This window comes from Acidobacteriota bacterium (genome assembly GCA_035471785.1).
Classification (GTDB): Bacteria; Acidobacteriota; UBA6911; order RPQK01; family DATIPO01; genus JANQFM01.
In genome coordinates this window covers 1-93082 of the sequence record DATIPQ010000010.1, presented here as the reverse complement: position 1 = coordinate 93082, position 93082 = coordinate 1, and the positions used below count along the sequence as shown (strand labels likewise).

General features: G+C 63.5%; 68 protein-coding genes and 2 pseudogenes. 50 read left to right on the top strand and 20 right to left on the bottom strand.

Going from position 1 to position 93082, the window contains the following annotated elements:
* The 4 genes from VLU25_01745 to VLU25_01730 form a co-directional block, all read right to left on the bottom strand.
* Nucleotides 1-4836, bottom strand: a 4836-nt coding sequence (locus VLU25_01745; protein HSR66637.1) for a hypothetical protein, incomplete at its 3' end; no start/stop codon positions are given.
* Nucleotides 4837-5156: 320 nt separating this feature from the next.
* A complete protein-coding gene (locus tag VLU25_01740; GenBank protein ID HSR66636.1) occupies nt 5157-8378 on the bottom strand; it encodes an efflux RND transporter permease subunit in 3222 nt (1073 codons plus the stop codon).
* Nucleotides 8375-9601 (bottom strand): efflux RND transporter periplasmic adaptor subunit, encoded by a 1227-nt coding sequence (locus VLU25_01735; protein HSR66635.1) that lies wholly within the window; start codon nt 9599-9601, stop codon nt 8375-8377. Before VLU25_01735 ends, VLU25_01740 begins: the two co-directional genes overlap by 4 nt.
* Before the next feature lie 13 nt (nt 9602-9614).
* On the bottom strand, nt 9615-10946 hold the full coding sequence (locus VLU25_01730) for a TolC family protein (protein ID HSR66634.1): 1332 nt from the start codon (nt 10944-10946) through the stop codon (nt 9615-9617).
* A gap of 712 nt (nt 10947-11658) precedes the next feature.
* Between VLU25_01730 and VLU25_01725 the strand changes: the two genes are divergently transcribed.
* The 18 genes and pseudogenes from VLU25_01725 to VLU25_01640 all read left to right on the top strand — a co-directional run bounded on the left by VLU25_01725 (nt 11659) and on the right by VLU25_01640 (nt 34145).
* Nucleotides 11659-12102, top strand: a complete 444-nt coding sequence (locus VLU25_01725; GenBank protein HSR66633.1) for a division/cell wall cluster transcriptional repressor MraZ — start codon at nt 11659-11661, stop codon at nt 12100-12102.
* 23 nt (nt 12103-12125) lie between these two features.
* Nucleotides 12126-13058 (top strand): annotated as a pseudogene (rsmH, locus tag VLU25_01720) (16S rRNA (cytosine(1402)-N(4))-methyltransferase RsmH).
* Nucleotides 13059-13266: 208 nt separating this feature from the next.
* Nucleotides 13267-13638: a hypothetical protein gene (locus tag VLU25_01715; protein HSR66632.1), complete on the top strand. Its 372-nt coding sequence runs from the start codon at nt 13267-13269 to the stop codon at nt 13636-13638.
* A 141-nt stretch (nt 13639-13779) separates the two neighbouring features.
* A complete protein-coding gene (locus tag VLU25_01710) occupies nt 13780-15852 on the top strand; it encodes a penicillin-binding protein (protein HSR66631.1) in 2073 nt (690 codons plus the stop codon).
* The gene (locus tag VLU25_01705) at nt 15809-17299 is read left to right on the top strand and encodes a UDP-N-acetylmuramoyl-L-alanyl-D-glutamate--2,6-diaminopimelate ligase (GenBank protein HSR66630.1); all 1491 of its coding nucleotides are present in this window, start codon (nt 15809-15811) and stop codon (nt 17297-17299) included. The genes VLU25_01710 and VLU25_01705 overlap by 44 nt, the downstream gene beginning before the upstream one ends.
* Nucleotides 17296-18822, top strand: a complete 1527-nt coding sequence (gene murF / locus VLU25_01700; GenBank protein HSR66629.1) for a UDP-N-acetylmuramoyl-tripeptide--D-alanyl-D-alanine ligase — start codon at nt 17296-17298, stop codon at nt 18820-18822. The genes VLU25_01705 and murF overlap by 4 nt, the downstream gene beginning before the upstream one ends.
* Before the next feature lie 12 nt (nt 18823-18834).
* Complete coding sequence (gene mraY / locus VLU25_01695; GenBank protein ID HSR66628.1) at nt 18835-19947, top strand: phospho-N-acetylmuramoyl-pentapeptide-transferase; 1113 nt, start codon at nt 18835-18837, stop codon at nt 19945-19947.
* 96 nt (nt 19948-20043) lie between these two features.
* Complete coding sequence (murD, locus tag VLU25_01690) at nt 20044-21441, top strand: UDP-N-acetylmuramoyl-L-alanine--D-glutamate ligase (GenBank protein HSR66627.1); 1398 nt, start codon at nt 20044-20046, stop codon at nt 21439-21441.
* Nucleotides 21438-22586, top strand: coding sequence for a putative lipid II flippase FtsW (gene ftsW, locus VLU25_01685; GenBank protein ID HSR66626.1), 1149 nt, complete (start codon nt 21438-21440; stop codon nt 22584-22586). The genes murD and ftsW overlap by 4 nt, the downstream gene beginning before the upstream one ends.
* Nucleotides 22583-23710, top strand: coding sequence for an undecaprenyldiphospho-muramoylpentapeptide beta-N-acetylglucosaminyltransferase (gene murG / locus VLU25_01680; protein HSR66625.1), 1128 nt, complete (start codon nt 22583-22585; stop codon nt 23708-23710). The genes ftsW and murG overlap by 4 nt, the downstream gene beginning before the upstream one ends.
* A gap of 107 nt (nt 23711-23817) precedes the next feature.
* On the top strand, nt 23818-25227 hold the full coding sequence (gene murC / locus VLU25_01675; GenBank protein ID HSR66624.1) for a UDP-N-acetylmuramate--L-alanine ligase: 1410 nt from the start codon (nt 23818-23820) through the stop codon (nt 25225-25227).
* Nucleotides 25220-26047 (top strand): FtsQ-type POTRA domain-containing protein, encoded by an 828-nt coding sequence (locus VLU25_01670; GenBank protein ID HSR66623.1) that lies wholly within the window; start codon nt 25220-25222, stop codon nt 26045-26047. Before murC ends, VLU25_01670 begins: the two co-directional genes overlap by 8 nt.
* Nucleotides 26048-26060: 13 nt before the next feature.
* Nucleotides 26061-27296 (top strand): cell division protein FtsA, encoded by a 1236-nt coding sequence (ftsA, locus tag VLU25_01665; protein ID HSR66622.1) that lies wholly within the window; start codon nt 26061-26063, stop codon nt 27294-27296.
* 32 nt (nt 27297-27328) lie between these two features.
* Complete coding sequence (ftsZ, locus tag VLU25_01660; GenBank protein ID HSR66621.1) at nt 27329-28678, top strand: cell division protein FtsZ; 1350 nt, start codon at nt 27329-27331, stop codon at nt 28676-28678.
* A gap of 12 nt (nt 28679-28690) precedes the next feature.
* Nucleotides 28691-28897, top strand: a pseudogene (locus VLU25_01655) (DUF1702 family protein).
* Nucleotides 28898-29070: 173 nt separating this feature from the next.
* The gene (locus VLU25_01650) at nt 29071-30732 is read left to right on the top strand and encodes a CehA/McbA family metallohydrolase (protein ID HSR66620.1); all 1662 of its coding nucleotides are present in this window, start codon (nt 29071-29073) and stop codon (nt 30730-30732) included.
* Nucleotides 30733-30855: 123 nt separating this feature from the next.
* Nucleotides 30856-32490, top strand: a complete 1635-nt coding sequence (locus VLU25_01645) for a GWxTD domain-containing protein (GenBank protein ID HSR66619.1) — start codon at nt 30856-30858, stop codon at nt 32488-32490.
* A 116-nt stretch (nt 32491-32606) separates the two neighbouring features.
* Nucleotides 32607-34145: a M1 family aminopeptidase gene (locus VLU25_01640; GenBank protein ID HSR66618.1), complete on the top strand. Its 1539-nt coding sequence runs from the start codon at nt 32607-32609 to the stop codon at nt 34143-34145.
* A gap of 97 nt (nt 34146-34242) precedes the next feature.
* On the opposite strand, the gene VLU25_01635 is transcribed toward VLU25_01640, so the two are convergent.
* From VLU25_01635 to VLU25_01600, 8 genes are all read right to left on the bottom strand, one after another.
* The gene (locus tag VLU25_01635) at nt 34243-35199 is read right to left on the bottom strand and encodes a DMT family transporter (GenBank protein HSR66617.1); all 957 of its coding nucleotides are present in this window, start codon (nt 35197-35199) and stop codon (nt 34243-34245) included.
* A 206-nt stretch (nt 35200-35405) separates the two neighbouring features.
* Nucleotides 35406-38666, bottom strand: a complete 3261-nt coding sequence (locus tag VLU25_01630; protein HSR66616.1) for a TonB-dependent receptor — start codon at nt 38664-38666, stop codon at nt 35406-35408.
* A 345-nt stretch (nt 38667-39011) separates the two neighbouring features.
* Entirely contained in the window at nt 39012-39884 is an 873-nt protein-coding gene (locus VLU25_01625) for a xanthine dehydrogenase family protein subunit M (protein ID HSR66615.1), read from the bottom strand.
* A gap of 3 nt (nt 39885-39887) precedes the next feature.
* Nucleotides 39888-42245 (bottom strand): molybdopterin cofactor-binding domain-containing protein, encoded by a 2358-nt coding sequence (locus VLU25_01620; GenBank protein HSR66614.1) that lies wholly within the window; start codon nt 42243-42245, stop codon nt 39888-39890.
* Nucleotides 42242-42727: a (2Fe-2S)-binding protein gene (locus VLU25_01615; protein HSR66613.1), complete on the bottom strand. Its 486-nt coding sequence runs from the start codon at nt 42725-42727 to the stop codon at nt 42242-42244. The genes VLU25_01620 and VLU25_01615 overlap by 4 nt, the downstream gene beginning before the upstream one ends.
* A 48-nt stretch (nt 42728-42775) precedes the next feature.
* On the bottom strand, nt 42776-43924 hold the full coding sequence (gene dgoD / locus VLU25_01610) for a galactonate dehydratase (GenBank protein HSR66612.1): 1149 nt from the start codon (nt 43922-43924) through the stop codon (nt 42776-42778).
* Nucleotides 43921-44940: a hypothetical protein gene (locus VLU25_01605; GenBank protein HSR66611.1), complete on the bottom strand. Its 1020-nt coding sequence runs from the start codon at nt 44938-44940 to the stop codon at nt 43921-43923. Before VLU25_01605 ends, dgoD begins: the two co-directional genes overlap by 4 nt.
* A 130-nt stretch (nt 44941-45070) precedes the next feature.
* The gene (locus VLU25_01600) at nt 45071-45334 is read right to left on the bottom strand and encodes an FAD-dependent oxidoreductase (protein HSR66610.1); all 264 of its coding nucleotides are present in this window, start codon (nt 45332-45334) and stop codon (nt 45071-45073) included.
* 55 nt (nt 45335-45389) lie between these two features.
* Between VLU25_01600 and VLU25_01595 the strand changes: the two genes are divergently transcribed.
* On the top strand, nt 45390-46712 hold the full coding sequence (locus VLU25_01595; protein ID HSR66609.1) for an amidohydrolase family protein: 1323 nt from the start codon (nt 45390-45392) through the stop codon (nt 46710-46712).
* 15 nt (nt 46713-46727) lie between these two features.
* Nucleotides 46728-47570, top strand: a complete 843-nt coding sequence (locus VLU25_01590; GenBank protein HSR66608.1) for an SMP-30/gluconolactonase/LRE family protein — start codon at nt 46728-46730, stop codon at nt 47568-47570.
* A 78-nt stretch (nt 47571-47648) separates the two neighbouring features.
* On the opposite strand, the gene VLU25_01585 is transcribed toward VLU25_01590, so the two are convergent.
* Entirely contained in the window at nt 47649-49139 is a 1491-nt protein-coding gene (locus VLU25_01585) for a hypothetical protein (GenBank protein ID HSR66607.1), read from the bottom strand.
* A gap of 61 nt (nt 49140-49200) precedes the next feature.
* On the opposite strand from VLU25_01585, the gene VLU25_01580 reads away from it, so the two are divergent.
* The 20 genes from VLU25_01580 (at nt 49201) to VLU25_01485 (ending at nt 74895) form a co-directional block, all read left to right on the top strand.
* Nucleotides 49201-49983, top strand: a complete 783-nt coding sequence (locus VLU25_01580; protein ID HSR66606.1) for an SDR family NAD(P)-dependent oxidoreductase — start codon at nt 49201-49203, stop codon at nt 49981-49983.
* A 188-nt stretch (nt 49984-50171) separates the two neighbouring features.
* On the top strand, nt 50172-51134 hold the full coding sequence (locus VLU25_01575) for a thiamine pyrophosphate-dependent dehydrogenase E1 component subunit alpha (protein ID HSR66605.1): 963 nt from the start codon (nt 50172-50174) through the stop codon (nt 51132-51134).
* The gene (locus VLU25_01570; GenBank protein ID HSR66604.1) at nt 51115-52191 is read left to right on the top strand and encodes a Glu/Leu/Phe/Val dehydrogenase dimerization domain-containing protein; all 1077 of its coding nucleotides are present in this window, start codon (nt 51115-51117) and stop codon (nt 52189-52191) included. Before VLU25_01575 ends, VLU25_01570 begins: the two co-directional genes overlap by 20 nt.
* A complete protein-coding gene (locus VLU25_01565) occupies nt 52188-55211 on the top strand; it encodes an alpha-L-rhamnosidase C-terminal domain-containing protein (protein ID HSR66603.1) in 3024 nt (1007 codons plus the stop codon). The genes VLU25_01570 and VLU25_01565 overlap by 4 nt, the downstream gene beginning before the upstream one ends.
* Nucleotides 55208-56281: an aldose 1-epimerase family protein gene (locus tag VLU25_01560; protein HSR66602.1), complete on the top strand. Its 1074-nt coding sequence runs from the start codon at nt 55208-55210 to the stop codon at nt 56279-56281. The genes VLU25_01565 and VLU25_01560 overlap by 4 nt, the downstream gene beginning before the upstream one ends.
* Nucleotides 56274-57140, top strand: a complete 867-nt coding sequence (locus VLU25_01555) for a MurR/RpiR family transcriptional regulator (protein ID HSR66601.1) — start codon at nt 56274-56276, stop codon at nt 57138-57140. Before VLU25_01560 ends, VLU25_01555 begins: the two co-directional genes overlap by 8 nt.
* A gap of 3 nt (nt 57141-57143) precedes the next feature.
* Nucleotides 57144-57782, top strand: coding sequence for a class II aldolase/adducin family protein (locus tag VLU25_01550; protein HSR66600.1), 639 nt, complete (start codon nt 57144-57146; stop codon nt 57780-57782).
* Nucleotides 57783-57799: 17 nt separating this feature from the next.
* On the top strand, nt 57800-59281 hold the full coding sequence (locus VLU25_01545; protein ID HSR66599.1) for an FGGY-family carbohydrate kinase: 1482 nt from the start codon (nt 57800-57802) through the stop codon (nt 59279-59281).
* Between the two features lie 2 nt (nt 59282-59283).
* Nucleotides 59284-60462: a TIM barrel protein gene (locus tag VLU25_01540; GenBank protein HSR66598.1), complete on the top strand. Its 1179-nt coding sequence runs from the start codon at nt 59284-59286 to the stop codon at nt 60460-60462.
* Nucleotides 60463-60563: 101 nt separating this feature from the next.
* Entirely contained in the window at nt 60564-61298 is a 735-nt protein-coding gene (locus VLU25_01535; GenBank protein HSR66597.1) for a (Fe-S)-binding protein, read from the top strand.
* A complete protein-coding gene (locus tag VLU25_01530) occupies nt 61291-62655 on the top strand; it encodes a LutB/LldF family L-lactate oxidation iron-sulfur protein (GenBank protein HSR66596.1) in 1365 nt (454 codons plus the stop codon). The genes VLU25_01535 and VLU25_01530 overlap by 8 nt, the downstream gene beginning before the upstream one ends.
* Complete coding sequence (locus VLU25_01525) at nt 62652-63335, top strand: LUD domain-containing protein (protein HSR66595.1); 684 nt, start codon at nt 62652-62654, stop codon at nt 63333-63335. The genes VLU25_01530 and VLU25_01525 overlap by 4 nt, the downstream gene beginning before the upstream one ends.
* Nucleotides 63332-64090 carry a glucose 1-dehydrogenase gene (locus VLU25_01520; GenBank protein HSR66594.1) on the top strand — a complete coding sequence of 253 codons (759 nt, stop codon included), beginning with the start codon at nt 63332-63334 and terminating at the stop codon, nt 64088-64090. Before VLU25_01525 ends, VLU25_01520 begins: the two co-directional genes overlap by 4 nt.
* A gap of 60 nt (nt 64091-64150) precedes the next feature.
* A complete protein-coding gene (locus VLU25_01515) occupies nt 64151-64975 on the top strand; it encodes a fumarylacetoacetate hydrolase family protein (GenBank protein HSR66593.1) in 825 nt (274 codons plus the stop codon).
* Nucleotides 64976-65229: 254 nt separating this feature from the next.
* Entirely contained in the window at nt 65230-66414 is a 1185-nt protein-coding gene (locus tag VLU25_01510) for a LysM peptidoglycan-binding domain-containing protein (protein ID HSR66592.1), read from the top strand.
* Between the two features lie 165 nt (nt 66415-66579).
* A complete protein-coding gene (locus tag VLU25_01505) occupies nt 66580-68181 on the top strand; it encodes a GDSL-type esterase/lipase family protein (GenBank protein HSR66591.1) in 1602 nt (533 codons plus the stop codon).
* Nucleotides 68135-69415, top strand: coding sequence for a GDSL-type esterase/lipase family protein (locus VLU25_01500; GenBank protein ID HSR66590.1), 1281 nt, complete (start codon nt 68135-68137; stop codon nt 69413-69415). The genes VLU25_01505 and VLU25_01500 overlap by 47 nt, the downstream gene beginning before the upstream one ends.
* Nucleotides 69412-70986, top strand: coding sequence for an MBOAT family O-acyltransferase (locus tag VLU25_01495; protein HSR66589.1), 1575 nt, complete (start codon nt 69412-69414; stop codon nt 70984-70986). The genes VLU25_01500 and VLU25_01495 overlap by 4 nt, the downstream gene beginning before the upstream one ends.
* Nucleotides 70987-71092: 106 nt before the next feature.
* A complete protein-coding gene (locus VLU25_01490) occupies nt 71093-74410 on the top strand; it encodes a CHAT domain-containing protein (GenBank protein HSR66588.1) in 3318 nt (1105 codons plus the stop codon).
* A gap of 77 nt (nt 74411-74487) precedes the next feature.
* Nucleotides 74488-74895, top strand: a complete 408-nt coding sequence (locus tag VLU25_01485) for a hypothetical protein (protein HSR66587.1) — start codon at nt 74488-74490, stop codon at nt 74893-74895.
* 311 nt (nt 74896-75206) lie between these two features.
* Here the strand turns inward: VLU25_01485 and VLU25_01480 are convergent, their stop codons facing one another.
* The 5 genes from VLU25_01480 to VLU25_01460 all read right to left on the bottom strand — a co-directional run bounded on the left by VLU25_01480 (nt 75207) and on the right by VLU25_01460 (nt 79541).
* Nucleotides 75207-76028 carry a universal stress protein gene (locus VLU25_01480; GenBank protein ID HSR66586.1) on the bottom strand — a complete coding sequence of 274 codons (822 nt, stop codon included), beginning with the start codon at nt 76026-76028 and terminating at the stop codon, nt 75207-75209.
* A 412-nt stretch (nt 76029-76440) separates the two neighbouring features.
* Nucleotides 76441-77823, bottom strand: coding sequence for a sigma-54 dependent transcriptional regulator (locus VLU25_01475; protein ID HSR66585.1), 1383 nt, complete (start codon nt 77821-77823; stop codon nt 76441-76443).
* Between the two features lie 62 nt (nt 77824-77885).
* Nucleotides 77886-78638 carry an ATP-binding protein gene (locus tag VLU25_01470; protein HSR66584.1) on the bottom strand — a complete coding sequence of 251 codons (753 nt, stop codon included), beginning with the start codon at nt 78636-78638 and terminating at the stop codon, nt 77886-77888.
* Between the two features lie 241 nt (nt 78639-78879).
* Nucleotides 78880-79221: a hypothetical protein gene (locus VLU25_01465; GenBank protein HSR66583.1), complete on the bottom strand. Its 342-nt coding sequence runs from the start codon at nt 79219-79221 to the stop codon at nt 78880-78882.
* A gap of 113 nt (nt 79222-79334) precedes the next feature.
* Nucleotides 79335-79541, bottom strand: a complete 207-nt coding sequence (locus VLU25_01460) for a hypothetical protein (protein ID HSR66582.1) — start codon at nt 79539-79541, stop codon at nt 79335-79337.
* A gap of 87 nt (nt 79542-79628) precedes the next feature.
* Here VLU25_01460 and VLU25_01455 point away from each other — a divergent pair, with 87 nt between their 5' ends.
* The 4 genes from VLU25_01455 (at nt 79629) to VLU25_01440 (ending at nt 85455) form a co-directional block, all read left to right on the top strand.
* Nucleotides 79629-80444, top strand: coding sequence for a tetratricopeptide repeat protein (locus tag VLU25_01455; protein ID HSR66581.1), 816 nt, complete (start codon nt 79629-79631; stop codon nt 80442-80444).
* Between the two features lie 79 nt (nt 80445-80523).
* Complete coding sequence (locus VLU25_01450) at nt 80524-80841, top strand: hypothetical protein (GenBank protein HSR66580.1); 318 nt, start codon at nt 80524-80526, stop codon at nt 80839-80841.
* A 165-nt stretch (nt 80842-81006) separates the two neighbouring features.
* A complete protein-coding gene (locus tag VLU25_01445) occupies nt 81007-82275 on the top strand; it encodes an efflux RND transporter periplasmic adaptor subunit (protein ID HSR66579.1) in 1269 nt (422 codons plus the stop codon).
* A gap of 18 nt (nt 82276-82293) precedes the next feature.
* Nucleotides 82294-85455: a CusA/CzcA family heavy metal efflux RND transporter gene (locus VLU25_01440; GenBank protein HSR66578.1), complete on the top strand. Its 3162-nt coding sequence runs from the start codon at nt 82294-82296 to the stop codon at nt 85453-85455.
* Here VLU25_01440 and VLU25_01435 read toward each other — a convergent pair.
* A complete protein-coding gene (locus tag VLU25_01435; protein HSR66577.1) occupies nt 85407-86114 on the bottom strand; it encodes an SUMF1/EgtB/PvdO family nonheme iron enzyme in 708 nt (235 codons plus the stop codon). The genes VLU25_01440 and VLU25_01435 overlap by 49 nt on opposite strands.
* Nucleotides 86115-86157: 43 nt before the next feature.
* Here VLU25_01435 and VLU25_01430 point away from each other — a divergent pair, with 43 nt between their 5' ends.
* Nucleotides 86158-86853, top strand: a complete 696-nt coding sequence (locus VLU25_01430) for a YigZ family protein (protein ID HSR66576.1) — start codon at nt 86158-86160, stop codon at nt 86851-86853.
* A 17-nt stretch (nt 86854-86870) separates the two neighbouring features.
* Here VLU25_01430 and VLU25_01425 read toward each other — a convergent pair whose 3' ends face one another.
* Entirely contained in the window at nt 86871-88124 is a 1254-nt protein-coding gene (locus VLU25_01425) for a TraB/GumN family protein (GenBank protein HSR66575.1), read from the bottom strand.
* A 167-nt stretch (nt 88125-88291) separates the two neighbouring features.
* Between VLU25_01425 and VLU25_01420 the strand changes: the two genes are divergently transcribed.
* The 5 genes from VLU25_01420 to VLU25_01400 form a co-directional block, all read left to right on the top strand.
* Nucleotides 88292-89221: a hypothetical protein gene (locus tag VLU25_01420; GenBank protein HSR66574.1), complete on the top strand. Its 930-nt coding sequence runs from the start codon at nt 88292-88294 to the stop codon at nt 89219-89221.
* A 148-nt stretch (nt 89222-89369) separates the two neighbouring features.
* On the top strand, nt 89370-90320 hold the full coding sequence (locus VLU25_01415; GenBank protein ID HSR66573.1) for a carbohydrate kinase family protein: 951 nt from the start codon (nt 89370-89372) through the stop codon (nt 90318-90320).
* A gap of 104 nt (nt 90321-90424) precedes the next feature.
* Nucleotides 90425-91132 carry an SDR family NAD(P)-dependent oxidoreductase gene (locus VLU25_01410; protein HSR66572.1) on the top strand — a complete coding sequence of 236 codons (708 nt, stop codon included), beginning with the start codon at nt 90425-90427 and terminating at the stop codon, nt 91130-91132.
* A 20-nt stretch (nt 91133-91152) separates the two neighbouring features.
* Entirely contained in the window at nt 91153-92709 is a 1557-nt protein-coding gene (locus VLU25_01405; protein HSR66571.1) for a lactate racemase domain-containing protein, read from the top strand.
* A 59-nt stretch (nt 92710-92768) separates the two neighbouring features.
* Nucleotides 92769-93082: Smr/MutS family protein (locus VLU25_01400; GenBank protein HSR66570.1), on the top strand; the 314-nt coding region annotated here is incomplete at its 3' end.

Here is a 93082-nt window from a genome sequence, read left to right as displayed (position 1 = left end):
TTCCAGGTTGACGTTTTGGCCGGCGGAGCCGCCCGCGGCGGGGCGGGTGGGGAAGCGGGTCATGTTTCCGGCGGCGTCATGGAGGGGCGGGGCGAGGTTGGTGGGCGGCTGGTCGGGGGGGACGCCGCCTTGGCGGTTGATTTCGGTGTATTCGTTGGCTTTGTTGACGGCGTAGGTGTCCTGGGTGTTGGGAAGGTTGCCGAAGGGATCGCCGAAGTCGGCCGAGCGGCGGTTGTAGTTGTCGTCATAGTTGAAGGTGGACTCGAAGGGGGCCGGGTCGTCGCGGTAGTCGGCGGGGGCGGGGCTGCGGTAGGTGACGCCGGTTAGTTCGTAGCGGTCGTTGTAGCGGTAGTTGTCGAAGAGTCCGTTGTCGTGCAGGAAACGTTCGAAGAGAGGGTTGTCGACGTCGTCGTAGTCGTATTGGAATCCGACCAGGATGTTCTGCTCGGGGGTGGCGTCGCGCCAGGCGTGCTCGGAGATGCGGCGCTTGGCGTCGTAGAGCTTGGTGAGGGTGGCGCCGTTGCCCAGGATCTTGTTGCGCACGCGCCAGGGGCCCAGGTAGGTGTAGTCGGCGATGTCCTGCAGGGGGCGGTCGAAGTATTCGGCGTCGATGCCGTCCATGCGGTTGAGCGCGTCGTAGCTGTGGACGGTTTCCAGGTCGATGGTGCCGGCGCCCTCGGTGTTGTCGATGACCAGGACGCGGGTGCGGTTGGACTGGCGGTCGTATTCGAAGTTGAGCTCGACCGGGCGTTCCCAGCCCATTTCGAATCCGCTGCCGTCGAGGCGGATCCACTGGCCTTCCTCCGTCAGGCGGGAGAGGGGGTCGTAGCCGCGGTCCACCCGCGAGAAGTTGTTGCGGGCTTGAGTCAGGCGGTTAAGGGCATCGTAAGCGTAGTCTTGGCGGTCGGTTCCGGGGACCGGCTGGGCGCCGGGAACCAGATCATTCAGGTTGATGTTCTGCTCGACGAGACGGTTGCCGGGGTCGTAGGCGTTGGCGAACTCCACTCCCCGCTGCTCCTCGGTGAACACGACGTTGGAATTTTCATCGTAGGCCACTTCGACGCGGTCGTAGATTCCGTCGTCGCCATCGGGGCTGGAGAGGTCGATCATGCTGTGGCCGGGGCCTTCCAGCGAGACGCGGAAATCGTCGGCGTCGGGATAAACGGTGGTGACCAGCCGGTCGAGATCATCGTAGAGGTAGAGGGTGGCCTGCTGGCTGCCGATGGGATCGGTGACGTCGGAGAGGGCGATGTCGTGGGTCTTGCGGGAGTTGCGGTCGTAGCGGTACTCGTAGTGGATGAGTTCGGTCACGCCGAGAGCGATCCCTCGGGCGCCCGGGTCGCCGTCGAAGCGCTGGGTGAGGATAACGCGGTCGAGATCGTCGAAGCCGGTGCGGGTGAAGTTGCCTTCGGCGTCCTCCACCAGGCGCGTGTTGTGGCGGGAGTCGTAGTCGTAGAAGGTGGGGTGGTCGATGGAGTTGCCGTCAAGCCCGCGGATATGGCTTTCGGTGCGGCGGTTGAGCTCGTCGTAGGCGTGAGTCGTCACGTAGGTTTCGGGGACGCCGTCTGTCGCTCCCGGTCCCGGCAGTTCCAGTTCGCTGACGCTGAGGACGTTGGAGTTCTCGTCGTAGACGTAAGAACGCACGTTGCCCAGGGCGTCGGTGGTGCTGAGGGTGCGGTCGGCGGCGTCGTAGTCCATGAAAGTGGGGTTGTCTTCGGCGTCGAAGCGGGTCAGGACACGCGAGCCGGGGTCGAAGACGGTGTCGTAGCTGGAGTTGGACCCGTCGTCGGGGTTGACATCGGCGCTCTCGTCGCTGGAAAGGTCGATGTCGAGCACCGACTGAAAGCGGCGTCCGATTTCGTCGTAACGGTAGTAGGTGCGCTCCAGCACTTCGGTGATCTCGCCGCTGGTCTTGGAAACGGCGCCGCCGCTATGAGTGAGGGCGTTGGAGGCGTCGTCGTATTGGTAGACCATCCCGTTGCCGTTCTGGTCGCTGGTGGCCAGGCGGCGGTTGTAGAAGTCGTAGAAGTGGTCGGTGAGGTTTCCGCGCCCGTCGCGCATCTGCTCGGCATTCAAGCGGGCGTCGTAGCGGGTGGTTGTGAAGCCGACGAAGGAGGCTCCCGCCAAGTCTTCTGCCGTCTTGTCAGCGGGATAGGACTGGGAAGGGTCGCCGTTGCTTGCCGGGGCGATTCCGTAGAAGGTCTTGAAGCGCAGGCGGCGTTCGTCGTAGATGTGGAAAGTGCGGTTGCCCTCGGGCTGCTGCATGACGCTGAGCTGGTCGTTGCGGTCGTAGGCGTAGCGGGTGATGAGGTCGTTGGCGTCGTTGCCGTCCACCTCGACCCGCGAGGAAAGCAGGTTGTTGACGTCGTCGAAGCTCTGGGAGCGGTCGATGAAGGCATTGGGCAAGGGGTTTCCGTCGAAATCGATGTTGCTGCGGCGGGTCATCAACCGGTTGCCGGCGCCGTCGTAGACATAGAGCGTGCGGTAGTGCGCCCGGCGGCCGTTGCTCAGGGTCACCGGAGCGTCGAACTCCGCCGTCTTTTCCTTGAGGTCGTTGTAGAGAGAGACATATTCGAATCCCCTGGGGTCGATGCGGCGGGTCACCATTCCCAGGTTGTTGACCCGGTAGCGTGTGGTCAGATTGGTGGCGGGGTCGGCCGAGCCGGTGGCGCCGCGGGTCATGGAAGCCATGTATCCAGGAAAGGCCGCCTGGCTGTTGATGTTGCCGGGGCTCAGGGAGGAGAAGCCTCCGGTGTGATAGGTGTAGGTGGTGATGTTGCCGTCGGGGTCGGTGTGGGTGATGAGCTGTCCGAATTCATTGTATTGCCAGCCCTCGGTGATGATCTGAGGGGCGTCCACGCCCCGGGTCACGGTGGGGGCGTCGTAGCGGGTGCGGTTGCCGCGGGTGATCGTCTGTCCCGTGGCCGGATCGATCTCGTCATAGGAATAGGCGTGGGTGAAGTTGAGGCCGTCATAGACGGGGTTCTCGTCGAAAGCCCGCGGCTCGGTGTAGGTCAACTCGCGGCTGAATCGCTCGAAGGTGTCGTAGGTCTTCTCCCAGCGGATGGTTTCGCCGAATCCGCGGTACTCGTATGCGGTCGCCTGGCGGTGGACGGGGTGGTCGGCGAATTCGAAGAACTCGCTGGGATAATCGACCGGCATTTCCATCGCATCGAAGGCCAACCCGGCATCTGAGCGGAAGGGTTGCGAGACTTGAATGGGGACCAAGCAGTCGCAGTCGTGAAGCTGGCGCATTTCCCAGAAGAGAGGTTCGTCCGGACGCAGCGGCGGGTCCCCTTTGCCCGACTCGGTCCAGTTGACCTGGCGGCGCAGGCCGAACCTGCCCGTGCCCGAGAGAGGTCCGCCGGCGCCGGAATGGATTTCGTGGTCGGTGATGTTGTCTTCGCGGTCAATGATGCGCGTGACTGTGTTGTCGGATTCCAGCGGAGGCAGAGGATCGGGCCCCTGGAAGGCGGGCGCTTGGCGGTTCGCGGCTGACTCGATGCCGTAGAAATAGCGGACGTCCTGCCCGTTGATGCGCTTGACGGCCACGCGCCCCTGGCTGTCGTACTCGTATTCGACGGGAACCGCCTGCCGCTCGTCGGTGATGCGGGTTATCTGGCTGGGAAAGAGGGAGTCGTCGTAGCTGAGGGTAGTTGTACGCGGTTTGAAGACCGTAACCTCGGCCAAGTCGGTGTCGGTGATCTCCTCTCCGGGACCGATGTCCGCGAATTGCGTGGCTGGAGTGCTGATGTCGACCAGGTTGCCTTGCCCGTCATAATCGAAGGTCCAGGTGCGCCCGATGTGATCGGTCAGGGAAGCCAGGCGGCAATTGGGGTCGTAGGCGAAATGCACCTTCTGGTTCAAGTCGGTCACCACGGCTGACATGAGTCCGGAGTGGTCCAGGTGGACCTCGGTCCTGTTGCCGTTGGGCTCCTCGATGGAGAGGAGATGGCCCGGCAGTCCTTCCTTGGCCAGCAGGAACTCCCGGCGGCAGCCGCGATGGTGGGTGAGGATCCAGCGGTTGAGGCGGCTGTGCAGTTCCAGCCGCGAGAAGAATCCCTGCGGCGGCTCCCAGCTCTCAATGTGCGGGGAGCCGGGGCGGGGACCGATGCGGGTGATCGGGTAAACGTGCAGGTTGGGCGTGACGATGATGCCCGTCTCCGGGCCGGTGCGCACGATGTACATGTTGTAGGAATTGGAGAAGGACCGCCCGTTGGGCCCGTCGTATTCGACGGCGCTCTGGTGATGGAGGGTGAAGTCGAATCCCAACTTGCGGGTTTCAAATCTGCTGACGGGAAAACTGGTCACAACAGTGCCGTCGTTGGTAAGGACTCCGTGCTCCTGCGGCTCATTGCTGGAAGTGTAGTCAGGGCACTCGCCGCCGCAGCCCGTGCAGGCGGCGCAGCGTTCCACTTGTTGGTTGCCCGGCAAAAGTTCAGCAACGGCATTGGAAGTTGACTGGTCGGCCTGACGGACGGCGGTGACGGTCTTGACCCAGGTTCCGGCGGCGGTGACGATGCGCAGGGTCAGGTCGGCAATGGGAGGCAGGCCGTCGGTGCAGAGGACACCGGTTACCCGTCCCTCGGCGTCGCCATCAGAAGTCAGGTGGGTGAAGCTGCCGTCCTCAAGTCGGCCTGTGACGCCCAGAGACCGGACGGGACCTCCTTTTCCAGGCAGCCCCGCAATATCGAACACGATCTGCCGGCCTTTATACAGAATGGGATTGGGAATCTCTCCTCCGGCTGCTGCGGAGGTGTGAAAAGAGACAGGGGCGGCGGAAAGGATCAGCGTGATCAGAACGACCCATCCGAGTGGACGGAAGAAAGCCTTCATGAACATGTCGTCTCCTTGCAAGCGTTAAAGGGCAAGCGCTCTTTCCGGCAACAAAGCGGCGTTGACGGGCTCAAAGGGGACTGGCTTGAAGAGGTCGTCTTGGCGGCGCGTGATGCGTCCAGTGGATTCGGGCCGTCACATGCAACAAGAGGTTTTCGCGGCGCCGGAACAGGTCCTGCTGGATGTCCAGATATAGAGCGCTTTTTGCCTGTTGAAACGCCCTCGCCCCTCCAAATCCCTCAAAATCTTTGGGTTTTGGAAGCCGGCGGACAAGGGAAGATACGGTCGAGCAAATGCCGGGTATTTTCGCAAAGGAGCGCTTAGCCGCGGTTGCCCAAGAAGTAGAGGATGGGGACGGTCATTCGGGAGAGGAGGAGGGAAGCGACTTCGCCGGCCATGAGGGAGAGGGCCAAGCCCTGGAAGATGGGGTCGAAGAGGATGACTGAGGCGCCTACCACGACGGCGGCGGCAGTGAGCATCATGGGGCGGAAGCGGACGGCCCCGGCGTCGACTACGGCTTGATCGACGGGCATCCCCTGCTTGAGGCGGAGTTCGATGAAGTCGACCAGGATGATGGAATTGCGCACCACGATTCCGGCTCCGGCGATGAAGCCGATCATGGAGGTGGCCGTGAAGAAGGCGCCCATCAGCCAGTGGGCGGGCAGGATGCCGACCAGCGAGAAGGGGATGGCGGCCATGATGATGAAAGGCGTTTTGAGGGACTGAAACCATCCCACGACCAGGATGTAGATGAGCACCAGCACTACGGCGAAGGCCAGTCCCATGTCGCGGAAGACCTCGTAGGTGATGTGCCATTCACCGTCCCACTTGAGCGCCAGCCGGTCCTGGGAGGGCGGCTGGCGCGTGACCCACTGCTCGATCTCGTATCCGGCCCAGTCGGACAGTCCCGCGATCTGCCCCCCCAGATCCCCAACGGCATAGACGGGAGACTCCTCCTGACCGGCCATGTCGGCCATCACGTAGACCACCGGCATCAGGTTCTTGTGGTAGATGCTGGGCTGGCGGACGGTTTCATGCACCTCCACCAGTTCGCGCAGCGGAACCAGTCCCGAGGGCCCGGCCATGCGCAGGTCGAGCAACTCTTGGGGATGGGTGCGCCGCTGCAAGGGAAGCCGCAGGCGGATGTGGACGTCCTCTTCGGAGCGCGGATCGTGCAGCAGTCCGGCGCTGGCGCCGTCCACGGCCAGGCGCAGCGTGCTGGCGATGTCATGGGGAGAGATGCCGTGCAGAGCGGCCTTTTCCTGATCGACCTTGAATTCGACCTTAGGCTGCGGACTCTCGATGGTGGTGTCGACGTCCACCACTCCCGGCGCTTGCCTGAAGATCTCCTCGATGCGCCGCGCCAGCTCGATCTGGCGGGCGTAGTCGGGTCCGTAGACCTCGGTCACCAGCGTGGCCAGCACGGGTGGCCCCGGAGGCACTTCGGCCACTTTCACCGAGGCTTGCGGAGAGGCCGCCGAAACGATGCCTTCGCGCAACCGCTTGGCGATGTCGTGACTTTGCGCCGAACGCTGGTCGCGAGGCGCCAGGTTGACCTGCAAGTCGGCCTGATGAGGCTGATTGCGCAGGAAGTAGTGGCGCACCAGTCCGTTGAAGTTGTAGGGAGAGGACTCGCCCACGTAGATCTGGTAGTCGGTCACCTCGGGGACGCCGGACAGGTACTCGCCCACCGCCATGGCCGAAGCCGCTGTCTCCTCCAGCGGCGTGCCCTCGGGCATGTCGATCACCACCTGAAACTCGCTCTTGTTGTCGAAGGGCAGCATCTTCACCCGCACGGCCTTGAAGTAGAACATCGAGCAGACCGCCAGCAGCAGAAGCAGATTCCCGGCCAGAAAGCCCCAGCGCAGCAGCGGACGGTGGATGAGCGGGTCCATCAGGCGGCGGTAAAGCCGGGTACTCCAGTCCTCCTGCTCGTGAGAGTCTCCATGGCCGCCGCCCCGACGGCCCAGCCGCAGCAGGCGCAGAGAGGCCCAGGGAGTCACCACGAAGGCCACTAGCAGAGAGAAAAGCATGGCCGCCGAGGCGCCCACGGGAATGGGACGCATGTAAGGCCCCATCAATCCCCGCACGAAGGCCATGGGCAAGATGGCGGCGATGACGGCGAAGGTGGCCAGAATGGTCGGATTGCCCACCTCGTCCACCGCTTCCACCGCCACCTTGAGGATCGGACGCCCCCGGTTCTCGGGCAGGCGAGTGTGGCGGACGATGTTCTCCACCACCACGATGGCGTCGTCGACCAGGATGCCGATGGAGAAGATGAGGGCGAAAAGGGTCACCCGGTTGAGCGTGTATCCGAAGAGCAGGAAGACCATCAGGGTCAGGGCCAGGGTGACGGGAATGGCGATGGCCACCGTCCCCGACTCGCGCAATCCTAGCGTGAGCCAGATGAGCAACGATACCGATACCACCGCGATGGCCATGTGAAAGAGCAGTTCGTCGGACTTCTCCTTGGCCGTCTCTCCGTAGTTGCGGGTGACGACAATGTCGACTTCCGAAGGGATAAGCGTGGCCCGCAGGGCCTCCACCCGCTGCAGGACGGTTTCAGCCAGGTCGGTGGCGTTGGTTCCGGCGCGTTTGGCGATGGAGAGGGTCACGGCCGGCAGCAGGCCCGCTGAGGCGGCGCCCTCACCTGGCGCGTGGCCCGCGTCTCCCAGCCGGTGGGAAAAGCGGCGAGCAGGACCGTAGCCCAGAAGCACGTAGTCGGACGCCTCGGCTGGCCCATCCTCGATCTGCGCCACGTCGCTGAGATAAACGGGACGTCCCTGGTGGACCGCCACCACGCAGCGGGCCACCTCCTGGGAATCGGCGAAGAATCGGCCCGTCTCGATGAGGACTTCCCGGCCAGCCGAAGTCAAAGTTCCCGAGTCCACGCGGCTGTTGGCGGCTTGCAGGCGCTGCAGCACGGCGCCCGCTGAAAGCCGGCGGGAGGCCAGTTTGGAGGGATCGAGCTCGACCCTCACTTCGCGCTGGCTCCCTCCAATCAGCGTGATTTCGGAAACGTTCTCGATCTGCTTGATGCGCTCTTGCAACTGGGCCGCCATCTGTCGAAGGGTGAAGTGGTCGTAGCGCGAACTGGCCAGAGTCAGGGCCAGCACGGGTACGTCATCGATGGAGCGCGGCTTGATGAGGGGAGGGGAAGCTCCCGGCGGAATGAGGTCGAAGTTGGCGAACATCTTCTGGTTGAGGCGCACGATGGCGTCCTCTTCGGGGAATCCGACCTCGAAACGTACGATGGCCAGCGCCCCGCCGGGACTGGAGGTGGAGTAGATGTACTCCACCCCGGGGATCTCCCACAGAAGCTGTTCCATGGGACTGGTGACGCGCTCTTCCACCTCCTTGGCGTCGGCTCCCGGCATGGAGACGAAGATGTCGATCATGGGCACGATGATCTGGGGTTCCTCTTCGCGGGGAAGGGAAAGCACCGCCCCCGCGCCTAAGAGGATGGAAGCGCCGATGATCAGCGGCGTCAGTTTGGAATCGGCAAAAGCCCGGGCCATGCGTCCGGCCAGTTGCAGCGTCATGACGACTCCTCAGAGGACGATCCCGTCGCCAGACGCTTGCCTTCGCTCACGTCAGGACCGGGATTCAGGATCACGCGGTCTCCGGAGGCCAGGCCCGAGAGCACTTCCAAACCTTGCTCGTACTCGCGTCCTGTCTCCACCAGGCGGAAGACGATAGCGCCCTGCGCCCCCACCAGAAAGGCGCCCTTAAGCTGGCCGCGCCTGACCAGCGCAGCGGACGGCAAAATCAAGGCATCACGGGGCGGCAACAAGAAGAGGACGCGGGCGAACAGTCCGTCGCGCAAGCCGCGGTGATGAGGCAAGGCGACTTTGACGGTGAAGGCGCGGCTGGAGGGATCGGCCTGGGGAACGATTTCGCCGACTTTGCCCCCCAAGGTCAGACCGAGCGCCTCGATCTCGACGTCCACCTCTTGCCCCAGGCTGACGGCGCCCAGCGAGGACTCGCCCAGCGATGCCAGCGCTTCGAAGCTGAGGGCGTCCGCCAACCGCAGCAGAGGACGCCCCGGATGGGCCATGTCTCCCGGCTCCACCAGCCGGGCCGTGATGATGCCGGGCCAGGGAGCCGTCACCCGCGTGTAGCCGAGCATCACTTCGGCCTGCTCCAGCGCCGCTCGGGCCTGCTCGATGGAGGCCTTGACGCGCTGGTGGGCCGCTTTGGCGGCCTGGAGTCCGCTTTCTGCCCGCCGCACCTCGGCCTGGGCGCCCTCCAGGCGGGCCTGGGACTGGTCGAATTCGGCCTGCGACACCGACCGGCGTTTCAGCAGTTCCTCGAATCGCTGGTGTTGCTTTTGGGCCAGATCGGCCTGGGCGCGGGCCGCCTCCAGCGCGGCTTCAGCCCCGGCGATGCCTTCCACCGCCTCTTTCTCCGACTGCACCGCCGCCATGGCCGCGGCCCCGGCCGCGTTGCGATTGGCTTGGGCGCTGCTCGGATCGAGCTCGACCAGCAGTTGGTTCTTCGTGACCCGCCCTCCCTCGTCGGCCTTCACCGACACGATGCGGGCCGCGATTTGAGCCGACAGGGTGGCTTCGCTCAGCGAGCGGACGCTGGCCACCGCCTCAAGCCTGCCCGTCACGGGCTGCTGCTGCAGCGTCACCGTTTCAGCCTCGACCAGCGCTCCGGCTTGCTGCTCGGGATGGAGGGCTTGGCCGCCGCAGCCAACCGGCCACAGCGCCAACAACCCCAGCAGGACCGCGGTCTTTCCGCCTCCTCTAAGCCGTTTCATGGCAATCTCGCTTTCACTCAAATACAGCCGTGTCATGCAAGCCTCCCGATTCCAGCAGCAGGCGGGCATAGCCCAGGTAAAGCGCGTAGCGGGCCCCGAGCTGGTTGCTGCGCGCCCGCACCAGAGCCGTCTGAGACCGCAGGGTCTCGGTGACGTCGGTCAATCCCACCTGATGGCGGTCTTGGACGATTCGCAGAGTCTCCTCAGCCTGCTGGACAGCCTGCGAAGCCACCTCAAGCCGCTGTCGGGCGCTTTGAAAATCCTGCAAGGCCCGCACCACGGCCAGGGATACCTGATCGTGCAGGGCTTGCCGCCGGGCGCGCGCCGCCTCCCGGTGGGCGCTGGCTTCGCTGATCCGAGCCGAGCGGCCGAAGTCGAGCAGATCGAAAGTCAGGCGGGCTCCCACGGCGAAATCGGAACTGCCGCTGGAAAGGTCGCGGCTGCTTTGTCCGAACTCGGCGAACAAGCCCACTTCGGGCAGGTAGTCGCCGCGGGCCTTGCGGATGTCCTGACGGCTGATCTCGATTTGCCCCTCGGCCGCCCGCACATCACCGCGTCGGCTCAGGGCCGCGGCGATCAACTCTTGCAGGGAGCCGGCTTGAAAGTCGCGGTCCTGCAGCGAACCCGACAAAGCCGGCCGCTCGCCCAGAGGACGGCCCAAGGCCAGATTGAGCGCCGCCCGAGCCGTTTCCACCCCGCCCCGGGCCTGGATGCGCTGCTGCTCGAACTCAGCCGCCTGCACCTCCATGGCCATCAGGTCGGAGGCCACCACCAGTCCCTGTTCGAAGCGGTCGCGGGTACGCGACACCTCGCCTTGGGCGGTTTGAAGGGCCTGCTCGGCCACCTCTAGCTCGGCTTGCGCCAGCAAGACGCGGTAATAGCGCCTGATCACCTGGAAGCGCACCTGTTGGGTCGCCCATTCTCTTCCAGCCTCCGCAACAGCCAGACCCTCTTCGGCTTGGGCAATGCCGCTCTCGATGCGCCAGCGCGTGAAGACCGGCAGGCGCAACTCCAGCGAAGAGCGGAAGTTGCTCAGGGCGCCGGGGCTGTTGAGGGCATCCAGCGCGAAGTCGTTCTGGCTGAAATCGGCCTGCTCCAGCTTTTTGCCGAAGGCGAAGACTGGATTGTTGCTGTGGGTGAAAGTCTCCTCGAAGAAGAGGCCGGGGAGCCGGGAGGCGCGGGCCTGCTCGACCCTGGCCTCAGCCGCGTCGCCCAGACTGCGGGCTTCTTGAAGAGCCGGATGGAGGCGCAGAGCCTCATCGACCGCCGCCTCGAGGCTGAGGCTGTCTTGTCCCAAGGCCGTCGCCGCCGTACCAAGAACCAGAAAGGTCAAAAAGATGATCATCAGACCAGCATCATATCTCACGCCGTCAGACCTCTGGCAAGACCCATTCCACTCCTCTAAAGCCCGGAAACAGGCGGCTTACAGCGGATGGAAGCAATCCCATTGGGTTAAATCACCCAATCCCAGCCGCCTCCCGCCCCATTCAGCCCTGTGGACGAGTGCGGGCTGTCTCCGTCCAGGAAACGGGCGGGGACAATGTCGAGTTGTACAAGGCTGAGAGCCGTCAAGCCTGTTCCGCGATCTCGTGGGAGGAATCTGGGAGAGGGCCTAACCCGCCGCTGGCTCAGTGGGCGTGAAACAGCCTTTCTCCACACCCTATTCCTGTTTTGTTCACCTTTATTGGCCCTCAGGCTCCAATCTAGACCTAAGAATAGGCCGATTGCGGCCTGTTGGTCCTAAACAGACCTGCCGATAGGGAAGACAAGATGTAAATTCACCTTATATTTCCTAACAGATCTGGTGCCCGAGCCGCAGAACCGCCGTGGAAGGCGGCTTCAGGGCCATCAGGAATCTTCACTTTTACATCACTTTTAAGGTGAATAAGACGGGAAAATAGGCGCACCAGCTCCTAAAATATGGAGGCAGATGCATTTTTCACTTGACACCTGGACGGTGTAGGTCTAGTTTGGACCAAGTAAGACCAAACAGGCCCACACGCCAAACGAGTCTAAATAACCGGTCTGACAAAAACGTCGCGATGCAGGAATGAAAAATGGTTTTCCGTGGCAACTTCCCGGCCAAAGTCGACCCGCAAGGGCGGGTCAAGATTCCCAGCGCCCATCGAAGGGTGTTCGAAGAGGAATACGGGCGGGAAGTCTTTGTCACCAGCATCACCGGCGAGAACGTGCTGGTTTTTCCCTTGGCCGAGTGGGAGGAATTGGAAAACAAGCTGAAGGCCGGATCGAAATTCGGCCGGGCTCAGCGCCGCTTCATGCGCAACACCAGCTATTGGGGGCAGATGGCCACCATGGACAAGCAGGGACGCCTCAGCATCCAGCCCCACCTCCGCGAGGAGGCCGGGATCGACGGAGAGCTGGCGGTGATGGGCTCGCTCAACAGCTTGGAAATTTGGAACGCCGAGAAGATCCGCCGCCGCATGGCCGCCGAGCCGGTGGACGAAGACGAACTGGCCGAACTGGCCGATCTCGGCATTTAGGATTCAGGGAAGGGAAGCCTGTCATGTCCGGCGAAAGCCTTCACATTCCGGTGCTGCTCGAGGAGGCCGTCGATCTGCTCGGCGTCCGTCCGGGGGGCATCTATGTGGACGGCACGGTGGGCCTGGGAGGACATTCCAACGAGATTTTGAGACGGCTCGAGGGCCGCGGACGGCTGATCGGCTTGGACCGCGATTCAGATGCCCTCGTCCAGGCGCAGGAGAGGCTGAGCTGGAGCGCAGGCAACCTCCAGCTCATCAACGAGGACTTCAGGAGGCTGCCCAAGCTTCTGCCCCAACTGGGCGTCGAAGCGCTGGACGGCCTCCTGCTCGACCTCGGAGTATCCAGTCTGCAGCTCGATTCAGCACAGCGCGGCTTCAGCTTCCGCCTCAGCGGACCGCTGGACATGCGCATGGACCGCCGCCATGGCTTGACGGCAGCCCAGTTGATCGAGTCGGCCGACAGGGAGGAGCTGATGCGCATCTTCCGCGAGTACGGGGAAGAGCGCTCGGCTCGGCGCATCGCCGAGGAAATCGTGCGCGTCCGGCGCAGCGACCCCATCCGCACCACCGATCAGTTGGCCGCTTTGGTGGAGCGGGTCAAGGGAAGACGCCCTGGACAGCGGATTCATCCGGCCACCCAGGTCTTTCAGGCGTTGCGCATCGCGGTCAATCAGGAGCTGACGGGATTGGGCGAGTTTCTCAGCCGGGCCATCCGGCTGCTCCATCCCGGCGGACGCCTGGTGGTGATCGCCTTCCATAGTTTGGAAGACCGCATCGTCAAGCGCACTTTCATGACTGAAGCGGGACGGCGGGTCAGCCGCCTGCCGCTGCTGGCCGACGAAGAGCCGCTTGCAGAAAACGTCAAGCTTCTGACTCGGAAACCAATCGTTCCCTCCGAGTCAGAGACGGCAAAGAACCCGAGAGCCAGGAGCGCCAGGCTGAGGGCAGTTGAGAGACTGTCGACGAGCGAGGAGCAGACGGCCAACCAAGAAAAGCCAAAGATGACCCAAACCCAATACAACAATGGCAACCGGTCGTCACGCTCCGTCCCGTTTTCGCTCGGCAGGGTCCGGCACTCCAGCCGCTCCGGTTCTTGGGCCTTTGCTGACCATCCAATTCTTTGGGATCGCCCTTCAACGGGTTTCAATGGCAGGAGCTCCTGAAATGGTGGACTACTATCAACAACACTTGGAAAACCGACCCGCCGACGGCGCGTCCGGCAGCGATCATCTCAAGCAGTTCTTCTATCGCGCCTGCTGGATCGGCCTGGGGGTCCTCGTAATCTTGGCCTACGTGTGGATTCAGAGCGAAGGCCTGACAACCAGTTTTCGCACAGCCCAGCTTGAACGACACAACCAGGACCTGGAGGCCGAAGTTCAGGCCCTCAAGGTCCAGTACTGGTCGCTGACCGATCCGGAGCAGATCGATCAGCAGGCCCGCGACATGGGGTTTATCCGCTACGACCAGGGCATTCCCGTCCTGCAAGGCGAGGTGCCCCTCTTCGAACCGGGAACGGTCATGATGGCCAGCAATTAGACAGGAAAGGCGCCGGAGGACGGCAGTCAGGAGCCGGGAGAACACACCCTTGGTCGAAACCAAAAACAACAACGTGCTTCCCGATAACCCCTCTCGACTCCTGACTCCCTTCCTTCGGCGCCGCCTGCAGGGGACGCTAACATGAGGGACTACGAGCAAAGCCGCTTTCGCGAGCGCCTCAGGCTGCGTCTGCTCCTTCTGGGAGCCGCCGTCCTCTGCTGGACCGTACTGCTGGGCTACCGCCTCTACCAGGTTCAGGTCCTGGAGGGAGAAGACTACCGGCAGCAGTCCCTGGCTCAGCAACAGGGATTCATCGAACTCAGTCCCCGCCGGGGCGAGATCCTCGACCGCACTCTTGCTCCTTTGGCCGTGAGCGTACCGGTCGAGACCATCTGCGCCCAGCCTCCCCAGGTCACGGAGGCCCGCGCCGCCGCCCAGCGGCTGGCTCCAATTCTTCAGCTTAATGTTGAAGAGCTGTACTCCAAGTTAGCTTCCGACAAAGGTTTCGTTTACCTGGCCCGCAAGGTCAGTCCTCAAGTCGCCCAGGCCGTTCTGGACTTGGAGCTGGATGGGATCTTCACCCGCCAGGAAAGCCGACGCTATTATCCCGCCCGCGAACTGGCGGCCCACGTTCTGGGCTTCGTAGGCGACGACGGCCGGGGACTGGGCGGACTGGAATACCGCTACCAGGACCAGTTACAGGGCGAAAAGGTCAGGCTCAACGTCAAGGTCGACGCCCGCCGCCGCCGCTACGAGAGCGAAGAGACGGATGCCAGCACGCGCGGCAACGACCTGGTGCTGACGCTGGACAAAGGCTTGCAGTTCATCGCCGAACAGGTCCTTCGCGAAACGGTCGAGAAGCATCGCGCCAAGAACGGCAGCGCCATTCTCATGGATCCCGCCAGCGGCGCCGTGCTGGCCATGGCCTCCTATCCCGCCTTTAACCCCAACGACTACAGCGGGGAATCGGAGGAACACTTCCGCAACCGGGCGGTGCGGGCCATCTACGAGCCCGGATCGACTTTCAAGATTCTCTCGCTGGCGGCCGTTCTCAACGAAGAGCTGGTCGAACCTGGCGAGCTTATCGATTGCCGGGTGGGCAGCGTGGTTCTGGGAGGAAAGGTCTATCGCGAAGCCTCCTACAAGGACTACGGCGTTCTCAGTTTCGACCAGGTCGTGGCCAAGAGTTCCAACGTTGGTACCATCAGGCTGACCCTGCGCCTGGGAGAAAACGCCCTTTACGACTACCTGCGCCGCTATGGATTCGGTTCCAGGACCGGCATCGATCTGCCGGGAGAGGAAAGCGGAATCCTGCGTCCCGTCGAGCGCTGGTCCAAGCTTTCGGTGGGAGCCCTCTCCATCGGGCAGGAAGTGGGAGTGACCCCCCTGCAGGTGGTGTCGGCGGTATCGGCGGTGGCCAATGGCGGATTCAAGGTTCAGCCTCACCTGGTCGACCGCATTCTCTCGGCCGGGGGCGATTTGCTTTGGCAGCGCGGACCGCGCCGCCGCCGCATCCTCAGGCGTCAAACCGCCGACCGCATGAAAGAGGCCCTCCAATTGGTGGTGGAGAAGGGGACTGGGACGTCCTCCCAGTTGGACGGATACACTTCGGCCGGCAAGACTGGAACGGCTCAGAAGTTCGTCAACGGAGCCTACTCGCGCAGCAAGTACATCCCCTCATTCGTGGGTTTCGCGCCCGCTCGCGATCCCGTGCTGGCGGGGGTGGTTGTGATCGACGAGCCTCAGGGCAGGTACTACGCAACCGAGGTGGCGGCCCCGGCCTTTCGCGAAATGATGCAGCGGGCCCTGATTCATTTGCAGGTGCCCAAGGACGCGCCGCGGCCCGCCCGCGGGAAGAAAGAGCGGCTGCGCATGGCTGCTTCAATGGAACTCCCCGCTGCCGGCGGACTCTATGTTGATGGCCTCACCGAGCGAGCCCCCGAGGCCCCCCTTCAGCGAGGAGAGGGACGCACGGTTCAAATACCCGACTTTTCCGGACTCAGCATGCGTGAAGTGCTTTCCCGCAGCAGCCGCTTGGGACTGCGGATGAAAGCTCGGGGGCGTGGCGTGGCAGTGGCTCAGTCGCCCCCCGCGGGCAGCTACCTGGCACCCGATTCCACCTTTCAGGTCCATTTCTCCCAGCGGGGCCCCAACGAGGACAAGGATGCAGTTGAACGAACTCACGTCGCAGGCCCGGGAGGACATCGTCCTTGAGACGATACCCTCGCCGGGGGGCGACGACAGTCCCGAGATCCTCAGCCTGGAATACGACTCCAGGCAAGTGGGCCCTGGTGCGCTTTTCTTCGCCGCGGCCGGTGAAAAGGCGGACGGGCACAGCTTCCTCGATCAGGTGGTGTCACGGGGAGCCGCGGCGGTAGCCTCGGAGCGGACTCCTCCCGACGGCTTTGCACTGGCCTGGGTGCGGGTGGGCGAAATACGGCGGGCCATGGCCTCGCTGGCCGACTGCTTTTACGGGTCGGTCTCCAGCCACATGCCTCTGGTGGGCATCACCGGAACCAACGGCAAGACAACAACCGCCTACCTGGTCCACAGCATCATGCAGCAGCGCGCACCGGCCCTTCTGATGGGAACCATCGAAGTGCGCTTGGGAGAGAAAAAGCTCAGTCATTCGCGTCTGACCACCCCTGAGGCCATCGACCTCCAGCGCACTTTGGCCGAAGCCTGGGAGAACGGTTGCCGCAGCGGGGTGCTGGAGGTTTCCTCTCACGCCCTGCACCGCCTGCGTGTCCTCTACTGCCGCTTTCCGGTAGCCGTCTTCACCAACCTGAGCCAGGACCATCTCGATTATCACGGCGACTGGGAGTCCTACTTCCAGGCTAAGAGCCTGCTCTTCGATCCCGCCTACAACGAGGCCGTCCGATGGGCGGTGCTCAACGCCGACGACGAGTGGGTGAGAGGCCTGCGGACGGCTCCCGACGTGCAACGCCTGACCTTCGGGCTGGGCGGTGACAGCCAGGCTTCACCGGCTGACATTCAGCCTCTGAGATGGAGCAGCAAGGTGACCGGCAGCAGCATCGTCCTCGACTTGCAGGGGCACCGCCTGGAGTTGACGACGCCTTTGGCCGGCCGCCACAACGTTTACAACGTGCTGGCGGCCGTGGCGGCCACCTCGGCCCTGGGATATGCCGAGGGGGAAATCAAGGAAGGCATCGCCGCCCTGAAAAGCGTCCCGGGACGATTCGAGCGGGTCGAGACCGACCATCCCGCCCATATTTTCGTGGACTTCGCGCATACGCCCGACGCCCTGGAGAACGTGCTGCAATTGTGCCGGTCGCTGGCTCCCCGGCGAGTCCTCTGCGTCTTCGGCTGCGGAGGAGACCGCGACCGGGCCAAGCGTCCGCGCATGGGCGAGATTGCGGCCCGGCTCAGCGACCTGGCCATCGTCACCTCCGACAATCCCCGCAGCGAAGAGCCGGCAAGCATCGTGGACGACATCCTGGAGGGCGTCCCCGAGGAGCGGGCTTGCAGCGTTGAGACCGTGATCGAGCGCCGCAAGGCCATCGCCCGCGTCCTGCGTCTGGCCCAAGCCCAGGACATCGTCTTGATCGCGGGCAAAGGCCACGAAACCTACCAGGAAATCAACGGAGAACGTTTTCCCTTCGATGACCGTGACGTGATCCGCGAGGAGAACCCAGCATGATCGGAATGAACATCCAGGAAGCCGCCCGAGCTATGAGGGCCCGCATCGTCTCGCCCGCGGTTTTCGACGAAACCGCCCGCCAGCGGCCCTTTCCCGACATCAGTATCGACAGCCGCAGCATCCGCCCGGGTGAGTGCTTTTTCGCCATCCAGGGCGTACGCTTGGACGGGCACCAGTTCATCGGCCAGGCCCTGCAAAAAGGCGCTTCCATCATCGTGGCTTCGCAGCGCCCCGGCGACTTTCCGCCGGGGGCCCGGCTGCTGATGGTGGATGACACGACTCAAGCCTTGCAGGACTTGGCCCGCTACGCCCGCCTCAAGTGGGGTAAGCCGTTGGTGGGGATCACCGGAAGCGTCGGCAAGACCACCACGCGCCACTTCACCGCCGCTCTGCTCAAGAGCCGCTACCAGGTGCATTCCTCCCCCGGCAACCTCAATAACGAATACGGCGTTCCCCTCTCCCTGGGCGGCCTGCGCGAGGACCATGAAATCGCCGTCCAGGAGCTGGGCATGAACCATGCCGGGGAAATCCGGCGCCTGGTCGACATCTGCCGTCCCGACTCGGCGGTGGTGACCAACGTGGCCCCGGTCCACACCGAGTTCTTCAAGGACCTCGACGAGGTGGCCGCCGCCAAAGCTGAAATCCTTGAAGGCATGGACGAAAAGGGACGCTTCTTCTACAACGCCGACGATCCCCGGGTGGTCGCCATGGGCGAGGATTTTCCAGGAGAAGCCGTGGGTTACGGATTGTGGTCGTCCTGTCAGGTTCGGGTCACCGACGCCCGCATGGAAACGCCCCAGGAGATGCTCTTCAACCTGCAAGTCGAGGGGCGCAGCTATCCCGGCCGGGTCCGCTTTACCGGTCTGCACAATCTTTACAACCTGGCCGCTGCCGCCGCCGTCGCCATCGCTTACGGGATCTCTCCCCGGGAGGCCGTCGAAGAGATGGAGGGCCTGCAGTTGATGGCCATGCGGGGGAATCTCTACCGGCTTCAGTGGGGCGACGACCAGCCCCTGCAAATCTGGGACGATTCCTACAACTCCAATCCCAAGGCGCTGGCTTCGGTGCTGGAGACCGTTTCGAACTTCGAACTCTCCGGCCGCCGCGTCCTGGTGCTGGGCGACATGCTCGAACTGGGAGCCCGGTCGCCCCGCTACCACCGGCAAGCGGGCCAGCAAGCCGCCGCACTGGATCCCGGCATCCTCATCGCCGTAGGAGCCGAATCCGAAGAGATGGCGCGGGGTGCCCTGGAGGCCGGAATGGAAGTAGGCCGCGTCCGCCACTTCGAGGACGCCGATTCGGCCGCCGACTTCCTGCTCGATCAGGTTCTCCCGGGCGACTTCCTGCTGGTCAAAGGCTCGCGGGGCGTGGGACTGGAGGCGGTGATCGAAAAGCTTAAGAAAAATCCCCCCGACACCCCCATCTCGGATCTCCGTCTGGACGGGATCCAGTCGGGAGCCATCGTGGCCGTGCTCATGTTCATGGCCCTGCTGGTGTCGGTCCTGGCCCAAAACGTCAACTAGCCGCGTGAACTGATGCTTTACTACTTGCTCTATTCGCTGGCCGACGAGATCTCGGTGTTCAACGTGGTGCGCTACATCACCTTCCGCACCGCCTATGCCGGATTGACCGGGCTCTTCATGGCCCTGGTGCTGGGGCCTTGGATGATCGAGCGCCTGCGCCGCTTTCAGATCGGCCAGCAGATTCGCGAGGAGGGTCCGCAGACCCACCACTCCAAGGCCGGGACGCCCACCATGGGAGGCGTGCTCATCATCGTTTCGATACTCGTTCCCACCTTGCTGTGGGGCGACTTGAGCAACCTCTACGTGTGGATCGCCATGGCCTCGCTGACACTCTTCGGAGCGGTGGGCTTTCTGGACGACTACATCAAGGTCATCAAAAAACGCTCGCTGGGACTGACGGCCCGCCACAAGATCATGCTGCAACTGGCCATCGGCGGAGCGGTGGCGGCGGTCCTCATTCTGCTCAGCTACAACGATCTCTACTCCACCCAGCTCAGCGTGCCCTTTTTCAAGCGTTTCACGCCCGAGCTGAACGGAGTGATCTTCGGAACCGCCACCTTCATTCCGCTGATTCTCTTTACTTTGCTGGTGCTGATCGGCTCCTCCAACGCCGTCAACCTGTCGGACGGGCTGGACGGCCTGGCCTCGGGGCTGACGGTCATCGCGGCCTCGGCCCTGACCGTGCTGACCTATGTCACCGGTCACTCGGTTTTCGCCGACTACCTGGACTTGATCACCAACACCTACGCCAGCGAACTGACCATTTTCTGCGGCGCCATGGTGGGCGCCGTGCTGGGATTTCTTTGGTACAACGCCTATCCCGCCCAGATCTTCATGGGAGACGTCGGAGCCATGTCGCTGGGCGGAGCCATCGGGACGGTGGCGGTGCTCATCAAGCAAGAGCTGCTGCTGCTCTCGATTGGAGGAATTTTTGTGATTGAGGCTTTGAGCGTCATCTTGCAGGTGGGCTCCTACAAACTGACGGGACGCCGCCTGCTGCGCATGGCCCCCATCCACCACCACTTCGAACTGCTGGGCTGGAAAGAGCCCAAGGTGGTGATCCGCTTCTGGATTCTAGGACTGGTGGTGGCGCTCTTCAGCCTCTCCACCTTGAAGCTTCGTTAAAGGCCGCGCCCGCCGGCGTGCGCAGATTGGTGCGGGGAGCGGGAGCAGGGCACTCGGAGGGCCTCCCGCCCCCCCGGCCTCAACTTGAGGATTGAGATGCAAATCGAAGGACAGCGTTTTCTGGTGGTGGGACTGGCCCGCAGCGGACTGGCCGCGGCGCTCTTTCTCCACCGCCGCGGGGGACGCGTCACCGTCAACGACCAGGCGCCGCGCCAGCGGCTCGAATCCTGGATCGAGAAGCTGCCGGCACAGGTGCGCCTGGTGCTGGGAGGCCATCCGGAAGAGGAGTTCCTGTCCAGCGACTGCATCATTCTCAGCCCCGGCGTGCCCGCTTCCATTCCCGCTATCGCGGCCGCCCGCGACAAGGACATCCCGGTGCTGGCCGAGGTGGAGCTGGCCTACCGCTTTCTGCGGGGCAGCGTGGTGGGGATCACCGGGTCCAACGGCAAGACCACCACCACCACCTTGCTGGGTCACCTGCTGTCAGCCGCCTCGCGTCCGGCGCGGGTGGCGGGCAACGTGGGCAACGCGCTCATCGCCGCCGTGGAAGAGGACCTCGAGTCCCAGGCGGGTCCGCGTTGCTACGTGGTCGAGCTTTCCAGCTTTCAGTTGGAGACTATCGAGAAGCTTCATTGCGCCGTGGCGGTGCTGCTCAACGTCACTCCCGACCATCTCGACCGCTATCCCAGCTTCGAGGACTATCGCCAGGCCAAGCAGCGCATCTTCCTCAACCAGGGGGCGGACGACTGGGCCGTCCTCAACTGGGACGACCCTCAATGCCGCAAGGCGGCCGAGGGCCTGGCCGGGCGGGTCTTTCCCTTCAGTCGCCGCCAGTCCTTGCCGCAGGGAGCCTGCTTGAGCGACAACCAGAACCGCATCCTCCTGCGGCGCGACGAACGTGAAGAAACCCTGGTAGAGGTGGACGAGGTGCCTTTGCCCGGCAAGCACAATCTTGAAAACGTGCTGGCCGCCTGCGCCGCCGGTCATCTGCTGGGACTCTCCGCCCCTCTCATGGCCCAGGGGCTGCGCTCCTTCAAAGGCGTGGAGCACCGTCTGGAGCCTTGCGGCTCGCTGGGCGGAATCGATTTCTACAACGACACCAAAGCTACTAACGTCGACTCGGCCCTCAAAGCCATCGAAGCCTTTCCCGGACGCCGCTTGATTCTCATCATGGGCGGACTCGACAAGGGGGGCGATTTCGCCTCCTTGCGGGAGGCCGTCTCCCTCAACGTCCGCAAGCTGCTCCTTATCGGCGCCGCCTCCTCCAAGATCGCCCGCCAACTGGAAGGCAGCGCCGATCTGGAAGAAGTGGGCGACCTCGAGCGCGCCGTCCGTCGCTCATTGCAAGTCGCTCAGGAAGGCGACGTGGTCTTGCTGTCCCCCGCCTGCGCCAGCTTCGACCAGTTCGAGAACTTCGCCGAACGGGGACGGCTCTTCAAGGAATATGTCGCTGAGCGGCTAAGCGCCGCCAGGCAAGGAGAAGCCCAGGCATGAACCGCAGAATGCCCTACGACCAGCACCTGATCTTCATCACCCTGTGCCTGACGGGACTGGGGCTGGTGATGGTCTCCAGCGCCTCATCGGTGGTGTCGCAGGAAATGTACGGCTCGGCCGGGGCCATCTTCATGCGCCAGTTGACCGCCACCCTGATCGGGCTGGGCGGACTGCTGCTGGCCATGCGCTTCGACTATCAATTGCTGGAAAGCCGCTGGGCCATCGCGGCCCTGATGACGGCAGCCGTGATCGGACTCGTCCTGCCTCATTTCCTCGGCGGCGGACCGGCGGCCCGCTGGATCCGCATCGGACCTCTGCAGTTTCAGCCCTCGGAAGCCGCCAAGCTGGCGGCCGTCGTCTTCACCGCCTACTACCTGAGCCGCCGCGGCATCGACCTCAAGTCCTTCCGCCGCGGACTCGGCCCCTATCTGGCCGCCGTGGGACTGCTCATCGCCCTCATTCTGGCCGGACGCGACCTGGGGACGGCCGCCCTGGTGGCCGGCGTCTGCGGACTGCTCCTCTACCTGGGCGGGCTGCGCTACCTGCACATTCCCATCCTGGCGGGAGGGGGCGCTGCGGTGGCCTCCCTGCTCATCCTCATGGAACCCTACCGCTTGCGGCGCGTCCTGTCCTGGTTCGAGCCCCAGGAGGACACGCTGGGCGCCGGATACCAGATCCACCAGAGCCTCATCGCGCTGGGCTCGGGACAGGTGACGGGCAAAGGGCTGGCCGAAGGCACCCAAAAACTGTACTTCTTGCCCGAACCCCACACCGATTTCATTTTCGCCGTGCTGGGAGAAGAACTGGGACTGATCGGCTGCCTTCTGGTTCTGCTGCTCTTCGGACTCTTCTTATATAGGGGGGTGCGCATTTCGCTGCGCGCCGACAGCCTCTTCGGCTTCTATCTGGCGCTGGGAATCGTCTCCATGATCGTGCTGCAGGCCCTGGTCAACATCTCGGTAGTGCTGCACCTTCTGCCCACCAAAGGACTTCCCCTGCCCTTTGTCTCGGTGGGAGGATCGTCGCAGATGGTGCTTCTGGCCTCGGTGGGGCTGCTGCTCAACGTTTCCAAGCACACCCGTGCCGACGCCGACATCCACCTGGTGCCCTCGCTTCAACCGTCCCGCGGGGAGGTGCTGCGATGAGAGCCATCTTCGCCGGAGGCGGCACCGGGGGACATATCTATATGGCGGTGGCCTTGGCCGAAGCCCTGCGCGGACGCAGCCCCGATCATCAGTTCCTCTTCATCGGCACCGAGCGCGGGTTGGAAGCGCGCATCCTGGAACCTCTGGGCTACGCCTGGGAAACCATCCGCATCGGCGGACTCAACCGCGTGGGCGCCGGACGCATGCTGCGCACCCTGGGACAGCTTCCTTCCAGTTGGCTGGCCTCGCGCCGCATCCTGCGCCGCTTCCGTCCCCACGCCGTGGTAGGGCTGGGTGGATACTCGTCGGGTCCGGTGGCCGCCGCCGCCCGTCTGGCCCGCATTCCCATCCTGCTGCTTGAGCCCAACGTGCTGCCGGGACTGACCAATCGCCTGCTCATGCGCTGGGCCTCGGCGGCCGCCGTGGCCTTCCAGGAAACGGCCGACATGCTGGGCGCCCGCGCCCGCCTCACCGGCATTCCGGTGCGGCGCGCCTTTCATGAACTGCCCCCCGCTCCCGTGCATGAAGAGCGGCTGGGACTGCTCATCTTCGGCGGAAGCCAGGGCAGCCGTCCCCTCAACCGCCTCCTCTGCCAGGCCCTGCCCCTGCTCAAAGGACTGCCTCTCGACATCCGCCACCAAACCGGCCCCAATGACCTGGATGAGGTGCAGGCTGCCTACCGCAGGCAGGGAGTGGAGGCCCAGGTGACGGCTTATATCGACGACATGCCCCAGGCCTTCGCCCGCTCGGCACTGCTGCTATGCCGGGCCGGAGCGTCCACGGTGGCCGAGATCGCCGCCTCCGGACGGCCCTCGCTGCTGGTTCCGCTGCCCACGGCGGCCGACGACCATCAGCGCAAGAACGCAGCCGCCCTGGCCCGGCGCGGAGCCGCCGTCGTGCTCGATCAAAAGGAAACCGACGCCCAAAAGCTGGCGGCCCACATCGGGCAACTGGGCGAGGACAGGCCCCGCTTGGCCGCCATGGGCGAGTCGGCGCGGGCGCTGGCCCAGCCCCAGGCCGCCGACAACATCATCAGCCTGCTGGCCGAATTGCTCGGTCAAGCCGCCGGGGAAGGACCGGGAATAAACAAAGAGGACGCGGTCAAGTTGCCCAAACGACCGTGATGATCCTAATACCTCCCTCCCGGTCCTTCCCCGGCCTCTTGGCCGGGGCCCTCCATAGCCTTGGCGAAGGAGGGCCGCCCCCAAAAACGAGAAGCAACAAGAAAAGCATGAACCAGCACTCGACCAACCTTCCGCCCTTCAGCTTCGGCCCCTACCGCCGCTTCCACTTCATCGGCGTCGGCGGCGTCGGCATGAGCGGCATCGCCGAGGTCTTGCTGCGGGCCGGATTCGAAGTCTCAGGATCGGACCTCAACGACGGCCCCCTCCTGCACTCCCTGCGCGATCTGGGAGCCCGCATCGCTATCGGACATGCCGCCGACAACCTGGGAGAAGCACAGGTGGTGGTGCTTTCCAGCGCCATTCCCGAGTCCAATCCCGAGAGGGCCGAGGCCCGCCGCCGGGGACTGCCGCGCGTCCACCGCTCCCATCTGCTCGCCGAACTCATGCGCTATCGCGAAGGCATCACCGTGACCGGCACCCACGGCAAAACCACCACCACCTCGATGCTGGCCTGCATCCTGATCGAATGGGGCGCCGACCCCACCGTCCTCAACGGAGCCCGCCTGCCCCTGATGCAATCCAACGCGAGGTTGGGACAAGGCCGCTTGCTCCTGGCCGAAGGCGACGAGAGCGACCGCTCCTTCCTGCGCTTCTTTCCCGTCCACACCGTGGTCACCAACATCGACCGCGACCACATGGAGGCCTACCGGGACTTCGACGAGCTCAAGCAGGCCTTTCTGCGACACATGCAGCGCATCCCCTTTTACGGAACGGTGGTGCTGTGCGCCGATGATCCGGTTTTGGCGGCCCTCAGCGAAAATGTTCACACCCGCTTGATAACCTATGGCCTAGGGTCCCGCACGGAAGCGTATGACAGCGGGGCCGGCATCGATTGCCGGGCGCGGAAAGTCCGTTTTGAGGGACTCCGCTCCAGCTTCGAGTTGCTTTGGCGAGGCAAGGTTCAGGGAACGGTCGAGTTGCAGGTGCCCGGACGTCACAACGTCCTCAACTCGCTGGGTGCACTGGCCTTGGCGATGCGGTTGGGATGCGGATTTGAAGAGGCCCGCCAGGCCCTTGCCCGCTTCAGCGGCGCCGAGAGGCGCTTGCAGTCCAAGGGCGAGCGGCAAGGCGTGTGGGTGGTGGACGATTACGGCCATCATCCCACCGAAATCCGCGCCACGCTGCAGGCGCTGCGCACGCTGGGACGGCGGCTGGTGGTGGTCTACCAGCCCCACCGCTACACGCGGACGCGGGATTTGATGGAGGAGACGGCCGTTTGCTTCGATCACGACGGCCCCCTGTTTTTGATGGATATCTATGCTGCCGGCCAAGAGCCTATCGAGGGAGTCTCCTCCCAGGTCTTGGCCCAACGCATTGCAGATCGGCGGCAAGTGACTTACGTGGCTGCCGGGGACGATTTGCAGGCCAAGTTGCGCGATACGCTGCGCCCCGGGGATGTCTTGCTGACCCTGGGCGCGGGCGATGTTTATAAAGTAGGAGAAGAGTTCCTTGGCTAAGGCGAAAAAGTCTACATCGGCACGCTCCCGCTGGAAGCAGTGGCGCGCCCAGGCCCCCGCCAGGCTGGCCACCGGCTTGAAGACCGTCCTCTCGGCTTTGGCCGTGGCCGTGGTGGGCTTATTCCTCTACCAGTCCTGGGCTTCGCCCAGCGGACGTCCTTATTTCGCCCTCGAGCACGTGCGTTTCCAGGGCCTGGAGCGGGTCGACCCGGCTTACCTGAGGGGATTGCTGCAAGACTCGGCCCGGGGAAACATCCTCCACGTCGACCTCGACCAGGTGCGCCGACAGGTGGAATCGGCCACCTGGGTCGAAAGCGCCGTGGTGCGGCGCAGACTGCCCGACGAGTTGGTGATCAGCGTGCGCGAACGCACGGCCGGCGCCGTGGCCCAGGTGGGCGACGAGATCCTGCTGGTCGACCGCCACGGAGTCCTGCTCGATCCCTATGACCCCAAGTTCGAACTCGACGTGCCCATCGTCGTAGGGCTGAGCAGGGGGGGGCAAAACGCCCGCCTTATGAAACGCTACTGGACGGTGGTGGAAGATCTGCGCTCAGGTGAGACCGATTACACCCGCCACATCTCCGACATCGACGTCAGCCGGCCCCAGGTGGCGGTCACTTCCATCGATGAGCGGGTTTCGGTGATTCTGGGAGAGAAAGACTTCAACAAGCGCTTCCGTATCTTCCTCTCGCAGGTCGAGAAAGTGCGGGAGGCCCGCCGCCAGCACGGCGCCATTCAGGAAGTCGACGTCAGTTTTCCTAACCGCCTCATCATACGTACCGCCCGTCAGGGCCAACCCGAAGTCGCGCTGTCGCGTTGAAGCAGGAGAATCGATGGCCAAACAGAAGATCATAACCGCGGTTGACATCGGCACCAGCAAGGTGGCGGCCGTAATCGCCGAAGTCGGCGAGGGACCCATACGCATCCTGGGCGCCGGATGGAAGCCCTCCAAGGGAGTGCGCCGGGGCGTCATCGTCAACATGGGCGAAACCGTGGAATGCCTGCGCCAGGCCGTGGAGCAGGCCGAGGAAAAAGCCGCCGCCCCCACCGACGGCGCCTACGTGGTGGTGGGCGGAGCCTACGTCAAAGGACTCAACAGTCACGGCACGGTAGAAATCCGCAACCGTCATAACGAGATCACCTCCGACGACGTGGTGCGGGCCGTCAGGGCCGCTCAGGACTTCGACTTCGAAATCCCCGAAAACTCCCGCGTCCTGCATGTCCTGCGCCGCAGCTTCGGCGTCGACGGCCAGGAGGGCATCAGCGATCCCGAAGGCATGAGCGGACGCCTGCTGACGGCCCACGTGCACGTGGTGCTCAACGCCTCCACCGTGGTCAACAACATCGTACGGGCCCTCAACAAGATCAACGCCCGGGCTGAAACCTCGGTGGCCCAGCAAGTGGCTTCGGGACAGGCCGTCCTCAGCCGCGACGAACGCGAGCTGGGCGTGGTTCTGATCGACATCGGCGGAGGCACCAGCGACGTGGCCGTCTACCGCCAGGGGGCCATCATCCATAGCCACTCTTTTCCCGTGGGCGGCGCCAATATCACCAAGGACATCGCCCTGGGGCTCAAAACCACTCTCAGCGAAGCCGAACGGCTCAAGCGTTCCTCGGGAAGCGTGGCGCCCGATCAAGTGGGCGACGGCGACTTGGTCGAGGTGGAACAAATGGGCACGGGCCATAGACAGGCTCTCTCCCGTCAACTGCTCTGTCAGATCGTGCGGGCCCGCTTCGACGAAATTCTCAAACAGATCCAGCAAGACCTGAGCCAATTGCAGCTCAACAACGAGTACCTGACGGGAGCCGTGCTGACGGGAGGCGGGTCGCTGCTCGAAGGCGCCCGGGAACGGGCTCAAGAAGCACTCGGAATGTCCGTCCGCTGCGGGTTTCCCGGCAACGTGGTGGGAGCCGAGAGCGACTTTCATCATCCCTCTTATGCCGCCGTATTAGGACTGCTGGCCTATGCCCGCGAAGTGCAGATGCAACCGAAACGGGCTTCCATGGCGCTTCCCCATTCCGCGGCCCGAGCCAAGGTCAAACGATGGTTGAAAGAGAAAATAAGCTAGCCGGCTCTTCAAGGGCCCCGAGGTAGCAGAATATGTCTACATTTCCTTTCCAAGAACAAGATCCCGACTTCGATCAGGATGATGCCCAAGCGGCCGAACCTGACGGTCAACCGACGCCTGAAACCTCGCAAGAGGCGGAAAGCCCTGGCCTGAAGGCGCCCGAAGAGGGCCGGGAAGCGCCTTCCGATCAGCCGCAAGATGAGTCCGAAGCTCCCCGGCGCGGACAGATTCGGGTGGAGGAACCGGTCAAGCTCTCCCTCGAGGAAGGACTCTCGGGCGGAGCCCGCATCAAGGTGGTGGGTATCGGCGGAGGCGGCTGCAATGCCGTCAACCGCATGATCGAGTCCGGCATCGAAGGCGTCGAGTTCATCGCCGCCAACACCGACGTTCAGGCCCTGCGCCAGACCCTGGCTCCCATCAAGATACAACTGGGCGAGAAGCTCACCAAGGGACTGGGCGCCGGATCCAATCCTGAAATCGGACGCCAGGCGGCCCTGGAAGACACCGACAAGCTCATCGAATTGCTGGACGACGCCGACATGGTCTTCGTCACCGTGGGACTGGGCGGCGGGACCGGTACCGGAGGCGCGCCCATCGTGGCCAGCCTGGCCACAGAGCTGAGCGCTCTCACCGTGGCCGTCGTCACCAAGCCCTTCAACTTCGAAGGACGCAAGCGCGCCCAGCAATGCGAACAGGGCCTGCGCGACCTCCAGGAATGCGCCGACACCGTCATCACCATTCCCAACGAACGCCTGCTCACCACCGTCCCGGCCGGCACCACCCTGGCCGACAGCTTCAAGTTCGCCGACGACGTACTGCGCCAGGCCGTGCAGGGCATCTCCGATCTGATCACCGTACCCGGCGTCATCAACCTCGACTTCGCCGACGTCAAGACCATCATGACCGGCATGGGCATGGCCCTCATGGGGACCGGCATCGCCAGCGGCGAGGACCGGGCTCTGGAGGCCGCCCGCAAGGCCATCAATTCGCCCCTTCTCGAGGACACCAGCATAGAGGGCGCCCGCGGCGTGCTCATCAACATCACCGGTTCTTCCAACCTCACCCTCCACGAGGTCAGCGAGGCTTCCCGCCTGATCCAGGAATCGGCTCATCCCGACGCCCACATCATTTTCGGCTCGGTCTTCAACGACCGCATGGGAGACGATCTCAAGATCACCGTCATCGCCACCGGCTACGAGGACTCCGAGGAAGACTCTCCCCGCGCCGACGGCGAAGTCGTGGAACGCCGACTGGGCCCGCCCCAGCGCAGCGACTCCGAAAAGCAAGCCAAGGCCGAAGCCCTGCGCAAACACTTCGACCGGCCCCTGGAAGAGGACTCCGACCTCGACGTCCCCACCTACTTCCGCCAACGCCAAGAATAGGGCGCCGCCTTCGCCGCCAAGGCCCGTCTCAGAGCGGGAAACCCGGTGCCCCACGTCGAAACCGTCTGTCAGGTCTTTTGCGCCATGTCCTCCGTCCAAGCCGCCGCCGTCACCGACTCAGCCCTGCGAGGTCTGAAAGCCAAGCCCGACACCCCCGACTACGCCATCTGGCGCACCCGCATCCAAAGGCATTTCTCACCCCCCCCGACCGCCGTGTGATTGCAGCCTCGCCGCCCTTCCATGGGCAATGAGGGGACCCTTTAGGCTGGTCTCAGATCCCCTGCAGTGGTATGCTCTGCGAAACTGAGTTTCATATGATCAGAGTTTTGAGAAACATGGGCGCGTTGGTAGGGTTAGTCGCCTTTGGATTGGCTTGCGGGACGGGAGCGCGGGTGAGCGAGTCTGAAGAGGCGTTGGCTGTTCGCTTGCTGACTGTGGACGCCGAAAGCGGGGCGGCAACCCCGGCGCGACTCGAGGTGCGGGGAGAGGAGGGGACGTTTTATGTGGCCGAAGACGCTCTCAGGGTGGGTCCCGACCAGTTGATCAACCATGGCGATGAGCCTCCGTCCACACCCGAGCTGCAAGAACACCTGAGCCGACTCAGCCGCCGCATCAACAACCTCTACATGCGCAGCGAGCAATTCTATTGCGCCGGAGGCTGTCAAGTGAGGCTCCCCCGGGGACGCTACCGGGTGAGAGCCTTCAAAGGCCTCGAATACCGGGTGGCTGAGCAAGAGTTGGCGGTGGACGGCAGCCAACCGGCCAGCCTCGAGCTGAGGCTTTCGCGCTGGGTCAACATGCCGCAGCAAGGCTGGTACAGTGCCGACGATCACCTCCACATCCCGCGCCCGCTGGCCGCCCTCAACTCCCACATCGTCACCTGGATGCAGGCCGAAGACCTGCATGTCGCGAATCTGCTCCAGTGGGGACATTCCCGCCACTTCCACAACGCCGTCCAGTACGCCCACGGCGAGGCCGGACACTACCAGTCAGAGGGCCATATCCTGGCCTCGGGACAAGAAAATCCGCGTACTCCCTTCCTGGGTCATACCATCATGCTGGGGACCCGCGAGCCCATCTATCAGTCAAAGCACTACCTGGTCTACCGCCACTCCTTCGAAGAGGGGCGCCGCCAGGGCACCGTCAACGGCTACGCTCACCAGGGCACCATTTTTCACGCCCAGAACGGACTGGCTCTGGACCTGCCCACGGGACTGATCGATTTCCTGGAGGTGCTGCAGTTCAACACGGTCGACTACTCGGTCTGGTACACGGCGCTCAACTCGGGTTTCCGCCTGGTTCCCCTGGCCGGGACCGATTACCCGGTGGGACCCATTCCGGGATGGGAGCGGTTCTACGCCGAGGTGGAGGGCGAGCTGACTTTCGAGTCCTGGCTTGAAGCGGTCCGGCAAGGCCGGGTCTTCGTCACCAACGGCCCCATGCTGAGCTTGCGCGTGGAGGACCGCGGCATGGGACAGGAACTGCTGTTGCCAGAGCCCGGCCCGGTGCGCATCGAAGGCTCGGTGCGATTCAACGGGCAAAGGGACGATGTCGAGAGACTGGAACTGGTTGAAAACGGCCTGGTCGTCGAAACCTTTCTGCCCCAGGCCGAGGAAGGCGAAATCGGCTTTTCGCTGACCCGGCCTGTCGAACAGGCGGGATGGCTGGCCCTCAGGGCCTCGGGACTTAAGAGCGATGCCTGGGTACCCCCCATGCTCATGCGCCAGGCGCCTCATTCAGGGCCTTCGGGAGAGCAAGAGGAAGGGTGGGCTGTCGCCCCCGCGCTGGCCCATTCGGCGCCCGTCTACGTCAACATCCGGGGCCTGCCTTCGCTGACTGAAAAGGAATCGGCGCGAGAGATGATGTGGGTCTGGCTTTCGCGCCTGAGAGACCTCGAGCACACCCTCAGGCATCGGCTTCACGAACTGGCCGACGACGAAAGCGACCCCACCACCGACGCCGTCCGCAGCGAAACCCTGCGCCAAAACCGCGAGGCTCTGCTGGAAGCCGTCCGCGAGGTGGAAGCGCTCTACCTGGAACGCATGAGACGATGACCGCCCAGACGATGACCGCACGGGCCAGTGCCTCGAGCCGCCTGCTCTTTTAAACCGCAGCCTGCCGAGGTTGTCGGGATGGAGGGGCGGCTGGTAGAATATGAAACTGAGTTTCAAGTTGCTATGGATATTCGAAACTACCGCGTGGAGGGCTCAGGCGGGCGCCGGTCTTGGACGGCGTTGCTAGGGGTGTGGGTGCTGTTCTTGAGCGTCCTTCCGGCCCGTCCTGGGGAAGAGGGGGCAGCTCAGCGGCAGGAAGAGAAGGTCGACTACTACCAGCGCTGGCTGAAAGAGGACGTGGCCTACATCATCACCGAAGAGGAACGTGAGATCTTTCAGCAACTGAGCACCGACCGGGAGCGCGACGCTTTTATCGAGCAGTTCTGGAGGCGTCGCGACGAGAGTCCGGGCTCGGGAGTCAACGAGTTCCGCCAGGAGCACTACCGGCGCATCGCCTACGCCAACGATCACTTCAAGTCGGGCATCGACGGATGGGCCACCGACCGGGGACGCATCTACATCCTCCTGGGGCCGCCCGATTCCATCGAACGCCATCCCACCGGTGGACGCTACGTGCGTCCTGTGGACGAAGGAGGCGGCACCACCACCACCGTGCCTTACGAGGTGTGGAGCTACAACTACGTGGAACACCTGGGGCGGGCGGTGGAGATCGAATTCGTGGATCCCCTGAGCAGCGGCGAATACCGCATCGCCCGCCACGACTCCGAAAAAGACGCCCTGCTTTACGTGGGGGGACAGGGGCAGACCTTGGGCGAGCTGGCGGGCCTGAGCAGCCGGGCCGGGCGCCTCCGCAGCGCCCACTTCGGGCGGGGTCTGGGACTGGAAGGCGACTCCCCCCTCAGGGAGAGCGACAATCCCTTCGAGAGCCTGGAAAACTACTTCGATCTGCGCCGTCCTCCCCAATACCGCTTTCCCGACTTGCAGGGACACGTCCAAGCCAGCGTCAGCTACGACAGCTTGCCCTTGAGGCTGCGGGTCGACCGCATGTGGATGAGTCCCGAGCGCGTGCTGGCCGCCGCCACCATCTACCTTCCCGCCCAGGAGGTGCGCTTTGAGCAGGCCGGACTTTGGAAGGCCGAGGTCGATCTTTACGGCGCGGTCGAGACGCTGGGCGGACGCATCGACTATGAGTTCGAAGACCGCCTGCTGGCTCATTCGGTGGGGACCGAGGGGGATCTGGCTTATCAGAAGAAGATCCCGCTGGGACCGGGACGCTACAAGTTGACTTTGGTGGCGCGCGATTCTCACAGCGGCAAGCTGGCGACCGCGGAGACCTCCATCCGCGTTCCCCAACCGCCCGATTCGCTGTGGATGAGCGACGTGGTGCTGGCCTCGCGGGTGGCGCCCGTGGCCCCGGACGGCGCATTGAGCGAAGCTTTCGCAACCCGCATGGGACTCAAGGTCTATCCCCAGCCTGAATCGCGCTTCCTGCGCGGCTCGCGCATGGCCATGGCCTTCGAGGTCTACGGTTTCGCCACCGACTCTTCCAGCGGAGAGCCCGATGTGGAATGGAGCTATGCCTTGGTTCCCGGGGGCACGTCCTGGGAGGAGGCGAGGATGCACCCGCAGCGCAACCTGGGACTTCGCCACGAGGCCCTTACGGCAGCCTATTTCGTGACCACCGCCGATCTGGAAGCGGGATCCTACACCCTGCTGCTGCAAGTCCGTGACCTCATCTCAGGCCAGTTCCTTCGCCGCCAAGTGCCCTTTGAGGTGGTGGCGGCAAGCCTCGAATAGGTGCCGCCATCAGACGTCTTAAGCCTATGAGCGTGTTGGCGGCTGTCGGATTCTTCACAGCAGCGAGCCCGGCTGCGCCTCAGCCTGCCGGCCCTCAAGCGGCCTCTCCGTGGAAGATGACCCGCCTCGACCTGGAGGTGCGAGTTGACCCATCCGGGCATCGGCTGATGGCGCAGGGACGAATGCTGGCGAGGTGGCCGGGAAGGGCTCCCAACCATCGGCTTGTGCTGGCCTTCCCGCGGGCGAACGGCGAGTTTCACGACGCTTCCGTTCCCGCGCCGGCCGCCTTGGCCTTCTCCCCCGATCGGCGCAATCTGGAAGTGGAATTTGAAGAGCCGGTACCTCCGGGCGGGCAGGTCGAGGTCGAGTTCTCCTTTCGCAGCCTGCCCCGCCGACTTCCCGCCGCCGACAGCTTTGCGGTATCGGAGAGGGCGGCAGTGGCCAATGCCGGCGACCTCTGGTATCCCTACCCTCAGGGCGGATCTTTCGAGGCTCCAGGACAGCTCACGCTGCAAGTTCCGCCGGACTGGAGAGCGGTGGCTACCGGTCGGCTGCTGGACAAGAAGGACAGCAGGAACGGCACGCAAGGAACGGTTTGGCGTTGGCAGATAGACGCTGATCAGGGCCGATCCTTTGCGGCTGGAGAACTGGCCTTGCAGCGTCTGCGGAGAGGCGGACTGACCATCGACATCCTCTATCCCCGAGAGGAGATCTCCAACCCATTGCGCCTGGCCCGCTGGCTGGAGGCGCTGCTGCGGCCCTTGCAGGAGCGTTTTGGAACCTTCCCCTGGAGTCCCTACAAGGTGGCGCTGCTGCCCTCGGACACCACTTCGGTGGGCGGGGCTCCGGCCCACGGGATGTTTGTTGCCAGCGCCGCCGCCAGCCGCTCACCTGAAGTCTTTGAAGTCGTCTTCGCCCACGAATCGGCCCATGCCTGGTGGTGGTTCAAAGTGCGTCCCGAGGCCGATACTGCTCTGTTGCTGAGCGAGGGGCTGGCGCAGTACGGCTACCTGCTCAGCCTGGAAGCACGCCAGGGCAAGTCGGCGGCCTTGTCCTTTCTCAATGAAGGCTTGCCGCCGCTGCCCTCGGTTTCGGCCCGCGGCTACGGAGAGATGTGGCGGCAGGGCAGGGACCGTCCTCTGGATAAAGTGCGGGGCGGAACTCCGGGCGACGACAATTTCAGGCTGGCCTGGATCAAGGGCGCCTGGGTGCTGCACATGCTGCGCCGGCGTGTCGGCGACGAAGTCTTCTTCCAGGTTCTCAGGACTGTGCTGGAGAAGTTCGAGAACCAGAGGTTGAGCCTGGAGGACTTGCGCCGCGAGTTCGCCCGCTCCAGTCCGCCGCAGGCCCGCTTCCAGCGCTTCTGGACCCAGTGGATGACGCGGACGGGAATGCCGGTCTTAGAGGTCGAGTCGAGGACGGCCGAGGGCCGGGAGCCCTGCCGGGCTACCGTGCGCCAGCACACCGTACCCTATGACCTCGACGTGGACATCGAGATCCGCACATCCTCCAGCAGGCGGAACATACGCCGCCGAATCGACAGCCGGGTCGAAGCCTTTTCCTTCTCTTGTCCCCGAGAGCCCTTCCAGATTCGGCTGGATCCCCGAGGCGAGTTGCTGATCTGGCGGGACGCCTGGGGCTCTCCCCCAGGCTAGGGCCACGAGGTGGCCGACAAGTTCACACACGAATCAAGTTGCAGCGACCGCGCCGAGGGCCTGTTTGCTCTCGGCGGTATGAGGCTGCTCGCTACCCCTAGCCCCGGAAGGCCTTCCATCTGTTGCGCAGTTGCTGCTCGTAGACCACCAGCACCAGCCCGACAAGGGTCACCGACAGGCCCAGGATCATGTGCAGGGTGATGGACTCTCCCAGCAGCAGGGCTGAGCTGACCACGCCGAAGACGGGGGTCAGGTAGAGGGAAACCGAGGTGCGGCTGGCTTCCAGGCGGGAAAGGACCCAGGTGAAGCCGATGGCGGCCAGGGCCCAGGCGCTGCCGATCTTGAGGAAGGCCGGCCACACCGTCCAGGAGAAGTCCGGGGCCTTGAGCAGGAATCCCGGATCCTCGCGGTAGGCGAAGGGGATCACCGCCAGCAGCGCGATGGAAAAGACGTAGGCGTTGACGCGCAGGTAGCTGAGCTTTTCCAGCAGCAGCTTGGTGAGGATCACTCCCAGCGCGAATCCCAGGCAGGAAAGCAGAATGAGCAGGTTGCCCAGCAGATAGGTGTCGCCCAAAAACTCGGTGTTCTGCCACTCGATGTCTGAGATGAGCGCTGTACCCAGCAATGCCAGGGCCAGGCCCAGGACGCGGTTGGCGCGCAAGCGCTCGTCCAGCAAAAGGGCGGCCAGCAAGGAGGCGAAGACAGGAACGGTTAGAAAAAGCACCGAAAGGTTGGCGGCCAGGGTCATGGTCAGGCCGGTGTTCATGAGCACGGTGGAGATGGTCTGAGCCAGCATCCCCGCCAGCAGCAGCAGCGTGACCAGTTTCCAGCGGCTCATGGGCTTCTTGGGCTCGAGCGGGGGACTCTTGTCGAGAAAAGCGGCCGGAAGGAAGACGATGACGGAGAAAAGCCAGCGCCAGAAAAGCAGTCCGGCGGGGGGGACTTCCTCCAGCACCGCCTTGGTGATGGGGAAGTCGAGGGCGAAGTTGATGTTGATGAGGATGAGCAGGAAGAAGATCCAGCGCGACTCCCCCGAGGCTGAGGCCTCACTCATCGGCACGTCCGCGAGCAAGGGCCCCCACAGGATCGGGCAGCCGGAGCAAAGACGGCCGCGGGCGAATCGCCGCCGTCCTCCTCCGGCTTCCCCCCAGTGCCCGAAATCGGGCAGCCCGATCCCGTAAGGGGCTCGCCCCGGAGAGCCTGAGGCTCCCCCGGGAACTCGTCTCGTTGATGCATGCCCTCTGCGTCACGCCCGCTCCTTCAAAAGATCAGCTTGAGTCCGAACTGGATTTCGCGGGCGCCGCCCGCCGATTGGATCTCGCCGAAGGTGGCGTTTTGCAGCACCGGATCGGGGAGATTGAAGTTGGGACGATTGAGAAGGTTGAAAAACTCGGCGCGGAACTGCAGGTCGACGCCTTCGCTGATGAAGAACTGCTTGAAGACTGAGAAGTCGACGTTCTGAATGCCTGGACCCTCGATGATGCCTCGTCCCGCGTCGCCCAGCGTGGCGTCGGGCTGGGAGGCGAAGGCGGCCACGTCGAACCACTGTTCGGGCCTGCGCTGGTCGGAAGGCAGGCTGCCGTCCGACAGGCGGTCGGGGCGGGTATTGCCGAATAGGCCCGTGCGGCTGGGATCTCCGGCCTGCAGCACCGTCAGGGGGTAGCCGGATGACAGGGAGACGATGCCGTTGATCTTCCAGCCTCCCAGAAGCTGATCGGCCAGGCGGCTCATGCCGGAGCCGAATTGCCGTCCGCGTCCGAAGGGCAAGTCGTAGCTGTAGCTGAAGACGAAGCGGTTGCGCGTGTCGAAGGCCGCCAGGCCGCGCTCCAAATCAGGCCGCTCGCGGAAATACATGATGCCCTGGCCGTTGTTGCCTCCAACCGTGGAGAGCTGGTCGATGGCCTTGGAGACGGTGTAGGCGGCGATGAAGGAGAGCCCCGATGAAAAGCGCTTCTCCAACTTGAACTGACCTGAGTGGTAAGAAGAATTGCCGTCTCGGGTGGCCAGCAGGGCCGATGCCAGATCTGGAAAGGGGCGCCGCTCCTGGACCGCCGACTGGTCGGCGCTTCCGTTGGGCAGAGCCGCCTGGTTGGGATCGCGGCGCAGGTTGAGCTTGCGCCCCAGAGTGCCGGCATAGGAGACGTCCAGCAGCAGGTTGTCGGCCAACTCGTGCTGGAGACTCAAGCCGAACTGCTGTATATAAGGCCGCCTGGCAAAACGATCATGAGTAAAGAAGCCGGGTATGGCGGCTTCCAGGGGAGGGAATAACTGGTCCAGCAGCAGAGAGGGTTGGACCACATTGCCGAAGATGGTCTGCAGCACGTTGAAGGGGGGAGCGTTGCGCCCGTGCTCGAGTTCGTTGACCTCGATGCGGGTGTAGTAGATTCCCCAGCCGGCCCGGATCGCCGTCTTGTTGTTGCCGAAGGGCCGGTAGGCCAGTCCGATGCGGGGAGCGAAGTTGTTGCGGTCGGGCAGGGAGATCTGGTTGGTTTCCTCGCTGGCCACGATGATCTCGCCGGCCTGAAAATCGAAGAAGGTGAAGGCCGCGTCATCCACCGAATAGGGCGTGTTGTACTCGTAGCGCAGGCCCAGATTCAGGGTGAGGTTGTCGCTGATGTCCCAGTCGTCCTGGATGAAGTAGTTCTGGAAGGTGGAGCGGAAGAAGACCGGAGCCAGTCCCGTGGCTCCCTGTACGGCGATGGGAAAGCCCAGCAGCAGGTCGGCGACCTGGTTGCCGCCGTCGCCCACCAGCAGGCGGCTGCTGAAGAATCCGTTGAAGGCCAGCAGTCCGCGCGAGGAGAGGTCGGTCACCTGCTGCACCTGGTTGTGGTTGATCTCGAAGCCCATCTTGATGTTGTGGTCGCCCCGCGTCCAGATCAAGGTGTCGGCGAATTGAAAGGTGTTGTTGAGCGAATTGATGGGGGCCGCGGTGGTGGGGCCGAAACCGGAAAGGCCTCCGGCCAGGAAGAGCATGGCGGGGAGCCCGTAGGAGGGCGGCGCCGGATTGAGGGTCTGCCAGCCCAGAGTTTCCACGAAGTTCTCTTCGCTGGCCCCTTCCTGGGAGAAATTGAGACGGGTGCGGTTGAAACCGATGCGGGCCTCGTTGAGCAAGGTGGGCGTAAAGGTCTGAGTGTGCTGAATCACGGCGTTGTGCCCGCGCAAGGGAAACTCGTTGCCGAAAAGCGGCGCGAATGACGGCTGGGTCACCTCCGAGTCCATCAGCGAATAGCGTCCGAAGATGCGGCTGTCCTGGTTGAAGACGTGGTCGATCTTGAGGTTGAACTGGTCGAAATCGTTGCGGGCCGAGGGCGAGACGATCAGGTTGATGCCGGGCGGAGCCACTCCAGGAATGTTGGGGGCCGGGAAGAACTGGGCCAGGGCGGCTGCCACCGGGTTGATGCGGTTGGGCGGAATGACGTTGTCGGGAAACTGCTGGCGCGAGAGCCCCAAAGGAGCGTTGGGGTCGGGAGCCGTGGTGGCGGGATCGTAAATGGGACCCACCGCCGAGAAGTCGCCGGCCAGCATCTCCGGAGTGGGCACGGTGGCCATCAAGGTGTTCTCGCGGCGCGTGCGCAGCCCTTCGTAGTTGACGAAGAAGAAGGTGCGGTCACGGGCGATGGGACCGCCAAGCGTGAATCCGAACTGATTGCGCTTGAAGGGCAGTGCGTCCTCGGTGTCGTCCTGCCATTGGCGGGCGTCCAGCACGTTGTTGCGCAAAAACTCGTAGGCCGTGCCGTGAAACTGGTTGCCGCCCGACTTGATGGCGATGTTGACGATGGAGTTGCCCTGGCCGTATTCGGCTCCGAAGAAGGTGTGCTGGACCTTGAATTCCTGGATCGCGTCCACCGAAGGGGTGATCCCCACGCCGCCCCACTTGGCGCTGTTGTTGGGTACGCCGTCGATGAGGAAGATGTTCTGTCCCTCGCGGCCTCCGGCGATGTTGGCGCTCTGGTCGCTGCGGCCGGTGAAGAGGTTGGTCATGGAAAAGCTGACGGTGGAATCGGAGAGAGGCACGGCCCCCGTGGACAGGGTGGCCAATTGCACGAAATTGCGTCCGTTGAGCGGCAGATCGTTGATGCGCTGAGAATCAAAGACCTGCCCCACGGCCGCTGTCTCAGACTGCACCAGAACTGACTGGCCCACCACCGATACCTCTTCGGAGATGTTGCCCAGCGGCATCTCGATGTCGTTGCGCAGGACTTGGTCGATCTGCACGATCAAGCCCTCCACCCGAGTGGTCTGGAAGCCCTGCAGGCGCGCTACGACGGTATAAACGCCGGGAGCCAGAGCCGCCACATGGAAGCGTCCCTCGTCGTTGGTTACGGCCGGGCGCTGCTCGCGGGTGGACTCGTTGATGACCATGATCTCCACGCCCGGCAACACCGCCTTGCTGGGATCGGTCACAGTTCCCGAGATGGCTCCATTGGTGGCCTGGGCCAATAAAGGCGATGCCGGGGCCAAAAGGCCGATAGTCAGGCCCAAAACAGCGATCCAGCGTCGCGACAGCACTCTCTTGATCATTCGCTCACTCCACAGCAAGATGTCATCCCTTGCTCGTCTTTTCGCCTTGTCTGTGTCCTATTGACTCGGGGGGAGCATTGCTGCCGGCAGCCCGTGGCGGGCGCCTTCGCCGGAACCTGGCTGCGGGGGGCGGCATGGGGGGCTGCAAAGTCTCGTGTCAAGCTTCCTCCTGAAACTCAGTTTCATAATCGTAGCGTGCGAAGGAACCCAATGTCAAACAGAATCCTCTCAGTTTATCGCCTTTTCCGGGCCAATGCGGTTGGTGTGAATTCCTGCGGTTTCAATGGCATTGTTCTGACAAGAGGGAGCATGAAACTCAGTTGCAATTGATGGCATGTTTGCCTCTCAATCCCTCGGCGAGGAGGCTTGAGCATGGGCCGAGGTCAAGGCGCGTATGGCATAGACCTTGGCCATGCGGGCCCGGTACGGGCCGGAAGCGAAGGAGTCCTGCAAGGGATCGGGGACCTCCAGGCGCTCTTGCACGGCTTCCTCGATCCGGCTTCTGGCCAGCCGTTCCCCCACAAGGGCCTCGGTTACTTGGCGGGCCTGGAAGGGAACGGCGCTGACGCCGTTGAAGCAGAGGCTCAGGCCGCTGCATTCTCCCTCCTCGTTCAGTTGCAGGGAGCAGGCCGCTGCGCACACCGCGTAGCCGGATGCGGGGTGTTCGTATTTCAGGTAACTGTTTCCCCAGCCGGGGCGCTTTTCGATTTCCACCGCAGTGAGTATTTCGCCCTCCTGGAGAGCGGTAGTGAAGAGGTCGAGGAAGAAGTCCCGCGCCGCTACGGTTCTGTGTCCATGAGGACCCTGCAAATGGAAGCGCCCATCCAGCGCCAGCATGACGGCCGGCAGGTCGGAGGCGGGATCGGCGTGGGCCAGGTTGCCTCCTACCGTTCCCCGGTTGCGCACCTGCGGATCGGCGATTTGGCGGGCGGCCTGGCTGAGCAGCGGAGAGTGACGGAGGATCAGGGGCTCGCTGCAGAGGCGGGCGTGGGTCACCAGTCCCCCGATGTGCACTTTGTCGCCTTCTTCCTCCAGCATGGCCAGTTGGGGAATGCGTCCGATGTCGATCAGGTGCGCGGGCTGGGCCAGGCGCAGCTTCATGGCGGGAAGCAGGCTGTGCCCGCCGGCCAGGTATTTGGCGTCCTGGCAGCTTTCGAAGAGGCGGAAAGCCTCTTCCAGGCTGTGGGCGCGGCGGTATTGAAAGGGGCTGGAAAACATCGTCTATTTCTCCCCGCGTTGGATGGCGTTCCAGATCTTCTCGGGCGTGAAGGGAGTGTCGAGGTGGCGGACGCCGTAAGGCTGCAGGGCGTCCATGACGGCATTGGCGACGGCGGCGGTGGAGGCGATGGTGCCGGCTTCTCCCACTCCCTTGACTCCCAGCGGATTATGGGGGCAGACAGTCGTGGTCCGGTCCAGCTCGAAGTTGGGCAACTGGTGGCTGCGGGGCAGGGCATAGTCGAGCAAGGATGCGGTCAGCAGTTGACCTCCCTGGTCGTAAACAGCGTCTTCGAAAAGGGCCTGTCCGATGCCCTGGGCGATGCCTCCGTGCAGTTGCCCGTCCACGATGAGAGGATTGATGACCTCGCCTACATCGTCCACGGCCAGGTAGCGCAGCACCTGAGTTTGGCCCGTGTCCGGATCGATTTCGACCACGGCCAGATGGGCGCCGAAGGGAAAGGTGAAGTTCTTGGGATCGTAGAAAGTGGTGGCCCGCAGGCCGGGCTCCATACCGTCGGGCAGGTTGTGAGCCATGTGGGCGGCGCCGGCGATGGCGGCCAGGGGCTGGGCCTGATCGGGCGAGCCCCGCACCATGAAGCTGCCGTCGCGGAATTCCACGTCTTCCACCGCGGCCTCCAGCAGGTGGGCGGCGATGCGGCGTCCCTTCTCGATGATCTTTTGGCTGCTGGCGGCCAGGGCGCTGCCGCCCACGGCCGCGCTTCGGCTGCCGTAGGTTCCCCATCCGAAGGGGACCTTGTCGGTGTCTCCGTGCACGACTTCGATCTGCGACATCTCCACTCCCAGGCGCTGGGCCACGATCTGGGCGAAGGTGGTTTCGTGTCCCTGCCCGTGGGAGGAGGAGCCGGTGTAGACGGTGACCGAGCCGCTGGGGTGGACGCGTATCTCTCCGCTTTCCCACTGTCCGGCCTGAGCGCCCAGCGATCCCACCAGGGCCGAAGGCGCCAGCCCGCAGGCTTCGATATAGGTGGAGAGTCCGATGCCCAGCGGCTTGCCTCCCTCTTGGCGGCGGCGTTGCTGTTCTTCCCGCAACTTGGGGTAATCGCCCATCTCCAGCACCCGCTGCAGGGAGGCCTGGTAGTTGCCGCTGTCGTATTCCATGTTGAGCGGCGTGGCGTAGGGGAAGCGGTCGGCGGGAATGAAGTTGCGGCGCCGCGCCTGCACCGGGTCGAGTCCGCATTGGCGGGCGCACAGGTCCATCAGGCGCTCGATGAGCAGGGTGGCTTCAGGGCGTCCAGCTCCCCGGTAGGCGTCCACCGGAACGGTGTTGGTGAACACGCCCACCACGTTGCAGTGGACGGCCGGCACGGCGTAGGCTCCGTTGAGCAGGCTTCCATACATGTAGGTGGGCACGGCGGTGGAGAAGGTGGACAGATAGGCTCCCAGATTGGCGTAGGTCTTGACCCGCAGTCCCAGCAGGCGTCCCTGGGAATCGAGCGCCGCCTGAGCGCTGCTGTGGTGGTCGCGTCCCTGGGTGTCGGTCAGGAACGACTCCGAACGCGTAGCGGTCCACTTGACGGGACGTTCCAGTTGCATCGAGCACCAGGCCGCCAGGGCTTCCTCGGGATAGTGGGGGATCTTGCTGCCGAAGCCTCCGCCCACTTCTGGAGCCACCACTCTGATCTTGTGCTCGGGCAACCCCAACGAGGCCATGGAGATGAGCAGACGGTGGACGTGGGGGTTCTGGGTGGTCATGTAAAGAGTGAGCTTTTGCTGGGAGGCGTCGTAGTTGGCCAGGGCCGAGCGCGGCTCTACCGCGAAGGCCACCAGGCGGTTGTTGCGCAGCTCCAGTTCCACCCGTTGGTCGGCCTGGGCGAAGGCCCGTTCCACGGCCTGGCTGTCCCCCAGTTCCCAGTCGAAAGCGATGTTCCTTTCGGCTTCCTCGTGCAGTTGAGGAGCGTCCTCGGCCATGGCCTGGCGGGGCTCGGTCACTGCCGGCAGCATCTCGCAGTCGACATCCACCTGTTCGGCGGCGTCATGGGCCAGATAGGAATCCTCGGCCACCACCACGGCCACGGCGTCGCCCGCGTAGCGGACCTTGTCGGAGGCTAGGAGGCGGTGGGGAGGCATCTTCAGTCCCGGCAGCAACCAGCCAACCGGCACCACGCCGGGAATGCCGCTCTCCTCCAGGTCGCGGGCCGTGTAGACGGCCACCACGCCTTTCATCTTGAGGGCGGCGTCGCTGTCGATGCCCTTGATGCGGGCGTGGGCGTAGGGAGTGCGCACCATGACGGCGTGAAGCAGACCGGGCAGCTTGAGGTCGTCGGTGTAGCGGCCCTTGCCCCGGATCAGGGCGGGATCCTCTCTCCGTTTTACGGCTGTGCCGAAGACGCTGGCGCTCATGCTTCCTCCTTGGCGGCGGCTCCCCGCATCGATTGCGCCGCCCGCTCCACGGCCCGTACGATGTTGTGGTAGCCGGTGCAACGGCAGATGTTGCCTTTCAGTGCGCGGCGGATCTCTTCGGGAGCGGGATCGGGCCGGTCCTGCAGCAGTCCGCAGGCGGCCAGGATCATCCCGGGCGTGCAGTAGCCGCACTGCAGGCCGTGCTCTTCCCAGAAGGCCTCCTGCAGGGGGTGGAGACGGCCCTTGAGGGCCAGTCCCTCGATGGTGGTGACAGAGCGACCGTCGGCCTGCACGGCCAGTTGGGTGCAGGATTTGACGGCTTCTCCATCGATCAATACCGTGCAGGCTCCGCAGAGGCTGGTCTCACAGCCGACGCGGGTGCCGGTCAGGTCGAGCTGCTCGCGCAGAAAGTGCACCAGAAGCAGCCGCGGGTCGACTTCGCGGGTGTGGCGGCTGCCGTTGACTTCCAGTCTGATTTTCATGGTCCAGGCCTTTCCTTGGGCTTGCTTTCGGGGAGCTCGCGCTCCCCCTCACCAGTCTGCATGGGCTCCTTCGCGGGTTCTGAGAACGGGCAGATCGACGGGTTGGTAGGGATGGGCGGCGGCCACTTCTTCATCCACCGTGATTCCCAGGCCGGGAGCGTCGTTGCAGAGCAGGTCTCCGTCCTGGAAGCGGTAAGGCCTGTGGGGGAACAACTCTTCGCGCCAGTCCACGTCGCGGGGAACCAGCTCCAGCACCAGAAAGTTGGGTGTGCTGATGGCCAGGTGCATGCAGGCGGCGGTTGAAAGGGGGCTGAGAGGGTTGTGGGGCGCCACCAGAATGTCGCGCACTTCGGCCATGGCGGCCAGCTTGCGGGCTTCCCAGAGTCCGCCCACGTGGCATAGATCGGGCTGGATGACGGAGGCCGCCCGGTCGCGGATCAGGGGCCAGAATCCGTGGCGGGAGAAGAGACGCTCGCCGGCGGCCAAGGGGCAGCGGCTCTCCTGCGACAGCAGCTTGAGGTTCTCGTGATGTTGGGGGCCGCAGGGCTCTTCGATCCAGGCCGGTTCAAAGGCCTGCAGGCGCTGCACGGCCAAACGGGCCAGGTCGAAGGAGAATCGTCCGTGAAGTTCGACCATGATCTCGATCCCGTCTCCCAGGGCCTTGCGCAGTTCTTTGACGAGATCGAGTCCGCGCTCCAGCATCGGGCGTCCCACGATATCGTCGCCCGGCAAGAAGCACGGGGTCTTCAAGGCCCGGTAGCCTTCTTCCACCGTCAGGCGGGCCCGGGCCACCAGCTTGTCGATGCTGTCGTCGCCGGGTTGAATCCATCCCGAGGCATAGACCGGAACCCGCTGCCGGCAGGGGCCTCCCAGCAGCCGGTAGACGGGGATGCCGTAGTGCTTTCCGGACAGGTCCCAGAGGGCTTGCTCGAGTCCGCTGACGGCGCTGGAGAGGATCACGCCTCCCCTCCAGAAGGAGCCTCTCGACATGAGCTGGTAAAGAGCCTCGACATCCAGCGGGTTGCGTCCCTCGAGACGGCGGCCAACTTCTTTCACGGCCGCCGCAACGGCTTGCTCGCGGCCCTCGACGGTGGCCTCGCCCCATCCCGTCAGTCCATCGTCGGTGCTGATCTTGACCAGCACCCAGTTGCGCCACTGGGCGAAGACGATGAGGGTCTCGATGCGGCTGATCTTCATCCAGCCCCCTCCAGCTCGCGGCGGATGTCGCAGACGCGCAGCACCATTTCTCCGGAAAGGTCGGCGCCGATCTCGAAGGGCTGCTGGGCGGGACGCATGTAGTTGTCGGAAAAATACCAGTAGCCTGCGGCCAACTGGGTTTCCACCAGGTAGTCGAGGACCTGCAAGGCGATTTCCCGCGCGCGCTGATCGCCGCTGGCGGCGTGGTAGACGGAGGCTCCCCAGCCGATCTTGACGCTGGGGATGGTGTTGTAGGACTCAGGCTGGTAGACCTCGGCCCACTGCAGATAGTCTTGGGCCGCATCCAGGTAGACGGCCTTTGCCGTGGCGCCCCACAGCTTGCTGAGAAAGGCGCAGGCATAGCCCAGGGCCCACATCTCGAAGCTGTCGCCTTTGCGCAGCCGATAGAACATCGAGTCCGGACCCTCCTCGTCGAAATCGGTAATGAGTCCGCCATCGCTCCGGCGGCGCAGGTAGAAGACCTGTTGATCCTGCTGGCTCTTCAGCATATCGACCAGGAAGTCGCCGGCCCGGGCGGCTTCCTCCAGCCGTCCCGCATAAAGCAGCCCGAAGCCGCAGGAACAGGTGCTGCCCGTGTCCAGCGTCTCAGGCGGCCGCTTGCCTTCCTCCATCTTCTGGCTGTAGAAGCCTCCGCTCTGGTGCTGGCGGGGCAGCAGGTGGGCGACGGCCTTGGCCAAGGTGCGGGTGCGCCCGTTGAGGACCAGCGACTGCATCAGCCAGCCGTGAATGTAATAGTAGAAATGGTTGGGAAAGTGCTCGACGCGGCTCTTGCAGCCGGGCTCGGTCAAGAAGTCGCCCTCTTCGGTGAGAAAGTTCTTTTCCACCCAGGTCAGGGCCCGCGAGGCCTCCAGGTAGCGTCCGGCGATGGTCATGGCCAGGGCCGGTTTGTAGTAGGCCACCAGGTCCTGGCGGGGCATGGAAAAAGAGCCGTCCCCATTCTGGGCGGCGGCGAAATAGTCCATGCAGGCTTCTACACAGCGCTGGTAGTCGTTCATCGGCACTCCTTTTCCGAATCGCGGCGCAGCAGGTCGACCGGAATGCGGTCGCGATGGCGTTGAGCCTGGCCCAAGTCTCTATCCTTCCAGGCCAGGAAGCCCTCTCAGATCCTCGCTGACCGCCCGATAATCAGATCAGCGCGGGCGGCCTCCCGGCGATCTCCTCGATCCCGATCCGGCTCAAGGGATTTTGATCCCGGGTACCGTCCAGAAAGGGATAGTTCAGCTCTTGAAGGGAGTGAAAAAGACCAGAGATCTGCCGGGAGGCTCGAGCCAGCACATCGCAGTTGTCGTCGGTGATCCTCACCCGGCAGCCGCGCAAGGCCAGGTCAAGGGCGATGCCCTTTCCCGTAAGCCCCGCGCCAATGATGAAGATGCGTTCCGTTGACAACATGTTTAGACCAGCCCATCATAGGGGCTGTGAAACCAAGTGTCAACAGGAGAGCGTAGTGCGAAATCAAGTTTCAGAAGGGAATGCGGGAAGTCCGCTGCTGGCCCGGGTGGCCGAGATCCCCGTCATCGATTCCCACGAGCATCTCATGCCTCTGGCCGAGCGGAACCGCCGGGCGCAGGACTTTTCCTACCTCTTCGGACAATACCTGGGACCCGAGATGGTCAGCGCCGGAATGCCCCGCCGCCAACTGGAGCGTTTCTATTCCCCCGAGGTCGGGGAAGAAGAGAAGGTGGAGATCTTCCTGCCTTTTTGGGAGAGGGTCAGCCACACCTCTTTGGCCAGGATCAAAGCGCAGGCGGCCCGGCGCTTTTTCAATGTCGAGCGCTTCGATCGGGAGGGCCTGAGGCGGCTCGGCCAAGCCATTCGCAAAAGCGCCCGCCCCGACTGGTATGAAGAGGTCTTAGGGGCGAGCGGAATCGAGACCATGGTGGTCAACTACTTGAAAACCCACCATCGGCTGGGCTGGCGGGAGGTGGAGGACCATCCCCGCTACCGCTACACGGCCAATTTCGACGACTTCCTCTGGATGGCCTCGAGCAGCGACCTGGAGGAGTTGGAGAAGGAGTTCAACCTCTCCCTGCATAGTCTCGACGATCTTCTGCGGGCCCTTGAGACCGCCTTCGCCGCCCGCATCGGTCCGCGGACCGCCGTGCTCAAGTCGGTCATGGCCTATTACCGCACCCTGCAAGTAGCCGAAGATCCCTCTGCGGTCGAGGCCGAGCGGGCCCTGCAGCGCTTGCGCCAAACTCCTGGGCGGCCTTTCGATCCCGGCCTGCGGGGCCAGGACGTCCCCTGGGCACGTCCTCTGCAGGACCTGCTCATGCACCGCATCTGCCAACTGGCCTCCCCGCTGGGCCTGGCGCTGCAGGTTCACGTCGGCTTCCAGGCCGGCAACGGCAACGTCCTGCAGCACTCCGATCCCCGCCACTTGAGCCCTCTCCTGCTGCGCTATCCGAAGCTGAATTTCGAACTGCTCCATGCGGGTTATCCCTACCACTTCTCTTCGGTGGCCTTGGCCAAGATGTTTCCCAACGCTTATCTCAACTTGAGCTGGATCTTCTCGCTGGCTCCCGAGGCGGCGCGGGAAACGCTCTCGCACGCCGTGGAAATGGTGCCGGCCGTCAAAATCATCGCTTTTGGCGCCGATTCGCGCCTGGTGGAATCGCTGGCGGTCCACTTGGACTGGGCACGACGCTCCATCGCCCGAGTGCTGGAGGACAAGGTGGCCGGGGGCAGCCTCTGCGAGAAATCCGCGCTGCGATTCGCCCGCTGGATTCTCTACGACTCGCCGCGACGGCTCTACCGCCTCGCCGCCTGAAGGAGGACAGTCCCTATGTCAGATTCAAGCCTTTTTCCCAGCGATCTCGAACCTTATCCCGTGGTGGCCAACATCGAGTTTGCCGAGGGGCCCATCTGCGACCCCGAGGGCAACCTCTACTTCGTCAACTATGTCGAGAACGGCACTATCGGACGGCTCGATCGCGGGGGAACGGTCAAGGTCTGGCGCCGCACCGAAGGACTGATGCTGGGCCTGAAATACGACGGTCGGGGAGGGATCGTGGCCACCGACTACGGTCTCAAGCGAATCGTCCGCTTTCCCCTCGATGGAGGGGAGGAAGAGGTGCTGACCGGAGACTACCGGGGCGAGGCCTACAACGGTCCCAACGATCTCTGCTTCGATCAGGCCGGCAACCTCTACTTCAGCGATCCGGGCGACAACTTCCAGGAACCGGTGGGCAAGATCTACCTATACCGGCCCGACGGCTCGGTGCAGAGGCTGGACGAAGACCTGCTCTATCCCAACGGCATCGCGGTTTCACCCGATCAAAAGCGCCTCTACGTCTCCGAGACAGTGACCCGCAAGATCCTGGCCTATGACCTGACCGTTCAAGGGGTCAAAGGCAAGCGGATCCTCTTTGAGTTCCCTAACGACGGGGTGGACGGCATCATGTTCGACGAGTTCTCCCGCCTTTGGGTGGCCCGCTGGAAAAACGGCACCCTGGACTGCCTCGACGAGCAGGGAAACCTGGTAGGTTCACTGCCGGCCGGAGGGGACGTGACCAACCTATGCTGGTGGAAAGACACCCTCTACGCCACCGTGGCCGGCCGCCACAGCATCCACCGCCTCGAGGTGGGATTCACCTGCGCTGCCCAGAGCCCGGCTGGGACCCAATGAGCGCCTCAGCCGGCTGACTTCCAACTACTTTCAACTTTCAGCGGCCAACTCACGAAGGGACCGGCGGCCCTGAACATTTCACTGGGGAATGACCAGCAATGGCTCGGAGGTCAGGTTGAGATCCTGAGCCGGCCGGTCCCGGGCCTGGCCCCCCAGGTCGACGGTGTGGACGGTGCCGCGGATCTCAGGCGGCAGCAGGGCGGGCGCCCTGGAGTCCTGCCAGAGATAGTAGGCGTCCGGCCCCTCTTGCATGACCAGCCGGTAGACCCCGGGAGCCAGCCGCTCCACGCCGCGGGCGCGGGCATGGGTCTGAAGGAAGGTCTTGACGGCCGGGAAAGCCGGCTTTGCTTCGGGGGGATTGCCGGGTTGGTTGAGTTCCACCAGACCCCATTGTCCCTGGCCCTCCTCGGTGCCCAGGTCATAGAGGCAGAACTGATAGACGCGCTGAAAGCCCAGCCAGGAGGCGTGCAGCAGGTACTTGACCAGCCGCGAGGCCTGTTCCCGGCGGCCCGTGTAGCGGGAATCGTCTCCGATTTCGGTCAGCCAGACCGGCATTTCCAGGTTTCGAGCGTCCAGCACGCGCTGCACGTAGGCTTTCATCACCTGCAGAGAGTGCAGCAGCGGCTGGTATCCCGTCAGCACGCCTTTGGCCTCGAGTTGAGGATTGTTGCTGCGGAAGGCCTCCAGCACCGATCCCGAGAGGGGGCGTCCGCCGTAGATCATGGGATAGTTGTGCAGGTTGACCACGTCGAAATAGGGATAGCCCGGCCCTTTCAGGTTTTCCTGGTCGAGCAGCTCTTCCAGATAGGCCGGGTTGTGACGGTGGGGCGGATTGGCCACCCGGATGGCGGCCGAAGCCAGTCCTGCCAACACCACGCGGGCTTGGGGATCGGCCTTTTTGACTTCTTCCGTGAAAGCCTTGAGCCAATAGGCATGCTGTTCGGGATCCTGCCACCAGCCCCCGTCCACTTCATTGTAGAACTCCCAGTAGCGGATGGGCTTTTCAAGACCCTGCAGCGTCGAGGTCGATCCGTAGCGGTGCACGGCGGCTGAGACGAATCCCCTGAAGTCGGCCTCGAACTCCCTGCGGGGAAGCCAGGTGCGGGGGTCCTGGGGAGACATGTTGAAGGCGTGTCCGTCTCCTTGCTGGCCGGGGGGAAGGGTGGCCCACACGGGAAGCCCGGTGAAAATGCCCAGAACCTCGATTCCCCGCTCACCGGCCTGCAACACCAGGTCGTCCACAGAGGTGAAGTCATACTCGGCGCCCCTTTGCGCTTCCACAAGTCCCCACTGCATGACTGCTTCGCGAAGGTCGGTCAAGCCCGCTTGGCGGGCCAGATCCAGGTAAATGGCGCGGTCGGCGGGCGCCGGACGGGCGAAGGGGAAAGAGCCGTCCTTGTCCTCAAAGGCCATGAAAGCGGTCGTCCCGAAGCGCGTCTTGCTGCTCTCGGCCTGCTCTTGGGCCTGCAGGCAACCCATCGTCAGCACCAGTCCGAACAGCGCCAGCAGCACCCGCATGACCCGGAGAGGCCCTTTTTTTCTGGACAAAAGCTTGAAACTTTGTTTCATGAGGACGATAATAGCCTATCGGAGGGCGGCATTGAAAGCGGGCATTGAAAGGGGAGAATAGATGGCATCTCAGTCAACTCCGTCCCGCAGGCGCTTTGACGGCTGCGTGGCCGTGGTCACGGGCGGCGCTTCGGGGATTGGCCAAGCCACGGCCCAGGGGCTGGCCGCCGAGGGCGCCTCGGTGGTGATCGGCGACATCGACCGGGAAGGGGGGCGCCGCACGGCGGATTTCATCGAGGAGGCGGGCGGCCTGGTTCGCTTCATTCCCACCGATGTGGCGGACGCCGCCGCCGTGAGGTTTCTGATCGAGCAAACAGCGGAAACCTTCGGAGGCTTGGACATTCTTTGCAACAACGCCGCCTATCTGCACGGAACGGGCTCGGTGACCGAGGTTCAGCAAGAAACTTGGGACAAGACTTTGTCCGTCAACCTGACAGGAATGTTCCATTGTTGCCGGGCCGCCCTTCCCCTCATGATGAAAGCGGGCCGGGGCAGCATCGTGAACACGGCTTCGGTACTGGCCGTGGTGGCCCAGCCCAACTACGCCCCTTACATCGCCTCCAAGGGGGGCGTGGTCCAGTTGACACGCGCCATGGCCTGGGACTACGGGCCCCACGGCATCCGCGTCAATGCGGTTTGTCCCGGATCCATCGAGTCTCCGCCAGTGGCTGAAGTATTGCGGGAGCAGCCGGAAATCAGGCGCGACATCGAAGAGAAAACCGCCCTCAGGCGGATCGGCCAATGCCGTGAAGCGGCCGCCGCCATTCTTTTTCTGGCTTCTCAGGAAGCCTCCTATGTGACGGGAAGTCTGCTCTTCGTAGACGGGGGGTGGACCGCCACCTAAGCATCCATGAATGATAAGAAACTAAGTTTCGTCGACTCCTTGACAGGAGAAACAATATCTACTAGGCTCGGCCGATGCAGGAAACACCCGGGGTCGCTTCTATGCCGGAGCTGACGCCTTATTCTCGAGATTTGCTGGAAGAAGCGCAGGCGGACGGTGAGTTTGACCCGCTCCAGGCTTACTGGGCCATGCTTAAGACCCGCCTGGTGGACGAACTGTGCCTGCGTTTGCAGCGGCAGGGACGCCTGGCCTTCTACGCGGGATCATCGGGAGAGGAAGCCGCTGTGGTGGGATCCGCCGCGGCCCTGCACCCGGAGGACGTGATTTTTCCCAGCTACCGCGAACTGGCAGCCGCCTTTTACCGCGGCTATTCCCCGCGGGCCTTTTTTTGCCAGCTCCTGGGCAACCGCCGGGACACCGCGCTGGGACGCCAGATGCCGCTCCATTTCAGCGCCGCCGAGATCAACGTGGTCAGCGGCTCCAGTCCGGTAGGGACGCAGATTCCCCAGGCCGTCGGATATGCCTTGGGCCTGAAGATCCAGAAGAAGCCCGGATTGGCGGTGGCCTATTTCGGAGAGGGCACTACCTCCACCGGGGACTTTCACGTGGGCTTGAATTTCGCGGGGGTTTACGGCGTCCCCGTCCTTTTCTTTTGCCGCAACAACCAGTGGGCCATCTCGGTGCCCCTGAAGATGCAGACCGCCTCCGAAGACATTGCGGGGAAATCCCGCGCCTATGGATTGGAAGGCGTCAGGGTGGACGGCACCAACCTTCTTGAAGTCTATTGCCAGTGTCGGCGGCTGGCCCGCAACGCCCGCCGCCACAACCGTCCGGCCCTGATCGAGGCCGTCATGTTCCGTCTGGGCGCCCATTCCACTTCGGACGATCCTTCGGCCTACCAGCCGGAGGGGCTGCGCGAGTCCTGGGCCCGCCACGACCCGCTCTTGCGCATGAAGCGCTTCTTGCTCGACAGCGGCCTTCTCGCGGAAGATGAAGAAGACCGCCGGCGAGGAGAGATGGAAGCCCGATTGAAGGCGGACTTCGATTGGGCCGCCGAGGTCGGTGCACCTGACCGTGAAACCCTTTTCGAGGGCGTCTATGATCGCTTGCCCTCTCATCTGCGGGAGCAACGTGAAGACTCCTTACTTTGACCGCCTTCAAAGACGCGGGCATGAAGCCGTTTACTTTTGTCGCGACCGCGGGTCGGGACTGCGGGCCCTGATCGCCTTTCACGACACCACTTTAGGTCCGGCGGCCGGGGGAACCCGGCGCTGGGCTTACGCCGACGAAGAAGAGGCCTTGCAGGACGTCCTCAGGCTTTCCGAGGGCATGACGCTCAAGTGCTCGGCGGCGGGCCTCAACAATGGCGGAGGCAAGATCGTCATGCTGGCCGAGCCGGGAGCCGCTCCCCGCCGGGAGCAATACCGGGCGCTGGGACGCTTCATCGACCGTTTTCAGGGACATTTCGTGACCGGCGAGGACGTGGGTACCGGCGACGAGCAGTTGCGCTGGATCTCCCAGACCACCCGCTGGGTGGTGGGCTTGCCCGCCGCCGGAATGGACAAGCCCGAAACTTCGGCTCAGACGGCTTTAGGCGTACGCCTGGGCATGAAAGCCTGTCTGCGCAGGGTGGTGGGCAAGGACGATCTGGAGGGCGTTCGAGTAGCCGTGCAGGGACTGGGCCATGTGGGCATGAAACTGGCTCGGGCCCTGGCCCGCGAAGGTGCGCGTCTGGTTGTCTCCGAAGTGGACCCTGGCAAGGCTCAGGAAGCGGCGGGCCAACTCGGAGCCGAGGTGATCGAGCCTCAAGAAATCTACCGCACGGACTGTGACGTGTTCGCCCCCTGCGCCTTGGGCGGCGTTCTTAACAGCCGCACCGTCGAGAGCTTGCGCTGCCGGGTTGTGGCCGGCTCCGCCAACAATCAACTGGGCCAGGACGGCGATGCGGAGCGGCTCCATGAGCGCCAGATCGCTTATCTCCCGGACTTCGTGATCAATGCCGGGGGGGCCATCGACAATCTGGCCATGCTCGACCCGCAGGGATACGACGCCGACCGCGTCGAGGAGCAGATCCGCAAGATCCCCGACCGCATCGAGCGCCTTCTCGACATTTCCCTAGAACACGGCATTTCCACTCAAAAGGCGGCCCTGCACATGGCCCGAGAACGCCTGGAGACGGCCCGTCAGGCGCGGAAGGAGACATCGTGAAGCGTCTCATTCGGGTCATCGGGGCCTTGACGGTCCTCATGATGTGGCTGCCCCTGGGCTTGGCTTCCCGAGCGTCCCTGGACGACCCTTTCGCGGACAGTACCTGGATCTGGCTCTCCGACCCTCCCCGCCAGAGGGATCTCTTCGTCTATTTCCGCAAGGATTTTCAGTTGCCGGCCGTTCCCGACGATTTTCGTTTGCGCATCACGGCCGACAGCTTCTACCTGCTGACGGTCAACGGCCACACGGTGGGCCGCGGACCGGCGCGCAGCGATCCCCGCTGGAAACCTTATGACGAGTACGGCCAGGAGGCGGCTCGCCATCTGCGTCCCGGACGCAACCTGATCGCCGTCAAGGTCCACTGGCTGGGCGAGGGACACTTCTCCTACATCCCCGGCAGGCCGGGGCTGCTGGTGGAAGCCTCGGGGACCCCCGAGGGCAATCCCTGGCGACTGAACAGCGATGCCTCCTGGAAGGTGCGCCCCAGCCGCAACCACCTCGACAGTTCGCGGCGCATCAATCAGCAACTGGGATTCAACGAAGTCTACGACGCAACCGCCGATCCCTCCGAGAAGCGCTGGGCGCAGCCCGCTCTGGACCACTCTTCCTGGCCGCCAGCCCTGGCCGTGGGACCGCCCCGGCGTCCGCCCTTCGAGCGGCTGCTGCCCCGCGAAATACCCTTGGAGACCGACGAGATCGTCACCGCCACCGGGGCCGTCGCCTGGGGACGCGTCATCCCCACCTTGCAGGAAACCGTCATCGACCTGGCCCGCTTGGGTTCGGCTCCTGCGGTGGGCGGGGCCGGCCCCGAAACAGCTCCCGGACGCCTGGTCTACCTCTACAGCCGGCTGCACAGCGACCAAGACCGCACCGTTACGCTGACGCTGGAATCCGACCGTGATCTTGACCTCTGGGTAGGCGGCCGAAGGGTCCTGCGCCACCGTCCAAGAGAGACGGGAGGCGCCTCCGCGACCGCTCAGGCTGATTTGAGCCGAGGCTGGAACCGGCTTCTGGTCAAGGCCGTGGCCGGCACCTCTTTGGCCATCAGTTGGCGCGACCCCGATCCCATCCGCTTTCGCAGCGGCGGGCCGGACTCGCCTTCCTGGGTCTTCGCCGGGCCCTATCCGCTCAGGCTGAAGACCAAGATCCTGGGCATGTTCCCGATCTGGAAGGACTTCGATCAGGCCTATCCGCCGCAAAAGAGCTACCTGGCGGGTGATCTCGACCTTGGCGGCTGGCAGGACGCCGCTGCCTTCACCCGCAAGATCGAGAGCATCGCCCGCGTCATGCGGGCTTCTCTGCACGAGGCGGCCGGGTCGGACAAAATCAGCCAGCAGGGAGAGGGAGAATGGCTGATTCGGGCCCACCAGGACGAGATCCTCTACCTGGTCTTCGATCTGGGTCGCGAGGTCAACGGCTATCCCATCCTCGCTTTGGAAAGCCCGGGGCCGGGTGTGGTCGAAGTGGGCTACAGCGAGCATCTGGATGGCAACTCGCTCAATCCCTACCGGGCCGCCTCCCATTACGCCGACCGCTACCGGGCGGCCGCCGGCAGCAACCATTGGGAACTCTTCGAAAAGCGGGCTTTCCGCTACCTGCAGGTCGAGTTGAGGGAGTTTCAGGGACCGGTACGGCTGCGTTTGCCGGCTCTGCGCATGGCCACCTATCCCCTGGATGAGCAGGGCGAGTTTGCTTCCTCCGATCCTGAACTGAACCGCATCTGGCAGGCCTCGTTCCACACCCTGCGCATGAGCATGGAGGACCTCTTCATCGATTGTCCCTGGCGCGAGCGCACCCAGTGGTGGGGAGACGCCCGGGTACAGGCCCTGGCCAACTACCACCACTCGGGGGATCCCCGGCTGGTCCGCAAGGGATTGCGCGACATCGCCCGGTCCCAAACCGCCGAAGGCATCACCTACGCCGCCTATCCCACCAGTTTCGAGCCTGCCGTCGCGCCCGAGTTCATGGCCTTGTGGATCCTCTCGCTGGAGGAATACTACCGCTACAGCGGTGACCGGGGGCTGGTTGAGGAACTCTATCCTTATCTGCTGCGCGCCATGCAGTGGTTTGAGGGGCATCGCAACCAAGAGGGACTTCTGGCCGATCTCCCCCACCTTCTCTGGGTAGACTGGGCGCAACTGGACCTGCGCGGAGAGTCGACGGCGCTCAATGCCTACTACGTTGAAGCGCTGCGCCGGGCCGCCCTCTTGGCCGGGCTCATGGAGGACGAGGCCTCGGCCGCTGATTTTCGAAGCACGGCCGGGCAGGTGGCCGCAGCCATCAACCGCCGGCTCTGGGACCCCGAGCTGGGACTTTACCGGGACTCCCGTCAAGGCCGGCGCTTCTCTGAGGTCGTCAGTCAGCAAGCCAATACTCTGGCCCTACTTTTCGGGGTGGCCCCTGAAGAGCGCCGCCAGGCAATCCTGGATAAGATTCACGACCCGGAGCGCGAGATCGTCCAGTCTGCGACACCCTTCTTCTCCTACTACGTCGTGCAGACGCTTTACCAGGGCGGACGCCACCGGGATGCCCTGAGGCAGCTTAAGCGCTGGCTGAAGATGGCCGAGACGCCGCCGGGCACTTTCTGGGAGTACTGGACGCCCCATTTCAGCCGCTCCCACGGATGGGCCTGCGCGCCTTCCATCCTGTTGCCGCAGATGGTACTGGGCGTGCAGATGCGCCGGGCGGTCTTCGCCCAATTCGAGGTCCGTCCCCACCACTGGGACGTCCTGGATTGGGCCCGCGGCAAGGTGCCGCTCAGCGACGGCGGCGAGATCAGCGTGTCCTGGACACGGGAGAAAGACTCCTTCAGTCTGCGGCTGGCCTCTCCGGCGGGCAAGCGGCCCAGCGTTTTCCTGCCCGACCTTTACTCTTCCTTCCGCCTGCAGATCTACCGGGAAAGCGATCAGGGACTGCGGCTTCTCGATCTGCCCTGGCAGCGAAGGCAGGGACGGATCTCCATCCAACTGCCGGAGGGCGGCCGCTACTTCTTCCGTTTGCTGCCCGAGGAGGGATCATGAAATCCACGCCCGGGCAGTTTTCCTCCAAGGACCGCGACAAGGTGCGCAACTGGTGGCAGTTGGCTGGGGTTGAGCGCAGCCGCCTGCAGGGCGGACGCAGCGAGGGCGTGGAAGCGCTCGACTTCCGCACCGGAGGCGGGTTGCGGCTGCAGATACTGGCCGGACGCGGCATGGACATCGGATTGGCCGAGTATCGGGGCTATCCTCTTTGCTGGCTGTCGCCGGCCGGCGTGGTCCATCCCTCCTACTTCAGGGAAGAAGGGGCCGGGTTCCTGGACAGCGCCTGCGGAGGCCTGATGTTCACCTGCGGACTGACCCAGGCGGGCGCGCCCTGCCGGGACCAAGGTCGCCAGTTGGGACTGCACGGGCGCATCGCCAATCAGCCGGCCCGCCGGGTAGGCTGTTCGGCCGGATGGCGGGGAGATGAGTTCATCATCGAGGCCACGGGCTGCGTGGAGGAAAACGAACCCTTCGAATACTGCCTCGCCCTGAACCGCACCTACCGCGCCCGCCTGGGGGACTCGCGGGTGGAGATCTCCGACCGGGTGGTCAACCGAGGGCCGGCCCCGGCTCCTCATATGATCCTCTATCACTTCAATTTCGGCTATCCGCTGGTGGACGAGGGGGCCTCGGTGCTGCTGGCCAGCCAAGAGGTGACCGCCCGGGATTCCGCCTCGGATGAACGCCTGGCGGAATGGGATCGGGTAACGGCGCCTGCGGCCGGCTTCTCGGAAGACGTGTTCTATCATAAGCTGAAACGTACGCCTCAAGGCCGGGCTCGGGCAGCAGTCGTCAACCACCAGCTTGAACTGGGCGCCATGGTCGACTTCGACGCACGCAGCCTGCCGCGCTTCGCTCAATGGAACTGCTTTAACGACCGGGTCTACGCGTTGGGCCTGGAACCGGCCAACTGCCTGACCGAGGGGCGGGCAGCCGAGCGGAAAAGGGGCACCCTGGAGTTCTTGCAGCCCGGGGAGGAACGCAACTACGACATTCGACTGGAAGTGGTCGAGGGCGCCGATCGCCTGGCGGAGCTCCGCCGCCTGATTGTGGAGGATGCTGATGGCTAATATTTCCTCGGCCGCCGACTGCCTGCTGCGCATCAACTCGCAACTGCCCAACCTGAGCGGAAAAGAAGGGGAGATCGCCCGTTACGTCGTCGACAACGCTCCCGAGGTGCTGGCCCTGACCATCTACGAACTGGCCGACCAGGTCCAGGTCAGCCCGGCCTCCATTACCCGCTTCACCAAGCGCATCGGCTACCAGGGATTCAACAGCTTCAAGATCGCCCTGGCTCACGCCGTGGGAGCCCGCGAACCCGATCCCTTTTCCGCCGACCTCAAGAGCGACAATCCCGAGTCGGTGATCTACTGGGTCTTCGAGCAGAACATCTCCACGCTCAAGAATACCCTCAAGGTGGTTTCCCACTCCAATCTGGTACGCACCGCCCAAAACTGCATGAAGGCCAGGCGCGTGCATTTTTACGGGGTGGGGTCCTCGGGTTTCATCGCCCGCGACGCGGCGGCGCGCTTCGCCCTGCTGGGCCTTGAGAGCGAGGCTTTTTCCGACCCCTACCTGCAAATCTCCTCGGCTGTCCGTTTGGGAGAGAAAGACGTGGCCTTCGCCATCTCCCACACCGGATCTTCCCGCACCATCATCGACACTCTGAAAGTGGCCCGCGAATCCGGGGCCACCACTGTGTGCATTACCAACTACAGCAATGCGCCGCTCATCCAGGTGGCCCAGATCCCTCTGGTGACCAGTTCCGAGCAGAAGCGCATCCACGTGGCCGAAATCACCTCCCAGGCGGCCCAGCTCTCCATCATCGATTCCATATATTTCTTGATGGCCCAAAAGCTCAAGGACCAGGAAGCCCGAGTGCTCTCGCGCCTTGAAGACTACGTCATCGACCTGCTCAGAGAGGACTGAAAGATGTCGGAAAGCGATCTTCGGCGACAAATCGTCCACATCGGACGGCTCTTGGAAGAGAAGGACTTCATCGAGAGTACCGCAGGGAACATCAGTTGCCGGCTCGACGATGAGCACGCCCTGATCACGCCGGCCGGCTGCCGCAAGGGTTCGCTGAGGCCCGAGTCTCCGGTGCGCGTCCGCATTCTGGACGGGCAATGCTCCGGCAGACCTTCCTCGGAGACGCCCATGCATCTGGGCCTCTATCGAGAGTTCCCCCACATCGGGGCCGTCATTCACGCCCATCCCCCCTACGCCACCGCCTTTGCCGTGGCCGGCGTGGAGCTGCAATACGACGTGCTGCCCGAAGTCGTGGCCCAACTGGGACGCGTCCCCATCGCCGCCTATGGAAGGCCCACCACAGAGGCCATGTTCGCGGCCATCCGCGAACTGGTCGAAGGACGCAACGCCATCCTGCTCAAGAACCACGGCTCGGTCACCTTCGGCGCCGACCTGGAAGAAGCCCTCAATTACCTGGAACAGCTCGAGTTCTGCGCCAGCGTGCTCTACCGGGCCCGACAGTTGGGCAAGGTCGACTCGCTTCCCGAGGAGGAGTTCGACTGGCTGCTGAGCGTCCGCCAAGCGGCCGGCAACACCGAGTAGACAAGGACCGCCGCCTCATGAGCTTATTGGGACTCGACATCGGAACCTCGGGGTGCAAGGCTGCCGCCTTCGACCAACAGGGCAAGCCGCTGGCCTATGCCTACCGGGAGTATCCGCTGCACAGTCCTGCGCCCGGCCGGGCCGAACTCGATCCCGAAGAGGTCTGGCAAGCCGTCCTCTACTGCCTGGGCACAGTGGCCCAGAAGACGCGCAATTCTCCGCCCCGGGCCATGGCCTTCTCCTCCCAGGGCGAAGCCGTGATTCCACTCGACCAGGGCGGACAACCCTTGGCCAACAGCATCGTCACCTTCGATTCGCGAGCCCGGCAGCAAACCCGGCGCCTGCGCGAGCGCATCGGGGACGACCGCTTCTTCGACATCACCGGGGTCAACCTGCACTCCATGGTCACGGTGGCCAAGATCGCCTGGTGGAAGGACAACGACCCCGAGCTCTTCTCCAAAGCCCGCCAGTTCCTCTGCTTTCCCGACTTCGTACTGCAGCGGCTGGGTCTGCCCCCCTCCCTCGACCCTTCCATGGCGGCCCGGACGGGAGGCTATCACCAGCGTCGCGGAGAGTGGTCCGAGGAAGTCCTCGAGGCCCTCCACCTCGACCCCCGGACCCTGCCCTCCGTAGCCGCCTCAGGCAGCGTGTTGGGCCGGCTGGGAAGAAAGGGCGGGGAACTGACCGGTCTGCCCGAGGACACCTTGGTGGTCTCGGGCGGCCACGATCAATGCTGCGCCGCCCTGGGAGCGGGCGTAGTGGAAGCGGGACAGGTCTTGTGCGGCTTGGGCACCGTGGAGGCCTTCATCCCCGTCAGCGATCAGTTCCAGACGGGGCTGGGAAGGCGGGGTTTCCCCTGCTACCCTCACGTCGTACCTTCCAAGCGCGTCACCGCCGCCTTCAATTTCACCGGGGGAGTGCTGCTGCGCTGGTTTCGCGACCGTTTCTTCCCCGATGAAGGCGACGATCAGGGACACTCCTACCAGCAAATGCTGGCCGATCTGCCCCAGGAGCCCACATCACTGCTGGTGCTGCCCTACTTCACCATGAGCGGGACTCCCTGGTTCGACGATAGGCCCCGAGGATCCATCATCGGCTTGAGCCTCGAGACCGGGCGCTCGGAGATCGTCAAGGCCCTGATCGAGGGATTGGCTTGTGAGATGACCTTGAATCTGCAACTGATCGCAGAGGCCGGACTCGACCCCTCCCGCCCCCGGGCCGTAGGCGGTGGAACCCGCTCGCCCCAGGCCTTGCAGATCAGGGCCGACGTCCTGGGCCGGGCCATCGAGATCCCCCAGGTAACCGAGGGCGCCGCCCTGGGAGCTGCCCTCCTGGCCGGGGCGGGAGCCGGAATCTATGACGACCTGGCGGCCGCGGCCGCCCAACTGGTGGGAGTCGAGAGGGTGGTTGAGCCCGACCCGGGCAGGCATGAGTTCTACGCCGCTCAGATGCAACGCTACCGCAAGCTCTACGGCCTCATCAGGCAACTGGGAGATTGAGCATGAACCTGCACCGGAGAGAAGAAGCGCTGTTGGAGGAAAAGCTGCAGGCCCGCGGAATCGACACGCAAAGCGTGCTCCAGCAACTGCAGGACTTTCGCCTCGAGATCCCTTCCTGGGGATTCATGGATACCGGCACCCGCTTCGCCGTCTTTCAGCAGCCCGGGATTCCCGCCGACCTGAAGGGAAGAATCGACGGGCTGGCTCAACTCAGGGAGCGCACCGGCATCGCCGACCGTATGGCCACCATTCATCCCTGGGACTACCAAGGCGCCCATCCCGAGGAACTGGGCTCCTACGCGCGTCAGCGCGGGCTCTCGATCGCCAGCGTCACGCCGGCGCTCTTTCAGGACCCCGATTTCATGCTGGGCAGTCTGACCCACTCGGGGGAGAACATCCGCAAAAAGGCCGTCGATTTGGTGCTGCGGGCCATGGACGCCGGGCGCCGCGCCGGGGCATCGGTGCTGAGCCTGTGGCTGCCCGACGGCTCCGACTATCCAGGACAGGCCGACTTCCGGGATCGCAAGAAACGGCTTCTGGATTCCTTGCAGGAGATCTACGCCTCGCTGGGCGGCATGCAGATGCTGATCGAGTACAAGCTCTTCGAGCCCGCCTTCTATCACACCGACCTCTGCGATTGGGGCATGGCTGACTGGTTTTGCCGCAAGCTGGGTGAAAAGGCCCGCGTGCTGGTCGATCTGGGACACCACGCCCAAGGAGTCAACATCGAGCACATCGTGGCTTTCCTGCATGACGACAACCGCCTGGGAGGTTTTCATTTCAACAATCGCAAGTACGCCGACGACGACCTGACGGTCGGCGCCGTCAATCCTTACGAGGTCTTTCTCATCTTCAACGAGATTGTGGCCGGATGGCGTGCCGGGCTGCGCCGCGACATCTTCTTCGCCCTTGACCAGTCCTCGGGAATCAAGCCCAAGACGGGTTCGCTGCTGCAATCGGTGGATGCCGTCCACCGTCATCTGGCGCAGGCCTTGGTGGTCGACCGGGAGCGTCTCCAGAAGGCCCGCGGGCAGTGCAGCGTGATGCGGGCTGAGGAGTGCCTGAAAGAGGCTTTCAACACCGACGTCGAGCCTCTCTTGCGCATGGCCCGCCGAGCCATGGGCTGCTCCCAGCCGCTTCTGGATGAGAAGGCCCTCGACGACCCCCGCGTCAGCAGGTAAGTTGATAGGAAGCCGATGGCCGTGCAAGACAAAACCATTCCAGGCGCAGATACCTTGACAGGGCGGCAAGAAGCGCCCACCGGCAGGGCGGAGGGAGGAAAGTGAAGATCGCACTCTTTCCCACCTGCCTGGTGAGCAACTTCCGTCCCCGCGTGGCCCGCTGTGCCGAGTTGGTGCTGCAGCGCCTGGGCCATCAGGTCGTGCGGATTGACCAAGGGGGCTGCTGCGGCCAGCCTGCCCACAGTGCCGGGTCGCCGCAGGAGGCCCGCCGGGTGGGCCGGCTGTGGCTGCGCAACAACGAGACCGAGGCCGACTACCTGGTGATACCCTCCGGCTCCTGCACGTCCATGGTGCGCAATCACCTGCACCACTACCTGCCGCAAGAGGACGTCCAGAGGGCCTCCGGCCTGGCTTCGCGCACCTACGAGTTTTCGGAGTTCCTGGTCGAGGTCCTCAAGGCGGAGGACGTGGGGGCCAGCCGCCGCGGGCGCGCCGCCTACCACGCCAGTTGTCACTTGCTGCGCGATCTGGGCGTGAAGAGCGCCCCTCTCCAGCTCCTGGAAAAGGTGGAAGGATTGGAATTGGTTCCGCTGCCTAAGCACGACGAGTGCTGCGGCTTCGGAGGCGTTTTTTCCGTCCTCTACCCCGAGGTTTCCTCGGCCATGGCAGCCGACAAAATCAGCCACCTTGAGGCCAGCGGAGCCGAGACCCTGATACTCAACGACACCGGATGCCTTCTGCAAATCGAGGGGGTTCTCAAAAAGCGGGGCCTGGAGCGGCTGCGCGTCAGGCACCTGGCCGAGATTCTGGCGGGCGGGGAGGAGACTCATGGCTGACTCGGTTTTCCGCCGCCAATCCAAAGAGGCTCTCTCGGATGCCCGCCTGCGGGGAGCTCTCGAGAACTTCACGGGCGCCTTCATACGGATGCGCGAATCGGCTCAGGACGAACTCTCCAACTGGCAGGAGATGCGGGAGCGCGCTCATCGCATCAAGGCCCACACCCTGTCGCGCCTCGATTCCTACCTGCAAGAGCTGGAGGGGAAGCTGCAAGAGGCTGGGGCACGGGTGATATGGGCCGAATCACCCTCGGAGGCCTCTTCGGCCGTGGTCGACATCGCCCGGCGCCACGATTGCCGCCGGGCTGTCAAGAGCAAATCGATGACCAGCGAGGAGGTGGGACTCAACCAGGCCTTGGAGGCCGCGGGGGTCACTCCGGTAGAGACCGACCTGGGAGAGTACGTGGCCCAGTTGGCCCAGGAGAGACCTTCCCACATCCTGGCTCCGATCATCCACAAGACGCGGCAGGACGTGGGACGGCTCTTCGCCGACAAGCTGCGGACGCAATACACCGACCAGGTGGAGGAGATCACCCAGATCGCCCGCCGCAAGCTGCGCCGCGATTTCTTCTCGGCCCAACTGGGAATCAGCGGCGCCAACTTCGCGGTGGCCGAGACAGGCACCCTGGTGGTGGTGGAAAACGAAGGCAACGCCCGCCTCTGCACCTCCTTGCCACGGGTGCACGTGGCCCTCATGGGCATCGAGAAAGTCCTGCCCCGTTTCGCCGATCTGGGGCTTTTTCTTCCGCTCCTGACGCGGGCCGCCACCGGTCAGAGGATGAGCAGCTATGTATCGCTGATCACGGGTCCCCGGGGGCGCGACGACGGCCCCGATCATCTCTACGTGATCCTGCTCGACAACGGCCGCAGCCGCATGCTGGCCGATCCTCTCATGCGCCAGGCGTTGTACTGCATCCGCTGCTCGGCCTGCATCAACATTTGTCCGGTCTACAAGCGGGCCGGAGGGCACAGCTACGATTCGGTCTATCCAGGTCCCATCGGATCGGTGATTTCTCCCTTCCTCCTGAGCGGAGAAAGCCCAGACGAGTTGCCTTTCGCTTCCACGCTGTGCGGGGCCTGCGCCGACGTCTGTCCGGTCCGCATTCCGCTGCCCGAGCAGTTGCTGCACTTGCGCCGCCAAGCCGCAGGAGGCAGGCCGCCGGGCCTCAAGCGCGCCGTGTCCTTGTGGAGCTTCATGCAGCGTCACCGCCGACTGCAAAGCCTGCTGCTGGCGGCGGCCCGCCTGGCTCAGCGCCTGCCCGGCGTCTCTCCTCTGCTGCGACGGCTGCCGCTGCTGCGCGATTGGGCGGCCTTTCGCGCCCTCCCCAACCTGGGCGGCGGGGAGGGAAGACGATGAGCAGCAGGAGAAAGGTGCTGGAGAAGATCCGAAAGGGACTTCAAACAACCGCTTCCGATCTGCCCTTGCCCCAACCCCTGCCTCCCCATCTGCCCGTCAACGACATGGCGGAGGCTTTCCGCAAAGGCGTCGAAGCCCTGGGAGGGACCTGGAAGGATGTCGAGCAGCCGGCCCAGGCGTTGGAGGTAGTGCGCTCGCTGGCCCAAGAAAGAAAGGCGGAGTCGCTTCTGGCCTCCCGCCATCCCTTGGTGCGGCAGGTGCTGCAAGCCGGCTCACTGGACTGCGCCGTGATGGATGCCGGGGGCGGCCCTGATCTGCAAGAGGAAGAAAAAGCCGAGCTGGGCCTGGCGGCCGCCACCTGGGGAGCCGCCGCCACCGCCACGCTCATCCTCAGCGCTGACGACGAGCAAACCCGCAGGGCCTCGCTGACCCCGCCCGTCAGCATCATCCTCCTTCCAGTCAGCGGCCTGGTGCGGGATGTGAGCGATTTCTTTGCAAACCAGGCCGCGGAAACCTCGCGCAACAGCGCTTTGATCCTGGTCTCCGGCCCCAGCCGCACCGGAGACATCGAACTGACGCTGAGCACTGGAGTGCACGGCCCCGGCGTTCTGCATGTCGTTCTCTGCCGCTTCGATGCCCCTGACGAGTCAGGCGGGTCGGGGCCAAGGACAGACCCATGAGACTGAAAAACAAGAAGGCCGTCATCACCGGCGCGGCCGCGGGCATCGGACGCTCCGCCGTGCGGCTGTTCGCAGCCCAAGGAGCTGAGGTGTTGGCCGTCGATGTCGATTTCGAGGGCCTGAAGCAGTTGGCCGAGGAGATGCCCGAAGGTGGCGGCCAGTGCCGCATTCAGCAGGCGGATCTCACCCTGTCCGAGGAGTGCGGCCGCGTGATTGACGAAGCCCGTCGGCGCTGGGGTTCTCCCGACATCCTCTTCAACAATGCCGGCGTCGTTCACCAAGGTCCGCTATACGAGGCTTCGGACGAGGACTGGACCCAAGCTCTGTCGGCCAACGTGGCCAGCATGTTCCGTCTCTGCCGGGGCGTGGTCCCCTTGATGCTCGAGAACGGCAGCGGAAGCATTATCAACACGGCTTCCGTGGCGGGTCCTTTCGGTTTGGCTCAACGGGGCGTGTATTCGGTCTCTAAAGCGGCCGTGGTGGGACTCACCAAGAGCTTGGCCGCCGACCTGGTCGACAAAGGCATCCGGGTCAACTGCATTTGTCCCGGGACCGTCGACACGCCCTCCTTGCAGGGACGCATCGATCAATCGGAGGACCCGGTTGCAGCCCGGGCCGCCTTCATCGCCCGCCAACCCATGGGCCGTTTGGGGCGGCCCGGCGAGATCGCCGCTCTGGCTCTTTATCTGGCCGAGGACGATTCCGCCTACATGACGGGCCAGGCCCTGGTCATCGACGGGGGAATGACGCTTTGAAGCGGCCCCCATCCGCCCCACGGCCCGCTATCCGCTAACGAGGGAAGGAGTCAAGATCGCATGAGATGGGTACGTTTCGATGACAATGGAAGACCGGCCTTCGGCGTCCTGCGCGAGGACCGTCTCTATCCGGCTTCTCTGACTTGGGCAGAGATCCTGCAGGGCCGTCCTCCGCGGCTGGAGGAGAGCATTGATGCCCGCAAGGCCTCTTTGCTGGCTCCCCTGCAGCGCCCCGGCAAGATCGTGGCCATCGGACTCAACTACCGCGATCATTGCCGCGAACAGAAGATCGACATTCCCGACAGTCCGCTGATGTTCACCAAGTTCACCACCGCGATTGCAAATCCAGGCCAGACGGTGCGCTGGAGCAGGCAGCAGACCCAAAGAGTGGACTTCGAGGCGGAACTGGCCGTCCTCATCGGGCGCCAGGCCCGCGACGTCTCCCCGGGCGAAGCTCTGGGCCACGTTTTCGGCTACACGGCCGCGAATGACGTCAGCGCCCGCGACCTGCAATTCGCCGACGGCCAGTGGGTACGGGGAAAGAGCCTCGACACCTTCTGTCCCCTGGGGCCGATGCTGGTGACCGCTGACGAGATCCCATCGCCCCAAAACCTGTCGATCCGCTGCCGGATCAACGGCAAGACCATGCAGGACAGTTCTACCTCGGAAATGATCTTCCCGGTGGCCGAGCTGATCTCTTTTTGCTCCCGTTGGTTCACCCTTGAGGCCGGAGACCTGATCCTCACCGGCACGCCTCACGGAGTGGGCATGTTTCGTGAGCCGCCCCTCTTCCTTGAGGACGGCGACCACATGGAGGTCGAAATCGAGGGGATCGGCCGCCTGCAAAACACCTGCCGGGTCGGCTCCCGTAAGGGCGGTCAGTGATCCAGGATAGAATACTGCTGATGTCGAGGCCCGCAGGCACCATAGTGATTTGGCTCTTGCTCCTAGGCCACGCTAGCCCGCAGCCCCGGGCCATGGTCCAGAGCCAGGCCCGGGTGCAGGATGCTCGAGCAGAAGAGAAGTGGCTTCTGGACAGGCTCGACTCTCCACTGCCGCAATTGGGAGCTTTCTTGCCCGGACAGGCTTTGGAGCGGGGATCGCAGCAGTCTGATTTGAGGGCTCCCAGGCGAGTCTCCATGAATCAGAGGCTTGCCCGTGTGGAATCGGAGTTCCCCTTGCAGATAACGTCCGCCGAAGAGGACCTGCTGCGGGTGCTGTTGGTGAGCCGGCGTGAACGCACGCAGTGGATGCTGGGCGCCAGCCGGCTCTTTCTGCCTGAAGTGGAACGGGCTCTTGAAGCCGAGGAGGTGCCGGGCGAGTTGAGGTTTCTTCCTCTGGCGGCCTCGGCCTGGGATCCGGATTTCCAAGGCGGGGGACGGGCTGGACTGTGGGGTTTCGACGCTCCGACCGCACGCCTCTATGGTTTGCAGGTGAATGAGCAGGTCGATCAAAGACGGCATCCCAAACTGTCGTCGCGGGCCGCCGCGCGCCGCCTCAAGGATCTCCACGAGGCTTTCGCCGACTGGCGTTTGGCTTTGGCCGCTCACGGCGCGGGACCGGCGGTGGTGCGCAGTGCCATGATCAAAGCCGGTCCGCAGGCCGGCTACGAGCAGATGCGCGTCCACCTGCCGGTGCAGGCTCGTGGATTGGTTTCTGCTTTTGTGGCAGGCGTTTACCTGTCGATGTTTCATAAAGACGAAGAGCTGATTCCAGCTCGCGTTCAGCTACCTGACTCAATGGTCTGGATCGATCTTGAGACAGCTCTCGACCTCGATCGCCTGTCGGCGCCGTTGGGCGTTTCATCTGACCTTTTGAAGGCCTGGAATCCGCATTTCCTGAACGGCTTGGCGGCGGCTGAGGGAGAAGACGATCTGTGGCTGGACGCCGCCTTGCAGGAGTCCTTTGAGAAGGCCCTGCCGGGATTGACAGCCCTGGCGCCTTTAGAGCAGGAGAGACAGGTTGTTGCCACGGCCACGGTTTCTCAAGCTTTGGCCTACGACGATCTGGAGACCACCAGCCTTTACGTGGTGCGTCGGGGGGACAACCTGGGAAGAATCGCCAGCCGCTACGACGTCACCGTGAGCCAACTTCGGTCCTGGAACGGCCTGCGGGGAGACCTCATCTATCCGGGACAGGAGTTGGTGTTGCACGCTCCGCCTCCTCCCTCCCGACCCGGAGGTGAGTACTACACGGTGCGAAGGGGGGACACGCTGTGGGCCATCAGCCGCCGCACGGGCGTTTCGGTGGGCCGCCTGGAGGGCCTCAACCCCGAAGTCCACCCCCGCAGCCTGCGCCCCGGCATGCGTTTACGTCTGCAATAGCTCTCTTGCATAGCTCAACGTGAACTTTTGGTCCTGACCGGAGTCTCAATTAATCGGTACACTAAATAGGGTGCGTGTCGGAGCGAGGAGAGCCTGTCTTTGAGCAGCCGAGATCCCATTGCAGCGAAACCGAGCCCGTCCGAGGCCGAAGAGAAGGGGCCACTGGTGCGTCCCTTTCGCGTCTTCTCGGTCTTGTTCACGGTTGCCGTACTGCTGCTGCTCTTCATTCTCCTGGTCCCTTCCGGACGGCTGCAGATCACTCAGGACCTGACGCTCAGGTTCATCTCCGTGGAGCAGTTGAAAGGCGAGGGCGAGCCGGACTACGCCGACATCGGCCACATCCTGGCGGCTCATTCCCAGGAACTTGAGGAGACGACTGGGTTGCCTCAGTCGAGCGAGAAAGGCCCGGGGGGCGAAGAGCCGCCCTCGAAAACTGAGATGACGCGGCCCCGGCCCTCGCGCGTCGAGGGCAAGGGGGCCGATGAGATCGCCCAGATCCTGCGCACCATCGAGAATGCCCAATCCCTTGAGCCTTTCTTCCGGGCCCTGGTCGAGGAAAGCGGGCAGGAAGTCGTGCGGGTTGTGCATTACGGCGACTCGCAAATCGAAGGCGACCGCATCAGCGATTATCTGCGCCAGCGGCTGCAGGAGCGCTTCGGCGGGTGCGGAGTGGGTCTGATTCCCATCTACGATCCCATGCCCGTCCGCATTTCTGTGGAGCAGGAAGCGGAAGGCGACTGGCACTACTACGTGCCTTTCGGACGACTCGATGAGTCGATCCCTCACGACCGTTTCGGAATCATGGGCGCCATTTACCGCTATCAGCCCTATCCCCAGCCTGCACCGGCCGAAACCGGCTCGGAAGACTCTCACCCGGTCCAGCAGGAGCCGGCTCCGGTAGAAGCTCAAATGCCGCCGGAGGAACTGCGCGCTTCGGTCACGGTGCGGCGCTCCAAGCTGGCACTCCCCACGGCCCAACGCTTCGAAGAGGTGCGGTTGCTGACGGGAGACGTCGAGCAGCCCGTCCCCATACTCTGGGAAGCGGGACAAGAGATGCAGCGCGGCAGGCTGGAGCCTGCCCGTTCGCCCCGCATTTATCGGCCCGACTTGGAGCCGCCGCTGGAGGAGTTCACCTTGCACTTCCTCTCCGGGCCCAGTCCGGACCTCTACGGCATGGCCCTGGATTGCCCTCAGGGCGTGGCCGTGGACAATGTGCCGCTGCGGGGCTCCTCGGGCATCTTCGTGCATCGCTGGAGCAGGGAATCGATCGCCTCCCAGATGAACAGTCTCAACGTCCGCCTCATCATCTGGCAGTTCGGCGTCAACGTGGTGCCCTACCTCGAAGACAACTACGAATTCTACCGGCGCAACCTGGAAACCAGCCTGACGCTGCTCAGGCAAGCCTATCCCAAGGCCGCCGTGCTGGTGATCGGCATCTCCGACATGTCGCAGAAGGACGAGGCGGGCTATTACCGGACCCGCTCCAACGTGGAGGGAATCCGCGACGCCCAGAGAAGCGCGGCACTGGCCAGCGGATGCGCCTTTTGGGACCTCCACGAAGCCATGGGTGGACGCAATTCCATGCCCTCCTGGGTCAAGGCCGAGCTGGCCACTTCCGACTACACTCACTTCAATCCCCGAGGCGCCCGCATCGTCGCACGCATGCTCTACAATGCGCTTTTGGCCGGTCAGAAAGAGGTCCTTCCTGAGGACGAGCCCCATGAAGAAGAGATCGCCGCCCCGCAGAAGAGCCGAAGCGCGGAATAAGCTGCTCTGGCTGCCGCTGTGGATCGTCTGTTTGTGGACGGCGGGCTTGGCCCAGAACGGCGGGGCTCCGGACTTCGTGCGCCAGGAGCGCAACCTCATCATCTATCCCGACGGCGACAGCGCACCGCTGAGCCACTTTTTCACGGCTCTCGACCAACTCTTTCTGCGAGGCCAGAGGCAGGTGCGGGTCGTCCACCTGGGTGATTCCCATATCCAGGCCGACTATTTTTCCGGACGCCTCAGGACCTTGCTGCAGGAGTTCACCTCGGCCCCGGTCGGACGGGGCTGGATCTTTCCCTACCGGGTAGCCCGCACCAATGGTCCCGAAGACTACTCCGTCAGCTACCGGGGACGATGGAGACGCTGCCGCAACATCGACAAGGAAGCTGTCTGCGACCTGGGAGTTTCCGGGATTTCGGTCAGCACCGACGCGCCTTCAGCCTCCATCACCCTGGAAATGAAGGACGATCTGCCCTTCTCCTACGGATTCACGCTGGTGCGGGTGTTTCACGCTCCCGGAGAGGACTCCTTCCAGGTCGACCTGGGCGAGTCCGAGGAAGTGGTCCGCAGCGAGGACCGTCAAGCGGGCGTGACCCTGTTTCGCCTTCCGGACGAGCGGCGCCGTCTGACGCTGGAGCTGCGGCGCACCGAGGCCCGCCAGACTTCATTCACGCTGCATGGACTCAGCCTCGAGAATCCCTATCCCGGCCTGCTCTACCACGCCATGGGCGTCAACGGAGCCGACGCCGAGTCCTTCCTGCGCTGCGTCCTCTTGGAGGAGCACCTGGAGATATTGGCGCCCGATTTGGTCATCGTCTCCCTGGGCACCAATGACGCCATCGGCGGACAATTCGATCAGGCGCTCTTCTTGGGCAACATGGAAAGCCTGATCAGCCGCATCCGTCAGGCCGTCCCCCAAGCTTCCCTGCTGCTGACCACTCCAGGCGACAACTACCGCCGCCTCCGGCGCCGTAACCGAGTCCCCAACCGCAACAATCTCGAGGCCCGCAAAAGCGTCCTGCGGGCGGCCCAGATTTCCGATACTGCGGTGTGGGACTTTTTCGACGTGATGGGAGGGCTGTATTCCATTCGTCAGTGGCAGAGACAGGGACTCTCGAGCTACGACAAAGTGCATCTGAGCAAGCAGGGCTACCAGCTTCAGGGTGAGTTGCTCTTTCAAGCCCTGCAGCGTGCTTACCAGGCCCACACCCAGGAGGCGGGCTCCAGGCGATGATCGAGTGGCTTCAGGACGTCTTTCTCTACCACGCCGACCGTCCGCTGCTCTACACCCACCTGCTCTTCTGGGCTTTCTTCACCATCTTCTACGGATTCTTCCTGCGCATCTACAATCAACTCCGTCTGCGCAGCGCCTACCTGGCAGCCATAAGCCTCTTCCTCTACTACAAAGCCGGAGGCTATTACTTCACCCTGCTCATCTTCTCGACACTGGCCGACTATTATCTGGGCCACAGAATCTATGCGGCCCGAAGGGAGATCCGCCGCAGGCTGTTTGTGGCGGCCAGCGTCACGGTCAACCTGGGTTTGCTGGGTTACTTCAAGTACACCTTCTTTTTCTCCGACCTTTTCAACCGGCTGACCGGGTCCGACTTGCAGGCCACCAACTTCCTGGCCGTGCTCTCCAACGCCCTGACGGGGACCCAATTCGACATCTACGAAATCGTCCTGCCCGTCGGCATTTCCTTCTACACCTTTCAGACCATCTCCTACACCGTCGACATCTACCGGGGCAAAGTACGCCCGGTGAACAGCATCATCGATTTCGCCTTCTACGTCTCCTACTTTCCCCAGTTGGTGGCGGGACCCATCGTCAGGGCCGCCGATTTCGTCCCCCAGATCCGCCAGCGTTTCACTCTCTCGCGCCAGGAGATGGGACAGGCCTTTTTTCTCATTCTCAACGGCTTGACCAAGAAAATCCTCATCTCTGATTACATCTCCATCAACTTCGTGGACCGGGTTTTCGCCGAGCCCACCAAGTACTCGGGCTTCGAAAACCTGCTGGCAGTCTACGGCTACGCCATCCAGATCTACTGCGATTTTTCAGGCTACAGCGACATCGCCATAGGACTGGCCCTGCTGATGGGTTTCAGGCTGCCACTCAACTTCAACTCGCCCTACAAGGCTCTCGACATCACCGCTTTCTGGAGGCGCTGGCACATCTCGCTTTCCAGTTGGCTTCGCGACTATCTCTACATTCCGCTGGGAGGCAACCGCAAAGGACGCATGCGCACCCGCGTCAACCTGATGATCACCATGCTGCTGGGCGGCTTGTGGCACGGCGCCGATCTCAAATTCGTGCTCTGGGGCGGACTGCACGGGCTGGCGCTGGGGGCCCACAAACTATGGATGTCGCTGCGCCGGCGAATGAGCCGGGGCGAGAACCAGCCCGTTCCCTACGGCAGCCTTCCTCTTCCTCGCTGGACGTGGCGCAGTACCCGCTGGACCCGCTTGGCGGCCGGATTCGTCACCTTTCATTTCGTGTGTTTCTGTTGGATCTATTTCCGTGCCCCCTCCTTGCAGGCGGCCCACACCATGATGGCCCAGATGGCCTCCAACTTCCGCCTCGATCTGGCCCTGGAAGTGGTCGCTTCCTATCCCAGACCGTTGGCGCTGGTTGCCTTGGGATTCCTCTTCCACTGGATGCCCTGGCAATGGAAAGAGCGCTACCGGCTGGCCTTCATCGCCCTCCCCGAGCCGGCCAAGGCCGTGGTGCTGGCGGCGGCCCTGCTTCTCCTCCATCAGGCCAAGTCGGCCCAGATCCAGCCCTTCATCTACTTTCAATTCTGATCCCGGGTTCAGGGTCGGTTCTGTTCGCGGAAGCCGTCACACCTATTTGGCAGTGTACAGATATTTCGACTTGTCTTAAGATGGACCCCGGCAACAAGGGGAGAGCATGTATTTGTTTAGACAATGGGTTTTGTACCTCGTCCTGTGCCTGATTACGGTCCTGAACGCCACTGCCATTTCTTCCAGTGCTGCCGCCATCCATTTTCTCCCGGCACAAGAAGAAGCGTTGGCTGCCGGCCAGTCACGGGAGGTGTCGCTGCAACCCGGCGGCGAGTACTCGGTGGCTCTGCGGGCGGATTCCGCGGCGGCCGTCCTGGTATGGGTCGAGCAGGACGGATGCGACCTCAAGTTGCGCCTCCATCTGGCAGACGAGCAGCCGGCGCTTTTCGATGCCTCCAATCACTTTCGAGGACGCGAGCTGATTGTCCTGGCCGCCCGCGAGTCCCGTTCGGCCCGGCTGGACGTGCTGCTCGAACCCACTCAGCCCCCCTGCCGTTTCACGCTGCAGGCCGAGTCGCTGGCCGACGTCCCGGCGGACAGGATCAAGGGCGAGCAAGCGCTGATGAAGGCGGCCCGCCTGGACCAGGACGACGGTCGTCCTCAAGCGCTGCCAGCGCTTGAGGAGGCCGTACAGGCCTTTGAGGAAGCGGGCGACGACAAGCGGCTGGCCGACGCGCTTTACCAGCGCGGCTCAGCCAAGAACAACCTGGGTCAGCGGAAGGAATCGCTGCAGGACTATGCCCGGGCGCTATCCCTGGGAGAGGCGCTCGGCGATCTTTCACTGCAGGGCATGGCGCACAATTCGCTGGGCCTGATCAACTTCGGCCTGGGACAGCAGGATGCGGCCCGTCATCATCTGGCGCGGGCCGAGGAGATCTTCACCCAATCGAACGACGGAGTCGGTCTGAGCGCGGCCATCGCCAACTGGTGTCTGACGGTGCAATCGCAGGGAGACCTGCTGAAGGCCCGCGCCTGTTATGAGCGGGCCCTGCAATTGGGCCGGGAGAACCGTTTGGCCTGGCTTCAAGGCATCGAGCACACCAACCTGGCCCGGGTGGCCGACTTGTTGGGCGATCCGGAGCAGGCTCAGCACCACTATCAGCAGGCGCTGGAGATCTACGAGCAGGGCGATCGCCCTCTCAACGTCGCCCATACCTTGCAGAACCAGGCCGTCCTATTGCGCCGCATGGGCGAAGTGCAGGAAGCCCTTCTGCTCTACGAGCAAGCCCTGGAGATCTTCCGCGGCCGCAAGGAACTGGTGTGGCTGGCCCGCACGCTAACTAGCCTCGGCCGCGCCTACATGGAATTGGGCGAAGTCGATAGGGCCCGCGACTACTTCGAACAGGCGCTTCCGTTGCGCCGCCAGGTCGGGGACCGCCGCGGGGAAGGTCACACTCTGGTCAACCTGGCGGGAGCCCAGCAGGCTCAGGGAGAGATGGAGGACTCCCTGCCCAATCTGCAACAGGCTCTTGATCTCTACCGGGAACTCAAGTATCCGCTGGGGACCGTGTCGGCCCTGCGCCTGACGGGGGACGCCCAGATGGAGTTGGGGAACCTGGAGGAGGCCGAGCGCTCCTTTCGGGAAAGCCTGCAGGCCGCCCAGGACCTCAAGCGTCCATTGCAGGAGGCGGCCGCCCGCAGTCACCTCGCCAGGCTGCAGGCCCGGCGCGGAGGTGTCGAAGAGGCGCGGCAAAACCTGCGGACGGCACTGCAACTATGCGGTTCGGTGCGGCCCTGCCGGGCCGACATTCATCTGGGCGCGGCCAAAATCGAGCTGGAGGCCGGGCGTCCTGGCCACGCCGAGAGTTCCGCTGACGAGGCCATATCCATCATCGAGTCGTTGCGCGAACGCATCAGCAGTCCCGAGCGCAGAGCCTCTTATCTGGCGACTCAACGAGAGGCCTACCAAATCAAAATAGGGCTGCTGATGGGCCGCCATCAGGAAGACCCCTCGGCTGGATACGACCGGCGCGCCCTCGAACTCAGCGAGAGAGGACGAACCAGGGCGCTGGTGGAGTACCTGCGCGAGGCCCAGAGCCAGCTCGCCCAAGGAGTAAGCGACCAGGTATTGCGGCGCCGCGAAGAACTGAGGCGCGACCTCAACTACAAGGCGGCGGCCCAGTTGAGGGCCGAGAGCCGGGGCGACGAAGAAGCCGCCGCCGGACTGGAATCCGAACTCTCCCTGATTCTGGCCGAGATCGATAACCTGGAAGCCCGGATTCGGCGGCGGGCTCCGCGCTACGCAGAACTGACGCGCCCCACCTCTCTGCAAGCCCGCGAGATCCAAGCCCTGCTCGACGAGGACACCCTGCTGCTGGAATACTCGCTGTCCGCTCAAGGCCCCAGCCATGCGTGGTCGGTGTCAAGAAGCCAGATCCTCAGCTTCGGTCTGGCGCCGGGGTCACAGATCGAAGAGGCCGCCCACCAGGTCTTCCAGCGGCTGCGGCGTTTCGACCCGGGCGGGCAGGAGCAGCAGGATGAGGCCGTCAGGCGACTCAGCCGCCTCCTGCTGGAGCCGCTGGCCGATGTGGTGCAGCCCGGGCAGCGCCTGGTCATCGTCTCCGACGGGGCTCTGCATTATATCCCCTTCGCCGCGCTTTTCTCTCCCCGTGCGCCCCATAATCGTCTGCTCGACGAGCACGAGATCGTCCACTTGCCTTCAGCCTCGGCCTTGGCCGTGCAGAGAGACGTCCTGTCTCCCGCGGGTTCGAGCCCGGCCCCCGTCTCGGAGCCGGCTGCAGACGCCTGCCGTGCGGCTATCCTGGCCGATCCGGTCTTGCAGGCTTGGGACGAACGGCTTAGGGTCATGCCGTCCTCTGAGGCGGAGCGTCCCCAGGAAGGAGGTTTTCAACGCCTCCATGCTTCTCGCGGCGAGGCTGAGGCTATCGCCTCCCTGGTGCCGCAGGAGCGGGTCAGGCTGCTGACCGGTTTCGACGCCGGACTGAAGGCTTTGCAGAGCCCCTCACTCAGGGATTGCCGGGTTCTGCACTTCGCCACTCATGGATGGATCGACGACCAACGACCGGAATTGTCGGGTCTGGTGCTTTCCCAGTTCACGCCCCAAGGAAATCCCCAGGACGGATTCCTGCGCATGCTGGACGTCTATGCTCTCCAGTTGAGTACGGAGCTGGTGGTCCTGAGCGGATGCCAGACCGCCGACGGCAAGATGGTCGGCGGGGAGGGGCTGGTAGGGTTGACCCGCGCCTTCATGTATGCCGGCGTCCCCCGGGTGGTGGCCAGTCTGTGGCAGGTGCAGGACCGTGCCACGGCCCAGTTGATGCGTCACTTCTACCAGGGGCTTTGGGTCGAGAATCTGGCCCCGGCAGCGGCTCTCCAGCAGGCCCAGATGAAGATCCGCCAGGACCGCCGCTGGCGCAATCCCTACTTCTGGTCGGCATTCTTGCTGCAGGGCGAATGGCGATAGCTCCCCTGGGTGCATTTCCTGTGAGATAAACCGGCTGTTGGTGACAGAATCATAGCAATCGAAGAAAGGATAGTGCGATGCCCAAATGCAACAAGTTCAAGAAGAGATGGAAGGTGATGGAGTCGGACACCGACGTCTTTCCCGCCGGCTCGATCTACCAGATCAAGGAGGATGACCCGGACGTCTTCCAGGTCGACATCGAAACAGGCGGGCCTCCGCCTGGGGGGAGTCTGAGCAATTTCGTCTGCGAACAGAACGAACTGATCGGAAGCTACACCGACCCCGAAGGCAGCAGTTATCCCATGAAGATGACGCTGGCACTCGACCAGAACGGTATGCAGGGCTGCGTGGGCCAGCAGTGCTTCGAGGCGGGCCGGGGTTCCCCTGCCGAAGACGATCCGGTGGGCACCTGGGGAGCGGAGGAAGACCCGCCCAGCGAAAAAGAGAAGAATAAAAAAGAAAAGGGAGTCAGCAGCAGCCGCTGATCGTCCTCACCGAGCCGGCCGGCCCCTTGTGAGGGGCGGCCGGCCGAAATGGGGTGTTGGCAAAGGAAGGGGCTCTCATAGGTGGGTTTCTGAGCAATTTTGGCGGTAGCGTTTGCAAAAGGCGTCCGGATGGACATTGGTGGCACCCGCTTTGCTCGGGTGTTTGCTGTAGACGGACCCCATTTCGGCGGGTCGCCCCCATGCATGGAGCAGTCCCTTCACTTGCTCCCTCGAGAGGCCGTCCGGTCTTTCGCCGGACGGATCGTCGAGGTGTCCTTCCATGGAGTGAATGCGCTGCATGGTCTTTCTTTCTAGACGCCGAGGGGCGGAACGATGAGCAGCGGAAAGGTTTCTTCGCGCAGCACCTGATGGGCGGTTGTCCCCGCTCCCACGTAGTCGCCTTCATTGTTTCCGCGGCGGCCCAGGACCACCAGGTCGCTGCCGATCTTCTGGGCGGTTTCGACGATGGTGTGAGCGGGCCTGCGGTTTGAAATCACCATCACCCGGGTCGAGTCCGGAGCATTGTAGATCGTGACCGCTTCTTGGCATTTCTGACGGGCTTCAGCTGCATCCATTTCCCCCGCCTCTACGTGCAGCACGGTAAGAGGGCAGTCGTAGCTGTTGGCCAGCTTGGCGGAGTATTCCAGCGCCAACCTCGAGTTGTGGGAGAAATCGTAGGGGCAGAGGATGGGGTTCCAGTCGGCCGTGTTGGCGCCCTCGTCGGGGACCACCAGCACTGGGCAGGGAAGTTGTCCCACCAGGATCTCGGTGACCGAACCGACAAAGAACTTCTCGATGGTGGACCTGCTGCGCTTGGAAACCAGCACCAAGTCGGCCTTTTCGCGGCGGGCCAAATCGCTCAGCGCTTTCTGCGGCGAACCTGAAACCAGCACCGATTCGACCTTCAGGCCCCTCAGGTGGGAGCTGTCCATGAAGGTAGAGAGACGGCTCTTGTGCTCTTCCTCCCACTGGCGTTTCTTTTCAGGCGGCTGACTGTAAAGGGATGAAGGAGGCTTAAGGGCATGGGCGCCGATGATTCTGGCCTTGGCACGACGGGCCAGGCGTCCCGCATATTGTAAGGTCTTTCGCGAAGCCCCGGAAAAATCCGTGGCGAAGATGATCGTGTCTATCATTTCTGCGTTCACTCCAGTTGTGGATTGGTGTGCAGCCAGGGGCCGATTCCAAAGCCCGACATTGTAGCGCGTTCTGGTGCTCTCCGAAATCCGTATCAACATGGTCGTGTCCGTCGGAAATGAGTCCGCATCGATTGGCGCGGACGACTTCAAGTAGGCAAACACGGTACCAATCCACCCCAACGAGACCCTGCCGGTCGCTTAACCCCTTTTCTATCAGAGATTTGCAATCAGTGAGGAGCGCGAGGGCGAGAAGACGGCAGCAGGTTCCTGGGGGATAGCCCTCAACCCGCCTGCGGCCAATAGCCCAAATCCAGCCAGGACCACAAGGTGGCCAACAAGTTTACACACGCGGCGATTGTCATCGACCGCGCTGAAGGCCCAATTGCTCTCGGCGCTATGAGGCTGCTCGCTAATTCTTGTGAAGCCCGTACTTCTTCATCTTGTAGCGCAGGGTATCGCGCGTGATGGAGAGGAGCCGCGAGGCCTGGGACTGGTTGCCGTGAACCTTTTCCAGCGCCTTGGCGATGAGTTCCTTCTCGACGTCGTAGAGGTTGATGCCCGAGGAAGGGATGTTGAAGTTGAGTCCTTCAGGAGAAATCGTCGCTTTCTTGGAGCCGTTGCTGATGTTGAGGGGTATCAAGTCGACGTCGATGTGATCGCCGTCCTGCAGGATCATGGCCCGTTCGATGGCGTTTTTCAGCTCCCGCACGTTTCCCGGCCAGTCGTACTCGATCAACAGCTTGCGGGCTTTCGAGGTCAGTCCCTTGACGCTCTTCTTGAAGTTCTCGTTGTAGAAGTCGACAAAATGCCGGGCCAGCAAATCGAGGTCCTCTTTGCGGTCCCGCAAGGGGGGAAGCAGGATGGGGATGACGGAGAGGCGGTAGAAGAGGTCCTCGCGGAACTTCTCTTCGCGGACCAAGGCGTTGAGGTCTTTGTTGCTGGCGCAGACCACCCGCAGGTCGACGCGGATGTCCTTGACTCCGCCCACCCGCCTGAAGGTGTAGTCCTCCAGTACCCGCAGCAGCTTGGCCTGCAGGTTGAGAGGCATTTCGCTGATCTCGTCGAAAAAGATGGTGCCGCCGTCGGTCATCTCCAGCAGGCCCTTTTTCATGGTCTTGGCATCGGTGAAGGCGCCCCGCTCGTGGCCGAAGAGCTCGTTCTCGAGCAGTTGTTCGGGTATGGCGGCGCAGTTGAGCACGGTGAAGGGACGGCGGTGGCGGCGGCTTTCGAAGTGCAGGGCCTTGGCCACCAGATCCTTGCCCGTGCCGCTTTCGCCCTGAACCAGCAGCGTGTTGGCTTCGCTGGCCGCCACTTTGGCGACCAGCGCCTTGACCCTCTTCATGGGCTCGGACTCGCCGATGATGCGGTCCAGCGAATAGGTCTGCCTCTGCTCTTCCTTATTGCGTTCCACCTCGTTGCGCAGGGTTGTGGTTTCCAGGGCGTTCTGGATGGAGTGGAGGAGCCGTTCGAAGTTGATGGGCTTTTCCAAGAAATCGTAGGCCCCGATTTGCAGTGCCTTGACGGCATCGTCGACCGCGCCGTAGGCGGTGATCATGATGACGGCCGTGGAGGGCGCCAGACGCTTCATTTCCAGCAACACCTTGAGGCCGTTGTCGTCAGGCAGGCGGACGTCAAGCGTGACCAAATCGGGCAGGTATTCCTGAAAAAGCTGCAAGGCCTCGGAAGCGCTTTCAGCCTCGACGACCTCGAATCCGGCAGCCTCGAGTTTTTGGCGGATCGACCAACGCACAAGCTTTTCGTCGTCGACGACAAGCACAGTCTTGGGTCCCATATTCTTCCTCAATCTTCTGCGGCTCGGCGGTTACTCCTCCATGGTAACCTCATCCTCCGACCTTACGCCTCCTTGGAGACTGCCGGGGCCTCTTGGCAGGGATCGGGCAGAGGGAGAGACAGGATGAAGGCGGCCCCGTCCTCGAAGTCCTCGTCCAGATCCAGTGTTCCGCCCTGTTCCCCGACCAGGCGGCGGCAGAGCGCCAATCCGAGACCGGTTCCGCTGGCCTTGGTGGTGTAGAAAGGTTGGAAGATCTTGCCCTTCATCTCGGACGGAATGCCGGGCCCGTCGTCTTCCAGCCGCAGGGTCAAGGTCCGCTCGTCGCAGGAAAAGACCAGGCGCAAAGTGCCCCGGTCCTCGACGGCATCGAGAGAGTTGGAGATGAGGTGCTCCAGAACATGCGAGATGCAGTTCTCGTCGGCCATCACCATCATGCTGACGCAGCGGGGATTCCCGGACACTTCCACGTCGAGAGAACTGCGACGTTCATGGCTGAGGCGCCGGGCCACTCTGTCTACCAACTGGTCCAGCCTCAGCGGGCGCAACTGATGATATTGAGGTTTGGCGAAGCAGATCAGTTCGCGCACCAGTTGGTCGATGCGTCCTACTTCCTTCAGGACCTCGCACAAGACTTGATGCTGGGTTTGGTCGCGGCTCTGATCGCGCAGGACTTCGATCACACCCTGAATTCCCGCCAGTGGATTGCGGATTTCATGGGCCAGTCCGGCCGCCATCTGAGCAATCGAAGCCAAGTCCTGGACGACGGCCGGCGATGCGGCCGGGGGAGTCTCTGAGGCTGTTGCTTTGCGAACCATTTCAGCAATCCTCCTAACAGCGCTTATAGCTGAGAAGCAATGTCGACTCCACAGCGCGCGCGGGCTCTAAATCGTAGCGCTGAGGATGGTTTCGGCGATAAGAACACTTGATTTAGCCTGGGCTAAATCCCCCAGCGTGCGCGATATCCCCCGATTGAAACGGGTTCCGCAGGCGCTTTCGTCCGATTGCGGACATGGGGCCGCCTCGCCGTCGGCGGCGAAACGGCCCCTGGGCCTGGCCTCAGTAGTGGTGAGGACGGCAGTGGCGATGCCTTTTCAGGCGGTGCCGGTAATGGCGCTTGGACCGGTGAAGGCGGCGCAGCTTGTGAGGGAGGTTGCGCCGCAAGCCGCGGGAAAAGCTTCGACCGCGGTAGCGATAGTAACTGCCTCTCCGGTTATGCCGGTTACGATACCGGTTTCGGCGGTTGAGGGTACGGCGGCGGTCGCCGTGAAAGCTGTCTCCAGATCGGGAGCTGGAATAGTGCGCCGAGGCGCTGAGTCCCTGAGATGGAGCGGCCGCGAGGGTGCCGACAAAGGGTCCTCCGGCCAGCAGGATCGTGAGGATCCAGATGGGTCGCTTCATGAATAACCTCCAGAGATTGGATTCTCCTCCACCTAAAACGGAGCGGATGAGCGGGCAAAAGGTTCGGTTTGAGCGTCGAATCTTCGACGGCTAACCGCGGTGCGGCATCCCGCTCACCAACCGGCCCATACGTGAAGCACCAGCTTGCGGCCCCGATAGTCGGACCGCGAGGCGGGCTGGCCGTCGTTGAGGCGGGGAAGCCGCAGATTCGGAAAGGGCCGCCCCTCCTCGATTCTGAGCGCCTGCGCGGACAGGGGCAGGGAGGCGAGTCCGACCAGGATCAAGAACCTGAGAAGATCTAAAATCGGCTTGCGCATCATATGGTCATCCTTCATACTCTCCACGCCGCTGGATTTCAAGCAGGTTTGCAACTGACGGCTGACTTGGCCGAGGCGGGGGGAGCGACGATGAACACTGACCAGATTCCGGGTCGACGCATGCGCCTGCCCGCCGGAGCCTGCGACGATTTCGTCCTCTGGCTGATTCTCTTTTTCCTTCTCTCGATCTCCGCTTCCGCCGCGCACAATGACAAAGTCTCGGCCCTGCTGGAGCGGGCCCGCTCTCAAGTCGAGAACTTCCAATACAAAGAGGCCTTGGACCTTTACGAACGCATCCTCGAGCATGACCCCGGAAACTTCCAGGCCCTTTGCGGGGCTGCCTACACCGGGGGCTGGGTAGGAAAGTTCAGTCCCGAGGGAGAGCGCGCAGCATTCTACAACAAGGCCTTGCAAATGGCCCGGCAAGCCTATGAACTCAGGCCCGATGATCCGGAGGCCAACTTCGCCATGGCCTGGGGGCTGGGCGGAAAGGCCCTGCTTTCGGGTCCCCGCGAGCGTGTCAAGGTGGCCGAAGAAATGCGCGCTTATCTCATGAAGGCGCTGGACAAGAACCCTGACGACCACCGGGCCTGGTACGTGCTGGGGCGCTTGCGCTATCGGATTGCCACGGCCGGGTTTCTGGAGCGCACGGCCGCCAAGCTCTTTTTCGGCGGGTTGCCTGAAGACGGCGACATGGAAGGGGCGATAAAGGCTTACCGAAAGGCTGTCGACCTGCATTCCGGCTCCATCCTCTACCGCTACGAACTGGCCCGGGCCTTGCAGGAGGCCGGTCAGCCGCAGGAAGCTCTAAAGCACTACCAGGAAGCCGCCCAACTGGAGCCCCGCACCCCCGAGGATCCCACCCTGCTGGCCCGCTGCCGCTACCAGGCCGACCAGTTGCGCTAGCCAGGGTCGCGTTTGGCAGCCTGTTGAGAGGATCTTCAACGCCAAAACCCCCTTGCTTGAGTGATGTATACTGACGTCAGTGACAGCCTCTAGAGCCATTCGGGCCTGCGTCTGGTTGGCGCTGGCGCTGGTCGTCGGCGTACTCGTCGACGGTTCCGTCTGCCTTGGCTGTCCTTCAGATGGGCTGCCCTTTGAGCTGGATCAAGCCGCCGAGGACGGTCAGGAGAGCGATTGTTCCCTCTGTTTGTGCCGTGTGGTGGAGGACTCCAGTGCCTCTTACTCGGCTGGACTCCTATCGACCATCCCTCCCGCGGCTTGCTGTCCTTGCTACCGGCTCCTGCTCCCGTCCTCGCTGGAGCACCCTCCCCAGCACACGTTGTTCCTGACCGCAGCCTGAGGACGGTGGCGGCCCCTAAGCGCCTCGTCGGCCGCCGTTCCGCCTTGACTCGCTGTCGGCGAGGTCGCCCCATCCCGAAGACCCCAAGCTCGACCCGCGCTCAAGGTGAGCAAGTCGGCTTTTGCTCTATTTCGGATTACGAGTCAAACAGCTAGGAGATCTCCTTTGATTACCTCCACGAAGAAAGCCCCTTTGCTGGCGCTGTTAGCCTTGTTCAGCGCCTGCGAAGGGCCCGCTGGGGAAGGCTCGGGTGAAGCCGCAGCGGAGCATTCCTCTTCTCATGAAGATCATCACCACGACGAACATGACGGCGGCGCGCGGGTGCTGGCTCTTGACCCGGAGGTTGTCTCCCAGGCCGGCATTCAAGTCGAGCTGAGCCGTACCGAGGTGATGAGCCAAGTGGTCGTCGCCACTGCCGAAGCGAGGCCCGACCCGTCGGGCGTCGCTCACATCCGTCCGCTGGCCGAAGGGGTCGTGAAGAAGGTCCTGGTCAACCAGGGCGAGCGGGTCCGCCGCGGGCAGACTCTTGTGGTCTACGACAACGTTGAACTGGGCATGCTGTTGGGCGTTTACCGGAGCCGCCGGGCCGACCTTCGCCAAGCATCGGCGAGAAGAGAGGTTGCCGACAAACACCTGAGCCGGTCCAAAGAGCTTCTAGAGAGCCAAGCCATCGCGGAAAGGGAGTTTGACCTGCGCCGCGCTGGGCAGGTTGAAGCTCAGGAAGCGGAGCGGCGGGCGCGCTTCGCGTTGCAGGAGATCGAAGTCAGGCTTGCCCGTTTGGGGTACTCGGCCGACGACCTCGTCCGCCTCGCCGAAAGCTCGCGGGCTCCACCGCCTGAGGCCGCCTGGACTCCCATTCAGGCTCCCCTCGACGGCACGGTGACCGGGTTCGACGTGAGCGTCGGCGAAGTCGTTTCGCCGCAACGTGTGCTTATGACGGTTACCGACCTGTCGCGGGTGTGGGTCTTGGCAGACGTTTTCGAAAGGGACTTGGGCGCGGTACGTGGCGCCCGGACCGCCCTAGTGCGTTTCAATGCTTATCCGGAGCGGGTGTTTCCCGCCCGTATCACCTACCAGGGAGACGTCCTCGATTCCGCCACTCGAACCGCCAAGTTTCGCTGCGTGGTGGACAACCCGCAGCGGCTGATCAAGCTGGGAATGTTTGCCCGGGTGGAGATCCCCAGCGAAAGGCAAGGCCAGGCCGTTACGGTTCCCTCCAACGCGGTGCATCGGATAGGCGAGCAGGCGGTGGTGTTTGTTGAGCAGTCGCAGGGACGCTTTGTGGCGCGAAAGATTGTCGTGCTGGGCGAGCAAGCCGGGCGCACGGGTATCGCCGAGGGTCTGCAGGAAGGGGAGAGTGTTGTGACTTCAGGGAGTTTCGCGCTCAAGTCGGAACTTCTGCGGGAGCAACTTGGGGGCGGTCATGCGCACTGAGATTTGGGGGACCCTGCCGTGATCGACTCGATTCTCAGCTTCAGCATCCGGCGGCGCTACCTGGTAGTGCTGCTCTGGCTGGCCGTTGTGGCAGCCGGACTCTACTCGGCGTGGCGGCTTCCCATCGACGCCGTTCCCGATGTGACCACCAACCAGGTGCAGGTCAACACATTGGCCCCGGGCTTCAGTCCTCTGGAGGTCGAGAGGTACGTCACGGTGCCGGTCGAACTGGCCCTGAGCAGCTTGCCCCGCAAGACCGGCTTGCGTTCTATCTCTCAGTTCGGCCTGTCCCAGGTCACGGTTACCTTTGAGGAAGGGGCCGATCTTTACTGGGCCCGCCAGTTAGTGCTGGAAAGAATCATCGAGGCCGAGCGCTCCCTCCCACCCGGCATCGCACCTCGAATGGCCCCCATCAGCACGGGCTTGGGTGAGATCCTCCACTTCACGGTGGAAGAAGAGCCGGAGAGTCCCCTCCGCTATTCCCTGATGGAACTGCGGACCATCCTGGACTGGACCATCAAGCCAGCTCTTCGCGACGTTCCGGGAGTGATCGACGTCAACAGCTTCGGGGGCCGCCTCAAGCAGTATGAGGTGCTCGTCGACCCCGACAAGCTGGTGGGCCATGACTTGACTCTCAGCCAAGTCGTGGATGCCGTTCGGGCCGGCAACAGCAATGTCGGTGGCGCCTATCTGGAGAGAGGAGGCGAGCAGCAACTGGTGCGGGGGGTGGGGCTGATCCAGTCGCCGCAGGACATCGGAGATCTGGTGGTGGCCGCTCGCGACGGTACTCCTGTGAAGGTCGGAGACGTCGCCAAAGTGGGCCTGGGATCCGCAGTCCGTCAAGGTGCGGCCACGCGTGACGGCCAAGGCGAGACGGTCATGGGTATCGCCATGTTGCTCAAGGGCGAGAACAGCCGCACCGTGACGCAGGATGTCCGCCGCCGCCTGCGGGAAGTTCAGGCATCGCTGCCTGAAGGGGTGCGCATCCGCCCTTTCTACGACCGCAGCCAACTGGTCAGCCAGACCATCCGAACGGCGGCCTTCAACCTGCTCGAGGGCGGTCTGCTGGTGATTGCGGTCCTCTTCCTCTTTCTCCTTCAGTTGCGTGCCGGGCTGATTGTCAGCAGCGCCATTCCCTTGTCAATGCTCTTCGCCGTGGTGGGAATGCATTGGTTCGGGATTTCGGCCAATCTGATGAGCTTGGGCGCCATCGACTTTGGACTGATCGTGGATGCCGCGGTGATCATCGTCGAGAACAGCGTCCGCCACCTGGCTCAAAAGAGAAAGGAGTTGGGGCGCGATTTGACTGTTGAAGAGCGGCTGCGGACGGTCTTCAGGGGCAGCTCGGAGGTGCGCAGGGCCAGCCAGTTCGGCGAAATGATTATCATCGCCGCCTATCTCCCCGTAGTCTCCCTGGCCGGGATGGAAGGGAAGATGTTTCGCCCCATGGCACTGACCGTGATCCTGGCCCTTTCAGGAGCGCTGGTTCTCAGCCTCACGCTGGTCCCTGCTCTCAGCGCGATTTTTCTCAAGGCCCGCCGCGAACGGCGCAATTACCTGCTCCAAGGGCTGCTTTGGCTCTACCGTCCTCTTCTCAAACGTGCCCTCCGCCTGCGTTGGATAACGGCCTCGGCGGCCGTGGCTGTCGTGGCCGCCAGCCTGCTTCTTTTTCCCCTCCTGGGCTCGGAGTTCCTGCCCGAACTGGATGAAGGAGCCCTGGCTGTCAACCACGTCCGCCTGAAAAGTGCGGCGCTTTCTGAAAGCGTCCGCCAAACCACGCTCATGGAGGCAGCCATCAAGGGGCTGCCGGAAGTGCAAACCGTGGTTTCCCGGATCGGACGGCCCGAGATCGCCACCGATCCGATGGGTCCGGACATGGTCGACACCTATGTCTTTCTCAAGCCCCGCGGCGAGTGGCGAAAAGGAATCGACAAGGCAGGCCTCACAAGAGCCGTTTCCGAGCGCTTGGAGCGATTTCCCGGCGTGGTCAGTTCCTTTTCCCAGCCCATCAAGTTCCGCATGATGGAACTGATCGAGGGAGTGGGTGCACGGTCAGACGTGGTCATTAAGATCTTTGGAGACGACATGGATGTGCTTCTGGAAAAGGCGGCCGCCATCGGAGATGTGGTCAGACAGATTCCAGGCGCTCGGGATGTCAAGGTTCAGCAAGTGACCGGCCTGCCCATGCTGCAGGTACGGGTGCTGCATGAGAAGACCGCTCGCTACGGGATCCGGGTCAGCGACGTCCAGCAGGTGGTTGAGGCGGCCATCGCCGGGATCCGTGCCACCGTTGTCCTGGAAGGATTCAAGCGGTTCGATGCGGTTGTCCGCTTGATGCCTGAGTCTCGCGACAGTGCCGAGAAATTCGGCCGGTTGTTGGTCAGCGCACCTGGCGGAGCCAAGATTCCGCTCAACCAGCTCGCCGCCATCGAGAGCATTCAAGGACCGGCGGAGGTGAGCCGGGAGAACGGGCGCAGGCGCATTTCGGTCGAGGCCAACGTACGGGCCCGCGATATCGGCTCCTTTGTGCAGGAAGCCAAGGGCGAGGTGGACCGGCAAGTCGGTGATACGCCTGGTTACAGCCTCCAGTGGGGAGGAACCTTCGAGCACTTGGAGAGTGGCCGCAACCGGCTCATGATCGCCGTTCCAGCGACTTTTCTGCTGGTTTTTTCGCTGCTCTTCGCCACCTTCGGTTCGCTTCGCCAGGCGGCCGCCGTCTTCACCGGCATACCCTTTGCCCTCAGCGGAGGCGTGCTGGCCCTCTTGCTGCGCGACATGCACTTTTCAATGAGCGCCGGCATCGGCTTCATCGCGGTTTCGGGCGTGGCCGTCCTCAACGGCGTGGTGCTGGTCACCTTCCTCAACCGGCTGAGAGCCGCCGGCCGGTCGCTGGCCGGTGCCGTCTACCGGGGGGCGCTCAACCGGCTGCGTCCCGTCCTCATGACCGCCACGGTGGCCAGCCTGGGACTCCTGCCAATGGCCCTGTCCACCAGCACCGGAGCCGAGGTCCAGCGCCCGCTTGCCACGGTGGTGATCGGCGGACTCATCACCTCCACCTTGCTCACCCTGCTGGTGCTGCCCGGCCTCTACTGTTGGATTGAAAAGCGGAGCGCCCAGCGGTTCCAGTCGCCTCAAAAGGTCATCACCCAGCGGAATCCGAAGTCGTTGCAGCGGAAGTAGGGAGCCATGCGGCTCCGCTCGGCGCAACGGGCAATGAGGTTTTCGCTGTTCCAGCTCATGCCGCGGGCAACCCGCTGCTCGTCGTTGGGGGCGCCCTTGGGATTCTCGGCGGGAGCTTCTGCGTAGTAGTCGGGATCGTATCCGTCCAGGCACCATTGGAAGATGTTGAAGACCATGTCGTAGAGCCCGTACCCGTTGGGTCGGCCCTGGTGCACTTTCATCGGACCCTTGAGAGGTCCCGAAACGGTTTCCAGTCCGCTGCCCTTGGGGTCATTGCCCCAGGGGTATTTCAGCCCCTTGTGGCCGCCTCGGGCCGCTTTTTCCCATTCCGCCTCGGTAGGCAAGCGTATTTTGCTCTTGCTGCGTTCCGACAGCCAATCGCAGTATTGGCTGGCTTCGTACCAGTTGACGCCCACCACCGGCTGGTCGGGGTCATTGAAATCAGGATCCGTCCACCACTGGGGAGGGTCGATCTTGGCGTTCTTCAGAAAGAGGGAGTAGTCGCGGTTGGTCACCGGCGAGATGGCCATTTCGAAAGCCGACACGTAGACTTCCCGGACCGGCTTCTCGTCGAATCCCTCCGCCGATCCCATCCAGAAGTGTCCCTCGGGAACGACGCAGCGCCGCAGGTTGACCTTGCGCGACCACAACCATTTCATGTCTTTTAGGATAGGGGATGTCCCCGTCGCAGCGAAAGGACCAATGGACCAGGACAACTCAGGAGAAGACAGGAAAAGCGGCCTCGAGAGGCTTGTTCCCCGGCGCCAAGTCCGTCATGAGACCGAAGTGCGCCGGTCGCGCTTTATCGCCACTGTGGGGCCCGTCTTCACTGTGGAGGAAGCCAAGGACTTCGTGGAGCGGATGCGCCGGGAGTTTCCCGACGCCACCCATAACGTGCCCGCCTACCTGATCGGTCATGGCCCCAGCGTCATCGCCCACTGCAACGACGACGGCGAACCCTCCGGCACCGCCGGACGTCCCATGCTTGCGGTGCTCAAGGGCAGCGGGCTAGGCGACGTAGCCGCCGTTGTGACCCGCTATTTCGGCGGAGTCAAGCTGGGAACCGGAGGGTTGGTGCGAGCCTATTCGGAGGCCCTGCGCCAAGCCCTAGACCGCTTGCCCCTGGCCTGCAAGCTCGCCACCCACACGGTGCGCGCCATCATTCCCTATCCGCTCTATCAGCCGCTCAAGCAGTTGCTGGAGGAGTACGAGGCCGAGATTCTGGGGGAAGATTTCTCAGACACAGTCACCGTGACCCTGCGTGTGCAGGCGTCTCTCTTCGACCCCTTTCAGCGAAGGCTGGCCGACCTCAGCGGGGGCTCGGTAAGTGCGGAAGTTCTGTCCACTGACCCGGCAACCAAGGTGCCGTTGCCCAAAGTACGGTCGAAGCGCCTCTGACACTAACCCGCGGCTCCTCAGCCGCCCAGATTGCTGACGATCTCGACGAGGCCGACCCAGCTCCCCAGCAAGCTGCCCAGGCCGGAGAATAGAAAGACCAGAAAAATGCGCAGCAGGCGGCTGCGCCACCAGCGGGACGGTTTGGTCAGGTCCTCGGCCACCGACTTGAATTCGTGCACCCGGGGCGGACGCAGGTAGGCCTGCACGAAGGCGGTCACGTAGGCGGCCCCGATGAGCGGGGTCAGGCTGGTGAAGGGCGCCGAGAGGGCCGCCGCGGCCACCGCCAGGGGATGCCCCAGAGCCAGCGCGGCGCCGATTCCGCTGGGGATGGCGTTGGCCAGGAACCAATAAAGCGCATTGTCTCCCGCCTTTTCAGCGCCCTGGGTGTATCCGATGTAGGCGATGGAACCGAGGATAATGACGGGGATGGCCCATCCGATCCATTTCCACACCGGGGAGGCGGGAGGGATGGTGTTGATCTCTTTCAGGTCGTAGCTGGGCGCTCCGCTCTCCAGCAGGCGGCGGATGCCCTTGAGGTGGCCGGCCCCGACCACGCAGGCGATGCGCCGGCCCTCGGTTTCTTTGATCCGTTGAGCCAGGTAGGTGTCGCGCTCGTCGATGAGGACGGTCTTCAGGGACGGCATGGCCTCTCCCAGCTCTTTCATCAGCTCCGAGATCACGTCTCCCTTGAGGATCTCCTGCAGTTGCTCTTCCGAAATGTCGCGGTCGTCGAAGAGGCTGGCTAAGATCGAGGCCAGCAGCATGAACTTCTTGTGCAGCGGCGTGCAGCGCCAGGCCCGGCGCAGGGTGACTTTGACGTCGCGGTCACAGAGGTGAACGGGAATGTCCTGTTGCTCGGCCGCCTTGACGGCTTCCAGCAGTTCGGTGCCCGGCATTACCCCCAGCTTCATGCCCAGGCGCTTCTGGTAGGAGAAGAGCATCAGGTTGACGATCAGGGCGCTGAGCTGCTTGTTGCGGATGATTTCGCGCAGGTCGAGAGATTCCCAGCGGCGTTCCTGAGTCAAGGCCTTGTAGCGCTGGACGTCGAGCTCGACGCACACGGCATCGGGCTCTTCCCGCTCGATGACCCGCCGAACCAGATCGGCCGATTCGCGGGAAACGTGGGCCGTTCCCACCAGGATCAGGGTGCGTCCCTCGATTTCCAGGAACTGGACCTGGTCTGAGGGGTAGGCCTCGGGCTCGGCCGCACCATTCTCAGGCTGTTGGGGATCGTCTCTTTGCTCGTCGCCGCCGATAGGCCACCTCCTCAAAAAAGGAAGGGCAAAAATAACACGAAATGAGGCGTTTGAGCGCCGCCCGGCGTCAGTGTTAAGAAAGCGGGAGGAGATTCCGTTATAAAGGGTGTAAGCGCGATTTTTTTTTTGAGCTTAAGAATAAACGAGCCATTATCTCAACCGTTTAGCGAGGAACACAGAACATGAAGAAGACCATAGCCGCTCTCACCGTCCTGACCCTGGCGGCCGCGCTGTTCTTGCAGGCGGCCGCGCCGGCCTCCCTGACTCCGGACGCCACCGTGATGCAAGTAGCCGACGGATTGGCCGCCGGCCAGCCTCAGGTCGTCTGGCAGGCCCTTCCGGCCAGCTATCAATCCGACGTGACCGACCTGGTGCACAGGTTCGCCGAAGGAATGGATCGCGACATCTGGAACCGCAGTTTCGCCATCATGGGAAAGGTCTCTCGGGTGATGACCGAGAAGAAGGATTTCATCGTCGAAAACCCGATGTTCAGCCAGCATGCTCAGGAAGTCGAAAATGTGGACGAGAACTGGGACCGTCTGGCCTTGGTGCTGTCGACCCTGTCGACCAGCGAGTTGGGTGACATCGACCGCCTGCGCACCGCCAATCCCGAGGCCTTTTTGGCCGGAACGGGTTCGGTCCTGATGCGTGAATTCCTGGCCATTGCAGGTTCCCAGTCGTCGTCCAATCCCTGGCAGAACGACTTCACCCAGTCCATGTCGCAGGTTCAGGCCACCCTGATCAGCATGCGTGAGGATTCGGCCGTCGTGCAGATCACCGGACCCGAAGGCAAGTCCGAGGAAATCGAGTTCATCAAGGTCGAGGACAAGTGGGTTCCCCTGGAGATGGCCCAGGATTGGCCTCAGATGATTGCCGAGGCCCGTGAAAACCTCTCCGCCATTCAACCCCACGAACTGACCGAGAACAAGGATGCGGTGCTGCTGGCGCTGGACACCGTTGAGGGTTCGTTGGACGAGATGCTGGCCGCGCAGACCTACACCGAGTTCAACAACGCCCTGCAGTCCTTGATGGGCGCCGGGATGTTCCACTTTATGAACCTGCAACAGCAGCTCGAGGGTGCCCAGGACGAAGAGTCGGACAACGGCAACTGAGGCCAACCGTTGCGCGGCGGCCTGGCTGCCGACAGCGATGGTGCAGTTCGCTGGCGAGGAAGTGGCGGAACCTGGCGTTCCGCTGCTGCCTCGCCTTTTTTGTCTCTGTTGATGCAGCCGCAGGCTACTCGTGGCACCATAGGGCGCCATGGCGCCATTGGATGACGTGTTTCTCTCTCCCTCGCTGCCTCCCGGACGCCCTTTTCAGGTCGTGGCCATGGGCATGAACGCAGTCGACTGGATCTTACGCCTTCCCGTCTATCCTCCCCACAACAGCAAAATCCACATAGACGAGTTCCTCAAGCTGGGAGGCGGTCCGGCCGCCACTGCGGGGGCGCTGTGCGGACGCTGGGGGCTCAAGACCAAGTATCTGGGCCGGGTGGGTGACGACGAAATCGGCCAGTTCAGCCTGGAGGACTTGAGGCGCGAGCCCATGGACTGCTCCGACGTGGAGGTGATCGAGGGAGCCCGCAGCCAACTGGCGGTCATTCTTGTGGACCGGCCCAGCGGCGAGCGCACCGTGCTGTGGCAGCGCGATCCCCGCCTCGACTACCAGCCCGATCAGCTCCAGCCGGGGCGGGTCACCTGCGGGCAGGTCCTGCACATGGACGGCAACGAGCTGCCCGCCCGCGCCCAAGCGGCCCGCTGGGCTCAAGAGGCGGGAATGCCGGTTTGCCTCGACATCGACAGGCCTGCCCAGGGGGTGAGAGATCTGCTGCAAGCCGTCGACTTCGCCCTGCCTACCGAGGCCTTCGTGTTGCGCTACGCTTCAACCGCCGATTGGAGGAAAGGCCTGATGGCCGTCAACCAAGCCTGTCCCGGACTGGTTTGCTGCACCCGCGGCGCCAAGGGGGTGGCGGCGGTTTGGGAAGGGCGCATCGTGGAGATTCCCAGCTACGACGTCAAGCCGGTGGAATCCACCGGAGCCGGGGACGTTTTCCACGGCGCCTTCGCTTTCAGTCTCTTCCAACCCAATTGGAGCCTCCGCCGTTGCCTGCGCTTCTCCTGTGCGGCGGGTGCCCTGTCGGCCACCCGGCTGGGGGCCCGGGGCGGCATTCCTCCGCTTCAGGAAGTGCTCGACATGGTGGACGCCGGATAGCAGCAGGTCGCCTGTCGCCGACTTCCACGCCAAACAGCGAAGCCTGCTATCATAGCGCCATCAACAGCGTTCGCCAGAGCAGCGTGTCCGTTTTCAGGAGTCCTATGAGTAGCGATTTCAAGGGTCGTCATGTGGTAGTTACCGGCGGCACGGGAAGTCTCGGCAAGGCCGTTGTGCAGCGCCTTGTCAAGGGGGGAGCCACCTGCCACGTGCCTTGCTTCCGTCCCCAGGAACTGGAGTCCTTCGAGCTGCGCGAGCACGAGAGGGTGGTTATTGCCGAGGGCATCGATTTTTCCGACGAGAAGGTGGCTCAACGCTATTATCAGGACTGTCCTCAACTGTGGGCCTCGGTCCACTGCACCGGCGGTTTCTCGATGTCCGATCTGGCCCAGACCAGCCTGGACGACTTTCAAAGTCAGATGATGCTCAACGCCGTCACCTGCTTTCTTTGCTGCCGCGAGGCCGTCAAACGCATGCGCCAGGGAGAGGACGGCGGACGCCTGGTCAACGTGGCGGCTCGTCCCGCTCTGGAACCCCGCAGCGGAGCCGGCATGGCCGCCTACACGGCCGCCAAGAGCGTAGTGGCGGCGCTGACCCAGTCGTTGGGCGAAGAATTGGCGCCGGAGCGCATCTGGGTCAATGCCGTGGCGCCCTCCATCATGGACACTCCCGCCAACCGCAAAGCCATGCCCGAGGCCGACTACACCATGTGGCCCACGGTGGACGACGTGGCCCGCACCATCACCTTCCTGGCTTCTCCCTCCAACAAGTCCACACGGGGCGCCGTGGTTCCCGTCTACGGGCGGTCCTGAATCGGGTAAGATAATCGCCCATGAAGTACCTGACCTATTCCGGCAACAACTTGCTCAACGCTCACTTGCCAGATCAGGGACAGGTTTTTTATCCGCCCCCCGTGATGAGCGGCATCCCGCGCAAGGGAATTCCCCAGGCCGTGCGGCGCGCCTTCGAGAACCCGCTGGGCATGGAGCCCCTCAAGGACCTGGTGGACGGCGACAGCAAAGTCCTCATCGCCTTCGACGACAATTGCCAGCCCTTCCCGCCCATGCAGCGTCCCGATATCCGCCAGATCTGCATCGAGACCCTGCTCGAGATGCTCTATTCCTACGGCGTCGAGAAGAAGAACATCCAGTTGCGCTGCGCCATCGCGCTGCATCGCATGATGAAGCGTCACGAACTGGAATACATGCTGGGCAAGGCCATCATGGGGGAGTTCTACCCCGACCAGCTCAAGAACTTCGACGCTGAAGATCCCGACGACATCGTGGAACTGGGCCAGACCGACGAGGGCGAGCCGGTGGAGACCACCCGCGCCGTGGTCGACTGCGACCTGGTCATCTACGTCGACACCATCCAGATTCCTCTCAACGGGGGGCACAAGTCGGTGGCGGTGGGATTTGGCACCTACCGCTCCATCGCAGCCCATCACCATCCCAAGATGACGGCCGACTCGCCCCACGTCATGCAGCCCGAAGGCTCCCAGATGCACTGCAGCATCCGCCGCATCAGCAAGGTGATTTGTGAGCACGCCAAGATCATGGTCATGGAAGCGCCCATGAACGGGGCGCTTTACCCCTCTCATCTGCGCTATCTGGGCAAGGCGCCCGAGCACTGCAACGCGGCCGAGAAGGCCCTCAAGGCGCTCACGCCTGTGAGCATGAAAGTGCTGCCCGAACCCGTCCGCCGGGGCATCTTCTCAAGCCTGAAGTCGGTCTACTCTCCGCTGGAAATCAACGCCGGGGCCATCGACGACGTCCACGTCAGAACGCTTCAGGCGCTGCGTCCTCAACTGGCCGTCCCCAACCGCAAGCAGTTCGACACCCTGGTCTTCGGGTTGCCCGACCTCAGTCCCTATGCGGTGGGAGCCCGCATCAATCCGGTGCTGGTGGTTTCCGACGTGCTGGGATATGTCTTCAACTGGTTTTACGGCGAGCCCTTCATCAAGCCGGGCGGAGCCGTCATCATCCTCAATCCCTGTTTCGAAGTCTTCCACCCCGAGTACCACTACGCCTACGAGCGCTTCTACGAAGAGGTCCTGGCCGACACCACCGAACCTTTCGAGATGCAGCGCAAGTACCAGGAAAAGTACGCTCACGACCCCGATTTCATCGACGCCTACCGCAACCGCTGGGCCCATCACGGCTTTCATCCCTTCACCGTCTGGTATTGGGCCACCTATCCGCTCAAGTACTTGTCCAAGGTGATCCTGGTGGGTCCCCCTGACGACAAGGCGGCCAAGAAGCTGGGCGTGGAGTGGGCTCCCGACCTGCCCTCGGCCCTGGCCGAAGCCAAGACCGCCACGGGCGGCGAGGAGGTGGTCGGCCTGACCATCCCGCCCTTCCTCTACCTCGACTCCAACGGCCAACCCTAGGCTGGGCAAATCCCAACTCACAAGTGCCCAACTCACAAGCGGCGGGATACACTTGGGCGATGAACTGGCTGAGACGGTTGCTGGGCTGGGAGAGCAAGGCTGCTGAAGAGAGCGGCGCTGAGCCAGTCGAGGAGGCCGATGAGTGGGAAGACGAGGACTTCCCGGAAGTCATCGAGATGCCCGTGGAGGACTTCCTCGACCTCCACCACTTCCCGCCCAAGGAGATTCCCGTCGTCGTCGATGCCTACCTGCAGGAGGCGATGGAGAAGGGCTTCACCGAGGTCCGCCTCATCCACGGCCGCGGCAAAGGCGTCCAACGCCGCCGCGTCCAGTCGCTCCTCTCCCGCCACCCTTTAGTGGCATCCTTCCGCGA

What these genes read in the sequence shown, in the direction of transcription:
- VLU25_01740 (HSR66636.1), bottom strand. Translation starts at nt 8,378, where the DNA reads ATGACGCTGCAACTGGCCGGACGCATGGCCCGGGCTTTTGCCGATTCC.
- VLU25_01735 (HSR66635.1), bottom strand. Translation starts at nt 9,601, where the DNA reads ATGAAACGGCTTAGAGGAGGCGGAAAGACCGCGGTCCTGCTGGGGTTG.
- VLU25_01730 (HSR66634.1), bottom strand. Translation starts at nt 10,946, where the DNA reads ATGATCATCTTTTTGACCTTTCTGGTTCTTGGTACGGCGGCGACGGCC.
- VLU25_01725 (HSR66633.1), top strand. Translation starts at nt 11,659, where the DNA reads ATGGTTTTCCGTGGCAACTTCCCGGCCAAAGTCGACCCGCAAGGGCGG.
- VLU25_01715 (HSR66632.1), top strand. Translation starts at nt 13,267, where the DNA reads ATGGTGGACTACTATCAACAACACTTGGAAAACCGACCCGCCGACGGC.
- VLU25_01710 (HSR66631.1), top strand. Translation starts at nt 13,780, where the DNA reads ATGAGGGACTACGAGCAAAGCCGCTTTCGCGAGCGCCTCAGGCTGCGT.
- murF (HSR66629.1), top strand. Translation starts at nt 17,296, where the DNA reads ATGATCGGAATGAACATCCAGGAAGCCGCCCGAGCTATGAGGGCCCGC.
- mraY (HSR66628.1), top strand. Translation starts at nt 18,835, where the DNA reads ATGCTTTACTACTTGCTCTATTCGCTGGCCGACGAGATCTCGGTGTTC.
- murD (HSR66627.1), top strand. Translation starts at nt 20,044, where the DNA reads ATGCAAATCGAAGGACAGCGTTTTCTGGTGGTGGGACTGGCCCGCAGC.
- ftsW (HSR66626.1), top strand. Translation starts at nt 21,438, where the DNA reads ATGAACCGCAGAATGCCCTACGACCAGCACCTGATCTTCATCACCCTG.
- murG (HSR66625.1), top strand. Translation starts at nt 22,583, where the DNA reads ATGAGAGCCATCTTCGCCGGAGGCGGCACCGGGGGACATATCTATATG.
- murC (HSR66624.1), top strand. Translation starts at nt 23,818, where the DNA reads ATGAACCAGCACTCGACCAACCTTCCGCCCTTCAGCTTCGGCCCCTAC.
- ftsA (HSR66622.1), top strand. Translation starts at nt 26,061, where the DNA reads ATGGCCAAACAGAAGATCATAACCGCGGTTGACATCGGCACCAGCAAG.
- ftsZ (HSR66621.1), top strand. Translation starts at nt 27,329, where the DNA reads ATGTCTACATTTCCTTTCCAAGAACAAGATCCCGACTTCGATCAGGAT.
- VLU25_01645 (HSR66619.1), top strand. Translation starts at nt 30,856, where the DNA reads ATGGATATTCGAAACTACCGCGTGGAGGGCTCAGGCGGGCGCCGGTCT.
- VLU25_01640 (HSR66618.1), top strand. Translation starts at nt 32,607, where the DNA reads ATGACCCGCCTCGACCTGGAGGTGCGAGTTGACCCATCCGGGCATCGG.
- VLU25_01635 (HSR66617.1), bottom strand. Translation starts at nt 35,199, where the DNA reads ATGAGTGAGGCCTCAGCCTCGGGGGAGTCGCGCTGGATCTTCTTCCTG.
- VLU25_01630 (HSR66616.1), bottom strand. Translation starts at nt 38,666, where the DNA reads ATGATCAAGAGAGTGCTGTCGCGACGCTGGATCGCTGTTTTGGGCCTG.
- VLU25_01625 (HSR66615.1), bottom strand. Translation starts at nt 39,884, where the DNA reads ATGTTTTCCAGCCCCTTTCAATACCGCCGCGCCCACAGCCTGGAAGAG.
- VLU25_01620 (HSR66614.1), bottom strand. Translation starts at nt 42,245, where the DNA reads ATGAGCGCCAGCGTCTTCGGCACAGCCGTAAAACGGAGAGAGGATCCC.
- VLU25_01615 (HSR66613.1), bottom strand. Translation starts at nt 42,727, where the DNA reads ATGAAAATCAGACTGGAAGTCAACGGCAGCCGCCACACCCGCGAAGTC.
- dgoD (HSR66612.1), bottom strand. Translation starts at nt 43,924, where the DNA reads ATGAAGATCAGCCGCATCGAGACCCTCATCGTCTTCGCCCAGTGGCGC.
- VLU25_01605 (HSR66611.1), bottom strand. Translation starts at nt 44,940, where the DNA reads ATGAACGACTACCAGCGCTGTGTAGAAGCCTGCATGGACTATTTCGCC.
- VLU25_01600 (HSR66610.1), bottom strand. Translation starts at nt 45,334, where the DNA reads ATGTTGTCAACGGAACGCATCTTCATCATTGGCGCGGGGCTTACGGGA.
- VLU25_01590 (HSR66608.1), top strand. Translation starts at nt 46,728, where the DNA reads ATGTCAGATTCAAGCCTTTTTCCCAGCGATCTCGAACCTTATCCCGTG.
- VLU25_01585 (HSR66607.1), bottom strand. Translation starts at nt 49,139, where the DNA reads ATGAAACAAAGTTTCAAGCTTTTGTCCAGAAAAAAAGGGCCTCTCCGG.
- VLU25_01580 (HSR66606.1), top strand. Translation starts at nt 49,201, where the DNA reads ATGGCATCTCAGTCAACTCCGTCCCGCAGGCGCTTTGACGGCTGCGTG.
- VLU25_01575 (HSR66605.1), top strand. Translation starts at nt 50,172, where the DNA reads ATGCTTAAGACCCGCCTGGTGGACGAACTGTGCCTGCGTTTGCAGCGG.
- VLU25_01560 (HSR66602.1), top strand. Translation starts at nt 55,208, where the DNA reads ATGAAATCCACGCCCGGGCAGTTTTCCTCCAAGGACCGCGACAAGGTG.
- VLU25_01555 (HSR66601.1), top strand. Translation starts at nt 56,274, where the DNA reads ATGGCTAATATTTCCTCGGCCGCCGACTGCCTGCTGCGCATCAACTCG.
- VLU25_01550 (HSR66600.1), top strand. Translation starts at nt 57,144, where the DNA reads ATGTCGGAAAGCGATCTTCGGCGACAAATCGTCCACATCGGACGGCTC.
- VLU25_01545 (HSR66599.1), top strand. Translation starts at nt 57,800, where the DNA reads ATGAGCTTATTGGGACTCGACATCGGAACCTCGGGGTGCAAGGCTGCC.
- VLU25_01540 (HSR66598.1), top strand. Translation starts at nt 59,284, where the DNA reads ATGAACCTGCACCGGAGAGAAGAAGCGCTGTTGGAGGAAAAGCTGCAG.
- VLU25_01530 (HSR66596.1), top strand. Translation starts at nt 61,291, where the DNA reads ATGGCTGACTCGGTTTTCCGCCGCCAATCCAAAGAGGCTCTCTCGGAT.
- VLU25_01525 (HSR66595.1), top strand. Translation starts at nt 62,652, where the DNA reads ATGAGCAGCAGGAGAAAGGTGCTGGAGAAGATCCGAAAGGGACTTCAA.
- VLU25_01520 (HSR66594.1), top strand. Translation starts at nt 63,332, where the DNA reads ATGAGACTGAAAAACAAGAAGGCCGTCATCACCGGCGCGGCCGCGGGC.
- VLU25_01515 (HSR66593.1), top strand. Translation starts at nt 64,151, where the DNA reads ATGAGATGGGTACGTTTCGATGACAATGGAAGACCGGCCTTCGGCGTC.
- VLU25_01510 (HSR66592.1), top strand. Translation starts at nt 65,230, where the DNA reads ATGAATCAGAGGCTTGCCCGTGTGGAATCGGAGTTCCCCTTGCAGATA.
- VLU25_01500 (HSR66590.1), top strand. Translation starts at nt 68,135, where the DNA reads ATGAAGAAGAGATCGCCGCCCCGCAGAAGAGCCGAAGCGCGGAATAAG.
- VLU25_01495 (HSR66589.1), top strand. Translation starts at nt 69,412, where the DNA reads ATGATCGAGTGGCTTCAGGACGTCTTTCTCTACCACGCCGACCGTCCG.
- VLU25_01490 (HSR66588.1), top strand. Translation starts at nt 71,093, where the DNA reads ATGTATTTGTTTAGACAATGGGTTTTGTACCTCGTCCTGTGCCTGATT.
- VLU25_01485 (HSR66587.1), top strand. Translation starts at nt 74,488, where the DNA reads ATGCCCAAATGCAACAAGTTCAAGAAGAGATGGAAGGTGATGGAGTCG.
- VLU25_01480 (HSR66586.1), bottom strand. Translation starts at nt 76,028, where the DNA reads ATGATAGACACGATCATCTTCGCCACGGATTTTTCCGGGGCTTCGCGA.
- VLU25_01475 (HSR66585.1), bottom strand. Translation starts at nt 77,823, where the DNA reads ATGGGACCCAAGACTGTGCTTGTCGTCGACGACGAAAAGCTTGTGCGT.
- VLU25_01470 (HSR66584.1), bottom strand. Translation starts at nt 78,638, where the DNA reads ATGGTTCGCAAAGCAACAGCCTCAGAGACTCCCCCGGCCGCATCGCCG.
- VLU25_01465 (HSR66583.1), bottom strand. Translation starts at nt 79,221, where the DNA reads ATGAAGCGACCCATCTGGATCCTCACGATCCTGCTGGCCGGAGGACCC.
- VLU25_01460 (HSR66582.1), bottom strand. Translation starts at nt 79,541, where the DNA reads ATGATGCGCAAGCCGATTTTAGATCTTCTCAGGTTCTTGATCCTGGTC.
- VLU25_01455 (HSR66581.1), top strand. Translation starts at nt 79,629, where the DNA reads ATGAACACTGACCAGATTCCGGGTCGACGCATGCGCCTGCCCGCCGGA.
- VLU25_01435 (HSR66577.1), bottom strand. Translation starts at nt 86,114, where the DNA reads ATGAAATGGTTGTGGTCGCGCAAGGTCAACCTGCGGCGCTGCGTCGTT.
- VLU25_01430 (HSR66576.1), top strand. Translation starts at nt 86,158, where the DNA reads ATGGACCAGGACAACTCAGGAGAAGACAGGAAAAGCGGCCTCGAGAGG.
- VLU25_01420 (HSR66574.1), top strand. Translation starts at nt 88,292, where the DNA reads ATGAAGAAGACCATAGCCGCTCTCACCGTCCTGACCCTGGCGGCCGCG.
- VLU25_01415 (HSR66573.1), top strand. Translation starts at nt 89,370, where the DNA reads ATGGCGCCATTGGATGACGTGTTTCTCTCTCCCTCGCTGCCTCCCGGA.
- VLU25_01410 (HSR66572.1), top strand. Translation starts at nt 90,425, where the DNA reads ATGAGTAGCGATTTCAAGGGTCGTCATGTGGTAGTTACCGGCGGCACG.
- VLU25_01405 (HSR66571.1), top strand. Translation starts at nt 91,153, where the DNA reads ATGAAGTACCTGACCTATTCCGGCAACAACTTGCTCAACGCTCACTTG.